Origin of the sequence: Nonomuraea solani (genome assembly GCF_900108335.1) — a bacterium.
Taxonomy (GTDB): Bacteria; Actinomycetota; Actinomycetes; order Streptosporangiales; family Streptosporangiaceae; genus Nonomuraea; species Nonomuraea solani.
The window spans coordinates 580408-693356 of record NZ_FNVT01000003.1; the positions used below are offsets into that span (position 1 = coordinate 580408).

At 70.2% G+C, this 112949-nt stretch carries 106 protein-coding genes and 1 pseudogene (2 of these 107 only partly in view); 51 read left to right on the forward strand and 56 right to left on the reverse strand.

What is annotated here, in order from left to right; all coding sequences use genetic code 11:
* The 3 genes in view from C4V41_RS13770 to C4V41_RS13780 are tightly spaced (each overlapping or abutting the next) and all read left to right on the forward strand, a layout consistent with a single transcriptional unit that may run on beyond the window.
* On the forward strand, window positions 1-168 hold the 3' end of the coding sequence (locus C4V41_RS13770; RefSeq protein ID WP_160150269.1) for a tellurite resistance TerB family protein. 1854 nt of this gene lie to the left of the window's left edge; 168 of the gene's 2022 nt are visible here — the last part of the coding sequence; its start codon lies off the left edge, out of view; it ends in the stop codon at window positions 166-168.
* On the forward strand, window positions 165-1484 hold the full coding sequence (locus tag C4V41_RS13775; protein ID WP_103956203.1) for an ATP-binding protein: 1320 nt from the start codon (window positions 165-167) through the stop codon (window positions 1482-1484). Before C4V41_RS13770 ends, C4V41_RS13775 begins: the two co-directional genes overlap by 4 nt.
* Complete coding sequence (locus C4V41_RS13780; RefSeq protein ID WP_160150270.1) at window positions 1456-4380, forward strand: DEAD/DEAH box helicase; 2925 nt, start codon at window positions 1456-1458, stop codon at window positions 4378-4380. Before C4V41_RS13775 ends, C4V41_RS13780 begins: the two co-directional genes overlap by 29 nt.
* A gap of 935 nt (window positions 4381-5315) precedes the next feature.
* Here C4V41_RS13780 and C4V41_RS60680 read toward each other — a convergent pair.
* The 5 genes from C4V41_RS60680 to C4V41_RS13800 form a co-directional block, all read right to left on the reverse strand.
* Window positions 5316-5765 (reverse strand): hypothetical protein, encoded by a 450-nt coding sequence (locus tag C4V41_RS60680; protein WP_146103648.1) that lies wholly within the window; start codon window positions 5763-5765, stop codon window positions 5316-5318.
* Window positions 5766-6882: 1117 nt separating this feature from the next.
* Complete coding sequence (locus C4V41_RS13785; RefSeq protein WP_103956204.1) at window positions 6883-7374, reverse strand: hypothetical protein; 492 nt, start codon at window positions 7372-7374, stop codon at window positions 6883-6885.
* Window positions 7371-7850, reverse strand: a complete 480-nt coding sequence (locus C4V41_RS13790) for a hypothetical protein (RefSeq protein ID WP_103956205.1) — start codon at window positions 7848-7850, stop codon at window positions 7371-7373. Before C4V41_RS13790 ends, C4V41_RS13785 begins: the two co-directional genes overlap by 4 nt.
* Before the next feature lie 104 nt (window positions 7851-7954).
* Window positions 7955-9298, reverse strand: coding sequence for a DUF4331 domain-containing protein (locus tag C4V41_RS13795; protein ID WP_160150271.1), 1344 nt, complete (start codon window positions 9296-9298; stop codon window positions 7955-7957).
* A gap of 133 nt (window positions 9299-9431) precedes the next feature.
* Complete coding sequence (locus C4V41_RS13800; protein ID WP_103956207.1) at window positions 9432-10064, reverse strand: hypothetical protein; 633 nt, start codon at window positions 10062-10064, stop codon at window positions 9432-9434.
* A gap of 237 nt (window positions 10065-10301) precedes the next feature.
* Between C4V41_RS13800 and C4V41_RS13805 the strand changes: the two genes are divergently transcribed.
* The 3 genes and pseudogenes from C4V41_RS13805 to C4V41_RS13815 all read left to right on the forward strand — a co-directional run bounded on the left by C4V41_RS13805 (window position 10302) and on the right by C4V41_RS13815 (window position 15279).
* On the forward strand, window positions 10302-11513 hold the full coding sequence (locus tag C4V41_RS13805) for a tetratricopeptide repeat protein (protein ID WP_160150272.1): 1212 nt from the start codon (window positions 10302-10304) through the stop codon (window positions 11511-11513).
* 852 nt (window positions 11514-12365) lie between these two features.
* Window positions 12366-13042 (forward strand): annotated as a pseudogene (locus C4V41_RS66100) (ATP-binding cassette domain-containing protein).
* Complete coding sequence (locus tag C4V41_RS13815; RefSeq protein ID WP_103956209.1) at window positions 13039-15279, forward strand: alpha/beta fold hydrolase; 2241 nt, start codon at window positions 13039-13041, stop codon at window positions 15277-15279. The pseudogene C4V41_RS66100 and the gene C4V41_RS13815 overlap by 4 nt, the downstream one beginning before the upstream one ends.
* 605 nt (window positions 15280-15884) lie before the next feature.
* Here the strand turns inward: C4V41_RS13815 and C4V41_RS13820 are convergent.
* The 5 genes from C4V41_RS13820 to C4V41_RS13840 all read right to left on the reverse strand — a co-directional run bounded on the left by C4V41_RS13820 (window position 15885) and on the right by C4V41_RS13840 (window position 19462).
* The gene (locus tag C4V41_RS13820; protein ID WP_103956210.1) at window positions 15885-16091 is read right to left on the reverse strand and encodes a hypothetical protein; all 207 of its coding nucleotides are present in this window, start codon (window positions 16089-16091) and stop codon (window positions 15885-15887) included.
* A gap of 156 nt (window positions 16092-16247) precedes the next feature.
* A complete protein-coding gene (locus C4V41_RS13825) occupies window positions 16248-17546 on the reverse strand; it encodes a tetratricopeptide repeat protein (RefSeq protein ID WP_103956211.1) in 1299 nt (432 codons plus the stop codon).
* Window positions 17547-17776: 230 nt separating this feature from the next.
* Window positions 17777-18181 (reverse strand): carboxymuconolactone decarboxylase family protein, encoded by a 405-nt coding sequence (locus C4V41_RS13830; protein WP_103956212.1) that lies wholly within the window; start codon window positions 18179-18181, stop codon window positions 17777-17779.
* Window positions 18178-18570, reverse strand: coding sequence for a MerR family transcriptional regulator (locus C4V41_RS13835; RefSeq protein ID WP_103956213.1), 393 nt, complete (start codon window positions 18568-18570; stop codon window positions 18178-18180). The genes C4V41_RS13830 and C4V41_RS13835 overlap by 4 nt, the downstream gene beginning before the upstream one ends.
* A 250-nt stretch (window positions 18571-18820) precedes the next feature.
* Window positions 18821-19462 carry a TetR/AcrR family transcriptional regulator gene (locus C4V41_RS13840; RefSeq protein ID WP_160150273.1) on the reverse strand — a complete coding sequence of 214 codons (642 nt, stop codon included), beginning with the start codon at window positions 19460-19462 and terminating at the stop codon, window positions 18821-18823.
* Window positions 19463-19529: 67 nt separating this feature from the next.
* Here C4V41_RS13840 and C4V41_RS13845 point away from each other — a divergent pair, with 67 nt between their 5' ends.
* From C4V41_RS13845 to C4V41_RS61800, 3 genes are all read left to right on the forward strand, one after another.
* A complete protein-coding gene (locus C4V41_RS13845) occupies window positions 19530-19886 on the forward strand; it encodes a hypothetical protein (protein WP_103956215.1) in 357 nt (118 codons plus the stop codon).
* Window positions 19887-19953: 67 nt separating this feature from the next.
* Window positions 19954-21243, forward strand: a complete 1290-nt coding sequence (locus C4V41_RS13850) for an MFS transporter (protein ID WP_103956216.1) — start codon at window positions 19954-19956, stop codon at window positions 21241-21243.
* A gap of 548 nt (window positions 21244-21791) precedes the next feature.
* Window positions 21792-23009 (forward strand): MFS transporter, encoded by a 1218-nt coding sequence (locus tag C4V41_RS61800; protein WP_160150274.1) that lies wholly within the window; start codon window positions 21792-21794, stop codon window positions 23007-23009.
* Here the strand turns inward: C4V41_RS61800 and C4V41_RS13860 are convergent.
* Window positions 22969-23202 (reverse strand): zinc ribbon domain-containing protein, encoded by a 234-nt coding sequence (locus C4V41_RS13860; RefSeq protein WP_103956218.1) that lies wholly within the window; start codon window positions 23200-23202, stop codon window positions 22969-22971. The two genes, C4V41_RS61800 and C4V41_RS13860, sit on opposite strands and share 41 nt — an antisense overlap.
* 18 nt (window positions 23203-23220) lie before the next feature.
* Window positions 23221-24447, reverse strand: a complete 1227-nt coding sequence (locus C4V41_RS13865) for an MFS transporter (protein WP_160150275.1) — start codon at window positions 24445-24447, stop codon at window positions 23221-23223.
* A 70-nt stretch (window positions 24448-24517) separates the two neighbouring features.
* On the opposite strand from C4V41_RS13865, the gene C4V41_RS13870 reads away from it, so the two are divergent.
* The 3 genes from C4V41_RS13870 to C4V41_RS13880 all read left to right on the forward strand — a co-directional run bounded on the left by C4V41_RS13870 (window position 24518) and on the right by C4V41_RS13880 (window position 27303).
* Window positions 24518-25399: a LysR family transcriptional regulator gene (locus tag C4V41_RS13870; RefSeq protein WP_200823961.1), complete on the forward strand. Its 882-nt coding sequence runs from the start codon at window positions 24518-24520 to the stop codon at window positions 25397-25399.
* Window positions 25400-25526: 127 nt separating this feature from the next.
* Window positions 25527-26081 carry a TetR/AcrR family transcriptional regulator gene (locus tag C4V41_RS13875; RefSeq protein WP_160150276.1) on the forward strand — a complete coding sequence of 185 codons (555 nt, stop codon included), beginning with the start codon at window positions 25527-25529 and terminating at the stop codon, window positions 26079-26081.
* Between the two features lies 1 nt (window position 26082).
* Window positions 26083-27303 carry an FAD-dependent oxidoreductase gene (locus C4V41_RS13880; RefSeq protein WP_103956221.1) on the forward strand — a complete coding sequence of 407 codons (1221 nt, stop codon included), beginning with the start codon at window positions 26083-26085 and terminating at the stop codon, window positions 27301-27303.
* Window positions 27304-27442: 139 nt separating this feature from the next.
* Here the strand turns inward: C4V41_RS13880 and C4V41_RS13885 are convergent, their stop codons facing one another.
* The 3 genes from C4V41_RS13885 to C4V41_RS13895 all read right to left on the reverse strand — a co-directional run bounded on the left by C4V41_RS13885 (window position 27443) and on the right by C4V41_RS13895 (window position 30501).
* Window positions 27443-28522 carry an LLM class flavin-dependent oxidoreductase gene (locus C4V41_RS13885; protein WP_103956222.1) on the reverse strand — a complete coding sequence of 360 codons (1080 nt, stop codon included), beginning with the start codon at window positions 28520-28522 and terminating at the stop codon, window positions 27443-27445.
* 172 nt (window positions 28523-28694) lie between these two features.
* Complete coding sequence (locus C4V41_RS13890; RefSeq protein ID WP_200823962.1) at window positions 28695-29705, reverse strand: AraC family transcriptional regulator; 1011 nt, start codon at window positions 29703-29705, stop codon at window positions 28695-28697.
* Between the two features lie 67 nt (window positions 29706-29772).
* A complete protein-coding gene (locus C4V41_RS13895) occupies window positions 29773-30501 on the reverse strand; it encodes a TetR/AcrR family transcriptional regulator C-terminal domain-containing protein (protein ID WP_103956224.1) in 729 nt (242 codons plus the stop codon).
* Window positions 30502-30608: 107 nt separating this feature from the next.
* Between C4V41_RS13895 and C4V41_RS13900 the strand changes: the two genes are divergently transcribed.
* The 4 genes from C4V41_RS13900 to C4V41_RS13915 all read left to right on the forward strand — a co-directional run bounded on the left by C4V41_RS13900 (window position 30609) and on the right by C4V41_RS13915 (window position 35704).
* Window positions 30609-31703: an oxygenase MpaB family protein gene (locus tag C4V41_RS13900; RefSeq protein ID WP_200823963.1), complete on the forward strand. Its 1095-nt coding sequence runs from the start codon at window positions 30609-30611 to the stop codon at window positions 31701-31703.
* Between the two features lies 1 nt (window position 31704).
* Complete coding sequence (locus C4V41_RS13905; RefSeq protein ID WP_103956225.1) at window positions 31705-33141, forward strand: aldehyde dehydrogenase family protein; 1437 nt, start codon at window positions 31705-31707, stop codon at window positions 33139-33141.
* Window positions 33142-33640: 499 nt separating this feature from the next.
* Entirely contained in the window at window positions 33641-34168 is a 528-nt protein-coding gene (locus C4V41_RS13910) for a hypothetical protein (protein ID WP_235030105.1), read from the forward strand.
* A 153-nt stretch (window positions 34169-34321) separates the two neighbouring features.
* Window positions 34322-35704, forward strand: a complete 1383-nt coding sequence (locus tag C4V41_RS13915; RefSeq protein ID WP_235030106.1) for a Dyp-type peroxidase — start codon at window positions 34322-34324, stop codon at window positions 35702-35704.
* A gap of 29 nt (window positions 35705-35733) precedes the next feature.
* On the opposite strand, the gene C4V41_RS13920 is transcribed toward C4V41_RS13915, so the two are convergent.
* The gene (locus C4V41_RS13920; RefSeq protein WP_103956557.1) at window positions 35734-36855 is read right to left on the reverse strand and encodes a catalase family protein; all 1122 of its coding nucleotides are present in this window, start codon (window positions 36853-36855) and stop codon (window positions 35734-35736) included.
* A gap of 370 nt (window positions 36856-37225) precedes the next feature.
* Here C4V41_RS13920 and C4V41_RS13925 point away from each other — a divergent pair, with 370 nt between their 5' ends.
* Window positions 37226-37903, forward strand: a complete 678-nt coding sequence (locus C4V41_RS13925) for a GAP family protein (protein ID WP_103956228.1) — start codon at window positions 37226-37228, stop codon at window positions 37901-37903.
* Between the two features lie 988 nt (window positions 37904-38891).
* Here the strand turns inward: C4V41_RS13925 and C4V41_RS13930 are convergent.
* The 5 genes from C4V41_RS13930 to C4V41_RS13950 all read right to left on the reverse strand — a co-directional run bounded on the left by C4V41_RS13930 (window position 38892) and on the right by C4V41_RS13950 (window position 43704).
* Window positions 38892-39731: an urease accessory protein UreD gene (locus tag C4V41_RS13930; protein WP_103956229.1), complete on the reverse strand. Its 840-nt coding sequence runs from the start codon at window positions 39729-39731 to the stop codon at window positions 38892-38894.
* Window positions 39728-40429 (reverse strand): urease accessory protein UreG, encoded by a 702-nt coding sequence (gene ureG, locus C4V41_RS13935; protein ID WP_103956230.1) that lies wholly within the window; start codon window positions 40427-40429, stop codon window positions 39728-39730. Before ureG ends, C4V41_RS13930 begins: the two co-directional genes overlap by 4 nt.
* A 33-nt stretch (window positions 40430-40462) precedes the next feature.
* Window positions 40463-41137 (reverse strand): urease accessory protein UreF, encoded by a 675-nt coding sequence (locus tag C4V41_RS13940; protein ID WP_103956231.1) that lies wholly within the window; start codon window positions 41135-41137, stop codon window positions 40463-40465.
* A gap of 76 nt (window positions 41138-41213) precedes the next feature.
* Window positions 41214-43070 carry an urease subunit alpha gene (locus C4V41_RS13945; RefSeq protein ID WP_103956558.1) on the reverse strand — a complete coding sequence of 619 codons (1857 nt, stop codon included), beginning with the start codon at window positions 43068-43070 and terminating at the stop codon, window positions 41214-41216.
* Window positions 43063-43704, reverse strand: coding sequence for an urease subunit gamma (locus tag C4V41_RS13950; RefSeq protein ID WP_103956232.1), 642 nt, complete (start codon window positions 43702-43704; stop codon window positions 43063-43065). Before C4V41_RS13950 ends, C4V41_RS13945 begins: the two co-directional genes overlap by 8 nt.
* A gap of 821 nt (window positions 43705-44525) precedes the next feature.
* Here C4V41_RS13950 and C4V41_RS13955 point away from each other — a divergent pair.
* The gene (locus C4V41_RS13955; protein ID WP_146103650.1) at window positions 44526-45617 is read left to right on the forward strand and encodes a WD40 repeat domain-containing protein; all 1092 of its coding nucleotides are present in this window, start codon (window positions 44526-44528) and stop codon (window positions 45615-45617) included.
* A gap of 218 nt (window positions 45618-45835) precedes the next feature.
* On the opposite strand, the gene C4V41_RS13960 is transcribed toward C4V41_RS13955, so the two are convergent.
* A complete protein-coding gene (locus C4V41_RS13960; RefSeq protein WP_103956234.1) occupies window positions 45836-46405 on the reverse strand; it encodes a TetR/AcrR family transcriptional regulator in 570 nt (189 codons plus the stop codon).
* Between the two features lie 89 nt (window positions 46406-46494).
* Here C4V41_RS13960 and C4V41_RS13965 point away from each other — a divergent pair, with 89 nt between their 5' ends.
* From C4V41_RS13965 to C4V41_RS13980, 4 genes are all read left to right on the forward strand, one after another.
* Entirely contained in the window at window positions 46495-47928 is a 1434-nt protein-coding gene (locus C4V41_RS13965; RefSeq protein ID WP_200823964.1) for an MFS transporter, read from the forward strand.
* 50 nt (window positions 47929-47978) lie between these two features.
* On the forward strand, window positions 47979-48170 hold the full coding sequence (locus tag C4V41_RS61805; RefSeq protein WP_160150277.1) for a hypothetical protein: 192 nt from the start codon (window positions 47979-47981) through the stop codon (window positions 48168-48170).
* A 77-nt stretch (window positions 48171-48247) separates the two neighbouring features.
* The gene (locus C4V41_RS13975) at window positions 48248-49273 is read left to right on the forward strand and encodes a hypothetical protein (protein ID WP_103956236.1); all 1026 of its coding nucleotides are present in this window, start codon (window positions 48248-48250) and stop codon (window positions 49271-49273) included.
* A 52-nt stretch (window positions 49274-49325) separates the two neighbouring features.
* Window positions 49326-50888: an FAD-dependent oxidoreductase gene (locus C4V41_RS13980; protein WP_103956237.1), complete on the forward strand. Its 1563-nt coding sequence runs from the start codon at window positions 49326-49328 to the stop codon at window positions 50886-50888.
* A gap of 79 nt (window positions 50889-50967) precedes the next feature.
* Here the strand turns inward: C4V41_RS13980 and C4V41_RS13985 are convergent, their stop codons facing one another.
* The 3 genes from C4V41_RS13985 to C4V41_RS13995 all read right to left on the reverse strand — a co-directional run bounded on the left by C4V41_RS13985 (window position 50968) and on the right by C4V41_RS13995 (window position 52812).
* Window positions 50968-51573: a response regulator transcription factor gene (locus C4V41_RS13985; protein WP_103956238.1), complete on the reverse strand. Its 606-nt coding sequence runs from the start codon at window positions 51571-51573 to the stop codon at window positions 50968-50970.
* Entirely contained in the window at window positions 51570-51941 is a 372-nt protein-coding gene (locus C4V41_RS13990) for a sensor histidine kinase (RefSeq protein WP_103956239.1), read from the reverse strand. The genes C4V41_RS13985 and C4V41_RS13990 overlap by 4 nt, the downstream gene beginning before the upstream one ends.
* A 343-nt stretch (window positions 51942-52284) precedes the next feature.
* Window positions 52285-52812: a CGNR zinc finger domain-containing protein gene (locus C4V41_RS13995; protein ID WP_103956240.1), complete on the reverse strand. Its 528-nt coding sequence runs from the start codon at window positions 52810-52812 to the stop codon at window positions 52285-52287.
* A gap of 35 nt (window positions 52813-52847) precedes the next feature.
* Between C4V41_RS13995 and C4V41_RS14000 the strand changes: the two genes are divergently transcribed.
* From C4V41_RS14000 to C4V41_RS14005, 3 genes are all read left to right on the forward strand, one after another.
* Window positions 52848-53303, forward strand: coding sequence for a GNAT family N-acetyltransferase (locus tag C4V41_RS14000; protein WP_200823965.1), 456 nt, complete (start codon window positions 52848-52850; stop codon window positions 53301-53303).
* Window positions 53304-53697: 394 nt separating this feature from the next.
* The gene (locus C4V41_RS61810; RefSeq protein ID WP_160150278.1) at window positions 53698-53856 is read left to right on the forward strand and encodes a hypothetical protein; all 159 of its coding nucleotides are present in this window, start codon (window positions 53698-53700) and stop codon (window positions 53854-53856) included.
* Window positions 53857-53979: 123 nt separating this feature from the next.
* Window positions 53980-54456, forward strand: coding sequence for an SRPBCC family protein (locus C4V41_RS14005; RefSeq protein WP_103956242.1), 477 nt, complete (start codon window positions 53980-53982; stop codon window positions 54454-54456).
* 121 nt (window positions 54457-54577) lie between these two features.
* Here C4V41_RS14005 and C4V41_RS14010 read toward each other — a convergent pair whose 3' ends face one another.
* Window positions 54578-57433, reverse strand: a complete 2856-nt coding sequence (locus C4V41_RS14010) for a helix-turn-helix transcriptional regulator (RefSeq protein WP_103956243.1) — start codon at window positions 57431-57433, stop codon at window positions 54578-54580.
* A 118-nt stretch (window positions 57434-57551) separates the two neighbouring features.
* On the opposite strand from C4V41_RS14010, the gene C4V41_RS14015 reads away from it, so the two are divergent.
* The 4 genes from C4V41_RS14015 (at window position 57552) to C4V41_RS14030 (ending at window position 63100) form a co-directional block, all read left to right on the forward strand.
* The gene (locus C4V41_RS14015) at window positions 57552-57740 is read left to right on the forward strand and encodes a hypothetical protein (RefSeq protein ID WP_103956244.1); all 189 of its coding nucleotides are present in this window, start codon (window positions 57552-57554) and stop codon (window positions 57738-57740) included.
* Window positions 57741-57837: 97 nt separating this feature from the next.
* Window positions 57838-61335, forward strand: coding sequence for a hypothetical protein (locus C4V41_RS14020; protein ID WP_146103651.1), 3498 nt, complete (start codon window positions 57838-57840; stop codon window positions 61333-61335).
* 65 nt (window positions 61336-61400) lie between these two features.
* Window positions 61401-61955, forward strand: coding sequence for an AAA family ATPase (locus C4V41_RS14025; RefSeq protein WP_103956246.1), 555 nt, complete (start codon window positions 61401-61403; stop codon window positions 61953-61955).
* Between the two features lie 224 nt (window positions 61956-62179).
* A complete protein-coding gene (locus tag C4V41_RS14030) occupies window positions 62180-63100 on the forward strand; it encodes an NAD-dependent epimerase/dehydratase family protein (RefSeq protein WP_103956247.1) in 921 nt (306 codons plus the stop codon).
* Window positions 63101-63416: 316 nt separating this feature from the next.
* Here the strand turns inward: C4V41_RS14030 and C4V41_RS14035 are convergent, their stop codons facing one another.
* The 5 genes from C4V41_RS14035 to C4V41_RS14055 all read right to left on the reverse strand — a co-directional run bounded on the left by C4V41_RS14035 (window position 63417) and on the right by C4V41_RS14055 (window position 68266).
* A complete protein-coding gene (locus tag C4V41_RS14035) occupies window positions 63417-64451 on the reverse strand; it encodes a PucR family transcriptional regulator (RefSeq protein ID WP_103956248.1) in 1035 nt (344 codons plus the stop codon).
* Between the two features lie 29 nt (window positions 64452-64480).
* Window positions 64481-65362 carry a hypothetical protein gene (locus C4V41_RS14040; RefSeq protein WP_146103652.1) on the reverse strand — a complete coding sequence of 294 codons (882 nt, stop codon included), beginning with the start codon at window positions 65360-65362 and terminating at the stop codon, window positions 64481-64483.
* Window positions 65359-66357 (reverse strand): WxL protein peptidoglycan domain-containing protein, encoded by a 999-nt coding sequence (locus C4V41_RS14045; RefSeq protein ID WP_103956250.1) that lies wholly within the window; start codon window positions 66355-66357, stop codon window positions 65359-65361. Before C4V41_RS14045 ends, C4V41_RS14040 begins: the two co-directional genes overlap by 4 nt.
* Before the next feature lie 55 nt (window positions 66358-66412).
* Window positions 66413-67411 carry a WxL domain-containing protein gene (locus C4V41_RS14050; RefSeq protein ID WP_103956251.1) on the reverse strand — a complete coding sequence of 333 codons (999 nt, stop codon included), beginning with the start codon at window positions 67409-67411 and terminating at the stop codon, window positions 66413-66415.
* A 66-nt stretch (window positions 67412-67477) separates the two neighbouring features.
* The gene (locus C4V41_RS14055; RefSeq protein WP_103956252.1) at window positions 67478-68266 is read right to left on the reverse strand and encodes a hypothetical protein; all 789 of its coding nucleotides are present in this window, start codon (window positions 68264-68266) and stop codon (window positions 67478-67480) included.
* A gap of 126 nt (window positions 68267-68392) precedes the next feature.
* Here C4V41_RS14055 and C4V41_RS14060 point away from each other — a divergent pair, with 126 nt between their 5' ends.
* The 7 genes from C4V41_RS14060 to C4V41_RS14085 are packed head-to-tail and all read left to right on the forward strand — an operon-like array spanning window position 68393 to window position 74795.
* Entirely contained in the window at window positions 68393-68977 is a 585-nt protein-coding gene (locus C4V41_RS14060; protein WP_235030107.1) for a hypothetical protein, read from the forward strand.
* Window positions 68974-69993 (forward strand): heme/hemin ABC transporter substrate-binding protein, encoded by a 1020-nt coding sequence (locus C4V41_RS14065; protein ID WP_103956254.1) that lies wholly within the window; start codon window positions 68974-68976, stop codon window positions 69991-69993. Before C4V41_RS14060 ends, C4V41_RS14065 begins: the two co-directional genes overlap by 4 nt.
* On the forward strand, window positions 69990-71018 hold the full coding sequence (locus C4V41_RS14070; protein ID WP_103956255.1) for a FecCD family ABC transporter permease: 1029 nt from the start codon (window positions 69990-69992) through the stop codon (window positions 71016-71018). The genes C4V41_RS14065 and C4V41_RS14070 overlap by 4 nt, the downstream gene beginning before the upstream one ends.
* Window positions 71015-71809 carry a heme ABC transporter ATP-binding protein gene (locus tag C4V41_RS14075; protein WP_103956256.1) on the forward strand — a complete coding sequence of 265 codons (795 nt, stop codon included), beginning with the start codon at window positions 71015-71017 and terminating at the stop codon, window positions 71807-71809. The genes C4V41_RS14070 and C4V41_RS14075 overlap by 4 nt, the downstream gene beginning before the upstream one ends.
* Window positions 71806-72393 carry a class E sortase gene (locus tag C4V41_RS14080; RefSeq protein ID WP_103956257.1) on the forward strand — a complete coding sequence of 196 codons (588 nt, stop codon included), beginning with the start codon at window positions 71806-71808 and terminating at the stop codon, window positions 72391-72393. The genes C4V41_RS14075 and C4V41_RS14080 overlap by 4 nt, the downstream gene beginning before the upstream one ends.
* A complete protein-coding gene (locus C4V41_RS62915) occupies window positions 72393-72563 on the forward strand; it encodes a hypothetical protein (RefSeq protein WP_200823966.1) in 171 nt (56 codons plus the stop codon). Before C4V41_RS14080 ends, C4V41_RS62915 begins: the two co-directional genes overlap by 1 nt.
* A gap of 3 nt (window positions 72564-72566) precedes the next feature.
* The gene (locus tag C4V41_RS14085; RefSeq protein ID WP_103956258.1) at window positions 72567-74795 is read left to right on the forward strand and encodes an HtaA domain-containing protein; all 2229 of its coding nucleotides are present in this window, start codon (window positions 72567-72569) and stop codon (window positions 74793-74795) included.
* Window positions 74796-74798: 3 nt separating this feature from the next.
* Here the strand turns inward: C4V41_RS14085 and fxlM are convergent, their stop codons facing one another.
* Window positions 74799-75992 carry a methyltransferase, FxLD system gene (gene fxlM, locus C4V41_RS14090; protein WP_146103653.1) on the reverse strand — a complete coding sequence of 398 codons (1194 nt, stop codon included), beginning with the start codon at window positions 75990-75992 and terminating at the stop codon, window positions 74799-74801.
* A gap of 22 nt (window positions 75993-76014) precedes the next feature.
* The gene (locus C4V41_RS14095; RefSeq protein WP_103956260.1) at window positions 76015-76239 is read right to left on the reverse strand and encodes a hypothetical protein; all 225 of its coding nucleotides are present in this window, start codon (window positions 76237-76239) and stop codon (window positions 76015-76017) included.
* Window positions 76240-76482: 243 nt separating this feature from the next.
* On the opposite strand from C4V41_RS14095, the gene C4V41_RS14100 reads away from it, so the two are divergent.
* Window positions 76483-77043 carry an RNA polymerase sigma factor gene (locus C4V41_RS14100; protein ID WP_235030108.1) on the forward strand — a complete coding sequence of 187 codons (561 nt, stop codon included), beginning with the start codon at window positions 76483-76485 and terminating at the stop codon, window positions 77041-77043.
* Window positions 77040-77720, forward strand: a complete 681-nt coding sequence (locus tag C4V41_RS14105; protein ID WP_103956261.1) for a hypothetical protein — start codon at window positions 77040-77042, stop codon at window positions 77718-77720. Before C4V41_RS14100 ends, C4V41_RS14105 begins: the two co-directional genes overlap by 4 nt.
* Window positions 77721-77830: 110 nt before the next feature.
* Here C4V41_RS14105 and C4V41_RS14110 read toward each other — a convergent pair whose 3' ends face one another.
* The 7 genes from C4V41_RS14110 to C4V41_RS14140 form a co-directional block, all read right to left on the reverse strand.
* The gene (locus C4V41_RS14110; protein ID WP_103956262.1) at window positions 77831-78325 is read right to left on the reverse strand and encodes a hypothetical protein; all 495 of its coding nucleotides are present in this window, start codon (window positions 78323-78325) and stop codon (window positions 77831-77833) included.
* 4 nt (window positions 78326-78329) lie between these two features.
* Entirely contained in the window at window positions 78330-78977 is a 648-nt protein-coding gene (locus C4V41_RS14115; RefSeq protein WP_103956263.1) for a DivIVA domain-containing protein, read from the reverse strand.
* A complete protein-coding gene (locus C4V41_RS14120; RefSeq protein WP_103956264.1) occupies window positions 78974-80095 on the reverse strand; it encodes a globin domain-containing protein in 1122 nt (373 codons plus the stop codon). The genes C4V41_RS14115 and C4V41_RS14120 overlap by 4 nt, the downstream gene beginning before the upstream one ends.
* Window positions 80096-80470: a group I truncated hemoglobin gene (locus C4V41_RS14125; RefSeq protein ID WP_103956265.1), complete on the reverse strand. Its 375-nt coding sequence runs from the start codon at window positions 80468-80470 to the stop codon at window positions 80096-80098. It lies immediately after the preceding gene.
* 398 nt (window positions 80471-80868) lie between these two features.
* Window positions 80869-82332: an ankyrin repeat domain-containing protein gene (locus C4V41_RS14130; protein ID WP_103956266.1), complete on the reverse strand. Its 1464-nt coding sequence runs from the start codon at window positions 82330-82332 to the stop codon at window positions 80869-80871.
* Window positions 82333-82469: 137 nt separating this feature from the next.
* Entirely contained in the window at window positions 82470-83138 is a 669-nt protein-coding gene (locus C4V41_RS14135; RefSeq protein WP_103956267.1) for a response regulator, read from the reverse strand.
* 28 nt (window positions 83139-83166) lie between these two features.
* Entirely contained in the window at window positions 83167-84468 is a 1302-nt protein-coding gene (locus tag C4V41_RS14140; protein WP_235030109.1) for a sensor histidine kinase, read from the reverse strand.
* Between the two features lie 234 nt (window positions 84469-84702).
* Here C4V41_RS14140 and C4V41_RS14145 point away from each other — a divergent pair, with 234 nt between their 5' ends.
* Both C4V41_RS14145 and C4V41_RS14150 read left to right on the forward strand, forming a co-directional pair.
* Window positions 84703-85875, forward strand: a complete 1173-nt coding sequence (locus C4V41_RS14145; protein WP_235030110.1) for an alpha/beta hydrolase family protein — start codon at window positions 84703-84705, stop codon at window positions 85873-85875.
* A gap of 89 nt (window positions 85876-85964) precedes the next feature.
* The gene (locus C4V41_RS14150; protein ID WP_200823967.1) at window positions 85965-86810 is read left to right on the forward strand and encodes an ankyrin repeat domain-containing protein; all 846 of its coding nucleotides are present in this window, start codon (window positions 85965-85967) and stop codon (window positions 86808-86810) included.
* Here C4V41_RS14150 and C4V41_RS14155 read toward each other — a convergent pair.
* Entirely contained in the window at window positions 86752-87717 is a 966-nt protein-coding gene (locus C4V41_RS14155; RefSeq protein ID WP_103956560.1) for an oxidoreductase, read from the reverse strand. The genes C4V41_RS14150 and C4V41_RS14155 overlap by 59 nt on opposite strands.
* A gap of 90 nt (window positions 87718-87807) precedes the next feature.
* Here C4V41_RS14155 and C4V41_RS14160 point away from each other — a divergent pair, with 90 nt between their 5' ends.
* The 3 genes from C4V41_RS14160 (at window position 87808) to C4V41_RS14170 (ending at window position 90045) form a co-directional block, all read left to right on the forward strand.
* Window positions 87808-88440, forward strand: a complete 633-nt coding sequence (locus C4V41_RS14160; RefSeq protein WP_200823968.1) for a TetR/AcrR family transcriptional regulator — start codon at window positions 87808-87810, stop codon at window positions 88438-88440.
* A gap of 114 nt (window positions 88441-88554) precedes the next feature.
* Window positions 88555-89385 (forward strand): hypothetical protein, encoded by an 831-nt coding sequence (locus C4V41_RS14165; protein WP_103956271.1) that lies wholly within the window; start codon window positions 88555-88557, stop codon window positions 89383-89385.
* 90 nt (window positions 89386-89475) lie between these two features.
* Entirely contained in the window at window positions 89476-90045 is a 570-nt protein-coding gene (locus tag C4V41_RS14170; protein ID WP_146103654.1) for a CHRD domain-containing protein, read from the forward strand.
* Window positions 90046-90052: 7 nt separating this feature from the next.
* On the opposite strand, the gene C4V41_RS14175 is transcribed toward C4V41_RS14170, so the two are convergent.
* Entirely contained in the window at window positions 90053-90274 is a 222-nt protein-coding gene (locus C4V41_RS14175) for a hypothetical protein (RefSeq protein ID WP_103956273.1), read from the reverse strand.
* Window positions 90275-90488: 214 nt separating this feature from the next.
* Between C4V41_RS14175 and C4V41_RS14180 the strand changes: the two genes are divergently transcribed.
* Entirely contained in the window at window positions 90489-91034 is a 546-nt protein-coding gene (locus C4V41_RS14180; protein ID WP_103956274.1) for a sulfatase/phosphatase domain-containing protein, read from the forward strand.
* Between the two features lie 130 nt (window positions 91035-91164).
* Window positions 91165-92139, forward strand: coding sequence for a trypsin-like serine peptidase (locus C4V41_RS14185; RefSeq protein ID WP_103956275.1), 975 nt, complete (start codon window positions 91165-91167; stop codon window positions 92137-92139).
* Here the strand turns inward: C4V41_RS14185 and C4V41_RS14190 are convergent.
* Window positions 92088-92678, reverse strand: a complete 591-nt coding sequence (locus C4V41_RS14190) for a hypothetical protein (RefSeq protein ID WP_200823969.1) — start codon at window positions 92676-92678, stop codon at window positions 92088-92090. The genes C4V41_RS14185 and C4V41_RS14190 overlap by 52 nt on opposite strands.
* A gap of 135 nt (window positions 92679-92813) precedes the next feature.
* Complete coding sequence (locus C4V41_RS14195) at window positions 92814-93143, reverse strand: cupin domain-containing protein (RefSeq protein ID WP_103956276.1); 330 nt, start codon at window positions 93141-93143, stop codon at window positions 92814-92816.
* A 71-nt stretch (window positions 93144-93214) separates the two neighbouring features.
* Here C4V41_RS14195 and C4V41_RS14200 point away from each other — a divergent pair, with 71 nt between their 5' ends.
* The gene (locus C4V41_RS14200; protein WP_103956277.1) at window positions 93215-94285 is read left to right on the forward strand and encodes a helix-turn-helix domain-containing protein; all 1071 of its coding nucleotides are present in this window, start codon (window positions 93215-93217) and stop codon (window positions 94283-94285) included.
* A 126-nt stretch (window positions 94286-94411) separates the two neighbouring features.
* Here C4V41_RS14200 and C4V41_RS14205 read toward each other — a convergent pair whose 3' ends face one another.
* Together C4V41_RS14205 and C4V41_RS14210 are read right to left on the reverse strand one after the other, a co-directional pair.
* Window positions 94412-95281: an SAM-dependent methyltransferase gene (locus C4V41_RS14205; protein ID WP_103956278.1), complete on the reverse strand. Its 870-nt coding sequence runs from the start codon at window positions 95279-95281 to the stop codon at window positions 94412-94414.
* 229 nt (window positions 95282-95510) lie between these two features.
* Window positions 95511-95852 (reverse strand): DoxX family protein, encoded by a 342-nt coding sequence (locus C4V41_RS14210; protein ID WP_103956279.1) that lies wholly within the window; start codon window positions 95850-95852, stop codon window positions 95511-95513.
* Between the two features lie 75 nt (window positions 95853-95927).
* Here C4V41_RS14210 and C4V41_RS14215 point away from each other — a divergent pair, with 75 nt between their 5' ends.
* Together C4V41_RS14215 and C4V41_RS14220 are read left to right on the forward strand one after the other, a co-directional pair.
* Entirely contained in the window at window positions 95928-96818 is an 891-nt protein-coding gene (locus tag C4V41_RS14215; protein WP_103956280.1) for a LysR family transcriptional regulator, read from the forward strand.
* 52 nt (window positions 96819-96870) lie between these two features.
* A complete protein-coding gene (locus tag C4V41_RS14220) occupies window positions 96871-97212 on the forward strand; it encodes a DUF5713 family protein (protein WP_103956281.1) in 342 nt (113 codons plus the stop codon).
* Window positions 97213-97336: 124 nt separating this feature from the next.
* Here C4V41_RS14220 and C4V41_RS14225 read toward each other — a convergent pair whose 3' ends face one another.
* On the reverse strand, window positions 97337-98404 hold the full coding sequence (locus tag C4V41_RS14225) for an NAD(P)-dependent alcohol dehydrogenase (protein ID WP_235030111.1): 1068 nt from the start codon (window positions 98402-98404) through the stop codon (window positions 97337-97339).
* Window positions 98405-98504: 100 nt separating this feature from the next.
* Between C4V41_RS14225 and C4V41_RS14230 the strand changes: the two genes are divergently transcribed.
* Window positions 98505-101102 carry a LuxR C-terminal-related transcriptional regulator gene (locus tag C4V41_RS14230; protein WP_200823970.1) on the forward strand — a complete coding sequence of 866 codons (2598 nt, stop codon included), beginning with the start codon at window positions 98505-98507 and terminating at the stop codon, window positions 101100-101102.
* A 15-nt stretch (window positions 101103-101117) separates the two neighbouring features.
* Here the strand turns inward: C4V41_RS14230 and C4V41_RS14235 are convergent, their stop codons facing one another.
* From C4V41_RS14235 to C4V41_RS14275, 9 genes are all read right to left on the reverse strand, one after another.
* Window positions 101118-101672, reverse strand: coding sequence for a GAF domain-containing protein (locus tag C4V41_RS14235; RefSeq protein ID WP_103956282.1), 555 nt, complete (start codon window positions 101670-101672; stop codon window positions 101118-101120).
* Entirely contained in the window at window positions 101669-102802 is a 1134-nt protein-coding gene (locus tag C4V41_RS14240; protein WP_103956283.1) for an MEDS domain-containing protein, read from the reverse strand. The genes C4V41_RS14235 and C4V41_RS14240 overlap by 4 nt, the downstream gene beginning before the upstream one ends.
* A gap of 184 nt (window positions 102803-102986) precedes the next feature.
* Window positions 102987-104456, reverse strand: coding sequence for an FAD-dependent monooxygenase (locus C4V41_RS14245; protein WP_103956564.1), 1470 nt, complete (start codon window positions 104454-104456; stop codon window positions 102987-102989).
* On the reverse strand, window positions 104453-105016 hold the full coding sequence (locus C4V41_RS14250) for a PadR family transcriptional regulator (protein ID WP_235030112.1): 564 nt from the start codon (window positions 105014-105016) through the stop codon (window positions 104453-104455). Before C4V41_RS14250 ends, C4V41_RS14245 begins: the two co-directional genes overlap by 4 nt.
* Window positions 105017-105241: 225 nt before the next feature.
* On the reverse strand, window positions 105242-105832 hold the full coding sequence (locus C4V41_RS14255) for a hypothetical protein (protein ID WP_103956285.1): 591 nt from the start codon (window positions 105830-105832) through the stop codon (window positions 105242-105244).
* A gap of 52 nt (window positions 105833-105884) precedes the next feature.
* Window positions 105885-106316, reverse strand: a complete 432-nt coding sequence (locus tag C4V41_RS14260) for a hypothetical protein (protein ID WP_103956286.1) — start codon at window positions 106314-106316, stop codon at window positions 105885-105887.
* Between the two features lie 37 nt (window positions 106317-106353).
* Window positions 106354-110109, reverse strand: a complete 3756-nt coding sequence (locus C4V41_RS14265; protein WP_160150279.1) for a S8 family serine peptidase — start codon at window positions 110107-110109, stop codon at window positions 106354-106356.
* 226 nt (window positions 110110-110335) lie between these two features.
* Complete coding sequence (locus C4V41_RS14270; protein ID WP_103956288.1) at window positions 110336-111304, reverse strand: threo-3-hydroxy-L-aspartate ammonia-lyase; 969 nt, start codon at window positions 111302-111304, stop codon at window positions 110336-110338.
* 2 nt (window positions 111305-111306) lie between these two features.
* Window positions 111307-111723: a TetR/AcrR family transcriptional regulator gene (locus tag C4V41_RS14275; protein ID WP_146103655.1), complete on the reverse strand. Its 417-nt coding sequence runs from the start codon at window positions 111721-111723 to the stop codon at window positions 111307-111309.
* Window positions 111724-111802: 79 nt separating this feature from the next.
* On the opposite strand from C4V41_RS14275, the gene C4V41_RS14280 reads away from it, so the two are divergent.
* Window positions 111803-112624 (forward strand): SAM-dependent methyltransferase, encoded by an 822-nt coding sequence (locus C4V41_RS14280; RefSeq protein WP_103956290.1) that lies wholly within the window; start codon window positions 111803-111805, stop codon window positions 112622-112624.
* Window positions 112621-112949 carry the beginning of a serine hydrolase domain-containing protein gene (locus C4V41_RS14285; protein ID WP_103956291.1) on the forward strand. Its footprint extends 766 nt past the window's final position, so the window shows 329 of its 1095 coding nt (coding positions 1-329); the start codon lies at window positions 112621-112623; the stop codon falls past the right edge of the window. The genes C4V41_RS14280 and C4V41_RS14285 overlap by 4 nt, the downstream gene beginning before the upstream one ends.

Sequence of the window (112949 nt, forward strand, 5' to 3'; positions counted from 1 at the left end):
ATCTCGCGGGCGCAGTTCGAGCAATTGGCGGCGCGCTGGAAGCTGCTGCCGGACGGCGCGCTGGACCGGATCAACGAGGCCGCCTACGAGCTGGTGGGCGAGCCGCTACTGGATGGTGACGACCCGATCTGGGTCGACCGGAACCTGCTGGGAGAGATGCTGACGTGACATCGACCGCGATCCGTCCCCGAGAGCGTGACGCCCTGCTGCAGTCCCTGCGGTCCGGCGTCGTGCCGCGCATCGGGCAGCGCCACATCCAGGTGGGACGCGAGCCCGAGGTGAAGGCGCTGGTGACAGACATCGACCGGATCTCCGACGGCGGGTCGGCGGTGCGGTTCGTGATCGGTGAGTTCGGCGCAGGTAAGACGTTCTTCCTGCATCTGGTGCGTTCCGTCGCGATGGAGAAGAAGCTGGTCACGGCGCACGCCGACCTCAACCCGGACCGGCGCCTGCACTCCAGTGGCGGTCAGGCCCGCGGCCTGTACGCCGAGCTGATGCGCAACCTGGCCACCCGCGCCAAGCCGGACGGGGGAGCGCTGAGCAGCGTGGTGGAACGGTTCGTCTCCACCGCGCTGGCCGAGGCCCAGCAGAGCGGCGCCGACCCGTCGCACGTCATCCGGGCCAGGCTGGCGCACCTGAGCGAGATGACCGGCGGCTACGACTTCGCCGAGGTCGTCGGCGCCTACTGGCGCGGCCACGACAGCGGCGACGAGCAGCTCAAATCGGCCGCGGTGCGCTGGCTGCGCGCCGAGTACGCCACCAAGACCGAGGCCCGCTCGGCGCTCGGCGTGCGCACCATCATCGACGACACCACCGTCCACGACCACCTGAAGCTGATGAGCCGCTTCGTCCGGCTGGCCGGCTACGACGGGCTGCTGGTGTGCCTGGACGAGATGGTCAACCTCTACAAGCTGGCCTCCACCCAGGCCCGCAACTCCAACTACGAGCAGATCCTGCGCATCCTCAATGACACCCTGCAGGGCACCGCCGCCCACCTCGGGTTCGTCTTCGGCGGCACCCCGGAATTCCTCGCCGACACCCGGCGCGGCCTGTTCAGCTACCCGGCCCTGCAATCACGGCTCGCCGAGAACACCTTCGCCACCGTCGGCCTGGTCGATTACTCCGGCCCGGTGCTGCGCCTGGCCGCACTCACCCAGGAAGACCTGTACGTCCTGCTGACCAAACTGCGCCACGTCCAAGCCGGCGGCGACACCTCCCGCTACCTGCTGGCCGACGACGCGCTGGCCGCCTTCATGTACCACTGCGCCAACCGCATCGGTGAGGCATACTTCCGCACCCCGCGCACCACCATCAAGGCGTTCTGCGACCTGCTGGCCGTCCTGGAGCAGAACCCGGGCGTGGACTGGCGGCAGATCCTGCCCTCGGTGGAGCCGGCCCCGGAGACCAACCCCGATCTGGAGCCCCTCGACGAAGGCTCAGACGGAAGGCCCGGCGATGACGACCTCGCCTCCTTCCGGCTCTGACGCCTTCGAACGCCTGCATCCCAAGGTCCAGCAGTGGATCTGGCAGCAGAACTGGCGCGAACTCCACGAGGCACAGGAAGCCGCCATCGCCCCCATCCTGGCCGGCGACCGTGACGTGCTCATCGCCGCCGCCACCGCCTCCGGCAAGACCGAGGCCGCGTTCCTGCCCGTCTGCTCGGTCCTGACCGAGCAACCGGACAGCGCGGGGTTCGCCGCCGTCTACATCAGCCCGCTCAAGGCTCTCATCAACGACCAGTACGGCCGGCTCGACCAGCTCTGCGATCACCTCGGCATCACGGTGTCCCGCTGGCACGGCGACGTCGCCACCTCATCCAAGAGCAAGCTGCTCGACCGCCCGCGCGGCATCCTGCTGATCACCCCGGAGTCGCTGGAGGCCATGTTCGTCCTGCGCGGCTGGAAGATCCGCGACTTCATGGCCTCCGTCCGCTACCTCGTCATCGACGAACTGCACTCCTTCATCGGCACCGAACGCGGTGCCCAGCTGCAGTCCCTCATGCACCGCCTCGACCTGGCGGCTCGTCGCCGTATCCCCCGCATCGGCCTGTCGGCGACCCTCGGCGACATGGGCAAAGCCGCCGACTTCCTGCGCCCGCGGGCCGGCGACGACGTCACCGTGATCGTCTCCAGCAGCGACGCCCAGGAGCTCCGCCTGCAGATCCGCGGCTACGTCCAGACCGCGCCCACGCTCGACCTGCGCGCCCGCGCCGCTCACGAAGCGCTCGGCGAGGAGGTGAGCGCCGACGACGTTGCCACCGGCGACCGGCTCGCCATCGCCGACCACCTGTTCACCACGCTGCGCGGCTCACACCACCTCGTCTTCGCCGGCTCCCGCGCCGCCGTCGAGGACTACACCGACCTGCTCAACCGCCGCTGCGAGAATGCCCGCGTACCGGAGGAGTTCGTCCCCCACCACGGCAACCTGTCCAAAGACATCCGCGAGCACGCCGAAGCCCGCCTCAAGGACCGCACCCGCCCGGCAACCGCCGTCTGCACCTCCACCCTGGAGATGGGCATCGACATCGGCTCCGTCACCTCCATCGCGCAGATCGGCGCCCCACCCAGCGTCGCCGCCCTGCGGCAACGCCTCGGCCGCTCCGGACGCCGCGGCGGACCGGCCATCCTGCGCCTGTACGTCAGCGAACCCGAAGCCACCCCGGCCATCCACCCGGCCGACGAACTGCGCGCCCAGCTCGTCCAGGCCATCGCCACCATCGAGCTGCTCCTGCAACGCTGGTACGAGCCCCCGGCCGCCGAAGCCCTGCACCTGTCCACCCTCACCCAGCAGATCCTGTCCCTCATCGCCCAGCATGGCGGCATCACCCCGGCCGACGCCTACCGCACCCTGTGCGCGCAAGGCCCCTTCCGCGCCGTCGACAGCCCCACCTTCGCCACACTGTTGCGCGACCTCGCCGCCGCCGACCTCATCCGCCAGGAGAACGACGGGCTCCTGCTGCCCGCCGAGACGGGGGAGCGGCTGATCAACCACCACACCTTCTACGCAGCCTTCGCCGCCCCCACCGAATACCGCATCGTCACCGAGGGCCGCACGCTCGGCAGCCTCCCCATCGAACAACCGCTCCCGGAAGGCAGCCTGATCATCTTCGCCGGCCGCCGCTGGCGCATCCTGACCATCGACACCCACGCCAAACTCATCGAAGTCACCCGCGCCTCCGGCGGCCGACCGCCCCGCTTCACCAGCACCGGCCCGCTCGTCCACGACCGCATCCGCACCACCATGCGGCGCCTGTACGAGGAGGAGAGCACGGTCCCGGCCTACCTGGACGCCACCGCCCAGAGCCTGCTCGCCGAGGGCCGCGCCGCCTACCGCCGCCTCGGCCTGCACGACACCCCGCTCGTCGGCTACGGCAACGACACCCTGCTGTTCCCCTTCCGCGGCGACGCCATCATGACCACCCTCGGCCTGGCCCTGCACGCCCACGGCGTCGACGTCGTCCGCTACGGAGTCGCGCTGCTGATCAGCGACACCTTCCCGCAAGCCGCCGCCGGCCTCCTGGCCGACCTGGCCGCAGAGGGCGTTCCCGACGCCCTCGCCCTGGCCGCGCTGATCCCCGACAAGCGCGTCGACAAGTACGACGACGTCATCGGCGAAGAACTCCTCACCCGCTCCTACGCCCACCGCCTCAACGTCACCGAAACGCAGCAGTCCATCAGCGCTCTCGCGACCACCACTGACCGCACCCGAGCGGTCAACTTGGATCCGCCCAAGGCTGCTGTCCCGCCCCGTCAGCACCGCATCGGCTCGCTGCCGTACGCCGTCGTGGACATCGAGACCACCTGCCTCGACACCCGCAAGGCCCGCATCACCGAAATCGCGATCATCCGCCTGCACCCCGACGGCAGCAAAGACCGCACCTACTCCACCCTGGTCAACCCGGGACGCTGGCCTGGGCCCACTCACATCCACGGCCTCACCGAGGGCGAGTTGGCAGCGGCACCTCATTTCCCGCAGATCGCCGGAGATGTGGCGGCCATGCTCGACGGCGCGATCGTTGTGGCCCACAATGTCCGGTACGACAGCGGAGTCCTCAGCACCGAATTCGCCCGCGTTGGGTACGCCCCCGACAACCTCATGACCTTGTGCACCCTGAACCTGGCGCGCCGCTTCGGGCCGCCAGCGACCTCGCACCGCCTCGCCGACTGCGCCGCTGCCGAAGGACTCGACCACGGCACAGCGCACCACGCCGAGAGCGACGCCCGAGCATGCGCCACCCTGCTGCAGATCTACCTTGAACGGGCAACGGCACAAGGAGTGCAGTGGTTCAGCGAACTCGGCGTAATCGGACAACTTCCGGCGAGGCCATGGTGTCCGGCACCCGTCTCGGCCCTTGCGCGACCTCGCGCCATGCCGGAATGACGGACCATGCCTGAAGCGTGGCGTTGTCGTCCCCGGCCTGGGCGACGACGAACGCATGCGCACAGGCGGAGCGGCCCGACTCGTCTCAAAGACGACTTCCCTGAATATGTGTGCGGGTTGCTGGCTGCTTTCTCGGCGTGGTTCCCGTAAGTGGATTGCTTACCTGCTCGTCGTGCTGGTGTGCAAGGTTTGCTGCGTTCTGCAGTGGCTGCTGTCGTCGCCGCCTGAGGCATGTCCGGCGCGATGCGGGGGCTTGACACTTGGGTGCAGGTAGGTGTCGATACCGGTCCGGTGCCGGTCGGCTGTCCAGCGTCAGGGCGGTTGGGCGGGAATGAGGGGCGCTTTTGGTGGGGCAAGGTGAACCCGTGGTCTGAGAGGGGGAGACTGCCGTTGAGCCCGCTGGGGGTGTCGCGTTCGCTGTTGCGGGTTCATGGGTGGGGCGTTGTCCGGCGTTGTTTCGGTGTCGCGTTTTGTTGTTGCGTTCGGTGTTGTGGCTGAGAGCGCCTCGCACTATGGTGTGCCGTTTGCTCAGGTGGGGTGGGTTTGATTTGGTCTGTTGTGATGGCCGCCCCGAATCGCCTTGAGGCGACTCGATAAATTTGTGTGCGGGCAGGTTGGCGTGCCGGGTGTTCTGTTCCAATGCCGGTGTGGTTCGTGCTGCTGCCGCCCGCGGGCGTGTCCGTACTCCAAGCTGTGGACGGTGCCATCGAGGGCGTCGGCGTCGAGTTGCGCCATGAGGAATAGGGCGCGCAGCATGTCGCAATGCGCGGCGTACTTGCGTACATTTCCGATGATCCCATCCCGGAGCCCGCGCCGTGCGTCTGGCTGCAGGACGACGGGGGCGGACTACGAGAGCCACGGCCGATTGTCCTGCCTGCCTCCGAGGATGGGCCGATCAAGGGTAAGGATTACTCCAGTTTGCCGTGAATGGGAGGCTAGTCGGGAGCGTCTTTAGGGGGCTCAGCAGGTCGCCGTTTCCTTCTCGCGGCTTCAATCCACTCGGCGAACTTGGCCCACTGTCGCTCTGTACGGATGTCTGGCTCTGCTTCCACCCATGGCCCTCGGCTGATGATTCCCAACGCGCCGAGTTCCTCAGCTCGTTCGGCTAGTTCTTCGGCGGCTTGCTTCCTCGCGTGCGGGTCGAGCTCCGTCGCTGCTCGTTCCACAAGAGATTGAATTTCGTCGCGAGCCTGCTGTTCGGCCACTTTCAGGCGAATCTCAAGCCCGCCGGGAAGCATGATCTGTTCCAGCCGGTCAATGAGCCGGGCAACGGCGTCCTTGTGGCGTCGCATCACAAGCCACACCGCGACGGCAAAAGCCGCAGGCCAAGCGACAGCCCCTACCAAGCCTGCGACCGCTTCGATCAACTTCGCCCAGTCCGTCATGGCCTGAGCATCGCGGCGCTCACAGTCGTGCGGAAGGCCAGCGCCCAGACCGTGACCAACCAGATGCCGCCACCGCGGAGCGGATTCCGATGTCGGTTTGACTAAAATTAGCCGATTGCGGTGTCCTAACTCGGCCATTCTGGCCGGCATTTCAATAAGTGACAGGGATGATTCGCTCGCGAGATCGGGGCGTTTGATGGTGGCCGTACAGTCCAGTCACGTCCGAATCTGCATGCTGTGCCTTTCATGCCAACTGGGGGCGCTGCCATGCGATCGGCGGGGGGCCTTTCTTCGTGAGGCCGGCGTTTCCGGCCGAGGCATGCAACTGGAGGCTCGAGGTCAGTGGCGCCCGGTGACGGCCTTCAACCAGCCGCCGACCTTGGCGGCAAGAAAACCTTTGGCCTTGGCAGACGAAGGAAACTTATACTCTACGTAATCACGTGCATGCGGTGCGTGCCTATCCCTCTGGAGGGGCGATGAACCCATTGAGACGCCGGACTGCGAACGCGCTACTGGTCGCGGCTGCGGTCTGTGGCGTGCTCAGCATCCCCGCCGCGCAAGCTTCGACCGCGGCGCGACAGCAGGCCCGCGCAGATCCCTGCTGGGCAGAGCCAACTCACCGCATCGGCGGGGGCCTCATCAAGTACGAGCAGTTCGGGGCTCGGTCGCTCTGCAAGCCGCAGACATGGATGCATTGGCATCAGGTTCACCTCGAGTGCGCCGACGGAGGGGGTCCGGCCTATCACGGCAACATGACCGGAGGGACTGGTGTGTCGGAGGCATGGTGTCCAAAGAACACCCACCGGACTAATTTCTGGGTGACTCAGGGGCCAGACCACCCCTAAGCAAGTACGCGCACTCCGCCGGTGACCCTGCACGGTCGCGCACCCGGGCGAGGATCCGGGATATCCGCCGACGGCACGCCCATCTACTGGAGGCGTGCCGTCGGCGCGGCTTGGCCGCGTCGCGGTCAGGTGGCCAGGCGGAGCTTGTCGATGATGGGCAGAATCTCTATCTCTGACCTTTGGCCCTTCTCAGGCGATCACCTCTAGGTGAGCAGGCCATTGCTCTGGGGACCCGCGGACAGCAACGATGAGGGCAGTGGGCCGCCACCGACTCAGCGGCTGTTCAGCGGGGTGACGTTGCAGGCAGCGCGTTCCAGCCGCTCGCGAAGACTCCGGTTCTCCTCTTCCAGCTCCGTGTTGCGCAGCGTGAGGACCTGGATGTGGTTCGCGTAGGTGTTCACCGTGTCGGTCAGCTCGCGGCTGTCGGCCGCCTTCTCCGACCGCAGCTCGCGGTCAGCCTTCTTCGACCGGCTGATTTCCGCGCGCAGTTCCTCGGCCTCAGGCCGGGCGACGGCCGGGGCCGCGAGGAGCTCCTTGGTGGCGGCGGCGACCGGGGAGCGGTAGTAGGAGGCGCGGGAGACGCCGGCCTCGGTGCAGATGTTGGTGACGGTGACGGTGCCGTCGGTGATCTCGGGCTGGCCGAGCATGAGCCGTTCGAAGCCGTTCATGATCTGCCGGTCGAGGTCCGTGAGCGAGCGTTCACGGGCCAGGCGCGCGAACGCGGCCTGAACGACTCGGTCGGTGTCGGTCGTGATGGCGGTCATGCGCAGGGTGCTCCGTCCTGGTGAAGCTCGGCGATGAGCTGGTCGAAATCGGTGACGTGATTGGTGAGCGCGATTTGCTGCAGCGGTGGCAACCCGGCCGAACCGTCGAGCGTGTCCCGGGCCTGGTTCCGGACCAGGCGGAGACGGGGAAGGTGAACGGCGGTCCGCCGGGAGCTCGGGCAAACCGAGCACATGTTGATCATCGGCAGCGGCCGGCCACCGAGCGGCTTCGCGCGCTTGGCGCAGACGGCGACGGCAGACTGGAAGAAGCAGTCGTTGAGCACGCCGGGGTGCAGGACCTTGGTGAGGTGGCGCAGCATCGTGCGCAGCCGGGCCGGGCTGGCCACGATCCCGGGCAAGTCGCCGAGCTCACGCCGAATCCGGTCGAACTCGGCGTCGATGCGCTGGGCCAGCCGGGCTCGCGGTACTGCTCGGTGGCGGGCGAGGACCGTGGCGAGGGTCAGCTTGGTGATCATGCGTGGGCTGGGTCGTTTCCGCACCGGTGGTTGGGGAGCGGTGTGTCCTGATCGGCGTGCTCGATCAGGACGCGCCGCAGGTGACGGTGCCGCCCGGCCGTACCCTATGTCTGCATGAGAGGGAGAGCGACGTAGGGGAAGGTCGGTCCTGTCGGGGTGCCGGGTCCGGTGATGGGGCTCTCGCCGAGGTGTGGTGCGCCAGGGCCGGCGGGTTCTCCCATGAGCATGCGGACGGTGATGGCGCCGACGTCGTCGCCGAGCCGGCGGCCGTTGGGGAAGCCCTGCAGGTCTCCGTCCAGTACGCCGAATCGGTTCGGTCGCCCGGTGAGCGGTGTGGTCATGTTGAGCCGTAGTTGGTCGGAGGGCGCGAACGCTTGTGGGTCGGCGTCCCGGTTGAGCAGTTGAGAGTTCAGATCGGTGCGGATGGGCCCGTTCGCCTTGGTGGTCAGCCCGGTGAGGAAGATCTCCTCGAGGTCGGTACGGGGTTCGTCCGGTGCCTTCGTGCCGGAACTGGCCGCGATCGTGTGGGGCAGCCGAGGCTTGCGTACGGTGTCGATCAGCCCTTTTGCCCGTTGATCGTCTGCGGGTGTGATCGTGTTGTAGTGGGGCGCGAGTTCGGGGATGATCGCGTCACAGAAGTTGGGGTTGCCCATCCGGGAGACCTGCCGGTATCCCCCGCCGCTCGATCCGCGCAGGTCGAGTGTGGAGCGGCCGGCGGCCGTGGTGACTCCGATCACCGGGTTGCGCTGCGGGTCGCCGCCCCGTGCGAGGGTTGTCTTGGGCACCTGGATGGCGAGTGTCTCGATGTTCTCCTGCAGGCCCAGGTCGGTCTTGGGGGCGAGGGTGGCGAAGCCGAGCCGGAGCATGCCGGCGATCTTGAAGTCGAAGAAGAAGGGGTCGGTCGCCTGGCCGGCGTAGGTCTGCCCACCGCCGGGGAGTGTGGTGATCGCCCTTTTGCGGCGGGCCGCGAAGTCGCCGAACGGCCCGGTGGACACCGTGGGCGCGATCCCGTTGCTCACCAGGGTTCGTGCCGGCCGGCCGGGGCGGAGCTCCTGCAGCGTGTACGACTGGTCGGGCCCGAGACCGAGCGGACCTGTGTTCTTGAACGTCCAGCGGTAGGTGAGGCTGGACCGGCCGGTGCCGTCGGTGTCGATGTCGATGTCGTAGTAGGCGTCTGTCGCGAACTTGTACCTCGGCGAGGGTACGGGGCCCTGAAGCGGGAAGTAGTTCGCGATGAGCGTCACCGTGTCCGGCTTGTCGAGGCTGGTGAACGCGTACAGGTCGGTGGTGTCCATTTGCGGATCGGCGGCCAGCAGCACGGTATCGAGATGGCTCGACGCCTGGACCGTGCCGGGCCCGGAGCCGGCGATCGTCGCCAGCAGGATCGCCCCGGTTGCGCTTGCGGCCAGCTTCGGCGTCTTCGTCCGCCTTCTATGTGAGATTTCCATGCGGCACCTATCGGCTCGGATGACGAGAAGAGAGTTCATACCGGCTCAGTGCCGGCGCGTTCCCACGGCGGCGCAGCCGCCATGCTCTGGCGGCTGCGTTTGTGGCGTGGTCCATCTCCCGGACCGAGTGAGGTCACGCGCCTCCGGAAGGCGGCACGAACGTGAGATCCACAGTTAGGTCCCCGAAGGGATCCCCCGCGACGAGCCTGGTGCCGAAGAGCCGATTGAGGTCCGCGGCCCATCGTGCGGTCAGCTTCATCGGGAACTTGTCGATCTTGTAGCCGAAGAACCGTGGCCGGAGCGTTTCGGCCACCTGCGCGGAGTTGAAGGTGGCCAGCTTGTAGTTGTCATCCGCCGGTGTGCCGTTGATCTTCACGGCGGCGTTGGTTCCACCCTGGACGATGTTGAGCCAGAACGGGTCGACGTCGAATTGGGTGCCCTGCCCGGGGTTGTTGAGCGACCAGCCGCCCGGGTAGTAGATCTGGACCCCGGTATTGATGTTGTTGTGCTGCATGCCGACTTTCATCACCAGTGTCCGGCCGTCGGGGACGTTGACCGGGTTGATGCCGGTGAGCGTGGTGCCCGTCCGCTGGAGTTCGCTGTGGAGCTTCGCTCCGAACTGGAAGTGGGCGGTTCCCCAGGGGGCGATGTACATCCCCGGCCCCGGCTTCGGTGGCGGCGGATCGGCGGCGAGCGCGGCTGTGGGGGTGAGCGTCAGCGAGGTCAGTACGGCCGCCGCGATGATGGCGATGCGCTTGATGGACATCTGGGACTCCCTTGGTGGAACCGCCGCCGAACGGGGGCGGCGGCGGAGTGGGATCTGCGCCATGCCGGAGGGGTGAGCACCTCAGATCGTGGCGCGCCGACCTCGTTGACCACCCTGCAGCGTATAGTAATCATATGATTACTCTCTGTAAATAGTATGCGAGGTGCGGGGCCGGCAACGGGATGGCGAGGTGGGAGGCACATGAGAATGTGTAAGGCACTTGGCATTGTTCTGGCCGTGGCGACGTGCCTGGTCATGTTCGGGCTGTTCGGATCGCCTCGCCCCGGCGCGCCGGACCGGCAGGCCACTGCGACGGGGTTCATCGAGGCCGCACAGGACTACCTCCGCCGGCATCCTGACCACGCGCAGACCTTGGCGGAACTCGGCAACGCCTACCTGGAGCGCGCCCGCCAGAGCGGCGACGTCTCCTACCAGGTCAAGGCGGAGGGCGCCCTGCGCAAGGCCACGGCGATCGACCCCGCCAACGTGGACACGCTGGTCGGCCTCGGAGCCCTCGCCAACGCCCGGCACGATTTCCCGGCGGCCCGCGAACGGGCGGAGCAGGCGAGGGACATCGACCCGCGCCGCTGGGCCGCCTTCGGTGTCCTGACCGACGCGCTGGTCGAACTCGGGGAGTACGCGACCGCGCGGCAGGCGCTGCAGCAGATGCTCGACCTGCGGCCGGGCGTCGCGTCCTTCACCCGGGCCGCGCATCTGCTCTGGCTGACCGGAGACGTCGACCGGGCGCGCTCGGTCCTTCAGCGGGCGTCTTCCATGGCGGTCGCCCCGGGCGATGTCGCCTACTGCCAGTACCGTCTCGGCGAACTGGCCTACGAGACGGGCCGGCCATCCGAAGCCCACGAACTCTTCGACCAGGCCGCGCGCGCGGGCTTCGGGCCGGCCCTGGCCGGCCGGGCGAGGGCCAACGCGGCCATGGGGCGAACGGAACAGGCGCTGCACGACTACGCGGCGGCGGGCCCGCCCTACGCCGCCGAACTCGGCGATCTGTACGAGTCACTCGGCCGCCACTCCGAAGCCCAGGCCCAGTTCGTCATGTTCGCCGCCCTGCAGCGGCTACAGCCTGACGATCTGGCCCTGGGCCGTTTCGAGGCCGACCACGGCGACCCGGGGAAAGCCGTACGCCTTCTGCGAGCCGAGTGGAATCGACGAAAGAGCGTGGACGTCGCCGACGCCCTCGGCTGGGCGCTTCATCGGGCCGGTCACAGCGCCGAGGGCCTGTCATTCGTCCGGCGCGCCGACGCCCTGGGCGGACGCAGCGCACGCTTCGCGTACCACCGAGGAGAGATCACCCACGCACTCGGCGCAGACGCCGAGGCCCGACAACACCTGACACGCGCACTCGACATCAACCCGCACCTCACCGCGGCGCAAAAAGCCCTGAAGAACCTCGCGCGCGACGCCCTGCCACAAGCATCTCGGCGGCCCTGATGGAGGTCTGTGAGCGTCCGTAGACGAGCCGCGACATCGCCATCGCGGCCACAACCCGAAGCCCTGCGGGGGAGCGCGGAGCCGCTACGCCACTGGGGAACACTGAACGTCACCGTCAGACCCGATGGAAACGACAATTCAACAAACTCAATAAGCCAGTCCAACGCCCAGTACCGTGCCGCTGGCCGTGAGGTGCAAAGACGGGCCCTGACGCGGCGGGCCTCGGCCGGCGTCAGTCCCAGCCCAGGCATTGCTCCAGCCGCACAGTGACCGAGCTTTTGCCGGAATGAAAAAGGCCCAGGGCGGGCGCCCCCGGTTCATCCGGGAGCTGAGAGAGACTCAGCCGCCCGGGGCCGCATTCTCGTCTCGGCTGCATGAGCCGGCGGGCTCTGACCGGCCACGTCGACCCCCGCCGGCCCCTCGCGTATTTGAACGGCGACGTGCCCAATACGTCATCGATCACGAGATCGGGAGACGGTGGAGCGCGGTCAGAAGAAGCTGGTAGGCGGGGTGATCGGGGCCAGTTGACGGCGGCGCGGCCCGGCTCGGCCGGGGCAGGATCTTCCTCGGCGAGGGCGATGAGGGCCTTGCGGCTGATTCGCAGCGTATGCCGCCACAGCGATCGCAGCCGGCCGTGCGGGCCCGCTGGGCGCGGGTCGTATTCCCATCACGGACACCGCCTGCCCCACCGTTCCGGGGACGGCGGTGGGGCTGGCCCCACCTTCCGAGGTGGCGATTTCCCACCCGGGCGGTGGGCCGACGCCCATGGAGTCCGGCCTCCCAGAGCGGAAGCCTGGACAGGCTCGATCACAGCGAGCCGATCGAGCCCGGCCGAGCGAATGAGAGGAAGAGATGATCGATGTGAGGGGGCTGAGCATGCGATACGGCCGCACGCGCGCCGTGGACGACCTGACGTTCTCGGTGAAACCGCGGCTGGTGACCGGGTTCCTGGGGCCGAACGGCGCCGGCACGTCCACGACCATGCGGGTCGTGCTCGGGCTGGAGGTGCCCGCCGCGGGCCAGACGCTGGTGAACGGGCGCCCGCACGCCTCGATCCCCCGGCCGTCCTCGACGAGCCGTTTAACGGGCTGGACCCGGAAGACATCCGCTGGCTGCGCGGCCTGCTGCGTTCGCTGGCGGACGAAGGCCGTACCGCGCTGCTGTCCAGCCGTCTGATGAACGAGATGGCGGTTACCGCCGAACATCTCATCGTCATCGGGCGGGGTCGGCTGATCGCCGATACCGCCATGGATGCCCTGGCCGGGTACTTGCAGGGCGACGTGCTGGTCCGCACGCCGCACCCGGAGCAGTTCGCCGGCCTCATGCGCGCGCACGGAGCGACGGTGGTGTCCGAGGGCGACGGCGCCCTGTACGTCCGTGACCTGAACGCCGCCCGGATCGGGGAGCTGGCGCTGGCGGAGTTGTCTCCCCGTGGCGCGTCCCTGGAGGAGGCATCCATGCGACTCACCGAGCACAGCACCGAATACAGAACCGGCGGCGGAGCCGCTTCGAAGGAGGGCGTGCGATGATCGACGCGATCGCTTCGGAGTGGCTGAAGTTCCGTTCCCTGCGCTCCAACCTGTACCTGCTGGCCTGTTCGGTGGCAGCCGTGCTGGCCTGCGCCGGGTTCGCGTTCCTGATCGGCCGCGGGTTCGACGACCAGACGGCGGACGAGAAGATGGCCTTCACCGGCAACGGGGACGGCGTCGGCAACGGGATCGCGGTCGCCTACCTGGTGTTCGCCCTGCTCGGCGCCCTGACGATCACCTCCGAATACGGCACCCGGATGATCCAGGCCAGCCTGACGGCCGTGCCGCGCCGGCAGGTGCTGCTGCTGGCCAAGGTGCCGGGCCTGGCCGCGGTCACGCTGGTGGCGGGTCAGGTGCTGGCGTTCACCATGCACGCCGCCTCCATGGCGACGCTCGGCGACCGGGCCGATCAGTTGCTCCGCGACGGGACGACGCTGGGCACCTCGCTGTCGGAGCCGGGCGTGCTCGCCTCGGTGATCGCCGCCGGGCTGTCGATGGCCGCGGTCGCGCTGATCGGGCTCGGCGTCGGGGCCGCCATCCGCTCCACCGCCGGCGCGCTGGTCGTGCTGACCGTGATCATCGTGGTGCTGCCGACGGCGGCCAAGGCCCTGCCCATGCCGCTGCGCGCGCAGGCCGCCTCGTACATGATCGAGAACCTGCCGCTCCAGATCGCGGGAGTCGGAGGCGGCATTCTGCCGCCCGCCGCGGCGGCGGGACTGCTGGTCGGGTACGTGCTCGCCGCGCTGACGGCGGGCGCGACCGTGATCGCGTTGACCGGCCGCCGGATCAAGGTGCTGGCGATCGGCACGGTCGCGGCCGTCCTGGTCTCGGCGCTGCCCGCCACCGCGGCGAGTTCGCCGGCCCCCGCCTCGACGCTGGCCTGGGCCGACTGCACGGACAAGACCCTGTTCAAGGAGATGCGCTGCGCCTCGGTCGAGGTACCGGTGAACTGGGACAAGCCGGCCGGGCGGAAGATCGACCTGACCGTCGGGCTGCTGCCGGTCATCGGCGCGCAACGCCGGATGGGCACCGTGTTCGCCATCCCCGGCGGGCCGGGCGGCTCGGGCGTGGAGGATCTGAGCAAGGCCGCAGCAAGTTTCGCCGAGCTACGCGAACGATTCGACGTGGTCAGCGTCGAACCCCGCAACACCACCGACAAGGGCCTGCTGCCCACCGAGTGCCTTCTCTCCGGCCCGTGGATCACCCTGCCCGACACCCGCGCCGAATACGCCGAGCAGGGCAGGCGCAACCGGGCAGCGGCCGAGCGATGCCGCGCCACCGACCCCGAGGCCTTCGACAACATGGATTCGACCTCCGTGGCGCGGGACATGGAGGCGATCCGCGTGGCGCTGGGCGAGGAGAAGCTGAGCTTCATCGCCAACTCCTACGGCGGCATACCCGGGGTCGTCTACTCCCGGCTGTTCCCCGGCCGGGTGCGCGCGATGGTGTTCGACGGCCCGGTCAACCTGTTCATGAACCGCGCGCGAAGCTGGCTCGTCAACGAGGAGTCCTTCGCCCGCTTCACCGCCTGGTGCGCGCAGGCCACCACCTGCGCCCTGCACGGCCAGGACGTTGGCAAGGTCTGGCGGGCGCTGGTGGCACGGGCCGACCGCGTCCCGGTGCCGGTCAGGGGAGAATCGCCGCAGGCCGCCTACAGCGGCTTCGACCTCAAGTTCGCCGCCTTCCCCAGCTTCAGGCAACCGGGCGCCGAGCCTGAGTACCCCCGATGGACGGAAGTCGCCGAGGCGATCAAACGGGCCGCCGGTGGTGACGCCTCCAGGTTCGCCGACTACGTCCGGCAGACCACGAAAAGCCCGAAGGCCACGGCGGGGGTCGGGATCAACATGACCCACTGCGCCGACGGCCACGGATATTCCAGCTACGAGGAGTACCGGAAGAAGCGCCGCGAAGGCGAGCGCCTGCTGCCGAATCTCGCCGGATCCGAAGTCTGGCACCCGCTCGCCTGTGCCGGCTGGCCGACCCCCGTCAAGAACGAGCCCGCGCCGCTGCCTGCCCAGGGACTGCCGCCTTACCTGGGCGTCGGCTCCTGGACGGACTCCGATCGTGCCGCGGAGATCGTCGGGCGGGTGCCCGGCTCGGCCGCGATCCAGTACCAGTGGCACGGCCACGGCCTCTACAACGCCGGCGTCTCCTGCATCATCTCCCACGTCAACCGCTACCTGACCAGCCTGCGCCTGCCCGCGCCGGGCAGCGTGTGCCGCGGACCAGAAAGCTGACGGTACTGAAGGTTCCAGATCCGCGAAAAGACTCACCGCACCATTGACCCGGAGAACGCCGGGCTACCGAGTGCCGGCGCGGTGCCGTATCTCCTGCGCGGAGGCTTGGCGGTTGATCGTCAAGTGGCGTGGGCGGGCATGTGGCCAGCTCGGCCGCACCTTCGCCTGAGGCAGAGATTCCTTGCGAGCGGCGGGCGTTCCGACAACCACCGATACTGTGTCACCGGACACCTCGGCGGCGGCGTTCCCCGTCCACCATGACCGTGCTGTTCTTGGCCTTGACCTTGAGCAATATCCGGGTGGGCGTGCAGAACAGAATTACCTCGATCGTTCCCACATGGACACGACAGCGGGCTCGGTCGGCCCCGCGAAGCCTTCCTCGGTGGTGATCGTGGTGCCGGACTCTTTGAGCGGCTTGGAGAATGACCAGCCGAAGTCGTCGGTTCGTCCGGTAAGCCGTCCTTATGCCGGCCGCCCATGGGCGGCAACCGCAGCGCAGAGAACGTATTCCTGATGGTGAGGTAGGCCAGGCGAAGGAGCACGTTGGAGGGCGGCACACGTTCGCCGGTCTCCTGGCCTTCCAGTAGGAGCGAACCGGGTCACCATCACATCGTTGAGTACGGCCTTGCGTCATGATGGCTGTTGACCTGCGTCGAGGCGTATGACGAGCCAGAGCCGCCCGCAGCGGGGAAATCCGCCCAGGCCCCCAGACCGCTGCCGAACGCGCCGCCGACGAAAGGGGAGATTGCCCGGACCGTCTGCTCGCCGATGCAGAGCGCGCTGACCAGGGCGGCCCGGGTGTTGAGGATCATCCGGGGTGTGTCTCACAGGGTAAGCCGGGCGCCGTCCCAGTGGGTGGCGTGCGGTTCCATCGGATTATGGTGCTCACGCTGGAGCCGGTACGTCCGTTCCAGGCGGGTGTGAACCGCCCAGATGACGACAACCGTCACGGTCGTCTCGGCGCGAGTTCACCCGCGGGTGATGGTCAGGTGCATGCGCTGGTAGTCGAAGGTGATGGCATACGGCTTGAAGAACTCGTGGGTGAAGTTGGCGATCAGGTCGAAGCCGAACATCGCCGACTGGCCCGGCCCGGGGAAGCCGGGGAAGACATTGTCGGCCGCGTGGCCCGGAAGGTTGCGGCCGACCGCGCGGCCCAGGCTGATGCGCTCGGCCGTGATCGGGTAGAGCTTGATGCCGCCGGGCTGCGGTATCGGGTGGTCGCGGTCCACGGTGATGCCGCCCGCCTGCTCGGCGATCTGCACCGTGGTGTCGAGGGCGACGCCGATGCCGCCGGTGTCGACGGTGACCATGCGCGGGCCGTAATCGCCGAGGCTGCCCACCGTGCAAGGGTAGTGATCGCCAGCCAGCCAGAGCGGCAGCCGGTCGACAAAGTGCGCTCGTGGTGCGGCCTCCGTCCTGGGCCTCAAGGTCAGGGCCTTGCGGGCGTAGTCCATCGTGGTCAGGAAGTGGTAGAAGATCGTCGTTCCGAAGGCGCCCGCCGCTGACGTGCCGTCTGGCAGAGGCGGACGCCGTGCGTTGCTCCACTGGACCGGCAGGTTGCGGACCTCGACGTTGCCGACCTTGAACGAGTCGAGAATGCCCAGCGAGATGGTGATCGGCTGGTTGTTGGCCACCCCACCGGACATGGTGGTCACCGCGCGCAGGCCGGCCTCCTGCGCCATCTCCTCCGACAGGTCGAGCGTGGCGTAGGTGTCGAGCCAGAAGGTACCGCGCCGGCCGTTCACCGTGGCCTCGACGGCGGGTACGGGGTCGAGGGTGACGAAGGGGATGTGCGCGCTTTTCGCCCCGCGCAGCTGCCACGGGGTGCCGCTGATGTGGGAGTAGAGCTCGGTCAGCGCCTTCTCGCGCGGCCGGTCAACCTTCCTCAGCAACGGCACCGCCTTGGACAGCCGGTCCTGCCGGACGAAGCACTCGGCCAGCCGCTGAGCCGAGGCGACGTCGCCGGGCTCCAGGTCGAGGGCCTTGGACAGCCGCTTCTCCGCCTCCTCGAAGCGGTTGGACAGTAGCGCGAGGTATCCGAGTTGCGCCAAGGCTCTTGCGTCACGCGGCTGCGCGCGCAGCCTGCTCCGGTAGCCGCGTTCGGCGGCGGCGAATCTGCCGGCCTTGAACAGGGCGTCGGCGTCCCCGTCCGCTTCGGCGGCGGCCGGCAGGGCCGGCGCCGCCGGCGAAAGCACCGCTCCCGCCGCCACGGCCAAGCCCGTCCGCCGCAGGAACGCGCGCCGATTGGGGAAGTGCAGGTCAGTCATGCAAAGACTCCTCGGTCCGCTCCGCCGACCGAACACGGCGGGCGAGGATAGCCAACACACAAGCGCGTTTCCTCCGCGTTTCCACCGCCGTGCCGCTCCTCACGTCCGAGCTGAGCGGCGACCGCGTCCAGGACCTCGTTCGGCACCTCCAACGGTCGGGTCGGTCAGGAAACACCCGAGATAACGCACGGTTGTGCCGGCCGATGCCTGGCGTGTCGTGAGGCGGGTGGTCAGCTGGTGGTGTTGGTGACGGGAAGGAGGCCGCGTGCGGCGAAGACCTTCTTGGCGACGAAGGTGGCGTTCAGCGAGCGGGGCATGCCGCAGTACACGGCCGCGTGCAGTAGTGCCTCGGTGATCTGGGTCGGGGTGAGGCCGACGTTGAGTGCTGCGTTGATGTGCACTTCCAGCTGGGGTTCGCAGCCGCCGAGGGCGGTGAGCATGCCGAGGGTGACCAGTTGCCGGTCGCGGGGTGCCAGTTGCGGGCGGGCGTACATCTCGCCGAAGGCCCAGGAGACGACCTGGTGGCCGAGTTCGGGGGAGATGTCGGCCAGAGAGTCGATGACCTTCTGTCCGGCTTCGCCGTCGATCTGCTGGAGCATCGCCAGGCCGTGTTCGTACTGCTTGTCGCGGTTCATATCTCTCCCATGAGCTTCACGTAGTGGTCGATCTTGTCGTCCAGCGCGTCGCCGTTGGCCTGCAGGTGACGGATGCGCTCGTCCAAGCGGGCGCGATGTTCGCGGAGCAGGACAAGCCGGTCGGCGATGGTGGTGCCGCCCGTACGGCGCAGCGCTGCGAAGTGCTGCATGTCGGCGATGGACATGCCCGTGTCACGCAGCCTGAGCAGGAAGGCGATCCAGTTCAGATCGGCGAGGGCATAGTGGCGCCGGCCGCCTGCGGATCGGCTGATGGGGCTGATGAGGCCAGCCTTCTCGTAGTACCGCAGGGTGTCAGGGGACAGCCCTGTCCGCTCCGCCACCTGCGTGATGGTGAGCGTTTCCACAGGTTGTGGCGCCGCGCTGGTCATAGAGGAACGGTAGAAGTTGGAGCGCGCTCCAACGCAAGCCAAGCGCACGTGACGTACACCACGCCGGAGCGGGCGTCACGCGATGGCTCCGAGGCCAGATCGGCCAACCGTTGCCGGGCCGCACCCTGCGCCTGGCCGTACCCGTCGAGAAGCCGCCGTACAAGGACGACAGCCTGATCTACGGCGTGACCGAGCTGCCCGTCATCTGGTGGTCACGCCGCTGACGTCGCATGACCGCGCCGGTGCGGGGTCAGCGCGCGGTAGCGCGGATCGCGCTGATCACCATGTCGAGCTCGGCGTCGAAGATCTCGTCAGGCGTCACCGCCCGCAGGCTCGGGAGCAGGGCCTTCAGTCGCTCCGCGTCCCGGCTGGCCTCCGCGGCGACGAACAGCTCGGCGTTGCGCCGTGGCGTGGTCGGGTCGCCCTGCAGCTCGCGCTGCACTCGCCCGAACACCAGGTCCACGAAGATCAGGAAGTATCGTGCCGCGGCCACGTCGTCGAGGTCGGCCGCCGCGAAGATGTCGGCGATCGTGTCGGCGATCCGCACCCCGCCCGGCCCGGCGTTCGCGCGGCTCATCACGCGGTCGACGAGTCCAGGGTACTGGCGCAGCACGTCACGCATGCTGTGCGCGAGCCGCCGGAGTCGCTCCTCCCACGGGCCGCTCAGCGCCTCGTCCGGGATCACCTGGCGCATGGCGACCTCGTTGGCGACCAGGTCCAGCAGCGCCTCCTTGTCTGCCACGTGCCGGTACAGCCCCATCCGGGACGCTCCCACCTCGGCGGCGAGGCGGCGGATGGTGAGCGCCTCGACGCCTTCCTTGCGTGCGAGCTCGATCGCGGCGTCGATGATCTGCGCCCTCTCCAAGCTGCCCCACGGCCGGCGATCTGTCACGGCACGCATCCTACTTGCGGACATTGTCCGCAAGATGTTTAAGTAAGTCACCTAATCGGAGGTGCGCATGGAGAACTGGGACCAGTGGCCACTGCTCGAGGTGAGCGATGGGGATCCGGCATCGGTCACCTCGGCGCTACGGTCGGCCACGGAGCGACAGACACCCTTCGCCGCCGTGGTGGCGCTGACAACCTCGGAACCCGCCTCGCGCGGGCAGGAAGCGCGGGCCCGGGTGCGGATGCTGATGCAGATCCGGCCGGGCCTGCGCCGATGGTGTCGCGGCCTGGCCTTCGTGCTCGAGGGCGACCTGCCCGAAAAATCCTTGCGATCGGCCGACAAGTTGTGGGGCTGCCCCACGTACACGACTCGCGACCTGGCACAGGCCAGGGACTGGGCACGCCGCGCACTGGCCGAGGACGCCTGATAGGGCCCCGGCTGGACTCTTCCCGCCGCTCCTCCCATTCCGCTGCACATCCACGAAAGGCCTGTATATGGCAACGAGAACCACCGTCGCCGCAGTGCTGGTGGCCGCGTTCGCGGCGAGCACCGCGCAGACGATCGTGATCGCGGCGCTGCCCGCGTTCACCCGCGAGTTCGGCGTGTCCGCCACCGCGGCACCGTGGGCACTGACCGCCTACATGCTCGCCGGCGCGATCGCGACGCCGATTGCCGGGCGGCTTGGTGACCTGTTCGGCTACCGGCGGATCGCTCTGGCCTGCCTCGGGTTCTTCGTCACGGGCCTGCTGCTGTGCGCACTGTCCGACTCCTTCCCCCTGCTGCTCGCCGGGCGGGCCCTCGCCGGGGTCTCCGGCGGCCTGTTCCCGCTCGCGTTCGGGCTCGTGCGCCGCGCGGTCTCGCCAGCCAGGCTGGCGGGTGTCATAGCGCTGCTGTCGGCCATGTTCGGCATCGGCGGCGCGGCCGGCATGCTCGCCGCGGCCCCCCTGATGAACGCGTTCGGCACGGGCTGGCTGTTCTGGCCGCTGCTCGCACTGGGGATCGTGGCGCTCGTGCTGGTGACGCTGCTGCCAGCCGACGAGCCCACCGGCGGCGGCCGCGTCGACCTCCTGGGCGCGGTGCTGCTCGGCTGCGCCCTAGCGGGACTGCTGCTGGGAATCAGCCAGGCGAGGTCCTGGGGGGCGGGCCCGGCCATCGGCGTGTTCGTGGTGACGGCCGGGCTCTTCGCCGGCTTCGCCGTCGTCGAGTTGCGCGTACGGCAGCCGCTGGTCGACCTCCGGCTGCTCGGCCGCCGCACGATGATGGTGACGAACCTCACCACCGTGGCGATCGGTGCGGCCATGTTCGGCGTCGTCACACTGATCCCGCACCTGGTCGCCGAGGACCGCATCGCGGTGGCGCTGCTGCCCATGGTCGCGACGATGCTGGTCGCCACCCCACTCTCACCGCGGCTCGGCGGCCGGCTCTCGGTCCGCACGGGCGCCGCGCTGGGCATCGTCTCCTGCGTGGCGCTGGTGTTCGCGCATGACGAGCTGTGGCAGATCTGCGTCATCGGCCTGTTCCTCGGCGCCGGCTACGGGCTGGCGTTCGCGGCGTTCGGCACCCTCGTGGTGGACTCGGTCGACGTACACCAGACGGGGATGGCGACCGGCGTCAACACGATCATCAGGACGGCGGGTGGCGCGATCGGCGCACAACTCGCCGCCGTGCTCATGGCCGGCGGGAGCTACGACTCCGCCTTCACCACGTTCGCGCTGATCGCGATGCTGGCTCTGGCGCTCACCGCCGCCCTGCCCCAACGCGCGCCCCAACCATCAGCCGCATAACACTCGATCGCCACCGCTCCATCCTTCGACGGCTTCCTCGCCCAAGTCTTCACACGACGACCACCGCGCGTAGACGGACCCCGCCCCATCACGGTATCCGCAGCTTACGATCAGAAGAAGCGGCGACGGCTGCCCAGGCAGGCTGCGACGTCGCCGAACGCGTCGCTGATCGCCTTCAGCCACGGTCTCGCGCTGCTCTTCGGCCGGCCCCGGGCCCGTCGGGGCCGTTCTTGATCGCCTGTGCAACGGGGCCCGACCGTCTTGTGCCGCCATGTCTCTGCCTGAAGCGGGGACATGGTCCCGCCACCTGCGCGAGAGCGCGGCCCGCCATCGCATCGGATCCGCTCGATGCATACTGCGGTGCCGATGATCTACCATGCTGCTATGCAGCACCTTTGTGCCTGACCAGCAGATGCCCCGCTCCCCCGCAGGGTGCGGGGCCGACGACTCGTCTTCGTCGCTCTCTCCCGGTCGCTGCCCGGGATCGATCACTGCTGGAGTCATCGGTGTCGCCTTCTTGCCCGCCGTCTTCCGGAAGCCTCTTCGCGTTGCTACGCGGCAACGCCGATGTCAGACGTCTCATCGGTGCTTGCGCGTTCAGCCTGAGCGGCGACTGGTTCGCCTTCGTCGCCTTGAGCGGGTTCGTCTACCACCACACCGGCTCGGCCGGGTGGACGGCGCTGCTGTTCGCGATCAACTCTCTTCCTGGAGTGCTGCTGTTCCCGCTGATCGGGCCGATGACCGACCGCTTCGACCGGCAACGTCTTCGAGTCGCGTGCGACCTGGGCTCGGTGGTTCCGGTCATCGGCTTACTGATCGCTTTTCATGCTGGTTCTGTAGCGCTGGCCCTGGGGTGCCTGGCCGCATTGTCCGTGCTCGCCGCGGTGGCCGGCCCCATCCCTGAGGCCGCACTGCCGAACCTCGTCACCAGCCGGGAACTGCCACTGGCCCAGACCGTGATCGGCAGCCTGTATTCGGCCGGCCTGCTCGTGGGAGCCGGCCTGGGAGGCGTGGTCACCGCGGCATGGGGGACGTCGGCCACACTCCTCATCGATGGCGCCTCGTTCCTTGTCTCCGCGCTTCTTGTCGCGAAGATCAAGCGGCCCTTCTCCAGCGCCATGACAACGCGCCGGCTGCGGATACGGGCTGACACCGCCGAGCTCTGGCGGTTTCTGCGAACGACTCCGGTGGCATCGGCCCTGATGTGGCTGACCGCAGGACTGCGTCTTTGCTACGGGATGGTCGGACTCCTGCCCCTCTACGCCCTCGATCGCTTCCATGTCGGCGACGCGGGAGTCGGCGCCCTGTACCTCGCGCAAGGGCTCGGCGCCGTTCTCGGGCCCTTCGTGGGCAGACTGCTCACGGGCAGCTCAACCCGTCGACGGCTGTACGTGGCCTCGGCGGCCTTGGCCACCTTCGGCCTCGGATACTTGCTGCTGGCTCACAGCACTCACCTTGGCCCGGGAATGGCCGCGGCCTTGCTAGGCCACATCGGAGTAGGCGCGTGTGCGATCCTCGCCCTCAATGGTCTGCAACTGACGACCCCCGACCACCTCCGTGGGCGGGTCATGGTGTTCGTCTTCAGCCTCTCGTCCGCATTACAGGGGCTGTCGACGCTTGCGGTCGCACCCATGGCCGCGACCATCGGGATGACCGATACCACTCGTCTCCTTGGGGCCTTCGCCGTTTTCTACGCGATCACCTGGTCAATCGGGTCAACACGTATCAGGACCAAACAGTTGGACGCCCCCCATGAGGCGGCTTGACATCCTCCGCCCGCTCTGCCGCCGTATCACGTACGTTCTTCGCGGCGTTGACGTCGGCGTGGTCTCGATGCCCGCAGGCCACGCACCGGGAAAAGGGGCTTGGCTCTCCCGACTGTCCCGGGGCGGTGTGCGTGCAAGCGTCGCAGGTCTGCGACCTGGTCGAAACGGGCCATGAATTGCGGTTCGCCGCCAACCAGCTCGGCGTGGCCCGTTAGTTGTCCGGAAGCCGGTGCACCTTCTGGCAGCGCACAGCGTTGCCGGCAAGACGCGACGGGTGCCTTCGGAGCAGGCCCGGTGCGACACCGCCGAGAACGCAGGTGGCCAGGATCGTGAAGCCGGTCAGCGCGACGCGCGCGTCGGCGTGCCGCGCGGCCACCCCGAGGCCGATCACCGGCACGGACATACCGACATAGGCGGCCAGGAACAGCGTGGCCAACACCCCGGCCCGCTCGTGCCCGCCGTACGACAGCGTCGTCCCCGTCGCCAGACTCACCTTGAACAGCAGGCCGGCACCGCCCCCGCACAACACACCACCAAGCAGGAATATGACCAGCCCCGATGTCCAGATGGCAACCGTGCCCAGCGTCAACCCGCACAACAACAGGACCAGGGACGACACGACCAAGCGAGTGCGCTTTAGCCGATCGGTGAAGAGCTGGGTCACCGCGCCCGCGGCCAGGACCGCGGACACCGCCGCGCCCGAGAGCGCGGGTGATCCGCCGTGGCCGATGGCGGCCAGGAATTCGGGCACCATGCCCACGAAGATGCCCAGCACCGCGAACGCCAGCAGATTTCCCCATGCCGCCGACCAGAACAGGCCCCTGCCCGAGTCGGGGATCGCCGGTCGCTGCGGGTGGTATCGCCACCCGGACACCGCGATCCGCGTTTCCGGCACCAGCCGTAGCCCCGCAAAGGCCCATGCCAGCAGCGCCGCATGAACCAGATGGGGCAGCACGAGCGGCGCGGGCGCCCACTGACCCAGCGTCCCTGCCATAAGCGGCCCAGCGGCCAGGCCGCCGAAGTTGGCCGCGGTGCCGACTCTCGCCGCGCGGTCCGGGCCCGCGTCCGCGTAGAGATCAGCCAGGTAGGCGCTGGCCGTGGGCGTGAGGATTCCCACGGCCAGACCGGACAGGACCCGCGCGACGAGCAGCCCCGCCAGTCCCGGCCAGAGCACGAACGCCACGATGCCGAGCGCCTGCACCGCCACCGATGCGACCAGCACCGGCCGCCGCCCGACGTGATCGGACACCCGACCGACCATCAGCAAACTGGCCAGCACACCGGCGGCATATACGCCGTAGACCAGCGTCACCATCGAGACATCGAGCTGGTCGCGCTGCTGGTACAGCGGGTAAAGCGGCGTGGGCACGGTGTTGGCGGCCATGCCGGCCGCGTAGCACCCGCCCACGATCTTTATGGACAGCCCTGTTCTGGACATGACCTCTACTGTGGAAGGACCATCGATCTCGGTCCAACATGAAACTGGGATGGGTTGAGCTGAAACACAGATGGATCTTCGTAAGCTGGAACATTTCGTCGCCGTAGCCGAGGAGCGAAACTTCACCCGCGCGGCCGCGCGACTGCACATCGTGCAGTCCGGCATCTCCTCCTCCATCAAGGCACTGGAGCGTGAGCTCGGCATACCGTTGTTCTTGCGCACCACCCAGCACGTCGAGCTCACACCCGCTGGTCACGCCCTACTCGTTCAAGCTCGCCGCATCCTCGCCGACGTCGCCGACGCCCATCAGGCGATCGCACGCATCCGCGGCGGGCTGATCGGCACGCTCAACCTTGGCATCCTGTACGGCTATTCGCCGACCGGCATCGCCACCCATCTGGCGCGCTTCCGCGCCGGGCATCCCCAGGTCGCCATCCAGCTGCGTGGCACAGGCGCCCATGACATCGTCGATCATGCCCAGCGGCTCCACAACGGCGACCTCGACCTCGCCTTCCTCTTGGTCACCCGTCCCTTGCCCGGACTCGTCCTGTACCCGATCGGCACCGAGACCGTGCTCCTGGCCTGCCACCCTGACCATCCCCTGGCCACACACGACACCATCAGGCTGGCGGATCTCGCCGCCGAGACCACGATCGACTTCCCTCCCACCTGGGGGGTGCGTTCCGCAGTGGACGCGGCCTATGCCGCGGTCGGTCTCGAGCGGCAGGTCAGATTCGAGATGAACGACCTATCCACCATTCTCGACCTGGTCCGGCACGGGCTGGGAGTCGCGTTCGTACCCGGGTTCCTGACCTGCGAGGCGCCCGGCGTGCGGTTCCTGCGGGTACGCGAGCTCCCGGCCGAGTTCGAGGTCGCCCTTGCCGCCCCCTCCTCACGCCCGCTCAGCCCGGTAAGCGGCGCTTTTCTCGACACGGTCCTGCGACCGATGTGAGTCCAGGCCCTCCGCCAACACGTCGACGCCTGGCTCCAGCAGGCCGGGGACGCGGCAGTGCCCAGCGTCGGAGGTAGCGGATCACTCACATGCTACGATGAATAAACGTTTACTCAATGAGGTGGTCATGTCCAGGACTCGAAGTGAGCAGGCGGTATGGCGCCGCGAGCAACTGCTGGACGCGGCCTTGCGCGTGTTCGCCGACAAGGGCGTGGACGGGGCCACGGTCAAGGACGTGGCTCAGGCCGCCGATGTGACACCGGGCCTGCTGTATCGCTACTTCGACAGCAAAGAAGCGATGGTGGAGACGCTGCTGTCGGAGCGGGGCTTCCTGCCCCGCCTGCGGGAGTTGCGGACGGAGCAGCACGACTCGCGGCCGGCTCCCGAGGTGCTGGCCGAGTTGCTGGAGGCGTTCGACCGGCTGCTGGCCGACAACGCCGAGCTGATGGCGGTGTTCTTCAGCTCGGCCCAGGCCCGCGCGCCGCTGGCGACGTTGGTGAGCGAGGGTCAGCGGCTCATCGGCGACTTCCTGCTCGAACGCATCAATGCCGGCGAACTGCGCCCGCACGACACGGTCACGGCCGCCAGAACCCTGTTCGCCACCGTCGCCGTCAACCGGCGGCTGGGCACCCCCATCGACATCACGGCCCTGGTCGGGCTGCTGTTTCCGGAAGAAGGATGAGATGCGCGCACAGTGCTGTGTCGTCGGGGGCGGCCCCGCGGGCATGATGGCCGGGCTCCTGCTGGCCCGCCAGGGCGTGGAGGTGATCGTGCTGGAGAAACACGCGGACTTCCTGCGCGACTTCCGCGGCGACACTGTCCACCCCTCCACCCTGCAACTGATCGCCGAGCTGGGATGGATCGAGGAGTTCCTGGACCTCCCGCACACCAAGATGCCCCAGGTGGCGGTCAACATGGGCGGCCAGGACGTCACCTTCGCCGATTTCAGCCGGTTGAAGGTGCGCTGCCCCTACATCGCGTTCATGCCGCAGTGGGACGTACTGGACTTCCTGGCCGCCAAGGCCACGGCCTACCCCTCCTTCCGCCTCCTGCGCCGCACCCAGGCGACGGAACTCCTCACCGAGCGGGAGCGGGTGACCGGCGTCCTGGCCGAGACCGAAGACGGCCCCGTGGAGGTGCGGGCCGACCTGGTGATCGGGGCCGACGGCCGCCACTCCACCGTACGGGACCGCGCCGGCCTCACCCCCGTCAGCGCCTCGCCCCCCATGGACGTGCTGTGGTTCCGCCTGCCCCGCCGCCCAGAGGATCGGGTGCCCTTCTTCCAGGGCGGCAAGGGAGCACTGATCTCCATCGACCGTGGTGACTACTGGCAGCTCGCCTACGCGATCCAGGCGGACGCCTTCGCCGAGCTCAAGACCGCCGGGCTGCCGGCGTTCCGGAACCGGGTAGCGCAACTGGCACCCGCCCTGCGCGACCGCGTGGACCACATCCACGACTGGGAGGCGGTGCACCGGCTGAGCGTCCGGGTGGACCGGCTGCCGAGGTGGCACCGGCCAGGGCTGTTGTGCATCGGCGACGCCGCCCACGCCATGTCCCCCGCGGGCGGCGTGGGCATCAACCTGGCCGTGCAGGACGCGGTGGCCACCGCCAACCTGCTGGGCCCGCTTCTCACCCGAGGCGGCGAACCACAAGACGCCGATCTGGCCCGGGTGCAATCACGAAGAGAACGCCCCGCGAGGATCACCCAGGCCTTCCAGCTCGGCATCCTGCGCGATCTCTACCCCAAGAACCTGGGCGACGACACCACCCAGCACGTGCCACCGATCTTCACAGCCTTCCGAACACTGCCGCCGCTACGCCACCTCCTGGGTCGTTTCATCGGCATGGGCGTCCGTCCGGAGCACATCGCCGTCGGACGGTCCTGCGCAGGGGTGGCAGGGTGAGAAGGGTCCGCCATCCCGGCCGGCCCTCGGGCGTGCTCATCCAGTCCAGCCCTTGACCGCCGCCGCCGTGGATGAGCACCACCGGATAGGGCTGGGTCCGCGATTCGAAGACTTGTCCTGTCCATGGATCGGCCGGGCCTCAGCGCGCTGTCGCGTTCCGCGCCCTCAACACGGGCATGACCTCCTCCACGAACAGCCGCCTGTCCTCCGTTGAAAAGAGCTCGACGAGCAGCCGGCGCGCACCGGTTTCGTCGATCGTCCGCTGGAGATTCTCGATCACCTGATCGGGGGTGCCGAAGACGGCGATGGCCGGCCTGTTCTTCTTGGCCGAGCCGGTATCGACATGGAACTCGGCATCGCTCTGGGGGACGGCACGGCGCCCTCCCGCGGTGAAAAGTGACAGGAACCGCCCGAAGGAGTCCGACATCTTCTGCAGGTTGCGCTCGGCCTGTTCCTCGCTCTCCCCGACCGCTACGAATCTCTCGATCATCATGTTCGCGCCGGATCTGACGTGGCCGTGCTCGGCGGCGACCTTGGTGTAGTGCTCCAGCGCCTCTCGGTGGTCCTGGTTGCTGCCGAAGTTGCGCATGACGTTCCAGCCCCGCTCGGCGGCTCGGCCCATGGTGTCCAGGCTCGCGCCGCCCAGCCAGATCGGGAACGGGTCCTGCAGGGGACGGGTCGCGATCGTCGTCGGACGAGTGACCTTGTGGAACACGCCGTCGTAGGTGAAGTCCCGCTCGGTCAAGGCGAGCTGCAGCAACTCGAGGCTTTCTGACCACCCCTGGTTCTGCTCCTCCGGGGTCAACCGTCGGCCCACCGCGATATGCGCTTCACCCGGCACGCCTCGCCCCAGGCCCAGCTCGAACCGGCCCCCGCTCAACAGGTCGAGGGTTCCCGCCTCCTCCGCCACCCTGATCGGGTGATACAGCGGCAGCACCGTCACCGCCGTCCCCAACCGGATCCGGCTCGTCCGTACCGCGGCGGCCGCCAGCAGCAGATGCGGTGACGGGCACGTCATCAACGGCGCATGATGTTCGGTCACCGTCACCCCGTCGAAGCCCAGCTCCTCGGCCTCGACCGCGAACGCCACGAAATCGTCCACCTGACGCTTCTGCCAACGCGGATCGTGGACATCGGGATCAGACTCCGCACCATGCAGACCCACACCGTAGGTGTGCACGAACTTGAGCGTTCGCGGCCCGTCGCTGAGTGCGTCCATGAGCCAACCTCCAAGGAGAGTGGGTGAGGCGACCACAGGCCGACAGAATGTCGGCCACGCCGCGACGATATGCCGCCCTCACTGCCGCACCGATCCACTCAGCGACGTGCCGATCCGCTGGGCGACACGAGGATGACGGCCGGTGCCGCGACGTACCCCCTTCCGAGCCCGATCAGGCCTGGGAAGGGTGCGCCGTCGTGGTCATGTCCGGCCGAGACGAGCGCAAAGTCGTCGAGGGCGGCACCCCGTAGCGCTCCTTGTAGCCGCTTGCGAAGCGCGGCACGTGGCTGAACCCCCACCGGAACGCGATCTCGGCGACGGTGGCACCGGCCCCGGCGACGAGATCGTCGTGCGCCCGCGCGAGCCGGATGCTCTGGATGTACTCCCGCGGCGACACGCCCATGTACCTGCGGAAGTTGCGCTGCAGGGATCGCGGCCCCACGCCCGCCACGGCGGCGAGCCGGGCCGGTGAGAGGTCGCTCGCGGGCTCCTGCTCGATGAGGTCGACCACACGTTTCATTGAAGGTGGACGTGCGGCGGCGTCCGGCCGCTGCGCCAGCTGCGCGGAATGATCGTGCGGTTGCGCCAGCAGCAGGCCGGTCATGAGAAAGTCCGGCCACGGGCTGAGCTCTGGCCCGAATGCGCTCAGGCCCGACGGCTCGTCCAGGTCCCGGACGAGAAGATGGACGGCCTGGGCCCAGGACGCGAGCGCCGGCGCGGTCAGATCCATCTCGGCCTGGAACCGGATGGGGCCGGCGACGTGCCTGCCGAGCATCCGCTCGAGGTGCCGCTCCAGCGCGAAGCGTTCGATGCGCAGGTGCAGCTGGCTGTAGCCGTCGCTGAGGTGCATGGCCGCCCGCATGCGCGGCGAGATGATCCCGGCCGTTCTTGGCGTGAGCACCAGCCGTTCGTCGCCGCACTCGAGCCGATTGCGGCCGGCGAGCGCGAAGTTGACGTCGTAGTAGGAGACCTGCTCGGTAAGCTCGATCCCCACCTCGTCACCGTAGCTACGGCCATAGACGAGCGACATCGGCCCGAGGTCGACCGCAGAGAGATCGGCCAATAAGCCGGGGCCGCCACCAGCGGTGGGCCGATGTGACGACAGGAGCCGGGAAAGACTCGGTCGCATCTTGTCCCTGCCCGCCGACCGAAGCACCGAGAAGCGTCGCAGCGGAGCGTTCACGGGCGCATGCCCTCCACCGATCTCTATCATGAGGTCCCGTGCCCCTGTGGTACATACCGGCGGCTCATCAGTCAAGATCGTGATCAGCGCCGGTATCGACGTTCCTCAACTTCGCCATACGTTCCCGGAGCGCCTCCGTGCCGAGGATGAACGTCTCGATGCCCAGTTCGAACTGAACGTCGTCGTAGGTCGTGACGGGTAGAGCGGCGATACGCGTGAGCGTTTCGAACTGGTGCGGGTCACGCTGCTCGAGTGCTTTGCGCAGGATGACCGGCCGGGGCGGCACTCCGCTTCGCGATGCAAGGTTCGCATCACGTACATAGGCCAGGCAGATGTTGGCGAGCAGCGACAGCGAACGCATCGCGGCCTCGTCGTCGAAGCCGGCGTGGACCATCTTCTTCAGCACCGCCTCGCTCGGTTCCAGCACCCTCGTCACATGCGCATCACTGAGCCGGAGATGTTCGGCGAGGTTGCCGGCGGCGAAGACGCTGTCGGCGAAGGCCCGTGCGAAGGCGCGGCACGCGTCCTGCCATCGGCAGTGGCCATCGATCTCCACGGACGAGAAGCTGTCGGAAAAGGCCTCCATCGCAACCATCGCGAGCAGGGTCTCCCGATCATTGACGTGATGGTTGAGCGCCTTGCGATCGACGCCGAGCGCATCGGCGACGGCCTGCATGGTCAAGTCATCCGGATCCAGCGACCGAGCCGCATCGATGATCCGTTGCAGGGTGAGGCCGGCCCTGACGCCGACGGCGCGGCGGCTTCGTGCGCGCGGCGTTTCCTCGACTCGGCCCATGAGCTTTACCTCTTCGCGGTCGGACTTGACGATCAGCAGGTCACAAGCCTACGCTGCCACTCCAGTTCCCGGCCGGGAACTTGAGTCGGGATCGTTGGAGTCGCAGCATGGACACTGGCAGGAGCGAGCGCACGGGGACGAAGGACTTCCGCATCGTCACCAAGGAGCGAATCGAAGGCACAGCCCAGCGGTGGCGCCGGTTCGGCGAGCCCGTCCCCGCCGGCGGCTCGGTGAAGGAGGACGGCACGCCGGACTACGGCATCTTCGGCCCAGGTTCGATGGTGTGGCAGGTGCTCCTGCACCCGGCCACCATCGTCTTCCAGTACGCCTTCCAGGGGCTCATGCAGTCCACCTACAAGCCGGTCATCGCGGGGGTGCGCGATCACGACCCGCTGTCACGCAACACCCGCAAGGGCACGGTGACCATCTTCGACCTCTTCGAACGCGGCCAGCGGAACTCGGGCATGCACGCGCCGATGTGGCTGGGCGACACCGAGACCGCCCGCCGGATGGCCAAGCACCTGCACACCATCCACAAGAAGGTGGCAGGCGACGTCATCGACGTGGGCGCGCCCGAACTGGGGGGCTATGCGGCGAGCGAACCTCGGGACGCCATGTGGGCGGCCTTGACCGAGATGCACTCGATGCTGTGGCTGTACGAGAACTTCGCCTTCCGCGACGGCTTGCCACCGCACCGGCTCTCGCGCGCGCAGCGTGAGCAGTACATCGCCGAAACGGCCGCCTACTGCCGGCTGGTCGGAGCGCCGGAGGAGGAGATCCCGACCTCGATGGCGGAGCTCGATCGCCTGTACGCGAAGTACGACGACCTTTTCGGCACGAGCAAGTCGATGGCGATCTACCCCGACAACGGACAGAGCTTCCCGATGCAGATGTTCGGCACGATGAAGAAGAACTTCCACCGCTCGCAGCTACCCGCGCTGTTCTACGCCGGGGTACTCGACCACGGGCTGTTTCGGCAGCTCGCCGCCGGAGCGTCCTCTGGCCGGCTGCGCAAGTCCCTCGGCATGGGACGCGCGCGCAGCGCGGTGGCGGTCGCGACGCTGAAGATCTCGTTGCCCTTCATCTGGATGATGCAGCGGGGTAGGTTCGAGCGGCACTACATGCGGCTGATGTGGGGCCCCGACGGCGTGACGCTCATCGAGGCGGCCCGCGCCCTGCAGAAGACGGCGGGCCGGAGCTGAGATGAGGCACCAGAGCGAGACCATCGAACGACCGGGCCAAGGTATCGCGGAGGTGATGGCCACCGCCCGCCGCCGCTTCGACAGCGGCGCGACGCGCTCTCTGCCCTGGCGGATCACGCAACTCGACGCGCTGCATCGCCTGCTGCGGGAGAACGCCACCCTTATCGAGGACGCCCTGTCGACGGATCTGGGCAAGTGCCCGACCGAAACCCGGCTCGCCGAGACCGGTGTGCTCCTGGCCGACATCGACCACACGCGCCGGCACCTGCGGCAGTGGGCCAGGCCGCGCCGGGTCGGCCTGCCACTCAGTCTGTGGCCGGCGACCGCCAGACTCATCCCGCAGCCCCTGGGCGTCGTGCTCGTCATCGCCCCGTGGAACTACCCGGTGCAACTGCTGTTCGCGCCGATGATCGGCGCCATCGCCGCCGGTAACGCGGTCATCCTGAAGCCGAGCGAGCTGACCCCGACGGTCTCGGCGGTCCTGGCCGATGTCATCCCCCGGTACTTGGATACCGACGCCATCCACCTCGTGCAGGGAGGCGTACCGGAGACCACCGAACTGCTCACGCAACGCTTCGACCACATCTTCTACACCGGCAACGGCACGGTCGGCCGCGTGGTGCTGCGCGCGGCCGCCGAACATCTCACGCCCGTAACGCTCGAACTCGGCGGGAAGTCGCCGGTCTGGTTCGACGACGACAAGCACCTGGACCAGGTGGCCCGGCGCATCGCGTGGGGCAAGTTCATGAACGCCGGCCAGACCTGCGTCGCCCCGGACTACGTGATGACCACCCCCGACCGCGTGGACACCCTCATCGAGGCGCTCAAGCGGGCCGTGCTCGACATGCTCGGCCCGGACGCCGCCCAGAGCCCGGACTATGGGCGCATCGTCAACGCCCGCCATCACACCCGGCTCCTGTCCTACCTGGAAGGCGCGGACGTCGCGTTCGGCGGCCAGGCCGACCCTGAGACCTGCTATCTCGCACCTACCATCGTGCGCATGCCGGCCCCGGTCCCGGGCGCGTCAGAGCCGCCTCTGATGAGCGAGGAGATCTTCGGCCCGATCCTGCCCATCGTTGCGATGGCGTCCTCCGAGGCGGCCATCGACTACATCAACGCGCACGACAAACCGCTGGCCCTTTACGTCTTCTCCGCCTCCCGCACCACCCGCGAGAGCTTCGTCGAGCGCACCTCCTCCGGCGGCGTCGGCCTCGACGCGCCGATGCTGCAGGCCGGCATCGAAGCCCTCCCCTTCGGCGGAATAGGGGCCAGCGGCATGGGCAGCTACCACGGCCGCTACTCCTTCGAGACGTTCAGCCACCTCAAACCGGTCGTGCGGCGAAGCCACACCTTGGACACGCTCGGCTTCGCGCGACCGCCGTTCACGGCGTTCAAGCAGAAGATCGCGGCCCGCTCCGCCGGCACCACCATCGATTAGACCTCGGGGTATCGCAGGGAACTGTCAATCCCCTCAAACCGTGGAGACGGTCCTATGCCACAGCGGCCCTCAGCAGGGCTCGCCTCTTCTCGATCATCTGACGCTCGAATGCGACAGGCGGCAGCCCGTCGTTGGCGCCGTGCCTGCTCTTGACGTTGTAGAAGTCCGTGATCCAGGTCGCGATCTTCAGCCGGGCCTCCGCCCGAGTTCCAAGCAGTGCTCAAGCCGTCTTCGGCCGAGTTCACGCGCAGTCGGTGCGGCGGCCCGGGTGCCGCTCATAGCCCCCGCGAATCGGTACGGATCGGCTCCCGCCGCTTGACCGGCCTTTTCCGTGTGGCTGGTAGGGCGCGGTCGAAAATAGGAGGTCAGGGCGATGGCGCCGCATCTGTGAGCGTCTGGTGCCCCTCGTACGGATCCGTAGCAGGAGAGGCTCATCATGGCTGGGATGCCAGGCTCAACCTCATCAGCTCAGCCCGAGCGCCCGGGCATGAGGGATGGTGTGTGCAGCGAGTTCACCGTCTTTTCCAAGATCAAGCCGGGTCACGCGGATGCGCTGCGTGAGGATCTCGCCGCGCTCGCCGGCGGGTCGTCTGACGTGGAAGCTCGTGCGGCGCTGCGCCAGATCGGCACCCTGCACGACGCACGCCATGTGATATTCGACAACGACACCCGGCACATGTTCGCGAGCGTCTTCGACGGCTCCTGGGACACCTACATCGACGACTTCGGCAAGACGGCGGTCGGGGCCCGCTTCGACAAGGTCTTCTCGCACACCGAAGGGTTCCCTGGCGTCACCGACCCGGGGGTGAAGGACTGGTTCCTCGCCCGGCAGGCGCCCGCGGGGGTCTTCGTCAGCTCCTATCCCGATCTGACCGTTCAGCAGATCTGGAAGAACCAACGCGTGAACGAGGCCTTCCAGGCGGTGCTGGACATCCCCGAGTTCCGGGCGGCGCTGGACAACCCGGCGAACGCCGAGCTGCTGGCCACGCCGGCCTTCCAGAAACTGATGGAGGAAGCCGCAGGCTGAAGCTTTGAAGACGACCGATCCCTGAGGCCGAGCCGGCGGCGCAGCGGGGGTGACGCGGGCAGCGGCCGATGCGCACGGATGCCGCGGCGGTGAGTACCGGCGCGCCATGGACCGGGTCGGCGGGCGCGAGCCGACCGGCGCGGGGTTGTCCAGGTGAAGACCAGTGCGGAGGCACAACCGATCATGAACGCGGCGGCAAGCGCGAGCGGGGCCAGCGTGCCCATCGAGGTCGACGACATCCAGAGCGGGGCGTTGCATCCACGGCCCATGCCGTATGTGGGCAGGTTCGTCTTCCTGCGCGTGGATGACCGCCATGCCGGGCGTTCGCTGCTGCGCCGGCTGCTGCCGGCGGTCGAGGGTGGTTTCGCCAGCGTGGATCCGAGCAGGGATGCCTGGGTTGCGGTGGCGTTCACCTACCAGGGGCTGCGGGCGCTGGGGGTGCCGCAGGAGTCGCTGGACAGTTTTCCGCGGGCGTTTCGCCAGGGCATGGCCGCGCGTGCGGACCTGATCGGTGACGTGGGCGAGAGCGCCCCGGCCCACTGGGAGGCACCGTTCGGAACGGGTGAGGTGCATATCGCGTTGAGTGCCCTGTCTCCCGATGCGGCGCGGCTGGAGAAGGCTCTGGAGCGGGCCCGCGTCGCCTGCCAGGACACGCCTGGTGTCCAGGTGATCTGGCGGCAGGAGGTTCGCCAGCTCCCGACCGGGCGTACCACCTTCGGCTTCCGCGATGGCATCAGTCATCCGAACATCGAGGGCCTTGGGCTGCCCGGCTCCAACCCCCGGGAAGCTCCTATCAAGGCGGGCGAGTTCCTCCTCGGCTACCCCGACGAAACCGGCAATCTGCCGCCCATGCCCAGCCCCGAGGTGCTGGGGCGCAACGGGACCTACGTCGCTGTGCGCAAGATTCACACCAAGGTGGCGGCCTGGCGCCGGTACCTGCGCGCGAACACCTCCAGCGCCCAGGAAGAGGCGCTCCTGGCGGCGAAGATGGTCGGGCGCTGGCCCAGCGGGGCGCCGTTGACGCTGACCCCGGAGCACGACGACCCGGAGCTGGGCGCCGACCCCCAGCGCAACAACGACTTCCTGTACCGGGAGAACGACGATCGCGGCTTCCGGTGCCCGGCTGGTGCGCACATCCGGCGTACCAACCCCCGCGATTCCGCCATCATCGGCGACGCGCGCATGCATCGCCTCATCCGCCGCGGCACCAGCTACGGCCCGCCGCTGCCGGAGGGCGTGCTGGACGACGACGGCGCCGACCGAGGGCTGGTCGGGGTCTTCATCGGAGCCCATCTGGAACGTCAGTTTGAGTTCATCAAGGCCGAGTGGGTCAATGACGGCAACTTCATCGGCTTTCCCGGCGAGAAGGACCCGGTGGCCGGGCATCACGGCGGGACCGGCAGCGTCACCATCCCGGACAAGCCGATCCGGCGCCGCCTGCAGAACCTGCCCAGCTTCGTGGTCACCCGAGGCGGCGAGTACTGCTTCGTACCGGGTCTGCGCGCCCTGCGCTGGCTGGCCGCACTGGAGGGCTGAGGGCCCGCCCTATCCCTGAGGTCTCTGAATCACGGCGAGACCTCAGCTGCGCTGTGTGGCTCCCGGCGCTGCTGGTGGTTGAGCCGGTGACGCTGCAGGGAGGAGCGGCGGTAGACCTCCTTGCGGGCCCGCATGATCTCACCGAGCGGGGCGTGTTCGGCCGTGACCCGCCATGGAGTGAAAGAGAGCGCATCCATCTTCGTGAGAGTTTCCTCAGCTGAGATGTCCTGCTGCGGCAGGCGCAACTTGGCGACCGTAACGAAAGGGGACAGCCGCTCGGGCCACTCGACGGTGAGGTCCTCCACTGGCATGCGCTCCAGGTCGGCGCAGAGCTGGACCTGGATGTCGAACGCGTAGGGCCGCTCTCGCATCTCGGCCACCAGGGCCGGCCGGAACACCTCCTCCGCCGAGGTCAGGTCGATGGCGCGATGGACCACCGCGGCCGCGCGACCAGGGTCGGGGACAAGGCGCACCTTGGCGATGTAGTCGCCGTGCCGGACGGCGCCCATCGTCCAGTAGGTCGACAGCAGCACGTTCACCAGCGGCCGCTGCGCCACCGTGAGGAAGGCCAGGAACTCCTCCCACGCCCACTCATCAGGCTCCAGGCTCCCCTTGCCGGTCACGAACTCGCGGTAGAAGCGATGCCGCCCGGGCGGGCCCTGGGCGAAGTACTTCGGCGCGTCCAGGAACAACTCCTGAATGAACAGGTAGTGCTTCACGGTGTTGCAGAAGAAGACCGGCGCGTTGATGAGGGCGTAGTCGAAGGTGCCGGTGTCGGGCTCGTCCTCCAGCAGGGTCGGGCCCCCGATGCCGAACATCTTCAACGCCAGCCCGGTCGCGCGGCCGAGCCGCGCGTCGGCGCCCGCGTGCGGTGAGCCGTTGGAGAAGCGCACGAGCGCGTCATGCCGTCCCGGCGTGGCGTAGATGCCCTGCGCGTACTCGGTGGGAAGCCGGTCGAGGATCTCGACTTCGCCCCTGACGATCCCGTACCCCTTGGCGTGCGCGTCACGGACCGCCAGGCCGGTGCCCTCGGCCGTCACCGATTCGGCGATGAACCGCTCGGTCTTGGCGATCACCGTCTGCAGCATCTCGTCGAATTGTGGACAGGCGGCTTCGATGTCCGGGGTGTATGGGATGAATCGCGATGGCATGCGCTCGATCATCTCCGCTCGCCTGCCGCTCGACTGCGGGACAATACCGTCGATCCAGACCCGGGGGCGGCAGGATCACGTTGTAGTCCCAGGTCACAGCTCAGCGTAGGCAGGCCGACGGGCCGAACGCGGGCTCGAGGACAGCGATTTGGCGGTCAGATTGTCAGCGGATCGCCAAAGAATCGCTCGTTCATGCCCCCGGGGAATCCGTCGTGCGCTGGCCCAACGACTCGCCGCCGGATCGGGCACCGCCCAAGGTGCGACGCGCCGGGTGAGACGATGGCAGGGAAGGGCTCCTCAGGCAGGTCAGCGGGTCAGGTCCGCGGCGCCGCGCCGACCAGGTCATCCCGACCGGCACATGGAGACCGTCATGGGCAAAGCTCTCGGGGACATCCTGGGCCTGGCCGCCGGCGTCGCGGTCAGCCCGCTCCCGATCGTCGCGATCATCCTCGTTCTGGCCACACCGCAAGGACGCCTCAACGGATCGCTGTTCACCCTCGGCTGGCTGGCAGGACTGTCGGTGCTGGGCGGCGTGATGCTGGCGATCGGCGGAGCGGGAGGCTCTTCCGCCCACCATCAGCCGGCCACCTGGGTGGGAGCGCTCAAGCTGGTCCTGGGCATCCTGCTCGTCCTGTTCGGCATCCGACAATGGCGACACCGTCCCACCGGCGCCTCACCAGCCGAACTGCCGAAGTGGATGGCCGCGATCGACCGCTTCAGCCCGGTCAAGGTCTTCGGCCTCGGCCTGGCCCTGTCGGCGGCCAACCTCAAGAACGCGCCATTGACCCTCGCCGCCGCCGCCTCGATCAGCTCCTCCGGCGTGGCGACCGGACAGCAGGTCGCCTCCCTGGCCATCTTCGTGATCATCGGCTCTCTCGGGATCCTGGCCCCACTCGCCGTCTTCCTGTTCCTGGGCGATCGGGCCAGAAGCGTGCTCGGCGGCTGGAAGGACTGGGCGGCCCGGCACAACGTCGCCGTCATGGCCGCCCTGTTCTTCGTGCTCGGGCTGAAACTGCTCGGCGACGGCCTCGGCATCCTCACCTCCTGAACCCGGCGCCAGGGCCTTTGACGTGGGGCGGCCTGCGACCCACAGCACGTGAAGGAGACGCTCACGCAGGAGGGACGCTCGCGGCGGACCATGTTCGTCGCGAGCGCCGCCCGGGAGATGTGCGCTTCGGAGCGCTGGACCGGCCGTTCATGTCTCGGCAGTTGCGCCGGGCTCACATGATCCACGAGAGGGTACGTTCACCACCCACCTCTTGGGCAGCACCACAACCGGTATGCCCGGGAGGCCGGGATACGATCATGAGGGTAAGGCTGAGGAAATCGCGGGCCCAGTCGACCAGAGCTCCGGCGTAGGCGCTGTTGACCCAGGCAGCCCCCGCCATCGACCGAGACGCGGCGCGGTGGGCGATGTGGGTGAGCTGACGGCGACCTGGGCATCACGTTCAAGGTCGAGGCGCGGTTCGAACCGCACGTTCGCGAGGACGGGCCGCTGTCGAAGGTGCCACCGGTGTAGCTGACCGTGTCCTGCTCGTAGGAGACGTGGACGGCCATCGGCTGGACGACCCGGCATGAGTACCGCGCCCGTCGACCGGCGGCCGGCGGCCGGCGGCCGGTCACCATCAACGGCTTGGCCATGTTGGGAGGAGGCGTCCGGCCGCCGCAGTTGCTGTCGGCTGGACGCCTCAGCGGAATGCGCCCCCCTACAGAACGCTGCCCCGCACCACTCTTGAATATCAGTAGCCAAGCGATCACGTGGAGCGAATCGGAGAACTCGACATTCCAGCCCGGCAGTTTGATCGTCGAGGAGATCACCAGTTCGGACACGGACACTCAGTCCCAGGCCTGGCCGATTTCTGAGCGAGATCGGGCGGGTCCTGGTTCGGTCGCCGTGGTCGCCGGGCTCTGGAAAACGTTGAAGGCAGGCCCCCGCGTGCTTAAGTTCTAGCGGTCGTCACACCACGCCGTCCGCCCCGGTCACCCCATGGGCCGCTCCAACGTGGCGAGGGCTGTGCACATACTTCGGCGTATGTTCAGGTCGGCGATGCACTTGGGGTCTGTGAACACGCGAGGGTGTGAGCCGCGTCGAGAAGGCGGCGCAGGTGCAGGGTGTCGGGGGCGAGGGCGGTGACCAGGACGGCAGGTCCGGCGAGCGGGGTCAGCGCGGCCTGCCCGTGCGCCGGGTCGTGGCCGAGCAACCGGACGTCGGACGGCTGTGTGCGGTAGGCCGGGTCGACGATGAGGAGTTGACCGGCGGCGCGGTGGCCGGCGAGGACGGCTGGGCCGTCCCAGCCGGGCGCGTCCGGGCCATAGACGCTCTGCTGGTCCAGGAGGGGGCGTCCGTCGAGACGGACGGTGAGGCGGGTGGTCAGCCGGCCCGGGGGCTCACCGGCGCGGCCGAGAACTTGTTCTTCGCGTAGCACGAGCCTTGCGGTGGGGGCCAGGTCGATGGTGCAGGTTTGGCGCAGGTTGCTGCGTGCGGCGGAGATCAGCGGCTGGGGCAGCCAGTGCAGCGACGCCCGCTCCGCCACGGTGAGCCGAACGTCGTAGGTGGCGTGCTCGGGGGTGGGGCCGCGCAGGGCGATGGTGGCGGCCGCAGAGGTGATGTGCAGGTTGGCGCCTTGTTCGGCGGTGACATCGATGCACAACCGGTCGCCGCCGAGGGGAGCGCACATGGCGCCGGTGATGCACACCCGCGCCTGGTTCCCGTGGGAGCGGTTGCGGCGCAGGTCGAAGGGCCCGTCGCCGGCCAGAACAGGGAGGATGGTGGCATGGTTGGAGGTGGTCGCCCTGATTCGGGCGGTGGCGTGCACGCCCGGCGCGGTGCGCGCGGTGTGCGTGGCCGGGGTGGCCGGGGTGGCCGCGATGGTCATGCGGGGTTCGCGCTCCAGTTCGCCAGGCGCTCGCGGACCCAGTCCGCGACAGGGGTGACGCCCCCTTCTGTCTTGAGCGCGGTGAAGGCGACGGGCAGGCCGCCGCGCTGAGCCTTGGCGTCGCGGGCCATTGCCTCCAGGTCGGCGCCGACGTAGGGGGCGAGGTCGGTCTTGTTGATGACGAGCAGGTCGGAGGCGGTGACACCGGGGCCGCCCTTGCGGGGGATGTCGTCGCCGCCGGCGACGTCGATGACGAAGATCTGGGCGTCGACCAGGCCTTTGGAGAAGGTCGCGGTGAGGTTGTCGCCGCCGGATTCGATGAGGATCAGATCGAGCGAGCCGAGCTGGTCCTCCAGGTCTTCCACGGCTTCGAGGTTGGCGGAGATGTCGTCACGGATGGCGGTGTGCGGGCAGGCGCCTGTCTCGACCGCGGTGATGCGCTGGGCGGGCAGGACGGCCTCGCGCAGCAGGAATTCGGCGTCTTCCCGGGTGTAGATGTCGTTGGTGACGACGGCGATGGACAGCTCCTCGCGCAACGCACGGCACAGCGCGGCGACGGTGGCGGTCTTGCCGGTGCCGACCGGCCCGCCCAGGCCGATGCGCAGGGCGCGACGGCGCCCGTCGGGGCGCTCGTCGCGGGAGCCGCCGGGGCCGTGAGGGCAGTCCTCGGGGAAGGCGTCGCTGTGGTGGAGGTGCATGGCTGCTCCGGTAGTCCAAGGGTGGCGCGGCGGTCAGGAAGCGAACAGGCGTACTGGGCGGGCGGCGTGCTGTTCGGCGGTGATGTCGAGCAGTGGCGCCGAGGTGGCGGGCAACGCCTCGACGCCCTCGATCAGGGCGTGCTGCGCGGATTCGGCTGCCCGCGCCGCGACGTGGTCGATGCCGGCGGCGAGGCGGGCGAGGATGGCGGCGGCGTCGAAGGGGTCCAACCGGAGCAGGCGGACGGTCGCGGTGGCTGGGCCGCTGACGCTCTCATAGGCCGCCACGTACGCCGCGTCCAGCGAGGTCAGGCCCGCGCAGCGGGCGGTGAGGCCAAGCACGACACTCTGGTGGGAGCCGCGCGGCCGGGCCGCGGCCAGGGCGTCAAGGGCGGCCGACGGCCAGGCGGCGCGGGCGGCGCGCAGCAACTGCCGCCCGAGTCTGCGTGCGCTCTGGCGCAGAGCGGGGGCGGGGGTACGAGCATCGGCGGCCTCATCCAGCAGGAGTGGGTCGTAGCCGGCGGCGGCCGCGGCAGCCAGACCCGCCGCGACCAGACCGCTGGTGTGCAGCCGGCCGCTGCAGAACTCCTGCAGGCTCACCACATCGTGAACGCGTCCCGCCGTGACGGCCGCCTCGGCTCCGCCGGAGTGCGCATGCCCTCCGGCGGGGAAGCGGCCGTCGGCCAGGACGAGCAGGGCGGCACGGTTCATCGTGCGTGGCTCACCTTTCCTTCGCGGTGCTGGCGTTCACGGTGCTGGCGTTCACGGTGCGATCGCTGGGCGGCGCTCAGAAGAGGAAGTACCGCTGAGCCATGGGCAGTTCCTGGGCAAGGTGGTCCCACTTGACGTCGACGCCGTCGATCTCCGTGGCCACGTCTCTGGCCTTCGCTCCGCCGATCTCCACCTCGAAGGTGTCGGGATCGACGCGGACGGCGGGGCGGGCGTTGTTCTCCCGCATGTCGGCCTTGAAGACCTTGCGGGTGTCGCGGATCGCCGTGAACTTCTTGCCCACCTTGAGCGTGGCGAGCAGGCCGGCCTCGATGGCGTCCGCGGTGACGAAGTTGACGGAGTTGGCCGCAGGCGCTTGGCCGCTGGCGCCCCACATGGCGCGGGGCAGCACCGGCTGCGGGGTGGTGATGGAGGCGTTGGCATCACCCACCTGCGCATAGGCGATCTGACCGCCTTTGATCACCCGGTGCGTCTTGACGCCGAAGAACTTCGGTTCCCACAGCACCAGGTCGGCCAGCTTGCCCACCTCGACCGAGCCGACCTCGTGGTCGATGCCGTGCGCGATCGCCGGGTTGATGGTGTATTTGGCGACATAGCGGCGGGCGCGATGGTTGTCGGCCCCCTTGTCTCCCGCCTTGTCATCGGGCTTGTCACCGGGCAGGCTGCCGCGCAGCGCCTTCATCGTGTGCGCCGTCTGCCAGGTCCTCATGATCATTTCACCGATGCGGCCCATCGCCTGGGCATCCGACGACATGATCGAGATGGCGCCGAGGTCGTGCAGGATGTCCTCCGCGGCCATCGTGGAGGGCCGGATCCGCGATTCCGCGAACGCGCGATCTTCCGGCAGTTCCGGGTTGAGGTGATGGCAGACCATCACCATGTCGATGTGCTCCTTGACCGTGTTGACGGTGAGGGGCCGGGTGGGATTGGTGGAGGCGGGCAGCACGTTCGGCAGGCTCACCATGGTGATCATGTCGGGGGCGTGGCCGCCGCCTGCGCCCTCGACATGGAAGACGTGGATCGGGTGGTCGCCGATGGCTTCAATGGTGTCGGCGACGGCGCCGGCCTCGTTGAGGGAGTCAGCGTGCAGGGCGAGCTGGACGCCGGTCGCCCTGCACACCTCCAGGCAGCGGCGCAGGACAGCAGGGGTGGCGCCCCAGTCCTCATGGATCTTGAAGCCGAGTACGCCCGCCTTCACCTGGTTGTAGAGGGATTCGGTGGACATGGTGCTGCCCTTGCCGAGCAGCCCGACGTTGACCGGGAAGGCGTCCAGCGCCTCGAACGTCCTGCCAACGTGCCAGGCGCCGGGCGTGACCGTGGTGGCGGTGCTGCCCTCCGCCGGGCCCGTGCCGCCACCGATCAGGGTGGTGACACCGGCGGCGAGCGCCTCGTGGATCTGCTCGGGACAGATGAAGTGCACGTGGGTGTCGACGCCACCCGCGGTGAGGATCTTGCCGTTGCCCGAGATGATCTCGGTCTCGGCACCGATCAGAAAGTCCGTGGCCGTGGCGTGGCCGTCGTGCAGCCGGTCCATGGTCTCGTCGTTATAAGCCTTGCCGAGCGCGACAATCCGGCCGTCGCGGATGGCGACATCGGCCTTGACCACCCCCCAATGGTCCAGAATGACCGCCCCGGTGATGACCGTGTCAGGAGGCTGGGGAGCGCCGAACGCCATGGCGTCGCGCGGCGCGCAGGACTGCCCCATCGACTCGCGGATCACCTTGCCACCGCCGAAGACGACCTCATTCCCACTGCGTCCCGGACCGCCGGACCAGTCCTCGGTGACCTCGATCCGCAGGTCGGTGTCGGCCAGGCGGATCCGGTCCCCGGCCGTCGGGCCGAACCGATCCGCGTACTCAACGCGGGTCAGCGGCTCATGCCGGTCATGCCTCTTGAAGGTCAGGGGCTCAGGCATCGAGACGACCTCCGACCTCACCGCGCAGGCCCGCGACGACGCGCCTGCCCTCGATGGGCACCAGCTCTACCTCCAGCGGGCAACCGGGCTCGAACCGCACGGAGCTGCCCGCCGGGATGTTCAACCGCTTGCCGTAGGCGTCGGCGCGTTCGAACTTCAGGCCGGGATTGACCTCGAAGAAGTGGTAGTGCGAGCCGACCTGGATGGGACGGTCGTCATCGTTGGAGACGGACACAATCGTGACATCACGGCCGACATTGAACGGCACCAACTCGGCGTCCCGGGGATGGTCGATCTTCCCAGGGTGATCAGACGGTTGCTCTCCCTCCTCGGCCAGCGGGGTGCGGATGGTGACCAGCTTGGTGCCGTCGGGGAACGTCGCCTCGATCTGGACATCGGAGATCATCTCCGCAACGCCCTCCATCAGATCCTCGCGGCACAGCACCGTCTTGTCCGGAGGGACCATGAGCTCGGCGACGGTGCGGCCGTCGCGGGCCCCTTCGAGAACGTGTGCGGTCAAGATCGCGACCGCTTCCGGGTAGTTGAGCCGAACCCCCCGCTCCTTCCGCTTGCGGGCCACCTCCGCGGCCACATGAATCATCAGACGTTCCTGTTCATGCGGGGTCAGATGCACTCCCGCCACCTCGCCTTCGCTTCGCCCCGGGCGCTCCCGAAGCCACCGATGCCGCCGGCACCCGCCACCGACACAGGCCGCGGCCCGTGTCCGCTTCCAGGGAGGGACGGACTGCCCGCCCCTTGCGCCGCAGAAGCGCCCGTCGAATGTGATGCCTGCGCGGCGGCCCGGAGCCTTGGCCGATCAACACCCCACGGCGCACCGACCGTAACTTGGCGAATTCATTGCGTGACATAGCGTGATGGTAAGAGGTCCATCACCGGTGACACCGAATCCGCCTTATCTGTCACATAGACACGCGGGCGAGGGTGGCCGCCGCCCGCGCCGGGTATGCCCAGCCCCCGGCCCGTCTGATCGCTATCACCGGTTCGCATCACCCGGTCGCCGACATGAGCCCGAAGGCCTACGCCACGGTGGACCGATCACATGGAACCGGCACCTGTCCGCGTTGCGCTCCTTCACCCGTACCGCTCGAATATTAAGTTGAGCGTCCTGAGCTGCGGAGCAGTGAGGTGTGCCGGGCGTCGATGGCGCCGGTGAGGTCGCCCGGCAGGTAGCGGACCTGCGCTTGCCCACTGGCCAGGGCGGCGTGGTCGTAGGTGCCGATGAGCGGTGCGACCTGGTCTTTTGTGGAGGAGACCCGTTCGAAGCGGCGCTGATGATTTCTGACGGTGGAGATCTCTACGCTGCCGCTTATGAATCGTGAGCGGATTCTCCTGACCCATCCCGGCACCTCGAAGCCCAAATATCTGGAGCTCCGGGTCGACGGGGTCGAGTTGCGCCGGAGCTGGTGGACCGGTGCCGGGAAGCCTCAGGAGCGCATGAAGTCGTTCGGCGGCGGACGCGCGGCGCGCGAGGCCCTGGAGAAGATCGTCACCGAGAAGATGCGTGACGGGTACGCCGTGCTGCGTGACGTCGCCGCGACCGAGCCGGGCGACGTCGTCGTCCAGTGCGCGACGCCGGCGACCAACGGGATCGTCGCGTTCGCCCTGCACCCGGACGGCGGCACCCTCGCGGTCGCCCGCGGCATTCCTGACCGGGTCAGGCCGCGGCTCGGCTCCGAGGTGCAGACCATCGACTTACGGACCGGTGCCCGCCGGGTGGTGTACGCCGATGCGTCGCGGAACTCAGCGGTCCATGACATGGCGTTCGAACCGGGCGGATCACACCTGACGTTCACCGTCCGGAACACAAGCAGCGGAGGGGACACGAGCCACACGGTGGAACTCGCCACCGGTCACGTTCAGCGCCTGCCCCACACCCCCTTGGGGCGCGACACCGTCGCCGGCCGGATGCTGGTGTCCGACGATCACACGTTGCGCGTGCTGGGCCCGGATGGCCATTCGTGCCTCGACCTTCCGGCGGGCGAGCCCTCGCGGACCGGCACCGCCGCCCTGTCTCCGTCGGGCCGGCTCGTCGGCCTCATCCACCACCCGGACAACCGCGATACGGAGTACGACCTCGAAGTCTGGGATGTCGACACCGGCCGGCGAGTGCTCGGTGCCCCGTACCCCTTCCCGACGAGAGCCGACAATGCCCGTGGGCTCGGCAAGCTGATGTTCGACCGGACCGAGCAGCTTCTTGTCGCGAGCGGTGAGACGTTGGGATGCTGCGGTGTCTCGGTGGAATCCGGTGCCTTGTGCTGGACGATCGAAGACAGGTTGGCCGACGTCGCGCTGGCGCCCAACGGCACCCGGCTCGCCGGCGCCCGCATCCAAGGTCCGGTCATCGTCTATGACACCGCGACCGGACAGCCGCTGGAGCCGCGTTTCGTCGTACCCGGCGAGCCGTCACTCTATTACCGCACGGTTGAGTTCTCCGCCGATGGCCGGCTGCTGGCGGTCGGCGACTACCCCGGCCGCGTCACGGTGTTCCGGTTCGACGGCCTGGAGTTCACCAAGCCCGGCGGCTGACCGGGCGGGCGTTCAACCCTTGGAGTCCGGAGCCGGTTGGCGCTGATGAGGGTGTGTGGGTGAGCTGCCTGGTGGTGGCTGATCCGGTGGGCTTTGCGCGAGCGAATGAGCCCGGTCAAGCCGCTCGACGATGACCGGCAGCCCCAAGTAGTGAAGGGGGCGTAGCTCGCCGACGGCGGTCGGCAGGTAACGGCTGTTCCGCAGCGCGACGAACTGGATCAGGCGAGCAACCGGTCGACCAACCCGTCGAGGTAGTCAGGGGTGAGCGGGCCCGCGCCGAACAGGACGCGCATGTAGATCGGCGCCAGAACATGGTCCAGCACCTCCAATACGTCAGGCGGCTCCTCCCCGCGGTCGCGGGCGCGGTCGAGCATGGCCTGCAACTGCCTGGTGCGGTCGGCCAGGAGCTCGTCGCGCGCCTGAAGGCCATGCTGACCCTCGCCTGACAGCGCGAGGGTCAGCCGCACCAGCGCCAGGCCGTCGGGTCCGGTGACCTCGCGGGCCACGTTGGCGGCGTGGGTCCGCAGGTCGCCGGCCAGGCTGCCGGTGTCAGGCATCGGCGACTTCGCGTTGAGCCGGGTCAGCAGCACATCGCTGAGCAGGGCTTGGAGGTTGCCCCACCGGCGGTAGAGGCTGGTGTCGGCCACGCCCGCGCGGGCCGCGATGTCGCCGACGGTGAAGTGTCCGTAGCCGCGCTCGCCGACCAGGTCGGTAACGGCCTGATGCACTGCCGCGCGGACCCGGGCGCTGCGCCCGCCGGGCCGCCTGGCCCGCCCCTGCTCATCCATGTCCCCACCTTAACGCAGTCGAGACTTGCGTTAGAGCCTACGAGGGTCTAAGTTAACGCAGTCATCGACTGCGTTTAGGAGATATGTACGTGAAAGCGTTGCTCACCCTGACCTGCGCGGGTCAGTTCATGGTGCTGCTCGACAACACGATCGTCGGGGCCGCCCTGCCCGACATGCAGCAGGGGCTCCACACCGGGCTGACCGGCCTGCAGTGGATCGTCGACGCCTACGTGCTGCTGGTGGCCATGCTGCTGCTGTCGGGCGGCGTCTTCGCCGACCGGTTCGGCCGCAGGCGGGTGTTCCTGGCCGGGGTGGTGGTGTTCACGGCCGCGTCGGTGGTGTGTTCGCTCGCGCCCTCGGTCGGCTGGCTGATCGCCGGGCGGGTCCTGCAGGGCGTCGGGGCCGCGGCGCTGAGCCCCGCCTCACTGGCACTGCTCACCGCCGCGTATCCCGCCCCGAAGGAGCGCGTCAGAGCGATCGGGTTGTGGGCCGGGTTCAGCGGCATCGGCCTGGCCGTCGGACCACTGGCGGGCGGGATCCTGGTGGAGTCCTTCGGCTGGCCCGCCATCTTCCTGGTCAACGTACCCATCGGGGCGGTCCTGCTGCTGTCCGGGCTGCGCGTGCTGAGGGAGTCCCGCAACCCGAGCGCGCCGCCGATCGACGTCCCCGGCACGGTCCTGTCCGTCGCGGGCGTGGGCGCTGTGACCTACGGCCTGATCGAGGGCGGTTCCCGAGGCTGGACCTCGCCGGTGGTCCTGGGCGGCTTCGCCGCCGGACTGGTGCTCCTGGTCGCGTTCGTCGTGGTCGAGGCTGGTGTGTCGACGCCGATGCTGCCGCTGCGGCTGTTCCGTCAGCGGCTGTTCACGGTGTCCAACACGGCGATGGTCGTGGTCGGGTTCGCGCTGATGGGGTCGTCGTTCTTCTTCTCCCAGTTCTTCGTCTACGTCCAGGACACTTCGATCCTGGTCGCCGGGCTGCGAACCCTGCCCACCTCGCTGGCCATGGTGATCGTCAGCCCGTACGCGGGCCGGTTCGCGGCCAGGTACGGCTTCCGTGTCGTCGTCAGCATCGGCCTGGCGCTGGCCGGGCTGGGACTGCTGGCGCTGGGCTTCGTCCACGCCGATACCGGCTACGGGAACGTGTGGTGGCGGCTGGCGGTCGTCGGCATCGGATTCGCTCTCACCATGTCGCCGCTTACCGCAGCCGCCATCCAGGCGGTCAGCCCACAGGAGGGCGGCCTCGCCTCGGGCGTCAGCAGCACCACCCGGCAGATCGGCGCGGTCCTCGGCGTGGCGGTGCTCGGGGCGATCGTTCACACGCGGGAGTCCGGCGGAGCCTCCTTCGAGTCCGGCCTCAACAGCGCTTTCCTCGCGGCGGGCGCCGTGACGCTGGCCTGCGCCGTGTTCACCGGCCTGTGGCTGACCGCGGCCCGGACGCCAAAGGACGTCCTGGCCGAACGGTCAGGAGGCCGAGCGGTCAGCGAGCGGCCGCTGACGGCTCCTCCCAGTCGGCCCACGTCTTGAGCCGATTGGCGTGAGCCTGCGGCCACGCTCGCCGCGAGCACCCGTGCGGCGTGCGGGTCGCCATCGCCGAGACGTTCGGCGATCGCGTCGATGAGCGGATGTTCGATCGCGGTGGTGGTTTCGACGAATGCGCCGCGCAGCGCGGGGAGGGCCGCCGCGCGCATGGCCTCTCGGGGGGCCGCTTCTTCGGCTCGCGCGGCCCCCTCCGTCTCGTCGTCACCGTCCCAGCATTCCCGATTTGATGCGTGTACGCAAATTTGCGTGCGCGCATTTTTCTTTCTAGCCTGGGCGTCCTCATCCCACAGGAAGGATCAACGCAATGAGGGCCAAGGGCATCAGCTACGACACCGGCTTCGTGCGCAACGGCGGATGCTCCCGCGAACGCTTCGACCCCGGCCTGGTCAAGCGCGAGCTGGAGATCATCCGGGACGACCTGCACTGCACCGCCGTCCGCGTCATCGGCGGTGACCCCGAACGGCTGGAACTGGCCGCGACCTACGCCGCCGACCTCGGCCTGGAGGTCTGGTTCTCGCCCTACCCCCTCGAACTGACCACCGACGAAACGCTGGCGCTGTTCGCCGACTGCGCGCGGCGGGCGGAGCGGATCCGGCGGCGGGGCGCCGAGGTCGTATTCGTCGCCGGTGCCGAGCTGAGCCTGATGAACAAGGGATTCCTGCCCGGCGACACCCAGGAGGACCGGCTCGGACTGCTGCTCACGCAGCGCGACAGCCTGGCCGAACGGGTCGGCGAGCTCAGCGCACGGGTCAACGACTTCCTCGCCCGCGCCGTGGCACTCGTTCGCGAGCGCTTCGGCGGCCGGATCACGTACGCCGCCATCCCGCTCGAACGCGTCGACTGGGCGCCCTTCGACATCGTGGGCGTGGATCTTTACCGGTCGGCCGAGGTCGCGGGCCAGTTCGCCGACGGCGTCCGCACCCTCGTCGCGCAGGGCAAGCCGGTCGCGATCACCGAGTTCGGCACCGCCGCCTACCGCGGCGCGGGCGACAGGGGCGGCCGCGTGTTGGAGGTCCTCGAATTCGATCGGGAGACCGGCGCGCCGATCCGCCTGAACGACGCGTACGCCCGCGACGAGCCCGGCCAGGCCGCATACGTACGCGAACTGCTGGAGATCTACGACGCCGCGGGGGTCGACAGCGCCTTCGTCTTCGTCTTCGCGCTCGACAACTTCCCGCACCGCCCCGACGGCGACCCCCGCGACGACCTCGACCTGGCCAGCCCCGGCATCGTCAAGGTCCTCGACGGCCGCCACGGAAGCACGTACCCGGACATGCCCTGGGAACCCAAGGCCGCCTTCACCACCCTCGCCGCCTACTACAGCGGCTGACCGCACACGCTTCATCCGTCCTGTCCCTTTGCGGGCGAACAAAGGAGTACACATGATCACAGATGTCGTCATCGCCGGCGGCGGCCCGAACGGGCTGATGCTGGCCTGCGAACTGAGCCTGGCAGGGATCCGGCCGGTCGTGCTGGAGCGGCTGCCGGAGCCGGACGAGGAACCGAAGGCGAACGGACTGCTCGGCCAGGTCGTGAAAATGCTCGACCACCGGGGGCTGCACGAACGCCTCAGTGGCAGCCCAGTACCGCCGCGGCCGAATTCCACGTACTTCATGTTCGGCGCGATGGGCCTGGACCTGAGTCTGCTGGAGGACAGCCCCATCTATGCCCTGCCGGTGCCGCAGCGACGCATCGTGCAGGTTCTGCAGGAGCGCGCCATCGAACTGGGCGTGGAGATCCGGCGGGGACATGAGGTCGTCGGCCTGTCGCAGGACGATGACGCGGTCACCATCGACGTCGCGAGCCCGGGCGGGGCCTACCCCCTGCGGGCTCGGTACCTTGTCGGCGCGGATGGAGCCCACAGCACCACGCGCAAGCTCTCCGGCATCGGATTCCCCGGCATCACCTACGACCGGATGACCGTCCGCTCAGCGCATGCGACGGTCCCGGCGGACTGGGTCGATCCTGCGACCGGCGCGCTGAACGTGCCCGGCTACGGCCCCGTCATGCCGTTCATGCCCCACCGCACCGAACGCGGAGGGTTCTCCTACGCGCCGATGCCCGGCCACCCGCCGCTGGTCAGCACCACAGAGTGGGACCAGCCCACGACCGACGCTCCGATGAGCCTGGAGGAGTTGCGGGCGAGCATCCGCCGCGTACTCGGCGCCGACGTGCCGCTCGGTCCGCCCGATGGTCAAGGACCGCATGCGCTGCGCCGGCTGAGCGGCGGTAACACCCGGATCGCCGAACGGTTCGCCGACGGCCGGGTGTTCCTGATCGGTGACGCCGCCCATGTGTACGCCGCCACGGGAGGCGGTCCAGGGCTCAACCTCGGCCTGCAGGACGCGGTCAATCTCGGCTGGAAACTCGCCGCCGAGATCCGGGGAAGCGCCCCGCCCGGCCTGCTGAACAGTTACGAGACAGAGCGGCGATCGGCCGCCCAGCGCATGGTGCTGAACGCGCGGGCACAGGCGGCCCTGATCGCCCCCGGCAGCGATGTCACCGGACTGCGCGAGGTGTTCACCGAGCTGCTCCGCGACCCGAGCACCGTGCAGCGCCTGGCCGAACTCACCGCGGGCGCCGACGTCCGCTACGACATGGGCGGAGGCGAGGCGCACCCGCTGGCCGGCCGGTTCGTCCCGGACATGGAACTGCACACCCCGACAGGGCCGGTCCGGCTGGCCGAGCTGACCAGAACCGCACGTCCCCTGCTGCTCGACCTGACCGAAGGAGCATCGCTGGCGGAGGCACTCGCCCTGCGCGACGACCAGGTCGAGATCGTCGCCGCGCGCTCCCAGGCCCCCGCGCCCACCGCCCTGCTTCTTCGACCGGACTGCTATGTGGCCTGGGCATCCGCATCACCCCGGCCAGATCCCACGGAGATCGAAACACTCCGGGCAGCCTTGCGGCGGTGGTTCGGTGTCGCCGAACCCGCCCACACCTAAACCGACGGTCCCGCGGGGACGGCTGGGCCGCAAGCGTTGACCCGGGCACGTACGTGGGCAATCCACGACATCTTCGCCGTCAGAGCCAGCCCGCGTCGCGGGAGATGCGGATGGCGTCGATGCGGTTGCGGCCTCCGACCTTGCTGATCGCGTTGGACAGGTAGTTGCGTACGGTGGCATGCGACAACGAAAGCTGGGTGGCGATCTGGGCGGTGCGGATGCCGCTCGCGGCGGCTCTGAGCACCTCGGTCTCCCTGGCCGTGAGCGGGCTGGTGCCGGTCTCGAGCGCGGCGGCGACGAGTTCGGGGTCGATCACCCGCTCGCCGCGGGCGATGCGGCGGATCCCGTCGGTGAGGGTCTGCGCCGGGGCGTCCTTGACGATGAATCCCCGCACGTGCACCTTCAGCGCGCGTAGCAGGTTGCCGGGCTGGCTGAGCCCGGTGAGCACGAGGGTGCGGCAGCCGGGAAGGCGCTCGGACAGATGCTCGGCCGCCGACAGCCCGTCCAGGCCCGGCATGTCGATGTCGAGCACGGCGACGTCGGGGCGCACCCGCAGGGCCGCCTCCAGCACCTCGTCGCCGCGCTCGACCTCGGCGACGACCTCGATGTCGTCCTCCAGCGACAGCAGCGCGACCAGGGCGGACCTGATCAGGTGCATGTCCTCGGCGATGAGTACGCGGATCACAGGGCTTCCTCCGGGACTTCGACGGACAGCCGGAAGAGGCCGTTCCGGACGGCGGTGGCGGAGGTGCCGGACACGGCGCGGGCCCGCTCGCTCACTCCGGCCAGCCCTGAGCCGGGGGCCGCGACGCCCCGCACACCGTCGTTGACGATCTCCAACCGTACCGTCCCGTCGAGTCGGGACAGGGTGATGGAGCAGGTCTGGGCCTCGCTGTGGCGCAGCAGGTTGGTGGTGCCCTCGCGGATCGCCCACGCCAGCGCGTCCTGCGCGGGGCCGGGCAGCGGCGGCAGGTCGGCCACGTCGAGCCGGGTCTCGACACCGGCGGCACCGAGCAGGGCCGCGGCGCCGTCGATCTCGGTGCGCAGCGACACGGCGTGCTCGTCGCGGGCAGCCCACCGCCCCCAGCGGGGCCAGCACAAGCATGCGCTCAGAACGCCAGAGCTCCGCCAATCCGCCCACCTCCCGCTCTTCGGTACCGGCTGACCAGGGTAGACGCGCTGGTCGTGCGGTGGTACCGGCCGCCGGCGGCCGCCTGGAGGGTGCGAGCGAAAGGGTCATGTACGGGTCTGGCCTTCCTGCCGCCGCAGGCTATGGGCGAGCGATCTTCACCCTGCACCGGCGGGCCGCCGTGGAACAGATGCAAATGTCACCGAGCCCGCCATGCGCGGTCGGGTCGGGACGCCTGCCTGCTCGGCCGTTCCATCTGCCGGCTGGTCACATGGCGGGCGTGGACTGACGGGCGCGATGGCGGCGTACCGCGTCCCGGTTGGCGCATGGCTGGGAGCAGTAACGCTGCCGCGCGGTGCGTGAAGTGTCCGCGAAGATCGTCTCGCAACCGGTGGCGGCACACCGTCCGAGCCGGTCCATGCCCCGGCTGACGAGGTGCATCGCCGTGCCCACGGAGATCAGCGCGAACAGCACCGCGCCGAGCGGCTGCAGGTCGTCGCGATAGTGCAGATGCCAACCATGAGCGTGGTCGGTCAGCCGGGGGTAGGCGGCCGACAGGGCCAGCATCTGGTTGACCCGCTCGGCCTTCTCGCGCTCGCCCGTGGCGTCGACGACCTTCGTCCAGGCGTCGATGACGGCGAGGGTCTGGTCGAGATCCGACGGTTCGACGGGGCGTTCCAGCACCAGACCGGCCGCGCGGCAGCGGTCGGCGAGTTCGTCGGCGCTCGCCGGTGGGTGGTTCGCCAGCTCCGCGGCGAAGTTCACCACATCTGCGCCGTAAGGGTTGAGGTGCACAAGCCCATTACACCAGCCTGTACATCATTATGCGAATGGCAACAGAGCGCGACATTCCGGAACTCGTCCGTCTCCGGGCACTGCTCTTCAGCGACCTCGGCGGCGACTTCTTCAACCCCGCGAACGCCGGTGACGACTGGCGCGACGCGCTCGCACGGGTGTTCGAGCAGAAGCTGACCGAACCCGACTGCCGGATCCTGGTCGTGGACGGCGACACCGGCCTGGCCGCCAGCGGCATCGGCACGATCGAACAGTGGTTCCCCGGTCCCCACTCCCGCAACGGGAGGATCGGCCACGTCATCGGCATGGTCACCGACCCCTCGTACCGGCGGCGCGGGCACGGCCGGGCGATCATGCTCGGCCTGCTCGCCTGGTTCCGCGATCGCGACGCCGTACGGGTCGACCTCACCGCCTCCCACGAGGCGGAATCGCTCTACCGGAAGCTCGGCTTCTCCGACCACCCCGATCCCCTGCTGTGCTGGAAGCCGTGAAGACCTCGCGATACCGCTGGGTCATTCTGGGTGTCGCGACCTTCACGCAGGCCGCGGCCGCGTTCTTCGTGCAGGGCATCGGTGCGATGAGCGTCCACCTGCAACGAGACCTGGCGCTGAACACGACCCGGCTGGGCCTGGTGGCCTGGCCATGGGCATCCGCCAGGCGGGTCTCCCGCTCGGGGCGTCCTCGCCGCCTTCGCGCTCCCACCGCTGGCCACGACCTTCGGCTGGCGATCGACGCTCATGGCCGGCGCGCTCGTCGCCTTGTCAGGCGCCGTCGCCTTCATGGCCTTCTACCGCCGCCCACCGGGCCAGCGCCCCATGCCGATCACGTCCCGCGTGCGGCTGGAACTGCTCCGCGAGCCGTACATGAAGAAGATCATCTTGTCCGGTGGCGGTCATCCTGGCGCCACCCGTGCTCGGCCTGCTCACGAACCTGACCGGCGGCTTCGCCTCGGACGACGGCGGGCGTCTCCGCGAACGCCGTCGCCGCCACGTTCGGCGCGGGCAGCCGCCCTTACCGGTGCCCGGCGTCCGCGCCCGAGCTTGACCTCCCTCCATGCCCAGGCCGCCGGTAATTCACGGGCCGCCTGATGACATTTGCATCTGTTTGCCGATGACCTGCGGGTACAGGCTGGAGCCCTCACAACCACCCCTGGAAAGGCAGGCACCGATGGAGACGTCACCCGCGGTACGGATCGAGCAGACCTATCCCGCCACGCCCGAGCGCGTCTGGCAGTTGTGGACTACGGCCGAGGGCATCGAGTCGTGGTGGGCGCCCGACGGTTTCACCGTGAAAGTGAACAAACTTGACCTACGTCCCGGCGGGGAGCTGATCTACACGATGACCGCGACGGCTCCGGAGACGGTGGCGTTCATGCAGGAGGCCGGGATGCCGCTCAGCACCGAGTCCCGCAAGACGTTCGTCGAGGTGCAGGCGCCGTCCAAGCTCTCCTACAGCTCGCTGGCGGACTTCATCCCCGGCGTGGACCCCTACGACTTCCTGACTGTGGTCGAGATCCGGCCCGAGGGCAGCGGGGTCCGGGTCACGATGACCGCGGACGCCATGCACGACGAGGAGTGGACCCAGCGCCTGACCGCCGGCCGCACGAACGAGCTGGCCAACCTCGGCAAGCTGCTCCAAGCCTGACCAGGGGCCCGCTGGAGGGCCGCCCTGCCGAGGGTGACCAGGTGCTGGAGGTCGTGGCGGGTGGTCCAGGCCGGCCAGAGCCGCGCTCATCCGCGCCGGCAGCGCCGCGATTCTTCTGGCATCACGCCTGCGGGACGGGGCCGAACGCCTCGCGGAGCTGCCGGCGGTTGGTGATGGCGAGTTTGCGGTAAGCGCGGGCCAGGTGGGTTTCCACGGTCTTGATGGTGACGAACAGAGCCTGGGCGATCTGGCTGTTGCTGTGGCCGTGCAGGGCGAGGAGGGCGACGCGCCGCTCGGCCGGGGTGAGGGCGTCGATGCCGGTGACGGCGGCGCGGCGTGGTCGTACGCCGGCGGCGTGGAGTTCGGTCCTGGCGCGCTCGGCGAGGAGGCGGGCGTGCATCCGGTCGGCGAGTTCCAGGCCCTGGCGGAGCGGTTGCCGGCACTCGTTCCGACGGCCGGCACGGCGCAGGGCCGCGCCGAGGTCGACGAGGGCGCGGGCGTGTTCGAGGACCGCCGGGGTCTCCTGGAGGGTATGGCACGCCTCGGCGAGGAGGCCGAGGTCGGGGCCCGGGCGGGCGACCAGGCCGGCGACGCGCAACGCCGCCCCGACGGCCTGCGGCACGCCGACCGCGCGGGCTCGTTCGGCCTCCTGCCCGGCGAGCAGCACCGCGGTGCGGTGGTCGCCGAGGTGATGCGCGGCGAGGGCCGCCGTGGCGCGCCACGGAAGCAGACCGGGGTGGTCGATCTCGTAGATCTCCTCAAGGTGGCGGCCGGCGGCGCGGGCGGTGTCGAGCGCGGTCGCGGGCTCGCCGCGGAGCAGGCTGATCCGGGCTTGGGAGTCGAGCACGAGCGCGAGGTCCATGCCGTCGGCCGGACGCTTGTCTGCCAGGTGCAGCGCCTGTTCGGCGCCGGCCGCGTCGCCCTGTTCGAGACGCAGCCGGGCGAGGAGGGAGCCGATCCAGCCGCCCGCCGAGATCCAGCCCTCGCCGTACGGCATCCGGGCCGCCTCCAGATCGGCCAGCGCCGGGGTGAGCGCTCCCAAGTGGTAGCGGGCGAGCGCGCGGTGATAGCTGGCCCCGGCGTAGGCGATGACGTCTCCCCGGCGGCCGGCGGCGGACAGCGCCGCGTCGGCGGCGGTTTCCGCGGCGGTCAGCTCGCCCGCGATGACGAGGGAGTGGACGACGATGCCCAGCAGTCCCCCGTGTCCCTCCGGACCCACGAGCGGGTCTCGGGCCAGCGCGAGCGCGGCCGTCCGCCGCACGTCCGCCGGTGGGGCGCCGGCCAGCGCGAGCCTGAGCGTGACATGGGCCAGCAGGCCCGGCCGGTCCGGCGGCCGTCCGCGCCGGGTCTCGGCGAGCACCGGGGCCAGCAGTCGCTCGCCGTCGCGCCGCAGCGGCGGATGGAATGTCGAGACCATGAGATAGCCGGCCAGCGCGTTCTGCCACTTCGCGCTGCCCGGTTCCAGTAACGCCAGTGCCTCGTGGTGGGCCACGGCGGCCCCGGCGAAGTCGTCGCGGGCGTGGCGGACCTGAGTGAGAAGATTCAGGGCGCGTACCTTGCCGGGCGCGCTCGCCTCGCCGAGCAGGGCGAGCCCTTCGGTCACCGAGGCGAGCGCGCCGATGTCGCCGGCGACCAACTGCGCGCGTGCCAGCTCGACCAAGAGCTCGCCGCGCCGTTCCCCGGACATTTCGTCGGGCAGGGCGCGGTGCAGCAGCCGGACGGCGGCGGCCGGGTCGCCGCGGCGTACCGCCCGGCCGGCCGCCTCGCGCAACACTCGCGCCACGGCGGAGTCGCCCTCGGGATGGGTGGCCAGCAGGTGTCCAGCGATCTTCTCGACGCCCTCGCCGTCCGCGGCGAGCAGGTCGGCGGCCCGGTGGTGTGCCCGGGCACGGGCGAAGGCGGGCAGGTCCGCGTGGATGGCGGAGGCGATGAGCGGATGGACGAACGCCAACGGGTCACCGGGGCGGAGCAGGTGGGCCGTCGCGAGGACGTCGGCCGCCCGCTCGGCCGGTGCCGGCTCAAGTCCCGCGTGGGCGGCGGCGCGGCGCAGCGGCGTACCGTCGCCCAGCACGGCGGCCGAGGCGGCGAGCCGGCCCGCGTCGGCGGGCAGGCGGGCCAGCCGGGCGAGCACCGAGCGGAGCACCGTGTCGGGCACGATGCCCGCGACCGCGTCCGCCGCCGGAACGCCACCGTCTGCTTGGAGCGATCGCAGCAGCTCGCCGACCAGGAACGGGTTCCCGCCGCTGGCGTGCGCCACCGCGGCCGCCAACCCGTCCCCGCCGTCCGGGAAGGCGTCGCCCACCAGCCGGTCGACCGCCGCCGAGCTCAGCGGCGCCGGGGTCAGCAGGCGATGCGGCGGACGCGACGCCAGCGTGCGCAGCGCCGGCACGTCGGACTCGGCTCCGCCGTCACGCGCCGCCACCACCATGGCGATGGGCAGCTTGCCGACCCGGTCGGCCAGCATGGTCAGGAAGCGCAGCGACGCCTCGTCCGCCCACTGCGCGTCGTCGACGGCGACCAGCATGGGAAGTGTCGCATCGGCCCGATCCCAGCCGGTCAGGTTCGCGGCCAGCCAGCACATGCCGTGGAGCAGCACGTCCGCGTCGAGACGGACGGCCGAGTGGGCCCCGGGGAGGAGCCCGGGAAACAGCGGGGCGGCCGGTGCGGCCATGCCGTGCACCAACCGGGCACGCTCGCCGGGGGCGGTGGCGGTCACCGGCGGCGTCAGCAGTTCGAGCGCGACGCCGAGCGCGATCTCACGCTCCAGTTCCCGCCCGCGCGCCTCCAGCACCCGCAGCCCGGCCGCCCGGGCGCAGTCGACCGCCGCCGTCAGCAGACTCGTCTTTCCCGCCCCGGGCGGTCCCTGCACCATCGCCAAGCAGCCGCTGCCGGCGCGGGCGGCATCCATCGCCGCCCGCAGCGCGGCGATCTCCTTGGCACGCTCCAGCAGAGGCCCCTCTCCCACCCGCACCGCCACGCCCCAACCGTACGTCGGCCGGGCCGCCTCATCTAGATCTTCGTGAGGGAGGGAGGGTGGCAAATGTCAGGGTGCCGACCCTGACGCGGCCGGTTCGCGGCGACATGAGACTGCACGGGTGAGCGAATCTGGGTATCGCGTCCGGCTGACCGTGGAGGTCGTTCTGTCGGCCGACCCGATCGAGGGCGTCCTGCGTCATCCGCACGGGGCCGGCAAACCCTTCGCCGGCTGGGTGGCGCTCATCCGCGCGCTGGAACTCGCCCTCGACACCGAGCGCGCTCACTCCGCTTCCTCGCCACCGGGCTGACCGCCGGCCGGCGTGCCTGGGACCGGGCACTCGAGTTCCCATGCCGATCGACGGTGCCCCGTCCCAGAAGCTGCGACAACACGACAAGGAGCCGACCATGCCACGCGAAAAGGACCTGACCAACCCCGGCAAGGACTACAAAGAGTCTCTGGACGAGATCAACGAGGACGTCAAGCAACAGGGCACCGAGCACGATCCCGGCAGGCAGCGGGCGCGTCAGCTCGGTGAGGAGATCACCGAATACACCAACGCCCTCGGCATAGAGTCGTTCGCCGACCCTGTCGTGGAGAACGTCCAAGGAGGCGAGGTCGTCGAGAACCCCGGCGAAGCCGTCGCCACCGAGGACAAGGTGATCAAGGACCTGCACGACAAGCTGGCCGCGTTGTCGATGAAGTTCGCCGAGCAGGAGACGCCGCGCAAGCAGTACAACCTCGCACGGTTCCTGGCCATGTTCAGCGTCATCAGTTCGATCGGCGCCGTCGCGACGCTGATCTACAACGGGCTGCGCAACGCCCAGCTCGACAAGCCGATGCCGCCGGAGATCCCGCCGGACACCGCGGCCAGGATTCGCGCTCTGGTCAAGCAGTGGAACAACGAGACCGACCCGTACTACTGGCAGAGCCTGGCCGACTACACCGAGCTTTCCGCCAAGCACGGCACCCCGCTCACGCTGGCGGACCAGCTGCTGTTCATGGACTACACCATCGGGTTGTTCCCGGGTGGGCAGCCGTTCCTCTGGAACTCGGGCGACGATCTCGTGGGCTTCGTCGACCAGCTCGTCGCCGTCTACCGGAAAGCGGGCAACAGCACGCCTGCCATGTACAGGCACGTCCCTGACCTGCGCTACCGCGACCAGCCGCTGCCCCGCGCGGTGGCCGCCGGGCTGCTGCGCTACGCACTCACCCAGATCCTCGTCCTGCTCGACCCCGTCGTCTTCGTGCAGGGGAAGGAGGGCGACGAGGGCGAGCTGTCCCGGCCCAAGGACGAGGACGCCCAGCGCGAGGAGAGCGAGGAGGAAGCGGAGGCGACCCGCCAGCGCGATGAGTTCGCCAAGGAGAACAAGGAGAACGCCAAGGCCATCGACAACGTGGTCAGCCGCCTCACCATCGACAGCGCGAACTGCCAGGCGGTGGACGCCGCGCGTACGACGATGCCCGAGGTGACCAGCAGCGCGATCAGCAGCCCCGAACCCGACTCTCGCCTGGACGAACTGCGGGAGGCGGGCCGTGTCGCCGCCGGCAGAACAGCGGATGCGAGCGAGCCCGCCAAGAACAACAACACCCGCCGCTACCTGGCCCGCTTCATCGGCCTGACCGCCGTCGGCTCAGCGGCGGCCGTGATCATGGAGTACCTGATCCGGCAGGCGCGCAGGCAGCCCAGCGGCGACCTGCCGCCCATTCCGGAGGACACCAAGCAGAAGCTCCACGCGCTCGTCGACGGGTGGAACGCCCAGCCGGACGCCACGTACTGGAACAATTTCGCCGACTACGTCGACACTCCCACGGCAGAGCTCACCGCCGCCGACCAGATCCTGTTCTGCAACTACACGATCCAGCTCTCACAGGCGGGCGGGTTCTTCCTGTGGGACAGCGCGGCGGACAAGGCCGGCACCGCCGACCTGCTCGTCAAGGCGTACGAGGATCGGAGTAAGACCTCGGACATGTACCGGGCGGCGGCGAAACTGACCTACCACGACAAGCCGCTGCCCAGGGCCGACACGGCGGACCTGCTGCGGCTGGCGCTGACCTGGATCTTCCGGACCGCCTTCACCCCTGACCCACTACGCGCGGCGTCCCTGGAAAACGCCGAGCATCTGCGGCCGAGGGTCCATGTCGCGGCCGTCGCCGGCGGCGGCGACAGGGCCGGCTACGCCCGCGAGTTGCTCGCCCGGCTCTACCCCGGCCTGCCGCCACGCGCGGCTGCGGCGTTGGAGAATCTCACCCTGGCGGAGGGCACGCCGCACCGGCTCCTGGACTCGGCGAAGGTGATGGCGGCGCTGCCCGCGCCGGTCAGGGCCAGGCTCGGCGACCAGTACGCGCTCCTGCTGGCCAAGCTCAACCGGACCTTCGCCATTCTCGGCAAGGAACGGCTGGAGCGTTCCGCGATCACCGCACTGGCCGAACCGGCAGGAGACCTGCCCGCCGGCACGCTCTGCCTGGTCCGCGAGACGAGCGCGGCCACCGTCCACTACCTGCTCCCCCACATCGTCGTGGACGCGGCCACCGGCACACCCCGCCTCACCGGCCTGCCCGCCCCCGCCACCCCGCGCCCTTCCCAACTGCCCAAGGTGCGGCTGTTCGGCAACGCCGCGAACATCGCACTCCAGGTGTCGGGCACCCTCGTGTGGGCCCTGCCGGAGCCATGGGGCCCGCTGGCCGCCGGTGGCGTGACGCTCATCCAGCTGCTGTTCGGGCAGAGCGATGACGGCAGCCCGTTCACCGGCGTGGTGACGCAGCTGGAGGACTTCATCAAACAGCAGGACATCACCCATCACGCGACCGTGGTCAAGGCCTTCGTCAACTGGATGGTCGAGCAGCAGGAAGTGCTGAAGACCGTCCAGGGCGACGACTCCAAGTACATCAACGAAAGTCTGCTGCCCGAGCTGCGCAAGATGACCGCGCCAGGCGACGACAGCGTGTACGACGCGGTCTACGACCTGGAGAACTACCTGCACGTCCCCGGCGCCTTCGACCTGATGGTGCTCGCCGTCTCGGTGTATCTGCTCGGCCTGAAGATGATCGTGCAACTCGATGCCATGCTCGCCTCTCCGGCGTACAAGTCGGGTGACCAGAGCACGTACAACCAGTACACCCAGCTCTGGCTCGGCGACTACGCCAACTTCCACACGGCCGTCATGGGCGGCGACGGCAACCCCGGCTGGGTGCAGCGCGTCGGCCGGCACATCGCCGACTTCCAGACCGCCCACCTCGCCGAGATCACCGGCGTCTATCGGTACGACAACCGCGAGTTCGTCTCCGGCACCTCGATGTCGTTCGTGAAGGACAGCTGGGGCTGGACCTACCGCGACACCGCGCTGGGGGAGGACGACCTGGCGCACTTCATGGTCGACACCTTCGTCACCAGCGGCTGTTGCGCCTCCGACTCCACCAGGGTCGAACACCGCACGGAGGTGCAGGCCGCTCATGACCAGCACGTGGCCGCGGTCACGCAGCTCCTGGACGCCCAGTACGGCAAGCACGTCGCCACGGTCAAGGCCTGGCAGACGGCCATCGACCAGTGGAACGAGCACCTGCCGCCGCAGCGGCCCACCCAGGCGCCGACGATCAGCCCGGACGGCTGGCGGTACACCACGCCGCGCGGAGCGTACTGGGTGGACAGCAACCAGGTCTCCTATGCGGTGGCCTTCGCCAACCACGGCGGCCCCTCGCCGACCGGTCCCTGGTCCGATCCGGTGATCATCAAGGGCAAGGCGGGGCCGACGCTGACCGGACTACCCGACGACCCGCTGGGGATGGCGGTCTCCCGCCAGATCTGGCGCCGCTTCGACCTGTCGAACGGCACCAAGAAGATCGAGATCGTGGGCTTGACGACCGGCATGGACGAGCACACGTTCAAGGACGACTCCACCACCTGAGGCTCCCCGGCCACCTCCTCGGCGTCTGCCGCTTCCTACTGGCAGCGACCCTGTAGCGTCGTACAGTGCTCACCGGCTCACCGGACACGATTTTGATCGTCATCCGCGGCAACTCCGGATCGGGCAAGTCCACCGTGGCCCGGACCGTGCGGGAAACATACGGCCAGCGCGGCATGGCCCTCATCGGTCAGGACGTGGTACGCCGCGAGATCCTGCGCGAGCACGACGAACCAGACGCTGTGAACATCGGGCTGCTCGACGTCATGTGCCGCTACGCCCTGGACGCCGGCCACCACGTCATCCTCGAAGGCATCCTCGCCCGCAGCCGTTACGGAGAGATGCTGCAAGCGCTGTTTCGCGACCATCGAGGCACAAGCCGCGGCTACTATCTGGACGTCTCCTGGGAGGAGACACTTCGCAGACACCAGACGCGGCCTCAGCGCAGCCGGTTCAGCCCCGATGACATGCGGCAGTGGTACGTCGAGCGAGACATCCTGCCCGACACCATAGAGATGATCATCGACGAGGACAGCACCCTGGCCGAGACCGTCGGGCTGATCCTCCAGCACGCCGGTCTCCTAGCAGCCGACGCGGCGACACGCCCGTGCCGCCGTCCCTGAGCGAAACTGCAATCGGCCGGCCGAGTGGCACAAGCGCCGTGGGGGTTGCCGACCGGCAGCCCTCACCCGCAGATCACTGGGGTATGGCATGCGCTCGCCCATAACCTGCCGCGTTGGTCCGATCAGATCGACGACCTGAAACGAGAGCACTGCTCTTGACGTGGATGCCATCCTGAGAGAGCATTGATCTCGCAAGAGAGCGGCGCACCAAAGCGGAGGAAATCATGGGCAAGCACGTCATCGCAGGAGCGGGACAAGTCGGCAAGCACCTCGCCGAGCACCTGCGCGCACAGGGGCACCAGGTCGTCGTGATCAGCAGGTCGGGCGGAGGCCCAGCCGGCGTCGAGTCCATCGCGGCCGATCTCACCGACCGCGACCGGCTCACCCGGATCGTCAAGGGCGCTGACGCCCTCCACAACTGCGCGGGTCCCGCCTACCCCCGCTGGGCCCAGGACTGGCCGCCGCTGGCTTCCGCGTTGCTGGCCGCCGCCGAGGCCACCGGCGCGGTACTCGTCACCGCCGGCAACCTCTACGCCTACGGACCCGTGACCACGCCGATGGTCGAAAACCTCTCCCTCGCCCCCTCCGGCGTCAAGGGCCGTGTCCGCGTCAAGATGTGGACGGACGCGCTGGCCGCGCATCAGGCCGGCCGTGTCCGCGTCACCGAGATCCGCAGTTCCGACTACTTCGGCCCGGGCGCCAGCGACCAGACCCCCGTCGGCACCCGCTTCGTGCCTTCGCTGCTCGCCGGCAAGAGCACGTCCTTCCTGGGCGACGCCGACCAGCCCCACTCGTGGACCTACCTGCCCGACGTGGCCGCCGCGATGGCCATCGCGGCAACCGACGAGCGCGCCTGGGGCCGCGCCTGGCACACCCCCACCAACCCGGCGCTATCGGCCCGCGCACTGGCCGGGCGGCTGTGCGAACTCGCCGGAGCGCCCGCACCGCGCCTCAGCCGCCCGCCGGCGCCGATCCTGCTCGCACTCGAGCTGCTCAACCCCGTCATCCGTGAGCTGAAAGAGACGCGCTACCAGTTCGACCACCCCTTCGTCGTCGACTCCTCGGCGTTCGAGAACACCTTCGGCACGACCGCCACCCCGCTCGATGCCGCCCTCAAGGCCACCATCGCCGCGGCGTCGCATTAAGCGCTCCCTTCTTCTACAGAACTACCTGCAGGTCAGCGTCGAGGGCGCGGTGCACGCCTTCCGCAACCGCGGTGGTCGTCCCAGCGGCATTCGCGCTGGTGAATCACATCAGCTCCGCGTCGTAGGAGCCGGGAGGTTCAAGTGGCGCATGTCCGCGATGTCGCAGACGGCCGGGAGGCGGTGACGGGGCGCGTCGGTGTGGGCGGAGGTCACCAGTGGGCTGCTCGGCGATGGTGGCCCCGGCCTGGTTGAAGGGTGGGGTGCGCGACGCGCATGAAGTCTTCGTGGGCGTCAGGGGCGCTTCGTCCCATTCGCTCTACGTAAGCAGCAGGCGCCATGTTGTCAGGGCGAATCGGGCGCGGGTCATTCCGGTGGGGTCGGTGAGGTCGATGCCCAGGGTTTTTCCGAGTTGTTCGAGGCGGCGGGAGACGCTGCTGTGGTGGAGGTGGAGGAGGTCGGCGGCGCGGCGGAGGGATCCGGTGGCGCAGTAGGCGTCCAGGGTTTCCAGGTCTTCCGGGTTTTCGGCGAGGCGGGCGATCGCCGCCACGTCGGCGTTGCCGCGGGCGGCGTCCTGGGGGATTTCGGCCAGGAGAGCCAGTACGCCCAGGTCGGCGTAGCGGATGACGGGTTCGCGGGGGGTGGTGAAGCGGAGGGCCGTGCGGGCCTGCTGCCAGGAGTGGGCGATGGTTTCCGCGGTGCCGATGCCCGCGTGTACGCCTGGCGGGAAGCGGGCCGGGTCGACGGTGGTGGCCAATATGACGCCTACGTCGGCGAGGGGTGCCGCCTTTACCGGGCGAGCCGGGCAGATCTGGGCGCCGACCTGGTCGAGGGGGAGTTTCGAGTGTACGGCGACGACGTGGACGGGCATGTCGGCGGCGAAGCCCAGCAGGCGTAGTGCCCTGGCTCTGGCGGCCTCGTCGCTGTCGGAGCTGATCGCGAGTTCGACGAGGGCGGGGTCGGCCATGGTGGTGTGGGCGGGGCCGTACCTCTCGATGACCGCCGCCGCGGCGAGGGCGAGTCGGTCCAGCAGGAGTTCGTCGAGCAGGCCCGGTGATCCGGGGACCTCCAGCCACACCGTGCCTATTTCCTCCTCGTCGAGGGTGATGGGCACCGTGGTGGGGGTGGGCGGTGGCGGGGTGGAGGCCCGTCTGCCGTCCGGCGCCATGCGGATCACCTGGCCGGTGCCGTGGATCCGGATGCCGGCCACGCACTCGGCCAGGCCCGCCGAGGCTCGGGCGAGTGCCGGGAGATCGACCCGCCGGCGCATCAGCGTGTCGTAGAACATGACGACCCGGATCGCGCCTCCGGCCTGTGAGTCCAGGTGCGACAGCCGTAGGGCGAGTGCCTCCATAAGAGAGAGGATATGCGCCGAATGAGGCGTCACGCGGTGGTGAGCTCCCGGGCCGGCCTGCTGGGGATCGGGGCGGTGAAGACGAGCCACGCGGTGGTCAGGTGGAGCGGGATGACGAGCAGGGCGAGCAGGCCGAACGGGTAGACCGACTCGCCGGTACGCAGGACGGTGTCCTGGATCGTGCCCGACACCTCGAACGGGCCGAAGACCGGGGCCTCCAGCGGTACCTCCACGCGGAATGTGTGCTGTTGGCCCGGCTGGATCGTGCCGATGGCTGGCGAGGTGATGATGGCGCCAGGACCTCCCTCGGGGCCGGACTGGAGGGAGACGGGCGGGTTCTCCGCGGCGGCCGTACCGTCGTTTCTGATGGTGATGTCCAAGGGGGTGCTGCCGGACAGGCCGAACAGCCACCACCATGACGGCCCCTCGGGCAGGGCGGTGTCGATGATCGTGAGCTTGGGGGTGCCGGTGTTCTGGGCGGCCGCCGTCTGGGGGGCGCCGGAGAGCTGGAGGGGTACGGTCGTGGCGGCGACGCCGGTCACCGCGGTGGCCGCGACCACGCAGGGGCAGGCGACCGGTGGGGCGGGCAGGGGCAGGGGGACTCGGGTGGTGCCGCCGTCGAGCACCACGGCGGCGACCCCGCCGGAGATGGCGCAGTCGCTCGAACCGCCGCGGCGTTCGTTGCCGCAGACCTCGACGAGTACGTTGCCCGGCGGCCATCCGCCCAACGTGACGGTGATCGTCTCGCCGACGGTGGCCGCCGTCCGATCGAGTTCTATGGCTGGTACGGCCTCCGTCACGGAGGATGGATCCGGTGCCGGGGTCATGGCGGAGAACAGACCGGTCGCGGAGGGTGAGCCGGGGGCTGGGGTGGTCAGGAGCAGGTAGCCGAGGAGGAGGAGAGCCTTCATCGGCGGCGGCGCCGTATACGTATGGTGACGACCACGGCGGCGAGGGCGAGAGCGGCGGCGAGGAGCCAGGGGACGGCCCAGCGGCCTGTGGCGCGGGCGATCGGTTCGGAGACGGCCATGCGTGGAGCGAGGCTGACGGTGGCCGTGATGCGGCCGGCGGGGAAGATGTTCGCGAACCGTTCCTTGATGGTCAGGGTGCTTCCCGGCAGCACCTCGGGCAGTTCCTTGTCCCGCGTGCCGAGTGTCCAGCCCAGCGGGCCGGCCAGGCTGACCTCGCTGCCGGCGCCCAGCCGTACATTGCCGGTGTTCCGAAGGGTGTAGGTGATCTCGGCGCCGCCGCCCGCGAAGGGGTTGACCGGATTGTCGTAGGTCACGTCGAGGGCGTCGAACTGGAGGGCGGGCCGTAGGGGTCCGGCGACTCGCAGGTAGACGCGGGCGGCTACGCGCCTGTCGACCTTGATGCGCTGCCCGGTTCCGGAGAGCGCCTCGCCGGAGACCGAGCCGATGACGCCGCCCACGTGGTCTCCGGGTGTGGCGTCGGTGGGCACGGTGATGGCGATGGGGACGTCGACCCGGGCGCCCGGTCCGATGGTGTGCGTGACGGTGGAGACGGCGATCCAGGTGCCGACGTCGGATGCCGCCCGGTCCGCCGTGAGCAGGGCGAACGAGCCGTCTGGGGTGGTGAAGGCGTCGGTGCCGTAGATGTTCACGGTCAGTGGGTCGCCGCCCAGGTTGGTGACGCCGACGTAGTCGGTGATCGTCTGGCCGGGGCGGACGTCGTAGACGAAGTAGTCGCGGCCGGTCGGGCCGGTCGCCGAGGAGGGTTGCACGGCCCAGCGATAGTCATCGGCACTCGACATGATCCGGCTCGTGGCGCCGACCTCAGCCGCGGCCAAGGTCACGGCGCCGGCGTCTGACGCCGCCCAGCTCACGGCGCCGGCGTTCGGTACGGTCCAGCCGGCCAGTAAGGCGAGGGCGGCGACCAGCTGCTTCATGGCGATTAACCTTCGTGAATAGGGTGGTGGACGATTGAGGCGTCCACCACCCGGCTTACGACAGGGTGAGCGTCAGCGTGGCGCTGTAGCCGCCAGGCTTCGTCCCGCCCGGGATACCGAGCTTGAGCGCGGCCCCGCAGTCCGAGGCGCCGGCGCCCTTGCCGGTGGGAGCGGAGCAGAGCGCCGCCGCGGTGCCGAAGCCCGTGCCCGGCTGGACGACCCCACCCGCGGTGACACCGTCGCCCGTGGCGGTCGGCGTCCAGCCCAGTTGCGCCGCGGGGATGGTGCCCGCGTCGCCGCTGAAGTCGCCCACCTGGCCGACCAGGCTCCACCCGGCCGAACTGCCGCGCTGGTCGGTGACCTTCGCCGCGTTCATCTGCCCGGTGGCGGTGCCGCCGACGGTCGCGGCCGACAGCGCGACCGCGTCACCGGCCACCGACAGCGACAGGGCGCCGCCGGTGACGTCGACCGACAGGGTCTGGTCGGCGGTGGCGACCGGGTCGGTCCCGGGGTCCGGGTTGCCGCCTCCGGTCTTCCACGTCACAGGAATCTGTACGTCCTGCGTACGGTCACCGCCCCGCGTGTGATCGGCCCTGGTGTACACGACGCACTGAACCCCGGCCGCCCTGCAGTCCGTTCCCTGGTCGTCAACGGCCTTGACGTCCAGGTTGAGGTCGAACCCGCCCTTGCCACCACCTTCGTCCGTGTACGGCTTGGCGATCCCGACCCCGTACGGCGGCGGGTTGGAGGAGATCCAGTACATGCCGTGGCTCTGCCCGGTCATGTCGATGCCGCCCACGCACGGCGTGGCCACCTGCCCCGCGCCCTTGGACACGCACAAGGCGAGGTAGATGCCCTTGCCGATGTCGTATCCCGTACCGGTGACGCGGATGCTCTCGCCGGCGGGATCGATCTCGGCCTTGGCGGCCGTCAGCGTCTGGCCCTGGGGACCGGTGGCGCTGACGTCCGCCAGGGCGGGTCCGGCCAGTGAACCGAGGGCTAACGCCATTCCGGCCATCACCACTGCGGCTCGCCGCAGCTTCAGGGTGCTCATGGTCCTCACTTTCTGTAAAGGGGGGTTTGACGCCCCGGTCGCGCCGGAGGGTCTCCGGCGACGTCTCTACCGGCGGGCGCCGGCGCGGAGCTCACGGCCGACGTACATGAGCATTCCGCCGCCCGCCAGGACGGCGAGCCCGACGACGGTGGCCGTCCACACGTCCACGCCGGTCTTGGCGAGCTTGGCCCGCCGGGTGGGCGTGGCGGTCGGCGTCTGCTCGACCTTGGCGTCGATCTGCGTCTCGACGTCCCCGCTGGAGGAGGTGGCCACCGGGGTTGGGGTCACAGACGGAGACGGAGAAGAGGACGAGGAAGAGGACGGGGACGGGGTAGAGCCCCCGCCTGCTGAGAACGTGAGCGGGATCCTGACGTCCTGGGTCCGGTCCGCGCTGCGGGTGTGGTCGGCCCTGGTGTAGACGACGCACTTGACCCCCGCCGCCGTGCAGTCCGTCCCGATGTCGTCCTTGGCCTTCACCCCCAGCCGGATGCTGAACCCGCCCTTGCCACCGCCTTCGTCCGTGTACGGCATGGCCAGGTCCTTGCCGTAGTCGGGCGGGTTGGAGGAGATCCACTTGGAGCTGCCGCTGCTCCCGCTCATGTCGACCCCGCCCACGCACGGAGTGGCGAGCTGTCCGGCGCCCTTGTCCAGGCAGACGGCCACGTAGATGCCTTTGGCAGCGTCGAACCCGGCCCCGGTGACCGTGATCTCCTCGCCCGCCGGGTCCAGCGCCGCCTCGGACACGGTCAGCGTCTGCCCCTGCGGACCGGTCGCCGAAGCCGAGTCGGCCTGTGCGGGCCCGGCGAGGATCACCAGGATTCCCGCCGCGACCAGCAGGCGGGTCGCAACCACCACGTGGACACTCCCTTGTCTTGCGTGTAGATTGATCTCGCCCTTGTTAGGTGAGCCTTACCTAAGTTCGCCGTGATTGGATCACCTCCGAGGGAGAAAGTCAAGAATTTGATGACACAACGTCATAAAGTGGCGGCCTCGTGCCTGCTGCTGCCCCTGGCGCTCGCCCTCTCCCCCGCCCCCGCCGCCACCGGTACGGCGGGCCAGCGGCTGACGGTTTCCCAGGCCGCCGGTCTGTCCCCGGACGGGCAGACGATCACGGTCACCGGCCAGGGCTACGACACCTCCAAGGGCGTGTACGTCGCCTTCTGCGTCCTGCCCAAGCCGGGCGAACCGCCCACCCCGTGCGGTGGCGGCGCCGACATGTCCGGGGCGTCCGGCGCGTCGAAGTGGATCTCCTCCAACCCACCCAAGTACGGCCAGGGGCTGGCCCAGCCGTACGGCGACGCCGGATCGTTCACGGCGACCCTCAAGATCAGCCCGGTCATCGGCGTGGCGGCCGAGGGCTCCCAGGTCTTCGACTGCCGCGAGGTCGCCTGCGGCGTCGTCACCCGGGCCGACCACACCCGCACGGCCGACCGTAGCCAGGACGTGTTCGTCCGCGTCACGTTCGCGAGCGGCTTCCCCACCGGCGCGGTGGCGGCGGGCGCCGGTGGCGTGCTGGTGCTGGCGGCCGGCGCGGTGGTCGTGGCGCGGCGCAGGAAACCGGCATGAGAATCCGGCTGGTGACGCTGGCACTCGCGATCATGGGCTGCGCGAGCGTCACGGGCTGCGCGAGCATCACAGGCTGCGCAAGCGTCACGGGCTGCGCGAGCACGCCGCCCCCGAGCGCACCGAGGGCCCCCGTACAGACGGCCCCGCCGCTGGAGATCCTCCCCGACGTGCCCCGGCCGGACCTGCCCGTGAAGCTGACCTCGGCGGACGGCAGGAAGATCACCGTCACCGACGTCTCCAGGATCCTGCCCCTCACCGGCGCGATCTCCGAGGTCGTCTTCACCCTGGGCCTGGGCGGCAACGTCGTCGGCCGGGACATCGCCGCGACGTTCCCGCAGGCCGCGCACCTGCCGCTGGTCACCCGAGCGCACGACGTCTCCGTCGAGGGTGTGCTGTCGCTGCGCCCGACCGTGATCCTGGCCGACCGTGACACCGGCCCGCCCGAGGCGATGGAGCAACTGCGCGGATCCGGCATTCCCGTCGTCATCGTCGATCCCGCGTGGAGCCTGCCCGAAGTGACGCCGCGCATCAAGGCGATCGCCAAGGCCCTCGGCGTGCCGGGCGCCGGTGAGCGGCTGGCCGAGCGTACCGAGGCGCAGGTACGGGCGGCGCGGGCCAAGGCTCCGACCGGCGCGCCCAGGCCACGGGTGGCCTTCCTCTACCTCCGGGGCACCGCCGGGATCTACCTGATCGGCGGCAAGGGCTCGGGAGCCGATTCCATGATCGAGGCGGCGGGCGGCGTGGACGCGGGCTCCGCGATGGGCCTGACCAAGGCGTTCACCCCGATCACCACCGAGGCGCTGATCGCCGCCCGGCCCGACGTCATTCTCGTCATGAGCAAGGGCCTGGCCTCCGTCGGCGGCATCGACGGACTGGTCAAGATCCAGGGCATCGCGCAGACGCCCGCCGGGCGGCACCGTCGCGTCATCGACGTCGAGGACGGCTCTCTGCTCAACTTCGGCCCGCGCACCGCCCGCGTACTGGAGACGCTCGTCGAACGGCTGTACGCGACATGAGGACCGGTGCGCTGCTGATCACCGGGCTCGCGGGCGCGCTCGCCGTCATCTTCCTGACCGCCGGCGCGAGCGGCGCCTACCCGGCGGGGCCGGCCGACGTGCTGGGCTCCGTGCTGAGCCGGGTGGGCCTGTCCGAAGGCGCGCCGCTCGACCCGCTCACCGAGACTGTCCTGTGGGATGTACGTTTCCCGCGCGTGGTCCTCGGTGTGCTCATCGGCGCCAGCCTCGGCGTGGCCGGGGCGCTGATGCAGGGCGTCTTCCACACACCGCTGGCGGAGCCGGGCGTCATCGGCATCTCGTCGGGCGCCGCGCTCGGCGCCGTAACGGCGATCGTGGGCGGGTTCACGCTGCTGGGCACGTGGTCGGTGAGCGCCGCCGCCTTCGCGGGCGGGTTGGTCTCGGTCGTCGGCGTCTACCTGGTCGCCAGGAACCGGGGCCGCGCGGAGGTGATCACGCTGCTGCTGACCGGCATCGCGCTCAACGCCTTCACGGGGGCGGCCATCGGGCTGCTGACGTTCTTCTCCGACGACGCCGAGCTGCGCTCGATCACGTTCTGGACGCTGGGCAGCCTCAGCGGCGCGTCCTGGCAGACGGTGCTCGCCGTCGCGCCGTGCGCCGCCCTGGGGCTGCTGGCGGCGCCCCGGCTGGCCAGGCCGCTCGACCTGCTCTCGCTCGGCGAGCGCTCCGCCCGCCATCTGGGGGTGGAGGTGGAGCGGGTACGGCTGGCCTGCATCGTGCTCGTCGCCCTGCTCAGCGCGGCGGCGGTGGCGGTGGCCGGCATCATCACCTTCGTCGGCCTGGTCGTGCCGCAGCTCGTCCGCATGGCCACCGGGCCGGGACATCGCGTCCTGCTGCCCGCCAGCGCGCTGGGCGGCGCGGTGCTGCTCACCGGCGGCGACCTGGTGGCCAGGACCGTGGCGGCGCCCGCCGAGGTGCCGCTCGGCGTGCTGACCGCGCTGATCGGCAGCCCGTTCTTCTTCTGGCTGCTGATGCGTACCCGGGCCAAACAGGGTGGCTGGGCATGACGCCGGAACGGCCCGCGGCGGGCGCGGTCTACGCCGAGAGCCGGGGCGTGCGCTTCGGGTACGGCCGCGCCGAGGTGCTGCGCGGCGTCGACCTGAGCATCGTGGCCGGTGAGGTGCTCGCCCTCGTCGGGCCGAACGGCTCCGGCAAGTCCACGCTGCTGTCGGTCCTGGCGGGGGACGAACGACCGGCGTCGGGAGCCGTACACCTGGACGGGCGGCCCCTGGCCGAGTGGACGGCACGCGAGCAGGCGCTGCGGCGGGCCGTGCTGCCGCAGCAGCTCACCCTCTCCTTCCCGTTCACGGTCGAGGAGGTGGTGACGATGGGCCGCGCGCCGTGGGAACGCACCCCGCAGGAGCGATACGACGAGGAGATCGTCGAGGCCGAGCTGGAACGTACGTCGACCCGCGACTTCCGTACCCGCTCCTTCCAGGAGTTGTCCGGCGGCGAGCGCGCCCGGGTCTCCCTGGCCAGGGTGCTCGCCCAGCGCGCGCCGATGGTGCTGCTCGACGAGCCGACGGCCGCGCTGGACATCCGCCACCAGGAGGCCGTGCTGGGCATCGCCCGCGAACGGGCGGCGGCGGGCGACGCCCTGGTGGTCGTCCTGCACGATCTGGCGCTCGCCGCCGCCTACGCCGACCGTGTAGCGGTGCTGTCGGAGGGTGTCGTGGCGGCGTGCGGGCCGCCGGGCGAGGTGTTCACGGAGGAGTTGCTCTCCCGCGTCTACCAGCACGCCATCGAGGTGCTGCCGCATCCCAGGACGGGGGTCCCGCTCGTGGTGGCCAGGCGATGAGACTGCTGCTGGCCCGCGCGGCGGGGATCTTCGGCGAGCTGGTGCTGACCTGCGGCGTCGTGCTGACCTTTTTCGCCGCTTATGGCCTCTACGGTACGGACGGCGAGATCGAACAGCAGCAGGCCCACTTGGCGACGGTCTGGACCGAACCCGTCCAGCCCGTCGCCGTTTCCGCCGGCGAGCCCGAGCCCGAGCCCGAGCCCGTCAGCCGGATGCGCATCCCCCGGCTGAAGAAGAGCTGGGTGGTCGTGGAGGGCGTCTCACAGAAGGCGCTCAAGCGCGGCCCCGGCCACTACCCGGAGACCGCGCACCCCGGCCAGAAGGGCAACTTCGCCGTCGCCGCGCACCGCATCCCGGCCTTCTTCTGGGATCTCGACCTGCTGCGCGACGGCGACTCGATCATGGTCGAGACGCGCAGCGCCGCCTACGTCTACCGCGTCACCGAGCGGCTCGTGGTGACGCCCGAGGCGGTCGAGGTGCTGGACGCGCGGCCCGGCGAGCGGCTGCTCACGCTCACCACCTGCCACCCCAAAATGGCCAACTACCAGCGGCTGGTCATCCACGCCGCACTCGAAGAGACCTGATGTACGCCTGGCTCTGGCGCCGCCTGCCCGGCGGACCGGTCACCCGGCTGCTGTGCTGCGCCGTCCTGCTGACGGCCGTCGCCGCCCTGCTCTGGCACGTGATCTTCCCCTGGGCGGAGACCCTGCTTCCCTTCGACGACAGCGTCGTAGGGCCGACACGAGAAAGCTGAACCATGCGTGTACTCCGGGGCGCGATCGCCTCGATCCTGGCCGCGGCGGCCTTACTGACCGCCGCTCCGTCGGCGCGCGCCGACACCGTCGCCATCACCGTCGGCACCCTCGACTGGGGCGTGAAGGAGAGCTTCCGCACCTACATCACCGGCTCCATCGCCCACGGCACCATCACCACCGGCGGCGGGGCGGCCGACAACGGCGACGGCACCTTCCGTTTCCCGCTGGCCAAGGGCACCTACGACACCGAGCAGCGGACCGTCCTGCTCTCCTACACCGGCCAGGTCCGCTTCACCGGCCACTCGGGCGCGCTCGACCTCCTGATCGCCAATCCGCAGGTGGCGATCGGGGCGACGGGCAGCACACTGTACGCCGACGTCACCAGTCTGCCGCTGGACGGGACGAAGCCGGTGTCGTACCCGGTCGTGGACCTCGCCACCCTGACGCTCAACACCCCCGACGGCAGCACCTGGACGGACCTGCCCGCCGCGCTGACCGCGGCCGGGGTGCCCGCCTTCGCCGACTTCTACGGCGAGGGCGAGGCGCTCGACCCGGTCACCGTCACCTACGACGGCCCCGGCGGCACTCCGGCGCCGGGCTCGCAGGCCCCCGTCCCCGAAGGCGGGGGCGATCCCGGCGAGCCCGGGGAGGAGTGGACGCCGCCCGGCACGGTCAAGCACACCTCCGAGGCGCTCTCCCCCGGGCTCGCCGGGATCACGAGTGTGGACGTCGACCAGCGGCGGAACCGCGTGTACGCGGCCGGCGCCGGCAAGGTCACCGCCGTCCCCGGGGGCACGAGCACCGACATTCCGGGCGCCCAGCACGTACGCGTCGATTCGGCCACCGGCGACGTCTACGTGCTCACCGGCCGCACGTACGGCCAGGAGGGCGACCAGAGCACCGTCACCCTGTGGCGCGACGGCGTCGAACTCCTCGCCCTGAACGCCACCTACGCCCAGGCTCTCGCGCTCGACCTCGAACGCGACCGGATCTACGTGATCCACTTCGAGGCGGGCGCCAACCTCGGCGACGCCAGGCTCTCCCTGCTCACGCGTGACGGTGACGCCTGGAAGGTCGCCGCCACGGTGAGCCGGCCGTACGCGTCGTCGGTGGCCGTCGCGCCGGACGGCACCCCGTACACGGGGGCGGGGACCAAGCCCGGCGTCGTCCGCCACGACCCGGCGACGCTGGCGGGCGCCACGGTCGTCGAGGACGCCCACCAGCTCCTGGCCTTCGCGCCCGACGGCACCCTCTACGCGGGCAGCCTCTTCGGCAACGTCACCAAGATCACCCCGTCGGGGGTCGAGACCTTCCGTACGGTGCTCTACCAGACCTCCCTCGCGGTCAACCCGCGGACCGGCGACCTGTACGCGTCCCGCGCCCTCGGCTCGGACGTGCTGGTCTACCGGGACGGCAAGCTCGTGGAGGAGGGCATACCGGGCGGTGTCGCGCGGTACGGCATCGCCATCGGGCCCGACGACAAGGTGTACGTACCGGACAACACCCAGGACCGCCTCGCCGTACTGACCCGCAACCAGTCGCCCACGATCGGCCAGAACCCGCGCAGCGTCACGGCCGCCCGGGGTGAGCAGGTCACCTTCACCGCGTCGGCCACCGGCGCACCGGAGCCGGCGGTCACGTGGCAGGCCAGGCCCTCCGGCGGCGAGTGGGCCGACGTACCGGGCGCGAACACCACCACGCTGACCGTACGCGCCGAGCAGGACAGGACCCAGTACCGCGCGATCTTCACCAACCCGGCGGGGCGCATCGCCACCGCGGCCGCCCTCCTGGCCCTCGAAGGCGGCGCCGCCGCCTCACAGACCGTCAGCGCGCAGGTGGTCGCGGGCCACCTGACCTTGAGCGTGGCCGGCACCGCGGCCACCCTCACGGCCGCGAACGCCGGCCAGTCCGCCACCGGATCGCTCAACACCGCCACGGTCACCGACCAGCGCGGGACCGTGGCGGGATGGAGCCTGGTCGGGCAGGTTACGGACTTCACCTCGGCGGCGGGTGGCGCCATCGCGGCCTCGGCCCTGGGCTGGCGTCCGAGCACGGACGGCGCCGCCGCACCGGGCCCCGGCGCCGCGCTGGGCCAGGCCACCACGCTATGCTCGGCCGCCACCGGCACCGGGACCGGCGTCTCCGCGTGCGCGGCGGACCTCACCCTGAACGTCCCGGCCGGCACCAGACCGGGCGCCTACACCGCCACCCTCACCCTGACGCTCTCCTGACGGCTACCACTCGAGGACCAGCTGCGTGTGGCGCTTCTGGAAGACGCGGCCGGTCACCGGGACGGGCACGGCGGCGTGCTTGGGATAGAGGGCGAAAGCCGGCCCGGGGTGGTCACGCCAGTCGCGATCCCAGGTCTGAACGTGGGTGAGGAGCCGCTGAGCGAGCTTCTCACCACCCGGCCCGTGCGCGCGGACGCCGAACTCGTGGCACCGCAAGCCGATGTCGCGCATGGTGAGGTAGGCGAAGCTACCGGGCGTGATGAGCGCCGGGGTGAACCAGCGCAGGGCGGGCTCGGCGAGGTCGTCGCCAGCGTCCGGGTCGCGCCAGATGATGCCGAAGGTGTCGTCCACGGTCGCGAGCCACAGGTGCATCGTGTCGAACGGAACGTCGTCGCCGATCTCCACGCTCGTCCAGCGCACGGTCCTGGGACTGGCCAGCGCCCGGTCGAGCGCGGCGGTGTCGAGATCAGGACCGCCGTCGATCGTCAGCGTCACGGCGCCACCGGCCAGCGACGCGAGCCGCGTCCGGTGGGCTCCCGCGCCCTGAACCGGTACGAACCCGCACACGGTCGGATCCAGCCCGACGAGCCGGTCACCGTCGGCGGAGAAGGTGATCGCCCGGGTGATCCCGGCGAACCGCAGCGGTACGACCATCCGGCCCTCGGGGGCGAGCAGGTGCCCCCATGGGCAGTCCCAGACGCCGACGGTGACCAGGATGGCGTCGAAGGGCGCGAACTCCTCGGCGGCGTGTTCGGCGTCGCCGAGGACGACCTTCACGTGCGGATAGCCGGTCTCGGCGAGGAAGCGGGCGGCGCGCTCGGTGACGAACGGGTCGATGTCCATGGAGATCACCGAGCCCTCGGGCCCGACGAGCTCGGCGATCAGCGCGGCGTTGTAGCCACCGGACCCGATCTCCCACACCCGCGCGCCGGGGCCGATCCGCGCGGCTTCCAGCATCTGGGCCTGCAGCCATGGGGCGCTGACGGAACTCATGGCCCAGCCGTCGGGGCTGCGCTTGGTGACGATGTGGTCCCGGTAGGAGTAGGCGGCGGCGAGCTCGGCTTCCGGCACGAACTTCTCGCGAGGCACCTTCGCGAACGCCTCGGCGACCTCGGGAGACCGGATCGAGCCGGTCTCCCGCAGCCGGTCCACCATGAGGGCGCGGAGCGCCGATGATGACGGTGTGCAAGCGGTCACTCGCCCAATGTTAGCCCCGCGTTCAGATCACCCGGCCGCTACGACGGGCCAGCGCGAAGGAGATGAGCACGAGCAGCGATGATCCGCCCCAATAGAGAAAGTCGCGCGTGCTGTGCCAGGTCACGTCCCCGCCACCGAACTGGAAGAGGGCGAGGCCGGTCCACACGTAGATCGCGCTCGCCAGCGCCCAGCGGGCGTCCCTCGCCGCCACCGTGGCCCACACCGCCAGACAACGGTGGCTCCCCATCTGTCGCTCGTCGCGGCGGACGCCGGCGGGCAGCCGTGGTGCGGCGGGAACGCGAGCCGGCGGTCGTCGTTGCAGGCCAGGTACGTCCACATGTCGGCGGCCAGCGGCACCATCGCCACACCCCGCACAGGCGAAAACGACCAAGCATCCTCGTATGTCCCAGTGAGAACGTTGGTCCCATCTCATAACACTTTCTCAGCGACTGACCAAGAAGGGGTGTAATCGACGAAGGGAGCATGGCCGGTGCGTCTCAGACAGGCGGACATCGCCACGGACCCGGACGCCTTCGAGGCCTTCTACCGGCGCCATGTCGACGCGATCACCTCGTTCCTCGCCCGCCGGGTCGCCGACCCGAACACGGTCGCCGACCTGGTCGCGGAGGTGTTCGTGGCGGTGCTCGACTCCGCCCACACCTACCGGCCCGGACGAGGCAGCGAGATCGCGTGGTTGTACGGCGTGGCGCGCAACACCCTCTCGGCCGAGCGGCGGCGGGTGTTCAAGGAGACGAGGCTGGCCGACCGGGTGGGCGGGCACAGGCCGCTCGACTCCGACGACGTCGCCGAGCTCGAAGCCCGGATCGACGCGGAGAGCCTGGCCCGGCGGGCCTTCCAGGCCATGGCCGGACTCCCGGACGGTGATCGCGCGATGCTCGAACTGGTCGTCATCGACCAGCTCTCGATCGGCGAGGCGGCCACCGCTCTGGGCATCCGGCAGGGGGCCGCCAGGGCCAGGCTGCACCGCGCCCGCCGCACGCTCAGGGACGTGCCGGAGATGGCTCCCTTCGTCATGGAAGGAACACGATGAATTTCAAGGAGCACGTACTGATGGAACTCAAGGCCGAGATCGTGGCCAGGAACCAGGCTCGGCGCCGGCTCGTACGGCGGCGCCTGATCACGGGGGCGGCGGTGGCGGGGATCGCGGCCTCCGCGGCCATCGCGGTGCCGTTCCTGATCGGGTCGGAGAGCCCGGCCTACGCGGTCACCAAGCACGACGACGGCACGATCACCTTGAAGATCAACGAGTTCAGGGACCCCGACAAGGTGGAGAAGGACCTGGCGGCGGCCGGTCTGACCGCCGACGTCTCGTACGTCAAGCCCGGCACCCGGTGCGCCACCGGGCGCGGGAAGAGCGAGGGCAGCCCGTCCTTCCCCAAGGAGGAGCTGCAGAGCAAGGATCCCGCCGTCCAGAAGAAGATCGAGGAGGCGATGGAGCAGTCGCAGAACGCCAAGGCGTTCAAGCTGGGCCGTGGCGAGGTACGGATCAGCCCGCAGTACATCAAGACGGGGCAGACGGCCGTCATGGAGTTCGTCGAGAACAGCGACCAGAGCTCGGGCCCGGACAAGCCCCGAGTCCTGTGGGAGTTCGCGGGCTTCGTCATCACCGGCCCGGTCCAGCCCTGCAAGGTCGTCAAGGACCCGTCGTGGGACAAGCTGCCCGACCCCAAGACGAACCCCGAGGCGTACCCGCCGGCCGGGAGCTGACCAGAGGCTTCAGCCGGGCTGAAGCGGGCGTCCGAGGCGACGGCCCGCGGGCCGGGATCCGCGGGCGCGGGTGGTCCCGGGGGCACCACCCGCGCACCGTCGCCGGGTCGCTACACCACCTGCTCGTACCGGCGGACTCCGGAGAGCAGGCCGGTCGCCTGGAGCACGGCGGCCGCCACCAGCACGAGCAGCAGCCAGGGCAGCCACCCGGCGTAGTCGTGGGGGAAGCCGGTGTTGCCGCCGTCTCCGAGCATGAGCCGTCCGAGCTGGCCGAGCGTGCGGACCGCGACGACCGGATAGAGCAGCCACGCGGCGCCCGCCAGCAGCGCCGCGATGGTCCTGGCCCGCCCCCGCAGCCCGGCCGACAGCAGGCCGAGGCACGTCACGGCGAGCGCCGCGAAGCCGGCGAGGAGACCTCGCGGCCCGCCCTCCGCCCGCACGCCCGCCATGTCCTCGGCCAGGCCGCCGTCCTGCCTGACCTCGTACGCGCCCGGGCCGGTCAGCACCTGGCCGACGGCGTCCCGCATGGCCAGGTAGTGACCGGCCACGAAGGCGGCCGCCGGCAGGAGCCCCAGCACCACCAGCACCTGCCCGCGCCGCGTCATCCGGTCAGTCCTGGCTGAAGGAGGAGTAGGCGGCCTGCCGGCCCGTCTCCGGAAGGGTGCCCAGCTTGTTGACCTCGTTGGCCAGCCCTTCGAGGACCGCGCGCAACTGGACCTGGGTGACCTCCGCGAAGGTGCGCAGGTAGGCGATCCGGCGCTCCAGCTCCTCGGCCTCGGCCGACTGGGCACCGCCGCTCGAACGGTAGACGTGCACCGCCTGGCTGGCGGCGTCTTCCGCGCGCTGCTGCGCCTCCTGCAGGACCTGCTCGTACTGGCCGCGCGCCTGGGCCACCAGGCGGCGGGCGTAGTCTTCCGCCTCGGCGATCTGGGCGTCCGCCGTCTGCTGGGCGCGGGACAGGAGGTTGACCGCGTCGACGTTGAGCCTGGTGCCGCGCGCGGCGGGGTTGGCGACGTCGGTGCCGTGGTCCTTGTACCAGTTCTTCAGCCGGTCGATCTCGGCGCGCAGATCGGCCTTCTCCGTGTCGCCGGCCGCCATGTCGTCGGCCATGCGGTACAGGAAGTTGCGTACCTCGTCCTCGCTGTAGCCGCGGTGACCGAGCTTGGTGCGTGAGAAGTCCTTGTTCCGTACGCGATCAGGCGTAAGTCGCTGGCGGTCGTTCGATGGGCGTTGTGCCCATGGCGTCTCTCCCGTCATTGCGCCCTACCTCCAGCACTGGTGAACTCGTCGAAGCGGATTAGCTCGGGCGGCACGCCGGCGTCCAGGAGCCGGGCGACCGAGCTCTGGACCATCTCTTCTGAGCCGCATACGAATACATCCTGACCGCGCCAGCCCTTCAGCGCGACGTCCACCGCGTATCCGTGCTCACCGCTGTAGAAGGCGTCATTGGACACGACGGGCACCACGCTCAGCCACGGGTTCTCGGCGTCCAGCTTGGACAGCGCCTCCAGGTCGTACAGCTCCCTGGAGGTCCTGGCGCCCACGAAGAGCCGGACGTTGCTGCGCGGCCCCTCGTAGGCCACCTGCTCCACCAGCGCCTTGAGCGGCGCCAGGCCGGTGCCGCCGGCGACCAGGACGAGCTCCCTGGGGCGGCTCGTGTCGAGGGTCAGCCGGTCGCCCACCGGGGCGCCCACCTTCAGGATGTCGCCGCGCTGCGCGCCGTGCACCAGGGCCGTGCTGACCGTGCCGCCGTCGACGACGCGTACGTGCAGGTCGATGGTGTTGTCACGGCGCGGCGCGTTGGCGAAGGAGAAGAAGCGCCACAGTTTCGGCCGCAGCGCGATCGAGACCGACGCGGACTGCCCGGCGCGGAAGGGGTAGGCGTAGTTGAGGCGGGCCCGGATCACGGCGATGCCGGGGGCGCGCACCTCGTGGAGGATGATCTCGCCCTCCCACCAGGGTGGCGACGTGGCCGACGACTCGTCGGCCGCCTCGGTCATCACCTTGGCGACCAGTCCGTACGCCTGCGACCAGTCATGCGCCAGGGCCGGCGTCCAGCGATCGCCGAGAAAATGCCCCAGGGTGGCGAGCAGCGCCTCCCCGACGGCGGGGTAGTGCTGCGCGACCACGGAGAACTTGCGGTGGTCGCGGCCGAGTTGCTGGAGGAAGGGCACCAGGTCGTCCACCCGGTCGACATTGCTGACGACGTGCCCCAGCGCGTTGACCAGGCGGTCTCGCTGGGTGGCCATGGACACCGGGAACAGGGTGCGCGTCTCCGGGTACATCAGGAATAAGGCGGAGTAGAAGAACAGCGGCACCTGGTCGCCCGACTGTGCGACCAGGTGCCAGCTGTCCTTCAGAGCTTGCGTGTCCACTTAACCGGCTGCCTCTGCGGGCTGCTCCACGATGGCCCCGCGCACCGCGCCCAGGGTCGCGACGACGTGCTCGACGACGTCCTCGCCGGCGCCTAACTCCCGGAGCACTCCGATGAGATGGCCGCCGACCCTCTGGTAGTCCTCCCCCGTGACGCCCATACCCCTGTGCGCGTCGGCCAGGTCGTGGCCTTCGTACACTTCCGGACCGCCGAGCACGGAGCAGAGCAGCATGACCATGTGCCGCTTGAGCCTCGCCATGTCGACGCCGTCGAAATAGGGCTTGAGATCGACGTCGTCCAGCACGACCACGTAGAACCGGTCGACCGCTTCGCGGACGGTGGGGGCCCCGCCGATTTTCTCATAGTACGAAGCCATGGGGACTGCAAAACCTCCTAGATCGGGACATATTTCATGCGTGTTTACGCAGAGTAAATGTCTCGGTGGAACGATATAATGGCGTCATTCCTGCTGGACCGGTCTGTCCGAGCCCTCGGCCAGGGACGCCACACGGGCCGTCCACCTGCGCCGACATCTCCCGGGACTACACCGAAACCCTCCACGGTCGAGGAACAAGCCGACCGGCGCGGAGCCAGGAGAAGCGGGCCGGCGGAGGTGAACCTGGGCCGGCCCTTAACGCTTCGCGTTTTCCGCGCTCGCGAACATGTCTCAGGAACACTAAGGGCTGATCAAGTCGCTCGCAACCCAAACAGGACGACTATGTCGTGATTTCGGATGGCCATTCAGCCTTTAGTGGCTATTCCACGCGGAACAACCTATATCTCCTCGTTACCGGGCTGTCGCCCCGAACTTCGCAGGTAGGCGGCGGTGTGCCGTTTGCCGCCGTACTCGGCCCAGCCGAGCGGGGTCGCGCCGTGCCGGGTGTCCTTGATGGCGGGGTCGGCGCCGAGCTCGATCAGGGTCCTGGCGGTCTCGACGTCGTCGTTCCAGGCCGCCGCGTGCAGCGGGGTCGAGTGATGCAGGTGGTCGACGTCGAAGCCGAGGGCGGCGAGGAGGCGTACGGCGGCGGGCTTGCGTTGTTCGGCTGCTCTGTTGATCAGCTCGGGGGCGTCGGCGAGCGCCTGGGCCGCGCGTTCCCGGCCGAACGCGGCCACCGCGGCGGCGTCGCCGCGCATGCAGGCGGCCACGAACGCCTCCATCTCGTCCAGGGCCGCCGTGGCGCCCGCGGCGGCGAGCAGCTCCGCGACCTCGGTGTGCCCGTGCAGCAGGGCCAGCTCGTAGGGGGTGCGGCCGCCGTACGCCGGATGGTCACCGAGGCCGTTCACCTCCGCGCCGTGCGCGAGCAGGAGCCGCGTGCGCTTCGGGCCGCCGCGCAGCGCGGCGGTGGCGAGTTCCTCGCGCAGCAACTGCCGCGGGGGCTGTAGGGCCGGGCCCAGCCGGGCGCGCCACGACCCGCCGTCGCCACGGCCCAGGCCGAACTCCAGCAGCAGTTCGAGATGCGCGGTGTCGTCGGAGAAGGAGCCGCCGAGCCCCCGGTTGTAGAGGGTCTGGTCGTCGTTGGGGTCGGCCCCGGCCTCCAGCAGCAGCCTGGCCAGCGCCGGGCCCTCCGGGTGGGGCGGCTGGTCGCCCTCCCCGCCGCCGAACGCGCCGGTGAGCGCGGTGAACGGCGAGACCAGGCCGTCCCACAGGAAACCGGCGCCCGGGTCGGCGCCGTGGTCGAGGAGCAGCCGGGCCGCCGCCACATAGCCGCCCGGGGTCTGGAGGCGCGCGTACGTCAGGTACAGCAGCGGCTCCCAGCCGTAGGGCCCACCCTGCGCTCCGGCGCGGCCCGGATCCTCGGCCAGCGCGGCGGCCAGGGCGTCGGCCGAGCCGGTGGCCGCCATCGTGAAGACGTTCGCGGTGGCCAGGTGCGGGTGGCGGGCCAGGAGCAGGTCGGCCTCGCCGGTGCGGCCCGGGTGGTCGGAGCCGTAGGTGAGGCAGGCGAGCCGCAGGAACTCCTCCGCCGGCTCCTCGCTCGGCGCGACGCGGTGCGGGGAGCGGGTGTAGCGCTCGACGGTGCCCAGGTGGTCTTTCAGCTCCCGCCAGGTGGCGAAGCCGTACATGCGGGCGGTGACGAGCTGGGCGTCGGCGAGCTTGGGCGTCTCCGGTGACCGGGGGTGGAACTCGGCGACGAGCGCGCGGGCCTCGGGTACTCCCGCCTTCGCGTACTGCAGCAGGGTCTTGGCCTGCTTGCGGAGTCGTTCGAGGCTGGGGTTGTCGGGCAGGCGATGGATGGGCACGAGGGCCTCCTTTCCGTGTGGCCTGGCGTCCGCATGGTCAGGCTGGAAAAGAGGTCGGGCCTGGATCGCACGATGAAGATCAGGTGGGCTTGGCCCTTTCCGCGGACTGGTGGCGCCCTGAGCGCTCACCGTCCACTCTACGCTCGCCGTTCGCCCGGGGCGATCAGTCCGGTCTCGTACGCGAGGACGACGGCCTGCACGCGGTCGCGGAGGCCGAGCTTGGACAGGATGCGGGCGACGTGGGTCTTCACCGTCGTCGCGCTGAGGCTCAGCCGGTCGGCGAGTTCGGCGTTGCTCAGGCCGGTGGCGAGCAGCCGCAGCACCTCCAGCTCGCGCGGCGTCAGCTCGGACAGGTCGCGGTGGAGGGTGGCCCTGGCCTCGTCGCGGTGGGCGAACCGTTCGACCAGGCGGCGGGTGATCGTGGGCGCGAGCAGGGCGTCGCCGGAGCGGACCAGGCGTACCGCGGCCACCAGTTGTTCGGGGGTGACGTCCTTGAGCAGGAAGCCGCTGGCGCCCGCCGTGAGCGCGGCGTAGACGTAGCGGTCGAGGTCGTAGGTGGTCAGGATGAGGACGCGGGTCTCGTTCGCCTCGCGGGCCACGATTCGGCGGGTGGCCTCGATGCCGTCCATCTGGGGCATGCGGATGTCCATGAGCACGACGTCCGGCCTGGTACGCCGGACCGCGGCGACCGCCTCGGCCCCGTCGGCCGCCTCGGCCACCACGTCGATGCCGTCGGCGGTGAGGATCATGCGGAAACCGGTGCGGACCAGCGCCTGGTCGTCGGCGATGACGGCGCGCAGGCTCATACGGCCCTCCAGATCGCGGCGCGCGGGCTCATACCGTCCTCCAGGGGATGCTCGCGCTGAGCCGGTAGCCGCCGCCGGCGACCGGAGCGGCGTCCAGGGTTCCGTCGTAGAGGGCCAGCCGCTCGCGCAGCCCGATCAGCCCCCGGCCGTTGCCGGTGCGCGCCTGGTCCGTCCGGGCGCCACCCGTGTCGGTCACCTCGATCTCCAGCCGGTCGCCGTCGTGGCCGATCGTCACGGTCGCCGTCGCGCCCGCCGCGTGCTTGATCGTGTTGGTCAGGGCCTCCTGCACCACGCGGTAGGCCGCCAGGTCGACCCCGGGCGGGAGAGGGCCGGGCAGCGGCGAGACCTCGACGTCCACGGACACCCCGGCGGCGCGTACGCGTTCGACGAGGTCGCCCAGCCGGTCGAGCCCGGGCTGGGGCTCCAGACCGTCGCGGCGGCCGTCGTCGTGCCCGGCGAGCAGCCCCATGACGTTGCGCAGCTCGGCCATCGCGGCCCGGCCGCTGGCCTCGATCGCGACCAGGGCCTCCTTGGACTGCTCCGGGTGCGCGTCCATCACCTTGCGGGCGGCGCCGGCCTGGATCACCATCACGCTGACATTGTGGGTCACCACGTCGTGGAGTTCGCCCGCGATCCGGGACCGCTCGGCCTGGACCGCCTCGCGCATCGCCTCCTCCTGGGTCCGCCGCAGCTCGGCGATGCGGTCGCTGCTGTGCTGCCAGAACCGTACGAAGCTCGCCAGGGCCCCGGCGCTCAGCAGGACCACGTACGGGCCCAGCCAGCTCGGCAGGCTGGGGACGATGTCCTGCTCGACCGCGCCCGCGAGCAGGGCCGCGAGCAGGAGGGAGGCCACGGCGGGCACCCGGTTGCGGCTGTGCGTGACGGCGCCGTAGGCGGCGATCGCGACCGACAGCACGGTGATCCACGTCTCGCCCACCTCCATGGCCAGCGTCGCGGTCAGCACCGCCCAGAAGGCGCCGAGGGGGTACCGGCGCCGCAGCGCCAGCGGCAACGTGGTGAGCGCCACCAGGAGCAGCGGCACGCCGCCGGTGTCCGAAGCGGCCGGGACGGGCACGGCGGGCGCGTCCGGGAGCGACGGCAGGTCGGGCAGGGGCGGGAGCGACGGCACGCCCGGGAGCCGCAAGAACTCGGACACCGGGTGCGGCTGGCGCGCGGGCTCGTCCAGGCTCGCCGCCGCGAAGAGCGCGACGACGCTCAGGACGATCGCGAGCAGCGCGTCGACGGCGAGCGCGCGGCGGGACGGCCGGGCGGTACGCGCTTCCGGCCGCAACAGGTCGATCGCGTGCCGCCACCATTCGTCCACTGCCACCAGCACATTGTCCCGTCCGCCCGATTCGTCGCGCATCGTGCTGAATGACCAGGGCGTTGCCCGCCGGGAGTACATCGCAAGGATGACACCGCGATCGGTCGTCCCCGGGAAGGACACGATGTCGGCGCGACGGCCGACGCGCGCCGCGACCGGCCGGACCTAGCCTCGTTCCCGCCATCGGGCCTCCCGTCGAGGCGGCCGTCCGACCGGAAGAAACGGATACTCATGCGTCGTATGACAGAACGAGCCGCCAGGCCCCGACGTGGCGGCCTCGTGGTCGTCGCCGGGCTGATCGCGTTCGCGGGGAGCGTTTCGCCCGCGAACGCCGACACTTCGACCCGGCTGCCCGCGCCGACCGGTTCCCTCCCCGTCGGCATCGCGTCCCTGTATCTGAAGGACACCTCCCGCCCCGACCCCTGGGTGCCCAGCGTGAAGGCCAGGGAGCTGATGGTCTCCGTGTGGTATCCGGCCACGGCGAAAGGCCGTCAGCGATCCCCGTACATGACGCCGAAGGAGTCGGAGCTCCTTCTCAAGGAGTCGGAGATCACCAGTCTGCCGGCCGACGTGTTCAGCAAGACGCGCACCAACGCCTTCACCGACGTGAAACCGGCCGGGCGCAAGAAGAGCCTGCCCCTGGTGGTGCTCTCCCCCGGTTTCAAGAAACCCCGCAGCACGCTGACCGCCCTGTCCGAGGAGCTGGCGAGCCAGGGCTATGTCGTGGCCGCGATCGACCACACGTACGAGAGCGTCGCCACCGCCTTCCCCGACGGACGCGTCACCACCTGCGTGCCCTGTAATGGCGACCACGACCAGAGCCTCTTCACGAAGGTGTCCAACGTGCGGGCGGCCGACGTCTCGTTCGTCCTCGACGAACTGACCGGGGCGCGCCCGAAGTGGAAGGGCTCGGCGCTGATCGACCGGTCGCGGATGGCGATGGCGGGCCACTCGGCGGGCGGCGCGGCCGTGATCGCCGCCCTGCTCACGGACTCCCGGCTGCGGGCCGGAATCGACATCGACGGCACCACGCCGGTCGGGATCCTCGAAGGGAAGAAGGTGTCGCGGCCGTTCATGTTCCTGGGCAAGCCGTCCACGTACACCCCGGGAGCCGGCCAGGCGCCGGCCGCCACCTGGGAGCGCGACTGGAAGCTCATGACCGGGTGGAAGCGCTGGCTGCTGCTGACCGGCGCGGAGCACGAGTCGTTCACCGACATCGGACTGCTGGCCGACCAGCTCGGCCTCGGCGCCGCGAAGATCCCCGGGGCCCGCTCCTTGGAGCTCACCCGCCGGTACGTCCGCGCCTTCTTCGACCTCCACCTGCGCGAGCGGCCGCAGCCGCTGCTGAACGAGCCGTCGGCCCGCTATCCGGAGATCAAGCACTGCGTACCGGAGAAGAAGAGCTGTAAATAGCGGCCGGACGTGGCCCTTGCGGATCGCACGGGTGGCGGCTGTCGGGGCATGATGTGTGCTTCATGTGGTCTTTCAAGGGAGGCGCAGGCATGCACGACGACGAGATGCCGCTCCACGACGCGGCCGGGCGCGGCTCGCTCGACGAGATCGTGGAACTGGCCGCGAGCGTGAAGGACGTGGACGCCGAGGCCGAGGGCCGCACCGCGCTCTGGGTCGCCGTGTACGAGGGCCACCACGACGTCGCCCGCGCCCTGGTCGAGGCCGGGGCCGACCCGTGGCGGCCGATGATGGGCGGCTGGTCCCCCGGGCGCCTCAGCCTGGCCGGGCCCGAACCCGGGCTGTTCGACCGGCCCGCCGAGGTGGACGGGCTGACGGACGACGAGGCCGAGGTGGTGGCCGAGGCCAGGCGGCTGACGACGGCGCTGGGCGCGCGCTACTTCGACGGCATGGGGATGGCGTGCGTGGCCGGGATCGACGCGGCGGAGGCGGCGCGGCGGCTGGAGATCACGGCGGAGGACGTCGATCCGGAGGAGTTCCTCGACGAGATCGACCCCTTCGACGAGAAGAACCTCAACCTCGTCGGCCTCACCGACGTGCCCGGCGGTTGTGTCGTCGCCCAGCCGTGGGGCCCCATGCCGCAGACCGCCGGCGTCCTCAAGCCGCTCGCCGAGGGGACCACCTGTTACGGCCTGTACGTCAACCCCAGGAGCGGCAACGAGGGCAGCAGCGTCCGCGACGGCGAGATCGCCGGCTGGGACCTGACCCCCGGCGCGGCGGACACGCCCCAGGAGATCCTGTCCGCCTTCCTCTACCGGGACAACGCGGTGGCCCGCGCCTGCGCCGCCGCCGGACTGCGGCTGGCCGAGGCCCGCGCGATCACCGGCCCGCCCGACGTCTGGGCGCGCCTGCCGGAGCGGCTGGTGGAGCCGGGCTGACGCCGGTGCGCGCTTCGGACAGCTCCCACAGGCGGCGGGCGGTGTCGGTGTCGCTGAGCGCGCGTTCGCCGGTGCGCCGGGTGGGCGCGCCCCGGAGTTGCAGCGGGCCGTCGGGGACGATGTAGGAGCCGCCCGGCAGGTCCTCGACGGTGGCGGCGTACAGGGAGGTTTTGGCGCCTTCCGGGGCAGGGCGGAAGGCCACGCGCAGGAGGAACCGGATGAAAGACCGGTACAAACCGCCTCTGGCCTGGTTGGCGCCGCCCGTCAGGACGTTGGTACGCGTGAGACCGGGCGCCACCACCATGCTGCGCAGGCCGAGCCCGGCGGCGTCGGCCCGGCGCTGGAGCTCCATGGCGAAGTAGACGTTGGCGCGCTTGGACTGCACGTACGCCAGCGGCGCCCGGTAGCCGCGCTCGGCGTCGAGGTTGTTCAGGTCGAAGCGGGCGAAACGCTGCCCCTCGCTGCTGACGGTCACCACGCGAGGGGCCGGGGCGGCCAGCAGGTGGGGCAGGAGCAGGCCGGTCAGGGCGAAGGTGCCCAGGTGGTTGATGCCGAACTGGGACTCGAATCCGTCGGTGGTCAGCGCGTACGGCACCATCGCCACGCCCGCGTTGTTGACCAGCAGGTCGAGCCGGTCGTGATCCCAGCCCGCGGCGAACCGCCGGACCGAGGCCAGGTCGGCCAGGTCGACCTGGCGCACCTCCAGGCGGGCGCCGGGCGCCTCCTCCCGCATGCGGGTGAGCGCGGCCTGGGCGCGGTCGGGATCGCGGCAGGCCAGGACGACGTGGGCGCCGCGGCGGGCCAGCTCCCTGGCCGTCACGTAGCCGATCCCGCTGTTGGCGCCGGTCACCACCGCCACCCGCCCGGACTGGTCGGGAATGGCGTCGAAAGCCCACGCACTGTGCATGATGTCCACCTCATCCGATCTATCGCAACTCCAAGTTGCGATAGATTCATCATGCAACACTGCCCACCTCTATCGCAACTTGGAGTTGCAATGCAGTCGGATCGTCCCGCTGCCCGGCCGGTCGGCCGCGGCGCCAAGGTGCGTACGGCCGTCCACGCGGCCACGCTCGCCGAGCTCGTGGAGAAGGGTTACGCCGCGCTGACCGTCGAGAACGTCGCCCAGCGGGCCGGCGTGCACAAGACGACGGTTTACCGGCGGTGGAACGATCGCGAGAGCCTGCTCACCGACGCCCTCGCCGAGCACCTGGCGGCCGACATCCCGATTCCGGACACCGGGGCGATCGAGACCGACCTCCGGGCCCTGGCCCACGGGCTCGTCCAGTCGTTCGCCAGCCCGACCGGGCAGGCCGTCCTGGCCGCCATGTTCACCGGCGCGGCCCACCTCCCGGAGATCGCCACGGCCCGGCGGCGCGTCTTCCACGACCGGCTCGTCCGGGCGGAGCCGGTGGTGACCCGCGCCGTCGAACGGGGCGAACTGCCCGCGGGCACCGACCCCGCCGAGCTGGTCAGGACCCTCGTGGCCCCGATCTACCTGCGCCTGCTGATGACCGCCGAGCCCGTCGACGCGGCGGTCGCCGACCAGACGGCACGCGTCACGCTCGCCGCCGCCCAGGCCGGCGCCCTCCGGCCGGCCAGCCCCAGTGGCCGGCATGGCCGTGGGTGATGACGATCCCGCGCAGGTCAGCGCCGGGTCCATGGATCGGGACGTACGGCTTGACGGTTGATCAGGGATGCACCAGATTGATCGCGTCTTTTCGGACCGTTCCCAAGGAAACCAATGAAGCGAACCATCGTCGGTCTCGCCGTGGTCGCGGGGGTGGTGGCGCTCGCCGCCGCACCCGCGCAGGCCACGTCCTCGACCGACCCGGTCAAGGCGCTCCAGGCGAAGTTAGCGCGCGGCAAGGCCGTCAACATCCAGTCCACGGCGAAGATGACGGTCACGAGCGACCAGGTCGTCACGTCCGGGCTGTCCGGCACGATCGGGTTCGGCCCGCGCGGCGCCGTCGCGTCGGACCTGGAGCAGAGCGTGCGCTACAGCAAGGCTCTGCTGCGCAGCGCCATGAAGACCGACCCGGAGGAGACCGAGGCCCTGCACGAGGGGCCCATCCGGATGATCTCCTCCGGTGCGAACACCTACGTCGCCGGCCCGGTGGTCGACGACGCCCTGCCCGAGGGCACGAGCTGGGTGCGCTACGGGTCGGCCGACCTGCCGGGCAGCAACCTGGTGGTCGAGACCCTGGAGCCCGCGACGCTCAAGTCGCTGCTGGCCAACCGCACGTCGTGGGGCGACGGAGTGGTCAAGGGGTCCGTGCGGGCGTCCACGCTCGCGAAGGTCTCGCCGGCCTTCAGGGCTCATTTCGGCGGTTACGACCGCCGCGACGGCAAGATCGGCTACACCTTGTGGTTCAACTCCGACGGCCTGGTCGAGCGGGTGGCCGCCAAGGCGGTCCTGCCCTTCAACGGCAGGTCCGTACGGATCGAGTCGGACACGCGTTTCGACGACTGGGGTCGTGAGGCCACCGTTCTCGTGCCGCTCAGGGGCGAAGTGATCGACCAGAGCGAGGTCAAGAACGACGTGCCGTCGTCGGTTCCGGGCATCTGGAGCTAGCTTCACGGGAGGTGTGATGCTGATCACGCATGCCACCTTGTGTGGATTTGTCAACAGAACACCTCCCACATCCGCCTATAGCGTCCTGCGGTGTCCGACACGATCCGTAAGGCACCACTCAAGGCGGAGGTCCCGATGAACACGTTCGAGCAGATCGGCAACGCACGTTCCATGTGGCGCCGCGTGATGGCGGGAGCCGCGGCCACGGCAGTGCTCACCGGCGGCGCCCTTGCCGTTACCGCGACGCCGGCCGGCGCCACCGAAACGGCGGCGAAGAAGTACTACTTCGCCAGCGGGCTCCTCGGCAGGAACGAGGTGCCGGAGCCGGGCAAGAAGGTCAACGACCGCGACGGCCTGGCGGTCGCGAAGTTCCGCATCCACGGTGACCGCTTCTCCTACTGGGTGCAGTGGAAGAAGACCGGCAAGCCCACCGCATTCCACATCCACAAGGGCAAGGCGGGCAAGAACGGTCCCGTCGTCATCGACCTGCTGTCCAACGGCAAGATCCGCGGCAACGTGAGCTTCGGTTCGGTCCGCGTCAAGGCCGGCCTGCTCAAGAGCATCAAGAACAACCCGAAGAACTGGTACGCCAACCTGCACACCGCCCAGTTCCCCGACGGCGCCGTCCGTGGCCAGTTGCACAAGGGCGGCCACTGGTAGACCGGCCTCAGCCGGCGCGCAGGACGTCGAACGCCCGGTCGGCCAGGCCGCGGGCCGACTCCAGCGTCCGCTCCTCCTCCGGGAGTTCGTGAAAGGCCAGGACGGTGGCGCGCAGCGCGGCCACGCAGGCGCGGGCGAGCACGGAGGCGCGCAGCCCTGAATCGTTCGCGGCGAGCCGGTCGCGCAGCGCGTCCGCCAGGCCGTCCTCCAGCTCCAGCAGCACCGACATCGCCGACCTGGCCGGTTGCGAGAGACCCGGCCTGGCAGCCCGCTGAAGAGCAGGGCCACCCCTGTGGCGCGGGTGCTCGCGAGGTCGAGCAGCGCGCTCCGCACCGCCGTGTACGGCTCCTCACCCGCGGGCCGTTCGCGCACCAGCCGCGCGAACTCGGGGAACAGGTCGAGCACCTCCCCCAGAACGAGGTCCTCCTTGGAGGGGCACTAAGATGGCGCCGTACGAGGAGTCGACGCGGGTGCCGCTCGTCATCTCCGGCCCCGGCGTCGCGCGCGGCAGGACCAGCGCGATGGCCACCTCGATCGACTACGGGCCGACCATCCTCGACCTGGCCGGCGTCCCTATCCCGGCCGACGTGGACGGCGCCTCGCTGGTGCCCACGTTCGGGGGCGGCGTGCCCAGCGGCTGGCGCAAGGACTTCTTCGGCCAGTACGCGAGCGACGGCGTGACGGACCGGGACGGCATCTTCCAGGAGTACACCGAGGGCGACAACAAGGAGATCTACCTCATAGACGTGCCCTCATGGAGTTCCCCGCGGACCGAGCGCTACGTGTACATCCGCTGGTACGATCTGGAACGTTCCATGACCAAACGCGAGTACGAACTCTACGACCTGGTCAAGGATCCCTACCAGCTGCACAACCTGCTGGCCACACCCACCGGCCGCAGGCAGCACGCCGACCTGGCGGCCCAGCTGGGCAAGCGCATGGCGGAGCTGAGCTCCTGCCAGGGCGCGACCTGTCGAACCACCGGCTGAGTCACCGGCTGAGCCACTGGCCGCGGCGGGAGGTCCTGGAGGGGGACCTCCCGTCCGCGCGCCGGGCGATTGCCCCCTTTAGCGACAATTGTGGTTAAGTCTCCGTCATCGCTTTTGTCACGGAGGCCCCATGCGTACCTTTGCCATCGCCGGCTTGACGACCTTGCTGCTCGGGCTCGGCGCCCATGCCGCGGTCGCCGAACCCGCCGCGGACGAGCCGGTTGAGCACCAGGTGCCGGCCACGTTCGCGGCCGGGGACGACTATTGGACCCCGGAGCGCATGAGCGCCGCCGAGCCGCTCCCCGAGCCCGCCGGCAAGGCGATCACGACGGCTCCGAAGTCGGCGCTGGCCGCCGAGGAGCAGGTGGACGTGGCTCCCAGCAGCTTCGCCACCAACAAGCGCCTGTATCCCCCGTACTCCACCAAGGCCGCCAAGCAGCAGACCTGGAAGTCCGGCGGGCTGATCACCAAGACCGCGGGCAAGGTGTTCGGCACCGGCGGCAACGGCAAGGACTTCGTGGCCTCCGGGAACGTGGTGAACAGCGCGGACGGCGACGTGGTCGTCACCGTGGCGCACGCGATGATGGACGGCGAGGGGCGCTGGAGCAAGAACCTGGTGTTCGTGCCGGCGTACAAGAACGGCGCGGCGCCGTACGGGAAGTTCCCGGCGCGGACCATGTTCATGTGGTCCGGCTACTACAAGGACGGCGCGCACGTGCCGCCGCTCGACTTCGGCATGCTGGTCGTCAGGCCGGTCAAGGGCAAGTCGGTCGTCAAGACCGTGGGCGGGCAGGGCATCCGGTTCAACGCCACCTCGGCCGGCACGTCCAACCTGCTGCTCGGCTACCCGAGCAACGGCAACGCCGGCAAGACCCTGCAGTACTGCAGCGGCGCCGCCGCCACCCCGGCGTACGGCATGAAGTACGCGATGATCTGCGACATGGGCGGCGGCTCCAGCGGCGGCCCGTGGTTCCACTCCTTCAACAAGACCACCGGCTCCGGCTACCAGATCTCCGCCCACGCCCTGCGCAACACCACCACCAGCTACGGCGCCTACTTCGGCCCGGAGGCGCTCAAGACGTTCCGCGCCGCCGAAGCCGCCTGATCCTCGTTCGAGGTTGACGGCGGCCGCGCGACCGAGAGCCAGCCGAACGTCAGACAGCCGGCCAGGAGCACCACTCCCGACAGCACCCCACTGACGATCGGCACCCACGCGAGGGCCGCCGTCGACGCCATGACCAGGCCGACGGCGCCGAGCAGGCTCAGCACCCCGCCGGGCACGGCGATGCTCCAGTCCTTCCAGACCGGGGCGAGGGCGATGAAGTGCACGCCGACCACCAGCGCGACCCAGGCCACGTTGGCCTGCTCGGGCTGCCCCAAGGCGGCCAGGACGCGGACCCCGCCGAAGAGCAGGATCGCCTCGACGGCGACCACGATCAGGTAGCCGCGGGTGAACATGTTCCGGCGGGGCCCCTCCTCCGGCTTGTCTTTCCGTACGGTGACGAACCACAGCCCGAGTACGGTCGCGGCCCCCAGGACGGCGACCACCCGCAGCACGGTCGCGACCGTGGCGGGGAGCGGGCTCTGCGCGTTGACGACGACGAACACCGCGCCGAAGACCGCGCCGACCAACAATCCAGTCATGCGTTGCATGATCCCCATTGGACCGCGTCGCGGGCCCGGCCCGCATGGAGGCTAGGGCGAGCCCCGGGTAGGTCTGGCCCTACCTCGCCGCCCCGCTCGGCCGGCTGCGCCGGCGACACGTTCTCGTCCACGCTCCTACTTTGACGCGGGTTCCCGCACGGTCAGGGTGATGCCGATCATGCGGGCGCCGGTCTCCGTACGGGGCTGGTGGCTGCTGCCCGGGGCGAAGACCACGTAGCTGCCGGGCCCGAGCCGGTGGCCGCGGTCGACGAACTCTCCCGACACGACGTAGTAGCGCTCCTCCGTCTCGTGTACGTCCACTTCGGGCCACTCGGTGCCGGGCGCGAAGTCATACACCCAGCCGCGGGCCGCCCCGGTCACCGGCAGTCCGCGCCGGACGATGCCGGGCGCGACCTCGGTGCCATCGATGTCGTCGATGCGCAGGACCTGCATGTCATCTGTCATGGCCTCATCGTGCGGGGCGGCCGGTGATCGCGGACAGCGTCTCGATCGTCATCCTTGGATATATTCCTGCCATGCACCGTGTCGTGGCTCTGGTCGGGCCGCCTCAGTCCACGTTCGAGCTGGCGTGCGCCGCCGAGGTCTTCGGCGTGTCCCGGCCGGGGCTGCCGTCCCCGTACACGTTCGGTGTGTGCGCGCCGGTCCCGGGCACGATCCCGACGCTGGCGGGCTACGACATCCAGGTGGGCCAGGGGCTGGAGGCGCTGGAGCGGGCCGAGACGGTCGTGATCGCGGGCTGGCGGTCACGCGCCGAGCCCGCCGGGCCGGCCGTGATCGACGCGCTGCGGGGGGCTCACCGGCGCGGGACACGCCTCGTGGCGATCTGCTCGGGCGCGTTCCTGCTGGCCGAGACCGGGCTGCTCGACGGCCGCCGGGCCACCACCCACTGGCGGCTGGCCACCGAGCTGGCCGGCCGCTTCCCGCAGGTCTCTGTCGAGCCCGACACGTTGTACGTCGATCTCGGCGACGTCGCCACCAGCGCGGGCACCGCGGCCGCCGTCGACCTGTGCCTGCACCTCGTACGCACCGACCAGGGCGCCGCCTACGCCACCCAGGTCGCCCGGCACATGGTCATGCCGCCGCATCGGGAGGGCGGGCAACTCCAGTACGCCGCCCCGCCGGCCGCTGATCGCCCGCCCGAGTCGCTGGCCCCGCTGCTCGACTGGGCCGCCGCGCGCCTGCACGAACCCCTGACCGGCGACGACCTCGCCGCGCGGCTGGGGGTCTCGACTCGCACGCTCGCCCGCAGGTTCGCCGGCCAGGTCGGGGTCAGCCCCGGTAGGTGGCTGCTGGATCGGCGCATCGCGGCCGCGCGGGCGCTGCTGGAGGAGACCGAGCTGCCGGTCGAGACGATCGCCCGCAGGGTGGGGCTCTCGTCGGCGGTCAACCTGCGCCGACACTTCCAACACGCCCTCCGCACCACCCCCGGCGCCTACCGCCGCTCCTTCGGCACGGGCCGCTCAGACAGTTCGGGCGGCTCGGGCCGCTCAGGCAGTGCGGGCAGTACGGGCAGTACGGGCGGTGCGGGCCGCTCAGGCGGCTCGGGCGGGCGCTCCTCCGGCTCCTCCGGCTTGGCCCGCGCCTGATTGCGCCCTGCCCTCGATCGGATCTACGCCCCTCGGCGCCCGGCTTCTCGCCGTCCGGCCCCTCGGCGCCCAACTCCGCCGCCCCGACTCCTGGGCGCCCGACCCTTCGGGGCCTGGCCCCGCGATCTACAGCTTTTCGGCGTGGACGAAGCGTTCGATCTCCATCACCTTCATCGAGCGGCCGATGGGGTCGAGGTAGCGGGCACGGTAGTCCTCGGTGCCGACCTGCTCCAGCTCGTCCCAGCCGTACTCCGCCAGCCACCCGACGACGCCACCGGGGTGGAGACCGAAGTGCCAGAGCCGGCGGGCGGTCACAAACTGCCGGTGGACCCGCTGGAGGCCGTACATGCTGGTGCCGTCCAGGAAGTCCTGGCGAATGTAGGTGAAGAGCAGTCGGCTGCCGGGGGCCATCTTGGCGAGGAAGGCGAAGATGCCGCGCACGGCGTCCTCGGTGAGGTACGGGGTCACGCCCTCCAGGACGACCATGGCCGGCTGGTCGAGCCGGAACCCGGCCGCCGTCAGGGCGGTGCCCAGATCGTCCACCTGGAAGTCGGCGGGAACCAGCCGTACGTGCTCGGGCACCCGGCCGTACAGACTCTCCAGCCGCCCCCGTTTGGCGGCGCTGTTGACCGGCAGATCGACCTCGAACGCGGCGACACCGGCCGTCCGGCAGGCGCGGGTGTCGTACCCGGCGCCCAGGACGACGAGCTGCCCGACGCCCGCGGCCAGGGCCTCGGCGACCTTGTCGTCGGCGTAGCGCTTGCGGCACAGGATGCCGCCCCACACGCCCGGCGCCCGCCGGTCGCTGGCGTCGACGAGGCGGTCGCGTACCCACCGTCCCGCTGCCGCCCGCGCGAACAGGCGCACGGAGGCCGGGAGCAACCGGACGGCCAGGTGGTCGCGGGTGATCCGCTGGGCGGCGGGAACGTGCTGCTCGACCGCCACGATGGCGATCGGGCCGAGCGCGGAACTCGCCGCAGGAGACCGTCGGGGCATGCTCGACCTCTCTCACAAGCCAGGTGAAAGTCCTCAACTCCGACTCTGCCGATCAAATCCCCGCTCGGCAATCATCCCGGTCCACCGATCTCATCCCGTCAGCACGGCCTCAACCCGACACGGCAGATCCCAACCCGCCAGCACGAACCTCGGCCCGACACCACGGCCCCCAACCCGCCAGCACGAACCTCGGCCCGACACCACGGATCCCGTCCCGGTATGACGGACCTCACCCCGTCACGGCGAGGACGAGGGATGCTACCGCCAGGGCGAAGAAGATCCCCGGGGCGGCGATGTTGTGGAACACGCGGGCGCGGGTGTGCACCACGAGGGCTCCAGCGAAGAACAGGACCAGTCCAGCGGCGGCCGCGACGCCCAGAGGGCGGACGCCGAGGAGCCCGGCGAGCAGTCCGGCGGCGCCGACGGCCTTCAGGGCGGCCAGCAGCGGGATCCAGGACGGCGCGATACCCAGTTCGCTGGAGTTGGCCAGGACGAACTTCGCCCTGACGACATCCGCGAGAGCGGCCCAGACATTGATGGCGATGGTGAGAACGGTGACGATGGCGTACATCCGGTGAAAACCTCCGGATCAAGGCTGACCGAGCGCTGGCTTGGCGTCCAATACCTGCATCTATAACCTGACGGAATGGATGTGGACACGCGGCTGCTGCGGTATTTCATGGCCGTCGCGGAGGAGGGCGGGCTCACCCGGGCCGCGCATCGGCTGTTCGTGTCGCAGCCGGCGCTCACCAAGCAGATCCAGCAGTTGGAGGCCCAGCTCGGCCTGCGGCTGTTCACGCGTTCCCGGGCCGGGATGGCTCTCACCGAGGCGGGCCAGGCCCTGGCGGAGCGGGTGCCGGGCCTGCTGACCGGCTGGGATCTGGCAGTACGGGAGACCAGGCAGGTGGCCGAGCGGGCGGCCCGCGTGCTGCGGGTCGGCTTCATCGCCAGCGCCGCCAACGAGGCCACCCCGCGCATCGTCGCGGCGTTCACCGAACTCCGGCCGGGCTGGCGGGCCGACATGCGGCAGGCCGCGTGGTCCAACCCGGCCGCCGGGCTCACCGACGGCGAGGTCGACGTCGCCCTGCTGCGCCTGCCCTTCCCCGGTCAGGACGCCCTGCGGGTGGAGGTGCTGTTCACCGAGCCGCGCTGGATCGCGCTGGCCTCGACGCACCCGTACGCGGGCCGCGACGTCATCCCCTTCCGCGACCTGTGGGACGAGCCGTTCGTCGCGGCCCCGCGGGAAACGGGCCGGTGGCGGGACTACTGGCTGGCCACCGATGAGCGCGATGGCCACCCGGTTCGCGTCGGCGCCGTCACCGACCAGCCCGACGACTGGCTGAGCGCGATCGCCAACGGCTACGGCATCGCGCTGGCCCCCGAGTCGTCGGCCCGCTACTACGCGCGCCCCGGAGTCACCTACCGGCCCGTCAGCGGCGTCAGCCCCAGCCAGGTCTGCGTCGCCTGGTCCCCCGCCGACGACGCCGATCCCGTCGTACGGGACTTCGTCCGCTGCTGCCTGGAGGCGCGCCACTGATTCTGTCGGTGCCGCACGAAAAGATGCAGGCACCGGAAGACAGGAGATCGTGGTGTCCATCAAGAACCAGCGGCTGGCCGGCCATGCCTTTCTCGCGGAGATGTACGACGACGGCTACTTCCCCGACCACCTCGTCGACAAGGGCAAGGCGATCCTGCTGCGGCTCTGCGAGCGGATCGAGACCGAGCAGCCGGCCGACCTGGCGGCGCTCTACGCGCTGACGCAGGCCGCGACCGAGGAATTCAACTTATTGGAGGAGGAGTTCGACGCGGCGGGCAGCGAGATCGAGACCGCGGCCCGCGAGGCCATCGGCGCGGACTTCTGGATCGTGGCCACGGCCTACGGGTTCACGGACGCGGACTCCGAAAAGCTGATCGCAACCCGGAACTGGTGACCTTCAGCCTGAAATTGGTGACGTACAGGCCGAATCGGTGACCTACAACCTGGAACCGTTGACCTTCAGCCCGGAATTGGCTACGCACTGGCCGAATCGGTGACACACAGCCTGAACCGGTGACCTACAGGGTGATCACCACCTTTCCTCTGGCATGCCCCTTCTCCAGATAGCCGACCGCCTCGGGCACCTCGCCCAGGGTGTAGCCGCGGTCGATGACCGGCGTGATCTTCCCGGCCTCGATCAGCTCCCGCAGGACGACGAGGTCGTCCTGGCTCTCCTTGCACAGGACGAACGGCATGCGCCGCCGCACGATCTTGGAGTACACCATCATCTTGACCAGCGCGACGACCGGCCCCGCCCACAGCCCCTCGGCGGGGGCGCACTCCAGGAACACGCCCTTCGGGTCGAGGATCCGCCGGTTGTCGGTGAGGCTCCGGTTAGCCACCAGGTCGAGGACCAGGTCGTAGCGCCGTCCGGTGCGCGTGAAGTCCTCCTTGGTGTAGTCGACGACGTGGTCCGCGCCGATCGACCCGACCATCTCCACGTTCCTGGTGCTGCACACGGCGGTCACCTCGGCCCCGTACGCCTTGGCGAGTTGCACCGCGAACGTCCCCACGCCGCCCGCCGCCCCGTTGATCAGCACCCTGTGCCCGGCCCTGATCCGGCCCTTGTGGCACAGCGCCTGCAGAGCGGTGACCGCCGCGACCGGCACCGACGCGGCCTCCTCGAACGTCAGGCCGACCGGTTTCCTGGTCACCATGGCGTCCTGGTGCAGGCTGGCGTACTCGGCGAACGCCGCGGCGCGCTCAATGGGAGAGTTCCCGCGCCCGCCGAACACCTCGTCCCCGGGGCGGAACTTGGTGACGTTCCGGCCCACCGCCTCGACGCAGCCGGCCAGGTCGCCGCCCATGGCGTGGTCCTTGGGCCGGGAGAGCCCCATCGTCAAGCGGACCAAGTAGGGGGTGCCGCGCATGTTGTGCCAGTCGAGCGGGTTGACCGAGGCCGCCTTTACGCGGATCAGTATTTCGTCGTCGCCAACGGCGGGCATGCCCACGTCTTCCAGTTGGAGGACGTCGGGCGGGCCGTAGACGCGGTAACGGATCGCCTTCATCGTGGTGTCCCTCGATTCACCGGTGAGCGGATGTCGGCTGGGCGCCGCCGTACGCGAGGCGTACGAGGCACCGGCCATGCGTTCAGCCTGCGGGAGTGTGCCGTACGGCGAAATCACGAGAATTCGTGATTCGCGGGGTGACGCGGGCGCTCGGGGCGGTAGTAGGGTCCAAGCCACCATGGCCAGACTCGCGCGCCGCCCGGGCAACCTGCCGGCCGAGCCGACCAGCTTCATCGGCCGCCGCCGCGAACTCGCCGACGTCAGGAGGAAGCTCGCCGACGCCCGGCTGGTCACCCTCGTCGGGCCCGGCGGGGTCGGCAAGACCCGCCTGGCGATCCGGCTGGCGAGCGACCTCGGCCGCGGGTTCCCCGATGGCACGTGGCTGGTCGAGCTCGCGGAGCTGCGGGACGCCGGGCTGGTCGCCAACGCCGTCATGGCCGCCCTCGACCTGCGCGATCAGGCGGTGACCGAACCGGCGGCGCTGGTGCTGTCGTACCTGCGGGACAAGCGGCTGCTGCTGGTGGTCGACAACTGCGAGCACCTGCTCGCGGCGACCGCCCGAATCGTCACGAACGTCCTGCGGGCCGCACCGGGCGTACGCGTGATCGCCACCAGCCGCGAGCCACTCTCGGCCCCGGGCGAACACGTGGTCCCCGTCCCACCCCTGGACCTCCCGCCCGCCAGCGCCGGACTACGGCCGGCGGGCACCAGCCCGTCCGCGAGTATCGGCCAGTCCGCGAGACGCACCGGACCGCCGTCAGCCAGCACCGGACCCCCGTCGGCGAACCCCCGACCGCCGTCAGCGAGCACCGGACCGCCCTTGGCGGGCACTGGACTGCCGTCGGCAAGCGCCGGGCTGTCATCGGAGCGGGCCGGACGGCCATCAGCGGCAATCGGCCAACCACCGGAGCGCACCGGACCGCCGTCAGCGGGCACCGGCCAACCGCCGGAGCGGACCGGACCGCTGTCAGCGGGCGCCGGGGTGCCGTTGGAGTGGGGCGGGGTGCCGTTGGTGGAGTTGCGGCGGAATGAGGCGGTCAGGTTGTTCGTGGAGCGGGCCGCGGCCGGGTCCGGGACGTTCGAGCTGACCGTGGCGAACCAGGCCGCCGTCGCCGATCTGTGCCGCCGTCTCGACGGCCTGCCGCTGGCCATCGAGCTGGCCGCGGTCAGGACCCGCGTTCTGACCGTCGAGCAGATCCTTGACCGCCTGACCGACCGGTTCGGGCTGCTCACCGGGGGCGGGCAGGCCGCGCTTCCCCGGCACCAGACGCTGCGTACGACCATCGACTGGAGCCACGACCTGCTGACGGCCGCCGAGCAGGCGCTGCTGCGGCGGTTGTGCGTGTTCGCGGGCCGGTTCACGCTCGACGACATCGAGGCGGTCTGCGCGTACGGGGAGGCGCCCGAGGCGCTGAACCTGCTGTCGTCGCTGGTGGACAAGTCCCTGGTGTTGAAGGAGGAGGTCAGGGGCCTGGCCTGCTACCGCCTGCACGAGACCATGCGCGAATACGGCCGGCTCAGGCTGCGCGCGGCGGGCGAGGAGGAGGAGCTCGACCGCCGGTACACCCGGTACTACCTCGGTAAATGCCGGCGCTCCTCGGTCGAGGCCAGGCGGCGGCTCGTCGAGTGGCTCGCCTGGATGGACCTGGAGATCGACAACATCCGGCCGGTCCTGCACGCCCTGACCCGGCAGGACACCGGGCGCGGCCTGACCCTGGCGTTCTCCCTCGGTTACTACTGGATGACCCGCGCGCTCAGCGAGGGCGCCGGCCGGCTCGACGAGCTGCTCGAACAGGGTGGCGGCCGGCCGCACGAGCGCGCCCAGGGCCACTTCATGCGCGGCTTCCTCGCCGTGCTGCAGTCGGACGCGGCGACCGCCGTCCCGGTGCTGGCGGAGGCGGTACGGCTGGCCGGGGAGGCCGGGACGCGATCCGTACTGGCGCAGTCGCTGTCGCTGGCCTCGATCGCGGCGAGCATGGCCGGTGATCGCGCGGCGGCGGAACGCCTGGACGGCGAGGCGTACACCCTTGTGCCGGAGTCCGGCGACGACCAGGCCCGGCTGATGCTCCTGCAGTCGCGGGCGCTCGTCGGGCTGTTCCACGGCGACCTCGATGTGGTGCGGTCGGTGGCGTCGGAGGGCGTGCGGATCAGCCGGGAGACGGGCGACCTCTACAGCCTCGGGATGATGCTGGTGAACCTGGGCTCGGCCCGGTTGATCGCCGGTGACCTCGACGGCGCGCTGCCGTTGTTCGTGGAGGGTCTGCGGGTGGCGTACGAGATCGACGACCGGGTGGCACAGTACGTGCTGCTCGACGCCCTGGGCTGCCACGCCGCCGGGTCAGGGCGGGCACCGCTCGCGGCGCGGCTGCTCGGGGCGGCCGAGACCGTGCGGGCTGGGGCGGGGGCGAGCGTCCTGCCCTTTCTCGCCCCGCTGCTGACCAGGGCGGAGGAGTCGGCCACGGCGGTGCTGGGGGCGGCGGGGTACGCGGCCGGGTTCGCGGCGGGCGGGCGGCTGAGCCGGGAGGCCGCGATCGCGCTGGCGCTCGGCGAGCCGGCCCCGCCCCCGGCGGACGTTCCGGAGACGTCGCCGCTGGGGCGGCGGGAGGCGGAGGTCGCCGGTCTCGTCGCCGATGGGCTCAGCAACAGGCAGATCGGCGCGCGGCTGTTCATTTCCGAGCACACGGTCGACAGCCATGTACGGGGGATCATGAACAAGCTCGGGTTCAACTCACGCGCCCAGATCGCCGCCTGGATCGCAGCGAACGCCAAGCCATAGACCACGGTTCCCCGGTCAGCGGGGGCGGTCGGCGAGGAGGACTCGGGCCGTCCGCTGGACCAGCAGTTCCAGGAGGTGCTGGTCGTTGGCGCTGAGGCGGCGTACCCACCGGTAGTGCAGTGAGACCATGCCGACGGTCGAGCCCGCCGGATCGAACATCGGCGCGGAGATCACCGTACGCACCCCGGCCTCGGTCAGGACGGCCAGCACCGAGCTCCTGGCCAGGATCGCGTCGCGCTCGATGTCCGGCACGAGGACCGCCCTGCCCTCGGACATCGCCCGCCCGCAGATCGAGTCCCCGCCACGGACCACCTCGAAATGGTGCAGGAACTGCCGGCCGAACCCCCGCTGGGCGACGATCTTGAGCCCACCGGCGACCGGATCCAGGAGCTGGACGTTGCCCATGTCGGCGCCGATCATGGGGACGATGGCGGCCAGGGCCTGGGCGGCGATGACGTTCCGTTCGAGGCCGGCGCCGAAGGAGGGGCTCATGAAGACGCGTACGTCGAAGAGCGCCGGATGGGCCGCGTCCGCCCACCGGATCGCTGAAGGGCTCCATCGGCGGTTCAAGGGCGGGGCGGGTGACGCCAGAAGTCGCCGATCAGGAGGTCGAGCTCGCCTTGGAGCTGCTCGGCGCGCTGCCGGGCGCGCTGGGCGCGGCGCCGGGCGTGCTCGGTACGGGCCCGCACGCCGTTGAGGGCCGGCCGGCCGTTGGAGGCGGGCAGGCTGGTGGCCAGCCGGATGGTGAAGGACTCGTGGGCGCGGACGGCCTCCACGCGGTCGCAGAGCAGCCGGGCCAGCCACAACCCGGCCCCGCCGCTGAGATCCTCCCCCGGAGCCAGGTAGCCGGCGAGGGGATCGTCGAAGCCGCGACCGGCATCGGTGACAGTGGCCAGCAGCCGGTCGGCGCTCGCCCAGATCAGGACGCGTACCGGGAGGCGGCCGTGCTGCAGACCGTTGACGGTGACCTCGCCGACGGCGGCGATGAAGTCGTTGCGGGTGGCCATCGGCACCGGCAGTGTGCCGATCAGATCCTGCAGGTCCCGCCGTAACCTGGAGACCTCGCTGAGGCTGGTCAGCGGCGGGTGCTGATACAACGCGGGCGTGGTCTGCAGCGGGTCGAGACCGGGGGTGGCGTGGCGGCGCAGCAGGGTGGCGGGTGACCGGTAGCCGGGGTTGCCGTCGCTGCCGGTGGCGCTCAGCAGGCGGGGGTGGGCGTGCTCGACCTCGGTCAGCAGGCTCGCGGGCAGGTTCGGACGGTGGTAGAGGCACAGGCTCGTCAGCGGCTCGGCGGCCAAGGCGACGTCGGCGGCCGCCTCGAACTCGACGGCCGCCGCGTACCTGCCGGGCCCCGCTCCCAGGCCGGCCCCGAGGTCGGTTTCGCGTACGAGCAGGATGCGCCCGTGTTCGGCGGCCGAGTACGCGCGCGTCAGCCGCCGCAGCAGGTCCACCGCGACGGCCGGGCGGCCGCCGTCATCCGCGTTCAGCACTGTGAGCCGCCCGGCGGCCGGGCGGTCGCTCGGTGCGACGGCCAGCTCCCTGGCCAGCAGCTCGGTGTTGGCCTGCCCGCAGGCCAGGACGACCGCCTCCCCGGCAGCCAGCCCTCGGCGCAGCATCGGCACCACGACGGCCCGCAGATCCTGCGACGTTTCGTAGAGCAGTAATTGGTGGAGGTGACCCTCGCGCGGCGGCTTGGTCATGAGCCCGCTCCTGCGACGCCACGACGCCGCGCCACCGTGGCGTTCCACGCAGCCGTAACAGGCTCGGCAAGATGCGACATGTGCCGCCCCTTACAGCGGATCAGTCCTCATGGGGCGTTGCCCAAAGGCCTCAAAAGCACGGTACTCTCCGGCGCAGGCACAACATAGACGTCAGATGTGGTTCTTACCCGGCCGCGTCGCCGAACCACGTGGTCAGCGCGTCGTCGAGGGAGGTCGCGGGCCGGTCACCGGTGCGGGTGGCGACCCACGCGGTATGCCCGTCGGGCCGGATCAGCAGAGCCACCAGATCCGGCTGCTCATCACAACGAGCGGCGTAGGCGTCCACCCACGGAGACGAATGGCCAGCGTCCGTCGCAGGCGAACGGCCGCCATCCGGGGCGGGTGAACGGCCGGTGTCGAAGTCGAGCAGCACTCCGCGGCCCGTCCGCAGGAGCCGGGCGACGCTGGTGGCCGAGCCGTCCACGGTGAGCGCCAGGTTGGGAGCGAGCCGGCCGAGCCATGGATGCCCCTCGCCCGCCCCGTATCGGGTGGACACGCCGGTCGTCAGCTCGGCCAGGTAGCGGTTGACCGGCCCCATCCCGGCCAGGTCGGAGAACAGCTCGCGCAGCGGCACCAGACGCGGGTCATCACCGCCGAGCAGCTCCTGCACCCGGGTGTGCCGCAGCACCAGCGCCCCCGCCGCGTGCCGTTCGGCGTGGTAGCTCTCCAGCAGCCCGTCAGGCGCCCGCCCCTGTACGGTGGCCGCCAGCTTCCACCCCAGGTTGACCGCGTCCGCCAGGGCGACGTTCACCCCCACCGCACCCGCCGGCGGATGGATGTGCGCCGCGTCCCCGGCCAGCACGACCCGGCCGGCGACGTACCGGTCGGCCTGCCGCGCCGCGTTCCCGAACCGGGTCAGCCAGCGCACCTCACCGATCGGCACCCGCCGTCCCAGCGCATGCTCCAGGGCGTCCTGGAAGTATTCGAGCGTCACCGGCCCCTCCGCCGGATCCTTGGTGACGATCCGCACGTAACCGGGACGCGGAATCACGAACACCACCCCGTTCTCCCCATGCGTCACCCCGAAGGGCAGATCGTCGGCCCGGCTCAGCACCACGTCGCCGAGCAGCGTGTACTCGGTCGCCGCCGTCCCCGGAAACCCGATCCCGGCCAGCCGCCGCACAGTGCTCCGAGCCCCGTCGCAACCGACGACGTACGAGGCCCGCAGATCACCCCCCGACGTCCGCACGGTCACGGCGTCCGGGCCATCGTCCACCCCGACGACCTCGCACCCCCGCCGGATCGGCACGCCGAGCTCGGCCACCCACTCCTCAAGCAGCTCCTCGACCCGCGTCTGGGCGATCCCCAGCGCGTAAGGGTGATCGGTCTCCATCGCGGTCAGATCCAGCGGCCGGCTCGGGTCCCCGAACATCCAGTACGGCACCGTCGGCCCCTCGGCCAGGAACCGCTCCGCGATCCCCCGCCGATCCAGCAGCTCCAGGCTGCGCGCGTTGAGATTGAACCCCCTGCACTGGTCGGGCCGCCGCTCATGACGCTCCACCACCAGCGCGCGCACGCCGGCCAGGCCCAGCTCCCCCGCCAGCATCAGCCCGGCGGGCCCCGCGCCCACCACGATCACCTCGGTGTCCATCATCGGCTCCCCTCGGCCGGCCACGCCAGCGTCCCCGCCTCGATCTCGGCGATCGTCTCGTCCACCCAGGCCAGCTCGGCCTCCATCACGCGCAGCGCGTATTCGGCCTCGATGACGAACAGCCGGGGCACCTGGCTCAGGGCCTCCTGGTGCCCGCGCCGGATGTCCTCGACCTGCCCGCGCAACCTGCCGGACCGCTCCCGCAGCGCCTCGGCCGCGCCTTCCCGTCCGAGCGCGCCCAGGTAGGTGACGGCCGACAGGAACTTCGGGTATTCGTCGGCCGGGACCCGCACCAGCTCGTCCAGCCAGCGCAGGAACTCCTCCTGGCCGAGCGGCGTGTGCGCGTAGACGGTGCGCTCCGGCCGGCCGCCGACGCGGGCGGTCTCCTGCGCGGCGATCCACCCGGCCTTCTCCAGGGCACGGACCACGTCGTACAGCGAGCCGGTCGTGAGCTTGAAGCTCTGGTCGAGGCCGCGCTCCCGCAGGGTCGCGGCCATCGCGTGCGGGTGCATCGGGCTCTCCTGCAGGAGCCCGAGCACCGCCAGGCCCAGCAGATTGGACACTTTCCGCTTGGTACTCGTCACCGATTCCTCGCTTCCGATTGCTCGGATCCGAGTATATAGGTCAGAGCGCCTTCCGCGCATAGGCCCGAACATCGGCGTCCGTGTCGGCGAGCGCACCGCGCAGCGCCCCACCCAACCCCGACGCGAGCCACCCACGAGGCGAAACCGAGGGCGAGGGCGAGGGCGAGGGGGTGAGGCGAGAGGGGGTGAGGCGGGAGGAGGAGGCTACCCCCGCTCGCCGGGACGGTCCACGATGGCCGAGGCCAGCAGGGCCGTACCGCCGACCGAGCCCTTGCGGAAGGCGGGCTCGGGGCCGTCCCCAAGGTACTCGTCGCGCAGCCACACCATCCGCGTCCCCAGGTACCGGTACGTCTTCGGATCCAGGATCTCGTAGCGGCGGTAGGCGAAGTCGTGGCCGCCCTCGAACCAGATGCCCAGACCGACGCGACCGGCCGGGTCGGCGACGCCCTGCTCCATCCGTACGCCGGGAATGAGCGCCAGGGCGCGGAACATGGCCGCTTCCAAACGCGGCGGCATCGTGCCGTACCTGCTCAGATAGAGCATGATCACGGTGTAGGCCCGGATGTCGGCGGGCGTGATCTCGTGCGGGACTCCCTCCTCGCGCGCCCCCTCGATCCAGTGGCGATCGGCCGTCACCTTGGCCAGCAGCTTTCGAGGGTCGGTCGGCAGCTCGCGGAGCTTGGCGTCGTACTGCTGCGGCGTCAGGTCGTCGTCCCCCGGGTCCAGGGGGTTTCTCCTCGGGACCGACCTGGAGCTTGCCGTCCTCGTCGAAGCCGGCGGCCTGCATGCCGTCATAAAGCCTGAACGGCGGCCTCCGAGAGGAAAGGCCGCCGCTCCGGATGATGGGTCAGAACGGCTGGTTGTCCAGCGAGTTGACCTTGATGGCGGTGATCTTCACCTGCAACATGCGCACCTGCGCCGTGCCCCCCGGCTTGGTGCAGGCGAAGCTGAGCTGCCCGGTGCTGGTGAAGTTGTGCACGACGTTGAGGAAGACATCCTGCTTCCCGTTGGCCGGCAGGGTGCCCTCGGCGTTGTCGGTGTCGGCGCCACCGGCCGCGCTGATCAGGCAGGTGTAGTCGATCGCCGCGGCGCCGGTGTTGTGCGCGGTGAGCTTCGCGGTGATCGTGTACGCCCCCGAGGCCAGGAACATGTTGAAGCCAGGGCTGAGCGAGCCGGAATGGATCAGCTGGTTGTTCCACCGGCTGATCACCTCCGGCGGCACCGCCTCGGCCGACGTGACGTTCCCGGCCAGGCTGTGCCACGCGACACCGCCGGGCACGTCAGCGCGTGCCGTACGCCCCTGATCACCTCCTGCGTCAGCGCGTGCCGTACGCCCTGATCACCTCCTGCGTCACCGTGGACCCGGCCGCGTCCGACGCCTTGACCCGAAGCGACACCACGCCGGAGGCGGGCCACTCGATGAGGGCGTCGTACCTGCCCTGGCCCACGTCACGCACCCGCTGCGCCGGCCGCCACGTCCTGCCGTCGTCCGCGGACGTCTCCAGGGACACATTCGCGATCGCGCTCCCCTTGGCGCCCGGCTGGTGGGCGACGGTCAGGCCGAGCCGGGTGGAGCCGGCCTGGTTGGCCACGTCCACGGGCGCGTCGTACGAGAGCGCCAGCAGCGGCAGCGCCACCGCGTCCCCCACGACCCGCTCGGAGTCGAACGTCCACACCGTCTTCGTCCTCGTGGACAGCCGCGCCCACTTCGACCGGTTCTCCACCGTGTACTCCACCCGGTACCCGGCCCGCTCCGGCGTCAGCCACACCTGGCCGGAACCGCCCAGATCGGTCCAGGCGACCAGCTCGTCGCCCCGGTAGATGCGCCAGTCCGACTTGACGCCGTGCTCGAACGGGTCGCTCGGCGTGCTGCCCACGTTCCCGTCCCCGTCCACGAACGCCCGCATGTCGACGGTCATCACGTCGCCCTGCCGCGTCGTCGGCGAGTCGGCCGGGAACCCCGCCGCCACCGGCTGCTTGAACCAGGTGTGCGCGGTCCGCTCGCCCGCCTTGTAGGCGCGCTCGACGTCGGCGACCGAGACCTGGCCCTGCTCCTCCTCGGGGAACTGCACGTTGTAGGGCCGTTCGGGCATGTCCGCCGACGTGCTCCACCGCACCTCGGGTGCCGGGCTCAGATAGTCGGTACGGACCCGCGGCGCGCCCGGCACCGGCCTGGTGACGTCCCACGAGGTGCCCTCCCACGGCATCCAGCCGTACTTGGCCTCCGACTGCGCCGTACCGGGCTGCTGACCGTGGAAGGCCGTGTCCACCCGGGCGAGCGAGTCCGTTTTGACGGTGTACGCGGGTTCGTCCCTGATCCGGCCGTTCTCGCTCAGGTACAGGTCGTAGACGTACGGGCTGGCCACCACGCCCTTGGCCACCACGGTGACGAGCTGGGCGCGCAGCAGCTCGGCCAGCCGGGTGCCCTCCTGCTCGGTGAGCATCACGGCAGGCGCCTTCAGCTGGGCCTCGTTCCAGGTCAGGTGTCGGTCCCCGTACACGGCGACCATCCGGGCGCCGGCGGCGGCCGCGGCGTTGACCAGCGTGGAGACCGGGACGTCCGGCGTGCGGCGGACCAGCGCCAGCTTGCCACCCAGATCGCGGCGCCCCGCGAGCGCCCGGCCGTCACCGGCGTCCACGGCCTGCAACCGCTCGGTCCCGTCGAGGCGCGGGAACTGGGTGGACCTGTTGCTGAAGAACACGGCGTCGGGGTATTCGGGGTCGAGATCGACGCCGGCCACGCGCATGGTGATCGCGGGCGCGTCCAGCCGCCACCGCGTGGCGACGGCGAACTCGCCCTTGCTCACCTTGGCGGTCGGCTGCAGGTAGAAGCTCTCTTCGAGGCGTCCTTCCTGGAGGAAGCTCTCGGTGTAGCGGGGGCCGTCGGCGGGCGCCCTGGTGTAGATGAGCTTGGTGGCCGCGCCGGGGTTCCGCTTCGTGACGTGGTCCGGCGTGTCGATCCGCACCGCGACCGCCTTGCGGGCGTCCATCACGTACGTGGTGTCGCGGGTGACCTCGATCTGCGGGTTTCCGACGAAGCTCTGGTTGAGCACGTCGCCCCGGTTGAAGAACTCGCCGCCGTCATAGTCCGGCCGCATGGTGTTGACGAGCCCGAGGATCGAGTACGTGCCCGGCGGCACGAGCCAGCAGTACCCGGTGTCGGCCGCGCACTCCCTGTCGGGGTCGCCCGGCAGCTCACGGCCGAACAGCCCGCCGGTCGCCAGGTTCATCACGTTGGGCAGCGTGCGTTCCGGGCGGCCGTCCCGCGCGACGGCGCTCACCCGCAGCTTGACCCGCTCGACCTCGACGTTGCCGGTCAGCGGCGTGCGGAGCGCGGCGCCGCCCGAAGGGGTGGCGGTCAGCTCCGTGCGCACCCAGCCGGCCTCCGCCTTGGCGGGGTCGAGGGTGACGTTCACCTTGCCCTTGCCGCCCGGCGGCAGGGTGAGCTCGCTCGCGGAGAGCGTGAACGGGGCCTTCGCCGCGAGCGCGAGGGTGACCGGCGCGGTGCCGGGATTGCGGTAGGTGACCGGGCGCGTCACCGGGGCGCCGGTGCCGGCCGTCGAGAGCCCGAAGTCGAGCACGGCGGCGTCGGCCAGCACCGTACGGGCGAGCGCGCCGCCGATGGCCAGCCGGCCCGCCCCGCCCTTGTCCACCGGTACACCGGAGTGCGCCTCCGAACCGCCCACCAGCGCCGACTTGAGCTCGGGCGCGGTGATGCCGGGGGTGGCCTGCCGGAGCAGCGCCGCCGTGCCCGCCGCGGCCGAGGCCGCCAGCGAGGTGCCGGAGAAGCGCGCGTAGTGCTCCCCGATGGCCTCGCCCACCGGGGTGCCCTGGGCGCGGCCGGTGACCACGCCGACGCCGAGCGCGGTGAGCTCGGGCTTGACCGCGCGGTTCAGGCCCACGGGTCCGTAGCTGGAGAAGTCCGCGAGCGCGCCCTTGCCGTCCACGGCGCCGACCGTGAGCGCGGCCGGGGCGTCGGCGGGGCTCTCGACGCACGTCTGGCAACCGCGGTCGTTGGAGCTGATGACGAACAGGGTGCCGTTCCTGGCGGTCAGCTCGTCGACGGCCTCGGTGAGCGGGCCACCCGAGGCGGGTACGCTCATCGCCATCGCCACGACCTGGGCCTTGACCTCCTGGGACGCCCATTCCATGCCCTGGATGGCCCACGAGGCCAGCCCGGCGCCGCCGGAGTCGAGGATCTTGCCGTTGGCCAGCTTCGCGCCGGGGGCGACGCCCTTGTACGCGCCTCCCGAGGCGGCGCCGCTGCCCGCGATGACGGCGGCCATGGCCGTACCGCTGCCGAAGTGGTCGGCGGGATCGGCCTCCCAGGTGAAGTCCCGGGCGGCGGTGATCGCACCGGCCAGGTCGGGGTGGCCCGCGTCGATGCCGCTGTCGAGCACGGCGACGGTGGTGCCGGCGCCGTCTTCCCCGCTCGCAGCCGCACCCGCCGCCGGGACGACGGCCGCGCCACCCGCCGCCGGGGCCACGGCGGCGCTCGCGGCCCGCCCCGCCTTGACCTTGTGGTCCAGCCACACCTTGGTCACCCCGGCGGCCAGCCCGGCGGGGGTGACCAGCCCGGCGGCGAAGGCGGCCGCGTCCTTCTTCGCCAGTTTGATCCCCGCCCCGCCGATGCTCGCCAGCCGGCTGACCGCCGTCGCCCCGGTGAGGGGCACGGGGGCGTTGCCGCCGTACTTGACGATCAGCGGAAGGGAGTCGGTCTGCTGGTCGGTGTATCCCTGGGCGGCCAGCGACGTCACGTTGAACAGCTCGGGATCGAGCCGCTCCGGCACGAGGGCGGCCACGTCGGCGGGCAGCACGGACAGTTCGCCGTCGTGCTCGACCATCCGGAACCCGGCGCCGGGCGGCTTGCCGGCACGCGGGGTCACGCTCGCCCGCTGCCGGCCGTCCTTGCCGACCGTGACGTGCACCTTGTCACCGGTGATCAGCGTGACGTCGTAGTCCCGCCGCTCCTGAACCGGCACCAGTCCCGGTAAACGACGCTCCGGCGCGCTGTCGGCTCTCGCCACCGTCACCGGAGTCCCGCTCACGACCAGCGCCGCGGCGACCGCCATCCATCGCCGAACCGGACGCCACTGCCCTGGCCACATCGTCCCCGCCTCCACACATACGACGTACAAGCCTGCCCAGCGTGGCACCGGCCGTCCGCCGCTGACCGGGTTTCGGCTGGCGGGGTCCGGACATGTCATAAACCCGCCACGTTCAACCCCGGCGTGGCAAGGACGGCGCCACCATCCCCCCACGGCGGAACCGGCCCGGAACACCCGGAAGTCGCGGGCCTCAGCGGTCAGCAGCGCATAGTTCGGCGAAACGACGTGTGTCGATGTTCCCGCCAGAGATGATCACGCCGATCCGGGACGGGACGCTTTCAAGGCGCCCCGCCAGCAGGGCGGCCAGCGCGCTGGCACCGCTCGGCTCCATGACGATCTTGAGCCGCTCGAAGGCGAACCGCATCGCCGCGCGGATGTCGTCATCGCTGACCAGGGCGATGTCGTCCACCAGGCGCCGGTTGACGGAGAAGGTCAGCTCGCCGGGCGTCTCGGCGGCCTGGCCGTCCGCGATCGTGCGCGGGACGGGAATCGACACCCGCTCACCCGCGGCCAGCGACCGCTTGGTGTCGTCGCCCGCCTCGGGCTCCACGCCGATCACCCGGATGCCGGGGAGCAGGCCCTTGGCGGCCGTGGCGCTGCCCGCGATGAGCCCGCCGCCCCCGACCGGCACGAGCAGCGCGTCGAGGTCGCCCGTCTCCTCGATCAGCTCCAGCGCCGCGGTGCCCTGACCGGCCATGACGTGCGGGTGCTCGTACGGCGGGATCAGTGTCAGGCCCCGCTCGGCCGCGAGCGCCGCGCCGATGGCCACCCGGTCGCCGGTGTAGCGGTCGTAGGTGACGATCTCCGCGCCGTATCCGGCGGTCGCCTCGACCTTGGAACGCGGGGTGTCCTCGGGCATGACGATCACCGCGGTGCCGCCCAGCTCGCGCGCGGCCAGGGCGACGGCCTGGGCGTGGTTGCCGGAGGAGTACGCCGCGATGCCCCGGGCGAGCTGGTCCGGCGACAGCCGGGAGACCGCGTTGTAGGCCCCGCGGAACTTGAACGCCCCGATCCGCTGGAGGTTCTCGCACTTCAGGAAGACCTCGGCCCCGGCCAGGGCGTCGAGGGTGCGGGAACGCACGACGGGTGTGCGGTGGGCCACGCCCTTGAGCCGGGCGGCGGCGTCGTACACGTCGTCGAGGGTGATCGGGTGCGTCATGCTCAGACCTCCAGGATGCTGCTCAGGGTGCGCGCCAGGTGGCGGACGAGTGACTCGGGCGTCATCTTCGACAGCGGCCCGGTGCCGATGACATAGCGGCTGAAGGTGACCCCGATCAGGTGGGCGCCGAGCAGGTCGACCCGCTCGTCGGCGTCCGGCCCGGTCACGAGCGGCCCGTAGGCCGCCAGGCTGCGCTCCCTCATGGCACGGTAGAGCGCGGTCGCGGCCCGCTCGTCCGAGGCCGCGCTGCGGATGAGCGCGATGAACGGGTCATCGCCGTCGGCCCGCTCCATGCGGTCCACGTACGCCCGCGCGATGCGCTCGGGCAGGGCCTCGGGCGTGCCCGTCAGGCACCCCGGGCTTTCCGGGCCGACCGCGCCCGGCATGTCGGCCACCAGTTGGTCCTTGGCTTGATCCACGCCGCAAGCGTACATTTGGCCGGCGGGCGCCGACGCTTCAAGATCGGCGATACCCTTTCCTCACAAGCTATGAGGTGTCATGGCAGAGCACGCGCCGCCCGGGATCGACCCCAAGACGCCCAGCATCGCCCGCGTCTATGACTACTTCCTCGGTGGCAAGGACAACTTCGAGGCCGACCGCAGGGTCGCCGAGGAGGCCCTGAAGATCGCGCCCGACGCCCGCGAGGCGGGGCGGGCCAACCGCACCTTCCTGCGCCGCGCGGTGCACCACATGGCCGCCGAGGCCGGCATCCGCCAGTTCCTCGATCTCGGCTCGGGGCTGCCCACGCGGGGCAACGTCCACGAGATCGCCCAGGCGGTGGCGCCCGACGCCCGCGTCGTCTACGTCGACAACGACCCCGTGGTGCTCGCGCACGGCCGGGCGCTGCTGGCCACCGACGACGTCACCAAGGTGGTCGGCGGCGACGTGCGCCGGCCCGCGGAGATCCTGGAGCACCCCGAGATCGCCGGGTTCCTGGACTTCAGCCGGCCGCTCGGGATGTTGTTCGTGTCCGTCCTGCACCACGTCAACGACCACGAAGACCCCAACGGCGCCATGGCCCGCTTCCGCTCGGTCCTGGCTCCCGGCAGCCATCTGGCCATCGTGCACTTCCACAATCCGGGCGACGAGCATCCGGAGGCGTCCAAGATCGCCATCGAGGCGGAGCGGAACTTCAACGCGAACCTGGGCACCGGCCGCTGGCGCACCCGCGCGGAGATCCTGTCGTACTTCGGTGACCTGGAGCTGCTCGAACCCGGTCTGGTCCCGCTGGCCGACTGGCGTACCGAGCCCGGCGACCTCATCCACCAGGACGTGACCCGCCACAACGTCGTGGCCGGGCTCGCGCGCCTGAATTCATGACGGACGCCCGGCTGGAGGGGCGGTTGCGGGAGGCGGCGGACGAGCTCGTACGCTCCGGCGCCGAACGCGGCCTGCAGATCGCCGTCCACCGGCACGGCGAGCCCGTCGCCGACGTCGTGGCCGGGCTCGCCGACGCCGCCACGGGCCGGCCCGTCACCCCCGCGACGCCGTTCCACGGGTTCTCCGCGGGCAAGGCCATCACCGTCACCGTCGTCCACGTGCTGGCCGAGCGGGGGCTCCTCGACTACGACCTGCCGATCGCGCGGGTCTGGCCGGAGTTCGGGGCGCACGGCAAGGGCGCCGCGACGGTACGGGACGCGCTGAC

Bases quoted from the DNA above. Each gene is read 5' to 3' on its own strand.
- C4V41_RS13780 (WP_160150270.1), top strand. From the start codon at position 1,456: ATGACGACCTCGCCTCCTTCCGGCTCTGACGCCTTCGAACGCCTGCAT.
- C4V41_RS60680 (WP_146103648.1), bottom strand. From the start codon at position 5,765: ATGACGGACTGGGCGAAGTTGATCGAAGCGGTCGCAGGCTTGGTAGGG.
- C4V41_RS13785 (WP_103956204.1), bottom strand. From the start codon at position 7,374: ATGACCGCCATCACGACCGACACCGACCGAGTCGTTCAGGCCGCGTTC.
- C4V41_RS13790 (WP_103956205.1), bottom strand. From the start codon at position 7,850: ATGATCACCAAGCTGACCCTCGCCACGGTCCTCGCCCGCCACCGAGCA.
- C4V41_RS13795 (WP_160150271.1), bottom strand. From the start codon at position 9,298: ATGGAAATCTCACATAGAAGGCGGACGAAGACGCCGAAGCTGGCCGCA.
- C4V41_RS13800 (WP_103956207.1), bottom strand. From the start codon at position 10,064: ATGTCCATCAAGCGCATCGCCATCATCGCGGCGGCCGTACTGACCTCG.
- C4V41_RS13815 (WP_103956209.1), top strand. From the start codon at position 13,039: ATGATCGACGCGATCGCTTCGGAGTGGCTGAAGTTCCGTTCCCTGCGC.
- C4V41_RS13820 (WP_103956210.1), bottom strand. From the start codon at position 16,091: ATGATCCTCAACACCCGGGCCGCCCTGGTCAGCGCGCTCTGCATCGGC.
- C4V41_RS13825 (WP_103956211.1), bottom strand. From the start codon at position 17,546: ATGACTGACCTGCACTTCCCCAATCGGCGCGCGTTCCTGCGGCGGACG.
- C4V41_RS13830 (WP_103956212.1), bottom strand. From the start codon at position 18,181: ATGAACCGCGACAAGCAGTACGAACACGGCCTGGCGATGCTCCAGCAG.
- C4V41_RS13835 (WP_103956213.1), bottom strand. From the start codon at position 18,570: ATGACCAGCGCGGCGCCACAACCTGTGGAAACGCTCACCATCACGCAG.
- C4V41_RS13845 (WP_103956215.1), top strand. From the start codon at position 19,530: ATGGAGAACTGGGACCAGTGGCCACTGCTCGAGGTGAGCGATGGGGAT.
- C4V41_RS13850 (WP_103956216.1), top strand. From the start codon at position 19,954: ATGGCAACGAGAACCACCGTCGCCGCAGTGCTGGTGGCCGCGTTCGCG.
- C4V41_RS13865 (WP_160150275.1), bottom strand. From the start codon at position 24,447: ATGTCCAGAACAGGGCTGTCCATAAAGATCGTGGGCGGGTGCTACGCG.
- C4V41_RS13870 (WP_200823961.1), top strand. From the start codon at position 24,518: ATGGATCTTCGTAAGCTGGAACATTTCGTCGCCGTAGCCGAGGAGCGA.
- C4V41_RS13875 (WP_160150276.1), top strand. From the start codon at position 25,527: ATGTCCAGGACTCGAAGTGAGCAGGCGGTATGGCGCCGCGAGCAACTG.
- C4V41_RS13880 (WP_103956221.1), top strand. From the start codon at position 26,083: ATGCGCGCACAGTGCTGTGTCGTCGGGGGCGGCCCCGCGGGCATGATG.
- C4V41_RS13885 (WP_103956222.1), bottom strand. From the start codon at position 28,522: ATGGACGCACTCAGCGACGGGCCGCGAACGCTCAAGTTCGTGCACACC.
- C4V41_RS13895 (WP_103956224.1), bottom strand. From the start codon at position 30,501: ATGGGCCGAGTCGAGGAAACGCCGCGCGCACGAAGCCGCCGCGCCGTC.
- C4V41_RS13900 (WP_200823963.1), top strand. From the start codon at position 30,609: ATGGACACTGGCAGGAGCGAGCGCACGGGGACGAAGGACTTCCGCATC.
- C4V41_RS13905 (WP_103956225.1), top strand. From the start codon at position 31,705: ATGAGGCACCAGAGCGAGACCATCGAACGACCGGGCCAAGGTATCGCG.
- C4V41_RS13920 (WP_103956557.1), bottom strand. From the start codon at position 36,855: ATGCCATCGCGATTCATCCCATACACCCCGGACATCGAAGCCGCCTGT.
- C4V41_RS13925 (WP_103956228.1), top strand. From the start codon at position 37,226: ATGGGCAAAGCTCTCGGGGACATCCTGGGCCTGGCCGCCGGCGTCGCG.
- C4V41_RS13930 (WP_103956229.1), bottom strand. From the start codon at position 39,731: ATGACCATCGCGGCCACCCCGGCCACCCCGGCCACGCACACCGCGCGC.
- ureG (WP_103956230.1), bottom strand. From the start codon at position 40,429: ATGCACCTCCACCACAGCGACGCCTTCCCCGAGGACTGCCCTCACGGC.
- C4V41_RS13940 (WP_103956231.1), bottom strand. From the start codon at position 41,137: ATGAACCGTGCCGCCCTGCTCGTCCTGGCCGACGGCCGCTTCCCCGCC.
- C4V41_RS13945 (WP_103956558.1), bottom strand. From the start codon at position 43,070: ATGCCTGAGCCCCTGACCTTCAAGAGGCATGACCGGCATGAGCCGCTG.
- C4V41_RS13955 (WP_146103650.1), top strand. From the start codon at position 44,526: ATGAAGTCGTTCGGCGGCGGACGCGCGGCGCGCGAGGCCCTGGAGAAG.
- C4V41_RS13960 (WP_103956234.1), bottom strand. From the start codon at position 46,405: ATGGATGAGCAGGGGCGGGCCAGGCGGCCCGGCGGGCGCAGCGCCCGG.
- C4V41_RS13975 (WP_103956236.1), top strand. From the start codon at position 48,248: ATGAGGGCCAAGGGCATCAGCTACGACACCGGCTTCGTGCGCAACGGC.
- C4V41_RS13980 (WP_103956237.1), top strand. From the start codon at position 49,326: ATGATCACAGATGTCGTCATCGCCGGCGGCGGCCCGAACGGGCTGATG.
- C4V41_RS14000 (WP_200823965.1), top strand. From the start codon at position 52,848: ATGGCAACAGAGCGCGACATTCCGGAACTCGTCCGTCTCCGGGCACTG.
- C4V41_RS14005 (WP_103956242.1), top strand. From the start codon at position 53,980: ATGGAGACGTCACCCGCGGTACGGATCGAGCAGACCTATCCCGCCACG.
- C4V41_RS14020 (WP_146103651.1), top strand. From the start codon at position 57,838: ATGCCACGCGAAAAGGACCTGACCAACCCCGGCAAGGACTACAAAGAG.
- C4V41_RS14030 (WP_103956247.1), top strand. From the start codon at position 62,180: ATGGGCAAGCACGTCATCGCAGGAGCGGGACAAGTCGGCAAGCACCTC.
- C4V41_RS14035 (WP_103956248.1), bottom strand. From the start codon at position 64,451: ATGGAGGCACTCGCCCTACGGCTGTCGCACCTGGACTCACAGGCCGGA.
- C4V41_RS14040 (WP_146103652.1), bottom strand. From the start codon at position 65,362: ATGAAGGCTCTCCTCCTCCTCGGCTACCTGCTCCTGACCACCCCAGCC.
- C4V41_RS14045 (WP_103956250.1), bottom strand. From the start codon at position 66,357: ATGAAGCAGCTGGTCGCCGCCCTCGCCTTACTGGCCGGCTGGACCGTA.
- C4V41_RS14050 (WP_103956251.1), bottom strand. From the start codon at position 67,411: ATGAGCACCCTGAAGCTGCGGCGAGCCGCAGTGGTGATGGCCGGAATG.
- C4V41_RS14065 (WP_103956254.1), top strand. From the start codon at position 68,974: ATGAGAATCCGGCTGGTGACGCTGGCACTCGCGATCATGGGCTGCGCG.
- C4V41_RS14070 (WP_103956255.1), top strand. From the start codon at position 69,990: ATGAGGACCGGTGCGCTGCTGATCACCGGGCTCGCGGGCGCGCTCGCC.
- C4V41_RS14075 (WP_103956256.1), top strand. From the start codon at position 71,015: ATGACGCCGGAACGGCCCGCGGCGGGCGCGGTCTACGCCGAGAGCCGG.
- C4V41_RS14080 (WP_103956257.1), top strand. From the start codon at position 71,806: ATGAGACTGCTGCTGGCCCGCGCGGCGGGGATCTTCGGCGAGCTGGTG.
- C4V41_RS62915 (WP_200823966.1), top strand. From the start codon at position 72,393: ATGTACGCCTGGCTCTGGCGCCGCCTGCCCGGCGGACCGGTCACCCGG.
- C4V41_RS14085 (WP_103956258.1), top strand. From the start codon at position 72,567: ATGCGTGTACTCCGGGGCGCGATCGCCTCGATCCTGGCCGCGGCGGCC.
- C4V41_RS14095 (WP_103956260.1), bottom strand. From the start codon at position 76,239: ATGGGGAGCCACCGTTGTCTGGCGGTGTGGGCCACGGTGGCGGCGAGG.
- C4V41_RS14105 (WP_103956261.1), top strand. From the start codon at position 77,040: ATGAATTTCAAGGAGCACGTACTGATGGAACTCAAGGCCGAGATCGTG.
- C4V41_RS14110 (WP_103956262.1), bottom strand. From the start codon at position 78,325: ATGACGCGGCGCGGGCAGGTGCTGGTGGTGCTGGGGCTCCTGCCGGCG.
- C4V41_RS14115 (WP_103956263.1), bottom strand. From the start codon at position 78,977: ATGACGGGAGAGACGCCATGGGCACAACGCCCATCGAACGACCGCCAG.
- C4V41_RS14125 (WP_103956265.1), bottom strand. From the start codon at position 80,470: ATGGCTTCGTACTATGAGAAAATCGGCGGGGCCCCCACCGTCCGCGAA.
- C4V41_RS14135 (WP_103956267.1), bottom strand. From the start codon at position 83,138: ATGAGCCTGCGCGCCGTCATCGCCGACGACCAGGCGCTGGTCCGCACC.
- C4V41_RS14145 (WP_235030110.1), top strand. From the start codon at position 84,703: ATGACAGAACGAGCCGCCAGGCCCCGACGTGGCGGCCTCGTGGTCGTC.
- C4V41_RS14150 (WP_200823967.1), top strand. From the start codon at position 85,965: ATGCACGACGACGAGATGCCGCTCCACGACGCGGCCGGGCGCGGCTCG.
- C4V41_RS14155 (WP_103956560.1), bottom strand. From the start codon at position 87,717: ATGCACAGTGCGTGGGCTTTCGACGCCATTCCCGACCAGTCCGGGCGG.
- C4V41_RS14160 (WP_200823968.1), top strand. From the start codon at position 87,808: ATGCAGTCGGATCGTCCCGCTGCCCGGCCGGTCGGCCGCGGCGCCAAG.
- C4V41_RS14165 (WP_103956271.1), top strand. From the start codon at position 88,555: ATGAAGCGAACCATCGTCGGTCTCGCCGTGGTCGCGGGGGTGGTGGCG.
- C4V41_RS14175 (WP_103956273.1), bottom strand. From the start codon at position 90,274: ATGTCGGTGCTGCTGGAGCTGGAGGACGGCCTGGCGGACGCGCTGCGC.
- C4V41_RS14180 (WP_103956274.1), top strand. From the start codon at position 90,489: ATGGCGCCGTACGAGGAGTCGACGCGGGTGCCGCTCGTCATCTCCGGC.
- C4V41_RS14185 (WP_103956275.1), top strand. From the start codon at position 91,165: ATGCGTACCTTTGCCATCGCCGGCTTGACGACCTTGCTGCTCGGGCTC.
- C4V41_RS14190 (WP_200823969.1), bottom strand. From the start codon at position 92,678: ATGACTGGATTGTTGGTCGGCGCGGTCTTCGGCGCGGTGTTCGTCGTC.
- C4V41_RS14195 (WP_103956276.1), bottom strand. From the start codon at position 93,143: ATGACAGATGACATGCAGGTCCTGCGCATCGACGACATCGATGGCACC.
- C4V41_RS14200 (WP_103956277.1), top strand. From the start codon at position 93,215: ATGCACCGTGTCGTGGCTCTGGTCGGGCCGCCTCAGTCCACGTTCGAG.
- C4V41_RS14205 (WP_103956278.1), bottom strand. From the start codon at position 95,281: ATGCCCCGACGGTCTCCTGCGGCGAGTTCCGCGCTCGGCCCGATCGCC.
- C4V41_RS14210 (WP_103956279.1), bottom strand. From the start codon at position 95,852: ATGTACGCCATCGTCACCGTTCTCACCATCGCCATCAATGTCTGGGCC.
- C4V41_RS14215 (WP_103956280.1), top strand. From the start codon at position 95,928: ATGGATGTGGACACGCGGCTGCTGCGGTATTTCATGGCCGTCGCGGAG.
- C4V41_RS14225 (WP_235030111.1), bottom strand. From the start codon at position 98,404: ATGGCCGGTGCCTCGTACGCCTCGCGTACGGCGGCGCCCAGCCGACAT.
- C4V41_RS14230 (WP_200823970.1), top strand. From the start codon at position 98,505: ATGGCCAGACTCGCGCGCCGCCCGGGCAACCTGCCGGCCGAGCCGACC.
- C4V41_RS14240 (WP_103956283.1), bottom strand. From the start codon at position 102,802: ATGACCAAGCCGCCGCGCGAGGGTCACCTCCACCAATTACTGCTCTAC.
- C4V41_RS14245 (WP_103956564.1), bottom strand. From the start codon at position 104,456: ATGATGGACACCGAGGTGATCGTGGTGGGCGCGGGGCCCGCCGGGCTG.
- C4V41_RS14255 (WP_103956285.1), bottom strand. From the start codon at position 105,832: ATGACGGCATGCAGGCCGCCGGCTTCGACGAGGACGGCAAGCTCCAGG.
- C4V41_RS14265 (WP_160150279.1), bottom strand. From the start codon at position 110,109: ATGGCGGTCGCCGCGGCGCTGGTCGTGAGCGGGACTCCGGTGACGGTG.
- C4V41_RS14270 (WP_103956288.1), bottom strand. From the start codon at position 111,304: ATGACGCACCCGATCACCCTCGACGACGTGTACGACGCCGCCGCCCGG.
- C4V41_RS14280 (WP_103956290.1), top strand. From the start codon at position 111,803: ATGGCAGAGCACGCGCCGCCCGGGATCGACCCCAAGACGCCCAGCATC.